We start from the raw sequence: 113757 nt of genomic DNA on the forward strand, positions 1-113757 counted from the left end.
CGGTCGTGGTTCCCGTGGAGGCCCGCGGGCGCGCAAACTCGGGCCCGACGGCGAGGAAAAGTCCGTCGAGGTCGAAGGCACCATTACCTCGGTCTTGGCTGGCACCCAATTCCGTGTGCAGCTCCAGAGCGGCCACGAAGTGCTGGCTCACATTTCCGGCAAGATGCGCAAGCGCTTCATCCGCCTCGTCGTCGGCGACAAGGTGAAGATGGAGATGTCGCCCTACGACGTGTCGAAGGCGCGCATCACCTACCGCTTGGGTTGAGGAGCGCGTCCCCGACTTAGGGACGCGTCAGCTCTTGGGAGCGTGTAGCACATGCCCCGCAGAACGGTCCCTCGCTGCCGCCAGCTGTGAAGGTTTGTAGCAACGTGACCGCGCTCCTGTCTCAGGCGTTCGTGACCTGTCCCCTCGCTTGATCGTCCCGTCCTCTTACCGCCTCGTCCAATACCCCGAGGCTTCTACCGTCCAGTAGGGATTCCCCAAGGAATCGTGCTTCCCATTGTCTTCCTCAGGATTCCCTGCGTCCTTGAAGGAAAGCCTCCAAGCGTGGCTGTCCTCACCGAGCGAGGTGGCTTTTTCCCACCTGGCGAACTTGCCTCCTGAAAAGAGGATCCGGATGACGTTCGTCACCTGCACCTTGTCACTCACCCTGCTTGGGTCGTCATGATCCTTCTCCGCTTCTGTTCCATAGTCGGGATCCTTCCGGAACTCCGAGGAAAAGGGGATAATAAGAATGATTGCCTCCAAGGGTCCGGCCGAGGCGGGGCCTAGGGCATTCAGGTGGGCCCCATGGAGATCGACTTCCTTGAGATCCGGAAGCTCTGCTTTCGGCACCTTGAATTCCTTGCCCTTGTAGGTGCCTGCCAAGCTTTGCAACTGGCCCTTGTCATCCAGCTTGAGATTGAAGCTGTATCCTGCAAAGAGGGTCGAAAGCTTGGCTTCGGTGAGGGTAAACGGCACGCCACCCTCACCGCCGGCTTTGGCCGCTGGTATGGCTGCTAACAGCATCGCGGTGATCGCGCAGGGGATCTGACAAATCTTCATGGCTGCATTCCTAGCGGATAGCTTCAGCCCGCGTGCGATCTTTCTACAACGGATCAGAACCCGCCGCAATCTCCTGTGTGGCTCACTGGCCTCGCGAAGATCTACTTCCCGTCTCCCGCATTCGCCTTCTGATCCCGCGCCCGCGCCTTGCCGCGGATCGCTTCGTTCACCGCCTTCAAGCGCTCCGGCCATTCGAACTTCGGGGCCTTCGCGGGATCGTAGCCTTCCATGTGGCCCGTCAGGCGCGTTGCCGGCTTGGTGTACTTCAGCTCGGTATCGCCGAAGACCTCCTTGCAGATCGCTGCCAGGCCGGGATCATACTCTAACAGTTCCGCCCGGGTGTTCACGTGGTTGTGGTCGGCGTCGTTCTCGCGGTTGTTGTCGAACCACGACTGCACGCCCTCCGCGAAGTACTCGTGGTGGTTGGTCGCCGCATACTTGCCCTTCCACAGGCCGGCCTTCATCGCGGCATCGTAGCAAGCCTTCAGGCGCTTATCGAAAGTCGGATCCACGTTCAGCAGCCCGCGCAGGTGGATGTTGTGCGCGAACTCGTGGATCAGGATGCATTCCGTGGAATAGGGATCGCCCTCGAAGCCCAGCACGTTTTCCTCCGCACAGGTGCAGAAGGGATCCTCCTCGCTGCCGCCCAAGCCGCGGGCGCGCGTGTCCCAGTAATCCTTCGCTGAAAAACTCTCGAAGCCGGGCACCTTCTCGTCACCCATCCGCGTGAACTCCGGCAGGTCGGTGGTGAATTCGTCGTGCGCCATGATGCACAGCCGCGCGCCGCTCGTGACCATCGCCTTGAGAACGTCTGGCCGCTTGCCCAGCATCATTCCGCAAATGTAAGCAGCCTCCTTGAGCGCATAAGGATTCACCTTCGCCGATGCCACGATCGGCAAGCCGCGCACCTCGGTTCGCTGGGTGTAGAAGGCCGGAATTCCGCCCGCACTCCCGGGATCGAAGCGATACGCTTGGATTGGCACTTGTGAAGTGACCGTCTCCTCCTGTTTGGCCTCGCGCTCCGTGATCGCGAACTGATGCCCCAGTGTCGTCGTGATCACCCGGTCCTGTCCCGGCTCGATCGAGCCGTTCGGCACCCGCTCGGTGGGAGACTTCAGCCAAAACACATCCACCGTCTGCGCGGTGCCATTGAGGATCTGCAGGCGCGGGCGCGGTGCTTCTTCGGCAGTGGCTAGGCCCGCGAGCGCAAGCAGAGCGGCGAATACGGATCTACGGGCAGTCATCCCGCCTTGATACCCGAAACGCCGCCGCAAGTCTTGTCCCGAAAGCCAGCGATGTGCTGGGAAATCGGGACAAATCAAATCACCGCCCTCCGGCCTGTCTTAGGCCGGGCTCTCCTCCAGTTCTTCCTCGCCCTCGTCCACATGCGCGGGGGCGGTGTGCAGGCGCCGCTCGATCTCGATCTCCCCCAGCAAGAAGGCTTGGCGGATCACGAACTGGTTCATCTTCATCAGCTCCAGTACCGCCAGGAAGGTGACGATCACCTCAGCCTTGGTGGTCGCGGTCTCGAACAGAGAATCGAACTTCGCCGCCTGCCCCGGCACGAAGCGGTAGAGCAGCATCTCGATCTTGTCCGCCACCGTGTAGCGGTCGTCGACGATGTCGCCGAGGTCGTGCGACTCCTCGAAGCGCTTGAGCACGTTCTGGAAGGCGCGGATCAGGTCGAAGATCGAGACCTCCGCCAGCGAGACCGGCTCTTCCGGCAGCTCCGGCTTCTCCGGGGTGAAGGCGAAGGCGCCCTCCTGCTCGACTTCCTTCAGGCTCAGGAAGCCGGCGGCATCCTTGAACTTCTTGTACTCGATCAGCTGGCGGATCAGCTCCCAGCGCGGATCATCCTCCTCCGCATCCTCTTCCGGCGGTTGGTCGGCGCGCGGCAGCAGGGTCCGGCTCTTCAGATACATCAGGTTGGCCGCCATCAGCACGAATTCCGCCGCCAAATCGATGTTCAGCATGCGGAAGGTGTCGATGTACTCCAAGTATTGCGCGGTAATGCGGGTGATCGAGATATTGTGGATGTCCACCTCGTCCTTTTTGATCAGGTAGAGCAGGAGATCCAAAGGGCCCTCGAAGATATCCAGTCTGACCTTGTATTCGGCGGCGTCCACGAGGCGGACTGGTAGGGGATGGATTCGCGGCGGGGAAGGGGAAATTTGCACTCGCAACCTGTCATTCAGTGCGATTGTAATTCCGCCGCCTCCTCAGGGAGGCCTTCGTACTTATGGAGGCCGAGCAGACGCAGTCTTTCAATCAGAAGCTGAGCCAGTGGATCGCCAGCCAAGGGTTCTGGTTCCAGCTCCGGCATTCGCTTTCCGGCGGTGGCGGCTGGGCGATGACGATGAGCCACTTGTTCCGGCTCGGGCTCAAGGTCCTGATCGTCTTGGTGCTGGCGGCCGGGGGCTTCGGATTCTGGCTGTTCAGCCACATTGGATCGAAATCCTTTGTCGAGAATCTGGAGGCTGGCTTCAGGCAGGGTGCCAACGCATCCGAGGTGAGGATCATTGAATTCTCACGGATTCAGGGGGATGCGCAGGTCCGCCGCATCGGTGCGGAGGGTGGCAAGGACAGCTTTTTCCACACCTTGGATGCCGGCAACGTCAGGTTCAAAATGGGCATCCTCGACGGCTTCACCGGCAATTGGAATGCCGGCACCATCGTTGCCAAGTCGATGGACATCAATGTGAAGGCCGGTGGCGAAAGCCCGCGCGAAGCGAAGGAATCGGCCCAGGCCTTGTTCCGCGACAGGCAGGGATTCCGCTTCTCCTCGGTCGAGGTGGATGAGGCCACGGTGCGCTGGGGCTACTCCGACCGCACCCGCGGCAAGATCGTCAAAAGCCGCATGAAGGCCACGCCCTCCGGCGATGCCTGGCACCTTGAGTTCAGCGGCGGCACCTTTTCGCAGAACTGGCTGAAGGGCATGGAGATCGAAAGCCTGATCATGGACTGCACTCCATCCGGCCTGAAGATCACCAAGGGCGAGTTCAAGGCCGGTGGCGGCACCGTGAAGTTCATGGACGTGCAAGCCGCAGGCGGCGACAAGCCGGTGCTGAGCGGCAAGATCGAACTCACCAAGGTTCCTCTTGCGAACCTGTTGCCGGACTCGGCGCTGACCTACGTGGAGGGCGTGATCTCCGGCGAGTTCAAGCTTTCCGGCTCCACCAACTCGGTGGAGGGGGTTCAACTCGAAGGCGATATCGTGCTGAACGACAGCAACACCATTAGCCTGCGCGACCAGTTCCAGTTGCTCCGCAAGCTCGGTGAACTCGACCTCTATCACAGCTACCGCAAGGTGGATCTCAACCACGGCAGCATGCACATCAAGACCAGCGGCGGTGCCATGAGCCTCTCCCGGGTTGACGTCCGTGCCGAGGATGTGGTCAAGGCCAAGAAGGCCAAGGGTCCGGATGACAAGCCCGGGGAGGACAAGACCGAGCTGCTGATCACCCTGCAGGGCAAGGTGACGGCCGTGATTCCGGAGGAAACCGCGCAAACCACCGCATCGGTCACCCCGGGCAGCGCGGTCTTCGATGTCAATCCGAAGAACCAGGACCCCAAGGACAAGCTCACCTTGGAAGGCGCTGGCGGCGCCAGCAAGGATCAGGGAAAGGACGCTCCAATCTTCGGCCGCTTCGCCGATGCCAACACCCAGCGCGTTCTGGAGGACGAGAAGCTGAAGCTGAATTCCCAGGCAATCAAATATGAGGGCGGCTTCCGCATGTCCATTCCGGGCGATGCCTTCGATGCCTCGCAGTCCCTCAGCCAGCACTACGAAGTCGACTCACAGGTCAACCGCATCGCCTTCGACGTACCGGTGCAAGGCACCATCCACGACGTGACCGCGCGTCAGGCCAAGGAACTCCAAGAGCTCAGCGAAAAGCACTGAGAAGTGGCGCGGCCTCTCCCGAGCCGCGACCTTGTGATCCACGAGACGGGAAAGCGGCGTCTGAGTTCAGGGGTGACCCCTTTCGCTACGGGGAGGCGATGGCTTTACCGAACTCTTTGGCGAACGGAAATCCATCCAGTTGCGGCTCTGGAGAGGCCACGTTCTCTTTACTTCGCCGTCGCCAGCCCGAGGCTCGAGTAAATCTCCCGCGTCGCCTTGCTCTTGTTCAGTGTGTAGAAGTGGATCCCATCCACATCGTGGTCCAGCAGCTCCGCACACTGCTGCGCGGCGTAGTGGATGCCAACTTTCTCCACCGCCGCCGGATCTCCGTTGGCGCGGTCCAGTGCCCGCAGCAGCTTCGCCGGGAAGCGCGCCCCGGCCGCCAGCTCGGCCATCCGGCCCATGCTGGAGAGCGAGGTCACCGGCATGATCCCGGCGATGATCGGCACATCGATTCCGCGCAAGCGGCAGCGGTCGCGATAGTCGAAGAAGTCGTGGTTGTCGAAGAAGAGCTGCGTGCAGATGTAGTCCGCGCCGGCATCGATCTTCGCCTTCATGTGATCCAGCTCCAGCAGACGATTCGGCGTAGCAGGATGGCCCTCCGGGAAGCCCGCCACACCGATGCCAAAGCCACGCGGATCCGGATGGCCGCCGGACTCATTGAACTTGCGAATGAAGGCCACCAGATCCGCGGCGTGGCGGAAGTCGCAGTCAGACCAATCGTAGTCCGGCCAGTCGCGCGGCGGGTCACCCCGCAGTGCCAGGATGTTGCACACCCCTGCATCCGCATAGCGGCGGAGGAGGTCGGCGATTTCCTCCTCCTTGTGGCCCACACAGGTCAGGTGCGGGATCGGCGGGATTGAGGTGGTCTGCTTGATCCGCAGGACCAGATCGTGGGTCATCTCGCGGGTGCTTCCACCCGCCCCATAGGTCACGGAGACGAACGAAGGATCGAAGGGCTCCATCTCGACAATCGTCCGATACAGGTCCTCTGCCCCCGCTGCCGTCTTGGGCGGGAAGAACTCGTAAGAAAAGGACGGGCGGCGCCGGTTGAGAATGTCGCGGATGTGCATGCGCTTCGAAGCGCGGCGAAGATGGCCCGGCGGGAGCAGCGGGGGGAGCAAAAAACCCGGCAGTCTCGCAACTTCCGGCCGGTCCGGACGTTTTCCCTCTCGCAGGCCACCTGCATTTCCCTAAGATCTCCTCGCTTGCCCGCTTGCATGAAAGCCGCCCGTTACTCCTGGATCGCCCTTCTCACCCTCGCCGTTACTGCGGCTGGACAGGAGAAGCCGCCTGAGGACAAGGCTCCTCCCGCCCCGCCCAAGGAAGAGGATGGCCACCCACCCGGTGGCCCCCGTGGCCCGGGTCAGCGCGGCGGTGATGGCCGCGACGGTCGCGATGGCCGGGGCGAAGGCTTCCGCCGGATGATCGAGGCATGGAAAACCGCGGATACCGACAAGGACGGCTTCATCTCGCCCGACGAGTTCGCCGCCATGAAGCGCCCGGGTCTCCTCGATGACGAGAAGCGCAAGGAGCTCTTCCAGCGCTTCGACAAGGACGGTGACGGCAAGATCAGCACCGCGGAAATCGAGAACGTCTTGCGGAAGATGGGACCCGGCGGTCCCCCTCTTGAGGACGCGGACGCCAACAAGGACCAGAAGATCGACTTTGACGAGTTCAAGACCTGGGGCCGCGTCAAGGACGAGCCGGAGGAACGCCAGCGGGAAATCTTCAAGCGCATGGACACCGACGGTGATGGTGTCCTGACCGCCAAGGACCGCCCACAGCGTGGACCGGGTCGCGACGGCCGGGACGGCCGTGATGGCAAGGGTGGTCGCCGCGGCGGTCTGCTCGAAATGATCAAGGATCACGACAAGGACGGCAACGGCTCCCTCAACTTCGAGGAATTCCGCGAGATCCCTTGGGTCAAGGGCATGAACGAGGATCAGCAAGAGGACCGCTTCAACGAGTTCGACAAGAACAAGGACCTCAAGCTCGACGCCTCAGACGTTCCACCACCCGGTGAGCGCCCGGACCATCCGGATCGCCCGGATCGCCCCGACAAGCCCAAGGACGGCAAGAAACCGGAATAAGGACCGCGGCCTGCGGGACATTTCCTCTCCAGCGCGAGTGTGCCCTTTTGCGGCGTAGCCGCTATTGGAGTGCGCGCGAGCATCGCCGCTTTTCGTGCGGGGCATCCCCGCGGCGCGCCACTTGAGTTCCAGGCGCGTCTACCGCCACTCTCGATAATAGCGCCAGCCGGAACAGGAGAAGCTCTAACTCCTTCCCGTCGCCGGCTCCTCCAACTTCTCCAACAGCCCTCCAACTCGGCTGTCATCGGAAACCGGAGCAGCCGCTTCTTCCTTCACCTCCACCTTCTCCACCGGAGCAGGAATCGAAACCGGGACAGGGGCAGGCCCTACTTCTTCCGCTTCACCGCTCTTCACGTCCACCTCCGGCCCATACTCCGGCGCAGCCCGGAATCCCCGGATCAGGTAGAAGCTCACGAAGTAAGCCAGCACCGGCGCCCCCAGCAGCAGAAGGGCCACCACGGCATCCTGCAGCTCCTTGAAGTGCATCACCAGATCCCCGGCCAGGAGCCAGAGCACAAAGGCCATCAACTGCAGCGCCCCTTGCCGACTCATCGACCGGATCTTGCGCTCCTCCGGCAAGAACACCGCCAGTAGGAAGAAAATCGCGATTCCGCTGAGGTGCCACCAGACCCGATGGTCAAACTCGCTTAGATCCCTGAGCCAGTAGCTTCCGCTCAACCATCCGGCCAAGGCGAACACGATGGCAAGCACCCTGCCTGCACGATGATGGATCACGGGGAGCATGGGAGAAAGAAGGACCGGAATCGCCAATCAACAAGCGCGATGCGCGCCGGGTGACTCAGAAATTCACCTCGAACCACACCCCGCCGAACAAGCGCTCGGTTTCCGGGCTGCTCTCCATCGGGATCGAAGTCCCGATAAAGGGCGTGACCGCGACGCTTTTGTTGAAGGCGTAGCTGTAGCTCAGGCGGGCGTAGATGTCGTTCCAGCCGTCGCTGCCATAGTAGTCGCTGGTGAAGCTGGTGCCTAGCTTGGCGGCGACGAAGGAGGACTTGCCCAAGGGATGCGACCAGTTGGCCTCGATATTCCCGTACCAGCCACCGTCGCCGGTGTCGTAGGCCACGCCCGCGCCCAAGTCCCAGTCATCGTTGAAGTGCCAGGTGAAGCTCGGGTTGATGTCGAAGCCGTCCTCGAAGAAGGAATCCTGATAGTTCCGGTAAGTGGTCGCGATTCCCGCAGTCCACTGCTTGGTATCGTACTTCAGGTCGAAGAAGCCGGCCGCCTCGGAGAAATCCTCATCGCCAGTGCCAGTGCCGTAGTAGGCGCCCAAGCTCAGCACCCACTCATTGGAAAGCGCGATTTCCGCCTCCAACTGCACGTCGATGAAATCGTCCGCCAGCTTGAAGCCGCGGTTGATGTACTCCGAGCGATAGCCCGTCACCACCTCGATCCCGATCGGCAAGGAATCAGCGGCCACCGAATCCCGCGGGGCGGCAGCCGTGGTCTCAAGCGGAGTGCCGCTACCCGCGAACGCGAGGGCAGGGGAGCCGAGGGCAAGGAGGAGGAGCAAGCGTTTCGCGGTCACGGCGGCGAGCATGGGGTCGCGCCTCCCGCTCTGCAAGGCGGCAGGCTGGATTGCGGTTTGGAAGGAAGGTGGCCTTGGATAAGGAGCGGGGACCTTACTGTCCCCGGAGCGGTCCCCGAGAGCTGCTTCCATGACCGGTGCCAGCGACAGTAAGGTCGCTGCTCCTTATGGGTCCCTAAAACAAAAACGCCCCGGCCCATTCGGGTCGGAGCGTTTTGGAAATCGCGGGCCTTGCGCCTAGACTTACGGCATCGCCGTGATGTCCGACTCGGCGAGGGTCGTGCGCATGACTTCCTTGCGCAGGCCGCCCTTGCGCTCGCTCCACCACAGCACCACCGGGGAGGCGATGAAGATCGAGGAGTAGGTGCCGATCAGCAGGCCGATCAGAATCATGATCGCGAAGTCCTTCAGTGCCGCGCTGCCGAAGATGGCGATCAGGGCGACGGTGACGATGGTGGTCAACGCGGTCAGGATCGTGCGCGAGAGGGTGGCATTGATGGCCTCGTTCATCAGCTCGCGTACCTCGCCCTCGCCAGTCTTCAGCGAATCGCGGATACGGTCGAAGATAACGATGGTATCGTTGATCGAGTAACCTGCGATGGTCAGCAAGGCGCCGACGTGGATCAGCGAAAGCTCGCTGCCAAGCAGGATCACTATACCTGCGGAGAGCACCACGTCGTGCAAGAGCGCCACGAAACCACCGAGCGCGAAGGAGAATTCGAAGCGGATGGTGATATAGACCAAGATGCCCAGAAGGCCGAGGCCCAGCGCGATCAGCGACTCGCGGATGAAGTCCGCGCCAAGCGAGGCGGCCACGGCATCAACGCTGGCGGCCACGACCGGCACCTGCTTGCCGTCCACTTCCTTGGTTTCGGCCAACACCGGGAAGGCCTTGCGCAGGTGTTCTTCGATCTTCGGCGCGTCACCTTCACCGCATCGGATCGTCAGCAGTTCGCCGGTGATCGACTTTTCCGACTGCACGGAGGGCAGCTTGGCGGTCTCGACTTGCTCGACCGACTTCTCGACCTCGTGGGCGTCCAAGTGCTTTTCGTCGAGCTGGAAGGTCAGGATCGTGCCGCCGGTGAAGTCCACACCCAAGCTGCGCTCGCCGCGGACGGCGACCGCGCCGATGCTGGCGGCGATCATCAGGCCGGAGATGATGTAGGAGAGCTTGCTCTTCGCCAGGAAGTCGACGTTGGTCGACTTGATCAGGTCGAGGAAGGAGAGCTTCTTGAAAAGGTTCAGGTCGTTGCACCAGCGGAACAGCACGCGGGTCACCAGGATCGCCGAGAACATCGAGGACACCAGGCCGATCACCAAGGTCACCGCGAAGCCTTTGATCGTGCCGCTGCCGACCCAGAAAAGGATCACGGCGGTAATCAGCGAGGTGATGTTGGAGTCGAAGATCGCACTGAAGGCCTTTTCGTAGGACAGGGAGATCGCGACCTTGAGCGACTTGCCTGCGGCCATTTCTTCACGCAAGCGCTCGTAGATCAGCACGTTCGCATCCACCGCCATGCCGATGGTGAGGATCATACCGGCGATGCCGGGCAGCGAGAAGGTGAACTGGAACAGCGCCATGCCGCCGAAGACCATCAGGCCGTTGATCACCAGTCCGACGAGGGCGACGATGCCTGCGGTGCGGTAGTAAATCAACACGAAGAGGGCGGTGATCAGAAGGCCTACACCACCAGCCATCAAGCTCTGCTTGATGACAGTCGCACCCAGCTTGGGCGAGATCTCGCGTTTGTTGATGATCCGGACCGGGTTCTCCAGCGGGTTCTTCATCGCGTTTGCCAAGGACCGCGCTTCCTCCACGCTCTGCTGCCCTTCGATCATGAAGTTCTTGCCGAGCGGCACCGAGTTGACAACCGGCGCGGTGAGAACTTCATTGTCCATCAACACCGCGATGCAATCGCGGTGCGGGGTCATGTCCTTGGTGAGGTTGATCATCTTGTCCTCACCGGCAGTGGTGAGGTTGATCGAGACGAAGATCTTGCCCGCGTCTTGCTGCGGCCAGGCTTCCTGCACATCCTTGCCGGTCAGGGCGGCACGGTTGGAGAGCAGCACATAGTCGGTGCGTTCGATATCGTCGTGCTTCCGCTTGTATTCGTAAGCGGTGTAGCCGGGGATGCGCGGGGCTTCGCCCTTCTTGATGCGCTCGGCCAAAATGGTGTTGTTGGGCCCCCCTTGGGTGAAGCCTTCCAGGTTCACCTTGCGGAGTTCCAGCTTGGCGACCTTCTCCAACTGGGTCCGCACGCCTTCGGCGTCTTCGGCGGCGATGCCGGGAATCTGGATCAGGAGCTTGTCCGAACCGGTTTCCACGACTTCCATTTCGCTGGTGCCGAGGGCATTCAGGCGCTTCTCGATGATGCTCCGGGCCTGCTTCAGGTCATCGGAGGTCAGCGGGATCGGCTTGTTGGTGTTCTCGTCGATCTTCGGCTGGACTTGCAGCGTGTAGGAGAAGCCGCCGACGAGGTCGATACCGCCCTTCAGGGTCTCCTTCGGCGGGATGATCGCCAGAGTGCAGAGCACGCAGGTGCCGATGGTCAGGATCGTGCCGACGTTCCGTTTCCGGACTTCGATATCGGTGGCGAAGTACCAGAAGAACAGGACCATCAGGGCGAGTCCTGAAATGAACAGGAGCATCGGGTCCTTGAGCAGGGAAGCCGCGAGAAGGGTGGGCGGATACATGGCGGGAAAGCGTTACAGGATGACGCGCAGGGCAGCGCGTGGATAACTTAACTAACTTACTTGGATTCGGAGGCCGTGGACGCGGACTCCTTTTTGATCACCGTTGCGATAGCCGGCTTGTCGAACTCCATCATGACCCCTTCAGCGACCTTGAGGGTCACAGTTTTCTCTCCAACATTGTGGACGAGGGCATGAATGCCTGCGGTGGTGATGACCCGGTCACCCTTTTGCAGGGCTGCGACGCGCTGTTCCACCTCCTTGCGCTGCCGCTGCGAGGGGCGGATTAGCAGGAAATAAAACATCACCATCAGCGGGACGAACGTCATCAGCATGCCGCCCAGCGGATTCTGGCCTTGGCCCGTTGCGGGGTCGGTGGCGGCGGTGAGCAGCAGGTGGGAAAAAGACATCATGCGGATTTCGACTGGGTATAGCGGCGGATGAAGGACTCCTTGAATTCGAGGAACTTGCCTTCGCTGATAGCCTCCCGCGCGTTGGCGGTGAGGCGGAGGAAGAAATGAAGATTATGGAAGGAAAGCAACCGCAAAGCGAGGATTTCCCCGGCCCGGAAGAGGTGCCGGATATAGGCCCGGGAGAACCTCGCGACATGCGGATGGGAGCTCTCGCAAAGGGGCCGCGAATCCCGCTCGTAGGCCAAATTCTTGATATGGATCGGCCCGTCCAAGGTGAAGGCCTGGCCATGGCGTGCGACGCGGGTCGGCATCACGCAATCGAACATATCCACGCCGCGGCCGATCATCTCCAGAATCTGCGGCGGAGTTCCCAGTCCCATGGCGTAGCGCGGTTTGTCCTCCGGCAGGAAGGGCACGCTGTGTTCCACGGCCTTCATCATCTCTTCCTCCGGCTCACCGACTGAGACTCCGCCAATTGCGTAGCCATCGAAGCCAAGTTCCACGAGCTCGCGGGCCGAGCGCTCGCGCAGGTCCGCCCAGACTGAGCCTTGGACGATGCCAAAGTGACATTGGCGGCCATTGCCGCTGGCGGGCTGGTTCTTCTCGGCCCAGTCCTTGCAGCGCTTGGCCCAGCGGGTGGTCAGGCCGAGTGACTTCTCGGCATACTCCCGTTCGCAAGGGTAGGGCGGGCACTCATCGAAGAGCATCGCGATGTCCGAACCGAGCCCGGCTTGGATTTCCATGCTCAGCTCCGGGGTCAGAAGCATCTTGGAGCCGTCCAAGTGGTTCTGGAAGCGGACGCCTTCCTCGGTGATCTTGCGGAGTTTCGCCAGCGACCAGACTTGGAAGCCGCCGGAGTCGGTCAGGATTGGGCGGTCCCAGGTGGCAAACTTGTGCAGGCCGCCCATTTCCCGCATGACCTCCGGTCCCGGGCGCAGCCAGAGGTGGTAGGTATTGCCGAGAATGATTTGGGAGCCAAGGAGTTCCAGCTCGTCGGGGTGCAGGGTTTTGACCGAGCCTTGGGTGCCTACCGGCATGAAGATCGGTGTTTCCACCGTGCCGTGGGCAAGCTCCATCCGGCCGCGGCGGGCGGCGCAGGAGGGATCGCGGTCGAGGACTTGGAACATCGGGGCGCGGGGTTTACGGGGAAAATCCCCTGCGGGCAATGGAATATGCGGTCCCCATGGGGGGAGGGGTGGGGGCCGGAAGGAGGCTTTTTTCGGGCTTTTCGCCCGGACCCGCGCCGTCCAGCCTCCCGCCCGTGAACGGTGCGCACCGCTTGTCCAAGGTCCTGCCACCGGTTCTGCTCTGTGCGCTCCTGTGGGGCAGTGCCTTCCCCGGGATCAAGTCGGTCTACCTGATTTGGGAAAAGGAGGGACTTCACCCGACCGCTTCTGACTGCTGGTGGTTCGCTGGAGTCCGCTTCACCTTGGCGGGGCTGATGCTGCTGCTGGTCGCGCGACGGCCGTGGGCGGAGTTCGGGGCGACCTCGAAGAAGGCGCTGCTGGGATTCGGCATCACCCAGACCTTCGGGCAGTATCTGCTCTTCTACTTGGCGATTTCGGCGGCGAGCGGGAGCTTGGCGGGCCTGCTGTCTTCCTTGGGCAGCTTTTGGTGGATGCTGCTGGGCCCGCTGGTCGCGGGAGTGGCATGGCCACGGCCGGCGCAGTGGCTCGCGATCGCGGTGGGCGGCGTGGGCGTGGCGATTGCTGCGGGGGCGGAGAGTGCCGGGATGGGCAAGAATCCCTGGCTGGGGACATTGCTGCTGCTGGGCTCGACCGGCTTGGGGACCTTGGGTCTGGTGCAGTTCGCGGCGCTCAAGAAGACCATCGGGGCGCGGGCGGCTACGGGGTTTTCGTTGTTCGGCGGCGGGTTGGGATTGCTGGTCGCCGGCGCGGGATCATTCCCGAAGGCGGCGCTGCTGATGCCGTCGGCGGCGATGGTCACGACCTTTTGGCTGGCCTTCGTGTCGGCCGCGGCCTTCAGCTTGTGGAATCACCTTTCCACGCTTCACCCCATGCCGCTGCTGGCGGGCTACCGCTTCCTGATCCCGCTGATGGCGACCATTGAGTCGATGCTGTTTCTGGGTGAGCGGCCGGGCTGGCGCTTCGCGGCGGGCGGGGTGCTGATCCTCGGCTCGCTGGTGGCATCACAGCGCTTGAGCCGGGAAGCCGCGACCGCTTAGGTTCGTATGCATGACAGCAGAACTCCTCCCGCGTTCCGTGCCGGTCGGCGGCCGCTATATCCGCCAGATCCCGCCGACCCCGCTGGTGCCGGTGACCTTGGATGCGGCGCTGGGGCCGGTATGGTGCAAGCTGGAGTTCATGAATCCCAGTGGCTCGACCAAGGACCGTATCGCGCGGCACATCCTGGAGAAGGCGTGGCGGCGCGGGGAAATCCGCGGCGGTGACACGGTGGTGGAAGCCTCGAGCGGCTCCACCAGCATCGCGCTGGCGCTGGCCTGTGCGCAGATGGGGCTCAAGTTCGTGGCCTTCATTCCCTCCAGTGCGACCAATGAGCGCGGGCTGATGATCCGCGCCTACGGCGGCGAGGTCCGACGGGTCGAGGGCGGGATGGCGCTGGTGCTGGAGGCGGCGGAGGAGGCGGCGCTGGCGAACGGCTGGTTCGCCGCACGGCAATTCGCGAATCCGGACAATGCCGAGGCGCATCGAATGTTCACCGGTCCGGAGATCCTGGCGCAGATGGAGTGCGGCTGTGTGGACGCCGTGGTCAGCGGGGTCGGCACCGGCGGGACCTTGCGCGGCCTCTGGGAAGCCTTTGACGACGCCGGCTGCGGCGCGAAGGCCTATGCGGCGATCCCCTGCGAGGGCCGGGCCTTCAATGACAACGCGGAGTGCGCGAGTCTGATTTTCAGCAAGGAAGTGCCGGGTGTGGCGGACTGTCTCTCGCTGCTCTACAAGGAGTGGCGCGAAAGCGCCCGCGGTCGGGAGATCGAGGAAGTGACGGTGGGGGAGGAGCTGTGCCTGGAGCTCACGCAGAAGCTGTGGGCACTGGGCTACCCGGTGGGGCCGAGCTCTGGGCTGAACTATGCCGCGGCGCTGGAAGCGAAGCGGCGGTTGGGCAAAGAGGCGCGGGTGGTGACGGTTTTCCCTGATAGAATGGAAAGGTATTTCTCGCACCGGGTATTCGCGGAGCTGCGCGGGGAGGGGTAGGAGTCGAGGTCCGGATGGACCAATAGGTGCACTGGCAATCTTGTCTCTCGACCGCACGAGGAGTTCTGCTAGAGTGCGAGAAGTCGTCATGGAAAACGAGCCAGATAAGCCGCAGTCCTCCGTCACACCTCCCCCAGACATTCCGCCGCCGCCACCGCCCCCAGCGATGCCGCCGCCGCCGGATATTCCACCGACTCCAGTGTCGGTGCCGCCGGTTTCACCGGTTTCGGCGCCGCCCCCGGTGGATCCTTATGCGGCTCCGAAGGGAGATCCCTCCCTGCGGATGGATGGAAGCGGGGAAGCCCCTGCCTCTGGCGTTCAGGAAGGCAGCTTTCAAAATCGCTTGATCGCGGCCTTCATTGACGGGATCGCAGCCGCGATCGTCCTCAATATTCTTTCCGCCGCGCACTTGGGTGCTGTGGGTTGGCTGCTTTACCTCGCCTTCTGGTTAGGTCGCGACGCGCTGCCTTTCCTTGATGGGCAAAGTCCCGGGAAGAAACTGATGAAGCTGCGTGCCGTGGATCTCTCGGGCAAGAGTCTCAGCGGCAATTGGCAGGCGAGCATCACCCGCAACATCATCATGGCGATTCCCTTCGGGGGCCTGGTCGAGACCTTCATCCTCTACACCAAGAAGAACGAAGGCAAACCGCTGCGCCGTCTGGGTGACGATTGGGCGAAGACCAAGGTGGTGGTGGTGCCGGATCCGGTTGCCGCTCCCTGAAGCTTCTAACAACACTGATCTTTCCAAGCTGCGGCGAGCGATCGCCGCGGCTTTTTTCTTGGCGGAAAGCTCAGGGATCGAGCTTCGCGAAGACGCCCGTGGCGGCGGCAACCTTGATCTTCTGATTGCGGGCATAGGCTGCACCCGCGGCGCTGCGGAGGGCACCTCGATCCTTGCCGGCGAGCCAGGGTTCAAGGGCATCGTGGAGGATGAAGGAGCCGGGATACATGTACTGCGTGGTTAGTAGCAGCGGTCGGGCAGCGGCGTTCTGAAGGCGGGTATTGAAGTAGGACTCGCTCTTGCAGCAGAGCACGATGGCGCTGGTTTTGCCGGCCGGGGCCTTGGCGGCGGGCTCCTCGATGGCGGTATCCATCAGGACATTATGGCCGACGAAGGCTACGAGGTCCTGCTTGCCGGAGACCAGGGATTGCTCGAAAGCGATGTAGCACTCCTTGAGGTTTGATCCGCGCCAGGCCTCGGCCACCAGCACGGCGTCCTTGGTGGCATGATGGAAGGTCATGCGCTCGAGGATGCGCTCGTCGCCGGTGGATTTCTCGTGTTTCTCGAGCTTCCAGTTTTTGCTGGCCTTGAAGTAGGACCGCAGGCCATCGGTGCAGCCCCAGTAGAGGTTGTCGTCCGGCTTGTTGCCGTCGCCGATCTTGGCGCCGACCTTGACGATGCCCTGGGTGGCATTGTCACAAAGGCCGACGAAGACGGCGATGCGCTTGGTCTCCGCGAGGGCGGGGGAGATGAAGAGGAGGAGCAGAAGGAAAAAGCGCATTGGGAGATAGCGACATAAGTAACGTGACTTGTCGATTCGGCGGGTGGAAGAAATGCCTGTGATTTCCATGGGAAATCTCCCAGCGTTCCGCATGATCCGGGGCCGTTTGTTCATCGTCTTTTCACCGGGGCGCTGACAGGACTTCACAGAACCGCTTTCCCTTCCCTCCATGTCCTTCGCTGATTCGATCAAGCCCTTCCTCTTTCTTGCCGTCGGCCTGGCCGTGGGAGGGGTGGGGGTGATGATGTTCCGGGACAGCCTGCCCGGTGGGCAGGGCTCGCCGGAGCAACGGGTGAGTGAATTGGAGGCGCAGCTCAAGAAGGCGGAGAACCGGGCGGTGGCGGCCGAGGCGTCGGTAAAGCGCAGCGGCAGCCGTTCGCTGACCCAAGGGGCGCGCGACTTGATCGATGACGCCAAGGCCGGCCGACCGATCAGTCCCGACGATATTTTACACGCGCTGCAGCCCTCGATCAGCATTGTCTCCCCGATCATGGACCGGATGCGGGTGCGACAGGAGAAGCGCATGATTGACGGCCAGATCGGCGAGATCGTGCGCCGCTACAATTTGGACGCGGAGGGAGAGGAGAAGCTCCGGAAGTTCTTCGATAAGAAGATCGAGGCCGATGCCGAGCGCTTCAGCAGCTTGGTTTCCTCTCCGGGGGCGACCATGCCGGATATCATGCGGGAAACCCAGTCGAAGCGTTGGGACGATGGTCTCGATCAATTTGTGAAGGATTCGCAGATTCTGAAGGGCGACGACCTGATCAAGTTCGAGGACGAACGGATCGCGGAGAAGTCGCAGCGGGTGCAGAGTGAGGCGGACATGCGGGTGAGCCGCATCGACAACATCGTGAAGCTCGATGCCAAGCAGCGCGACCAGATGTTCGGGGTGATGGCGCGCAACTCGCGGGACTACGATCCGGCGATGCAGATCGATGGCGCAACGGGTGACATCGGCGCCTTGCCAGGTGGAAGCCGGGAGCAGGCGATGCAATCGATCCTGCGGGAAGACCAGCGCCAAGCCTGGGAGGCGGAGAAACAACGCCGCCGCGACGACGCCCAGAAAGAGATGAGCGAGATCGGTCTCACCATGCCATCGAGCTGGGATCCTTTTGAAGACTACTGATCTGATGAACCTTGAAGCTCCAGCAATCGAAGTTCGCGACCTGCGTGTCGACTACGGTAATTTCATCGCCGTGGATGACCTGAGCCTGACCGTGCCGAGAGGCGAGGTCTTCGGTCTGGTAGGGCCGAACGGCGCGGGCAAGACCAGCACCTTCAAGGTGCTGACCACCCTGATGCAACCGACCTACGGGGAGGTTGTCCTGAACGGCGTGGATATCTTCGAGGATCTGGAGACCGCGCGGCGGATCATCGGCTACATGCCGGACCTCGCGCCGGTGCCATCGGACCTGAAGGTGGGGGAATTCCTGGAATTCCACGCGGCGGCATACGGGCTGGGCAATCGGACGGAGCGCCGCGAGCGAGTGGCGGAATGTCTGGAGGAAGTGGCGATGACGCCGCAGCGCGACAAGTGGTGCAAGGAGCTCTCGCGCGGCCAGACCCAGCGGGTGGTGCTGGCGAAGACCCTCTTGCATCGGCCGACGGTGCTGATCCTGGATGAGCCGGCGAGCGGCCTGGACCCACTGGCGCGGCGCGATTTGCGGAACGTGTTGCGGCGCTTGGCGAAGACCGGCTCCACGGTGTTCGTGAGCTCTCACATCCTCAGTGAGCTGGCGGAGATGTGCACCTCGCTGTGCGTGATGAACCGCGGGCGGCTGTTAGCTTCGGGCGATGTGGATCAGGTGCGGCAGCAGCTCGGCAGCACGGAGCGGACTCTAACAGCGACGGCGCTGGATCGCCACGAGGAGGCCGCCGCCTGGCTGGAAGGGCGGGCCGGAGTGCATAGCCTGCGGGTAGAGCAGCCGCGGATCATCTTCGGCTTCAACGGCACGGATGAAGCCCAGGCGGACCTGATGACAGGGCTGATCGCCATGGGTATCCGGATGCGGGCCTTCGAGGAGAAGCGCAGTTCCTTCGAGGACATTCTGGTGGAAGTCGCCGAATCCAACCGACAGTTGTCATGAACATGGAATCCCAACAGCGGCACGCCGCTTGGAGCCTTTGGTCGAATCCGATTTTCCTGCGCTATTGCAGGTCGCGGCTGAGGCCGCGTGGGCTGGGCGTCTGGCTGCTGATCGTGGTGTTGATCGCCAGCTTCATTACCTTGATGGCGAATTCCGGGGCAGCCCGGATGGTGGCCGATGGCTACCCTGAGCGGGTGGAGATGATCATGCGCGGATCCTTCATGGGATTGGGCTTCGTGCAGCTCTTCATCCTCTTCGTGTTGGGGACCGCGCAAGTGGCTGGTGGCATGACTGCGGAGCGGGATGAGGGCGTGATTGACTACCAGCGCCTGGTGCCGATGTCGCCGCTGGCGAAGGTGGTTGGCTATCTCTTCGGGTTGCCGGTGCGCGAGTATGTGCTCTTCCTGGCGACGGTGCCCTTCTCGCTGTGGCTGGTGTCGCGCGGGAATATCGCGACGGATACCTGGGTGCCCGTGTATGTGGCGGCCGGCTCGTCCACCTTGCTCTACCATCTCACGGGACTGGTGACGGGCACGGTGGCGAAGAATCGGCGCTGGGCCTTCCTCGCCTCAATCGGTCTGGTGTTCCTGCTCTACACGGCGATTCCACAGCTTGCGAAGTTCGGCTTGGTCTTCTTCCGCTACCTTTCGGTGGAGCCGGTGATCGTGGAGAAGATGCCGGGTTTGCTGCCACGGGATCTAGGGGCGATTGCGGAGGTGGGACAGCGCTTGGCGCCGACAGTGAAGTTCTTCGGTCTCGATTTCTCGGAGCTGGTTTTCACGCTTTTCTCGCAGGGCGGCTTGGCCCTGACCTTCATTGTGATGCTGTGCCGGAAGTGGCGGAACAGCGATTCGCACTTGCTGGGCAAGCTGTGGGCCACTGGATTCTTCATCTGGATCCAGGTGCTTTTCCTGGGCAATGCCTTGCCATTGATCGAGCCGGGAAAAATTTTCCCGACACGGGCATTTTCCCGGATGATCCGCTTAGGGCCCGAGTGGCAGCCGCACGGGGAGGAGGCAGTGGCGCTCTCCGGAATCTATGGAGTGGTCACGCTGATGCTGCTCTTCCTCTTCGCGACGATGGTGACGCCTTCGCTCGACAACCAGATCCGCGGCTGGCGGCGGGCTCGCAAGCAGGGAGATACCGGCTTGCCGGTGCGTTCCGATCCGGCGACGGGATTCTGGTGGGTGCTGGTGATGGCCATGGCCGGAGCGGGCGGCTGGTATTACTTCACGCACGAGCTGATCGAATCCAAGTGGTATGAGCAGCCGATCCCGCTTTCGATCTTCGGTTACTTCGCAGCGGTGATGCTGGTGGCGGGGCTGGGTTATCAGGTCCTGCTAGAAGCCCGCGGAGGCAAGGCGTTGGGGCTTACGGTGATCTTTGTGGGAGTGGTACCTGTAATGGCTGGTGCGATCATTGGCGCGCTTCCGGGACACCTGGCTCCAGCGGCGGCGTGGCTGGTCGGAATTTCACCGGCGAGTTTTCCGATCTATGCGACGGCAAGTTTGCTGCCGGTGGCGGAGCTGCCGGTGGAAATTGCGCGGGCGGTGCCGAGAGCCTTCAACTTCTGGCTGCTCGTCTCGGGTATCATTTCCCTTTGGCTGATCGTGCGGCTGCGTGCTGCCCGGAAGGCGATGGCAGCGGAGGTGATGGCGGGACCGTCCACCCCCGGGGAAGAGACCGCGAAGCCGATGGCGATGGTCTTGCCCGCGGTGGTCGTGCGCGACGAGGAGAGCGAGGATGCGGTGGCGCCGCCGGCCGAATCTTGAACAGATGACGGATCAGGGAGGCGGGCTGTCGTCGCCCGCCTTCAACTTCTCGATGGAGAGGCGCTGGCGCTCGGCCTTGAGGCTTCGCAGTGCGCTGAAGAACACGACCAAGCAAAGCCCCGCGACGATCAACTCGAAGCTCCGAGATGCAGTTTCTTCGGTCGTCGTCCACGCGGCTGGGATGGTCCGGACGAAGCCGAGGAAGGTGAGGATGGCGGCACCGCCGATGCCGTGCCACTTCGAGCGGATTGAGAAGAGCCCGCAAATGATCAGGCCGCCGCCGAGGGTGAGGCCACCCTGGAGCAAGGGGAAGTCCTCGGGTTTCTTGAAGGAGAGGAAGCCGAGCAGGGCGATGACCGCTCCGGCGATGAAGATCAGGATGCGCATGGATTGGCTGGACGGGCGATGCTAGGCCGGGGAAGCGGCGAGGTCGAAGGCCTAAATTTCGCGGGCTGCCTCAGGGCCGAGGGCCTGCACCCAGCGGCGGAGTTCTGGGAAGAATTCGTGGAAGCCCGCTTCGAATTCGGGGCGGTGGGCCTGGAGGTCGGCGATGGCGTCGCGGATGGGGGCGAAGCTGGGGCGGCGGAGAGCAACGCGGTGGAAGACGTCGTTCATGCCCGCATCGGTGCCGTAGTGCTCGAGCCAGCGGTCGGCGATGCGGTCTTCCAGTGAGTCGCCGAGTCCGGAGGGGAGGATGGCGCGGTGCTCGAGGAGGGCGGCGTTGCAGTCGGCGGTGAAGACTTCCAGCGGCTGCGGGCAGTGCTCGGCCCAGTGGCGGGTGAGGAAGTGGTCGTGGACAAGATCGACGACGACGCCGGCGAAGCGTCGCCGGGAGGGATCGACGAAGGTCTTCAGGTGGGCGGTGAGGGGATGGTCGTCGGTGAAGCGGTCGATTTCGCGATGGCGGACAATTCCCTGGACGATGGCCCTGGGCAGTCTCTCCGCCAGTGCTGCCGGGGTGCCGGTGACAAAGTCTCCTAGCAGATTGCCAACCCGCGAGGCGGGCGCATCTTCAGCAAGGAGCAGGTGGGCCAGGTAGTTCAATGCCGCCAGCATCGCCGAACCGGGAACTCGCGCAAATTGCAAGTTGCGGCTGGGAAGATTGGCGGGAGTTGCCTACGCTCGCGCGGTGTCCGCGTCCGTGTTCTGGTGCAATGGCGATTTTTTCGAAGGCCGGCTTCTGCCCGTAGCGACGAATGATCGCGGCTTGTGTCATGGCCTCGGGGTCTTTGAAACCGTGCTGGCGATCGATGGCGAACTTCCGTCCTTCGATTTGCATTGCCTGCGGATGAGCGCGGGAGCGAAGCGCTTGGGGCTGGGGCACGAGTCGGTACTCGTCCTTGGAGGCGTGCTGTCGCGGGCAATTGATGAGCTGCTGGAGCTCCGTGGCTTGACCCAAGGCCGGGCCCGGCTCCGGATCAGCCTGAGCGCGGGTAGCGGGGATTTGCGCACGCTCTCGCCGGGCAGCGATACCTTACTATGGATCACTGCCGAGCGGGCCTCGGAACCGCCCGAGTCGGTGAGTCTGGTGACGGCGTCTTTCCCGCGGAATGAACGTTCACCGCTGGCCGGGATCAAGTGCTTGGCCTATGCGGAGAATCTGGTGGCGCTCGATGAAGCACGACGTGTGGGGGCAGATGAGCTGCTCTTCTACAATACTCGCGGTGAGCTTTGTGAAGCGACCACTTCGAATGTCTTCCTCGTGCGGGCTGGCAAGATCTTCACGCCGTCGTTGAGTTCAGGGTGCCTGCCGGGGACGATGCGGGAACGGGTCTTGGATTTCTGCCGCCTGTTGGAGTGGGATTTAGTGGAGGAGGAGTTGCTGCGCGGCGATGTGGAGGCCTGCGACGCGGCATTTGTGACCTCGGCCATCCGCGGAGTGGTCCCGGTGTCGAAGATCGACGGGCGGACCTTGCCGGAGTGTCCGGGGGAGATCGGAGGGATCTTGAAGGCGGCGAGGTTCTAAGGTGAGGAGCCTCCGCGCTCCTAGCGGGCAGGCATTGCTCGCGCGTGTCGGGCTCTGACCCGGAAATGGACGTGCCTTGCCCCGGTGTGGCGAACCCATTAAGCCACACTTCGGGACAAGGCACATCGCGACCTCCTGGAGAATTATTCGTCCGCCGCTTAGTTGGCGCGCTCTAACAGGAAATCCTGCCAGGCGTTGGTGTTGTTCGGATACTGTTCGAGGCGCACGTTGTTGGCGCCGCTGCCGCCGGGGATGTCCCAGCTCATCCCATCGTGGACGAAGTAGAATTTGAACTGGCCGTTGGTCTTCGGCAGGATCCGCAGCTTTTGGTCGCCGGCGTTCGCGGGGTTGTAGTCGTAGAGTTGGCAATCCTCGCCATTCACGCTGGTGCCATTGACGACGCAGAGCACGCGAGCGAGGGCGTTGAGGCTGGATGCCCGCAGGTGGCCATCGGTCACGCTTTCGAAGCGCCACTTGAACCAGGGATTGTTCTCCCAGGAGTATTGGATGATCGGGCTGCCATTGGTGCTGCCCATGTTCTCCACGCAGATGTATTTGCCGGTGGCGGCGCGGGCAAAGTAGCCACCCCACGGTTGCAGTCGCCACTGCTGATTGATCGCGCCGCTGTCGGAGGCTTGCTCCACGCGGTCATTGTTCGCAGTGCCGGCACCGGTGATCTGCAGGATGAGGCCGCTCTTCACATTGCGGATCTTGTAGTAGCCGTTGCCAGCATCGATCAGGTCGAACTGCTGGCCGGGATTGTTGCCGGTGTAGTCGAAGGAGTGGAGCTTGGCTCCCACGGCGGTGGAGTCCATCTCGATGCAGGCGCACTTGCCACTGACCCAGGATGAGATGCGGAAGTGGTCGGAATTCTCGGTGGGGGCCAGCACCCAGCGCTGGTTCGGGCCATTGTAGTCGTAGGTCCACTGGTTGACCTGCGCGCCATTACCGGTGTTGCCGCTGATGAGGTCGAGGCACTTGCCGCTGTTGCGGTTCACGAGCATGAAGTAGGCCGGGCGATAGGCGGGACGGCCGGAGGGCGCATTGGTATTGTAGATGGCAGAGCATTTCGCGGCATCGGCGAAGTCCATGAGGAGCGAGCCGAAGCGGCCGCTGACATTGCTACTGAAGAAGCTGCTGATTCGCGGGTTGATGTTATTGGAGACGGTGGGGATATTCGGGATCCCGAAGATGCTGGTGGTGCCGCTGCTGAAGTTCACGTAGAGCGTGCCCGGGCCGCCGTAGCGGGCTTCATTGAGCAGCTGCTGGATCTGGTTCCACTTGGTGTCGTTGTTAGAGACGTTGTAGTTGTCCTGGACCCGCAGGGTGCCGCCGGTGCTGAAGGTGGTATTGTCCGGCCAGTTTGAGGCATCGATGCCCTTGGGCGTGGTGGAGGCACCGAAGCGGCGGAAGAGCACGATCTTGCCGCGGGCCTGGGTGAGGGTGGGGATGGCGGAGCCGAGCACCCACTTCGAAGGATTGCCCGCGACGTAGGAGTCGAAGGTGGACTCGAAGGAGCGGGTGTTTCCGGAGGCCGTATATTCCTCTTTCACGCTCATGATGACGGTCTCGCCCGGATTGGAATTCAGGAAGCCGATCGTGGCATTGAGGACGTCCTGGAAATTCATGTTCTGATAGACTTGGCCATGATGGATCGCGAAGCCGTCATTGATGTGGCGGCAGCGGATATCGAGGAAGCGCACACCGGCATTGAGTTGATCGGTGATGCTCAGGTTCTGGCACTTTGCGGTGCCGGAGACGGGCTCCACCAGCGCGCCGGAGTCATGGGTGCCGGGGATTGAGAACTGGGACAGCTGCAGGTTTCCATCGAGTGGAGTCAGCCAGTTGTTTCCCGCTGCATCGGCGCACAAAGGGAGCGCCACCATTAGAAGGCCGAGAAGACGGCCCATGGTTTGCTTCATGGATTTTGGGTTATTTTGGGTTTGGGTCGCCTACCTACGTTTGGCCGGTGGGATAGGTTTAGTGCGTCCCTTGCAATTCTCCCTCGGCCCGTGTGCGTAAGGCTCCTTCCTGGAACAAGTCCACCCATTCGGCTGCGGCCTTGCGGTCTTGGAGCACCCACTGGTGAAGGGCGGAAATCACCGCTTCATTCTGCTGATTGCCCGGCGAGATTTTTTCGACGGCGAGATTGGCCGCTTCCTCGGGTGAACGCTTCGCGATTTCCGTCACTCCGATGGCCCAGGTCATGTCGCGTAGTATGGGGATTTGCCGGGAGATCCATTCCTCCGCGGCTTGAGGATCTTTTGCCACCCAGAGTCCCGCGAGGCTGGCTTGGAACTCCCAATTCGGCTTGCCAGGTGGATGTTCGGCGAATGAGACGGCAAGGGCTGGATCTGTTAGGGCGGCCTTGTGACAGATGGCCTCGAAGCAATAGCGGCCGCCCTCGCCATAAGGTAGGGTCTTGCTCCACTCGTAGGCGGCTTGGGGATCGGTTTCTGCCCATGCGTTCGCGACCTTCAGCAAGGCCTTCTCACGGGAGGCCCATGCTTCCAGGCTGGCCGCGAGATCCGCGGCGGCGGCGATGTCTTGGCGGATGAGGTCGGGGAGCAGGGTTTCGAGCGCAAGATCGTTGCGGTGGACGTCGGGTGACCGGAGTGCCGCGATGAGTTCCTCGCGGCGGGTGGAGGTGGAGACCGCTGCGCGGGGTGCCGATTTTGCCCCGGGGGCAGGAGTGGGCAGTGAGCTGGAATTGCCGGTATGCTGGGTTTCGCCCACGGCATCCGCCGCGGATGGGTGGGCAGACTGGAGTGCCTGCCGGACCGCGAGAAGGAGACCCAACGAGCCGAGTAAGAGCAGCAGTGTCCGCCATCTCCCCATGCTGGGTTCTTGCTGCAATCCTCCGCGGGGTCAAGTGGAGCTTCGGTCCGGCATTCACCGTTTTTTCATATCGCGACTCTTGCCGGGGCTTGGGCTGTCTGAGAAAAGATATGCTTTATGACGCACTCCTCCACTTGCCCTAAAATCAGCCATGTCCTCGGGGCTGGTCTTTTGATCCTCTCGCCGATGGCGCTGGCGGCGACGGCTGTCGTCGATCTTCCGGTATCTTATTTTAATCCGGCCTCTGGCAGAGGCTTCAATGAGGCGCATGGCAATGGGATGATCGGTTGGACATTCACCGTCACCAGCGCCGTCACGATCAGCCAGATCGGCTGGTATGACGATGGGAGCGACGGACTTTCCAGGGATTTTCAGGTGGGGCTTTGGCAGTCGGCGTCTGGATTTAACAATCCTGCGGATGCTGTTGCCTTGCTGGGTGCCAGCGGGGTGGTGATCCCTGCCGGCAGCGGGGCCTCTCTCAATGGAGTGTATCGCGTCATTGATTTGCCGATCGAGCTGACGCTGCAGCCGGGCTCCTACCAGCTCGGCGGCTTGGATTCGGCAGCCACGCCCGATCCGATCAAGTTTTTCTGGAGCGAGAACATCCGACCGGACGCGGCGGGAAACAGCCAGTCTTTCAGCTATCCCGGGCTGACCTACGGAGCCTTCTTCTACACTGCCCAGACCGGGGGGAATCCCGCATTCCGCGCGGTGAGCAGCGGCGAATACTACCTCGCCAGCGGGGTGGAGTTGGGACCGATGCTGTTTGCGGTGCCGGAGCCTTCGGTGCTGGGAATGGCAGGGCTTGCGGGGCTGCTCCTGCTGCCGCGGCGGCGTGCGAGGGGCTAGGATTTCATTTCCGGGGCAGGAGGACATGGGCTTCGCTGGACGCGGCTGAAAGTTTCCGCGCAGCATGTGCTTACTACCGCCGATGAAACCTCTTGCCTTTGCCGCACTCTCCTTCCTCGCCGCCGGAACCCTTTTCGCCGCGGGGCCGATGGATCCGATCAAACCTGCTGACTACAAGGCACCCGTGAAGCTCGCTTGTATCGGCGACAGCATCACCGAGGGCGCAGGCGCGGAGCCGGGCAAGTCCTATCCCTCGCAGCTCCAGGGGCTTCTGGGTGATCAGTGGAAGGTGACGAATTACGGCCTGGGTGGCCGGACCTTGCTGAAGAAGGGCGATCATCCCTACTGGATCGAGGGCAAGTATCAGGAGGCGCTGAAGTCCGAGCCGGATGCGGTGATCATCATGCTCGGCACCAATGACACCAAGCCGCAGAACTGGAAGTTCGAGTCCGAATTCGTGGCGGACTACACCGAGCTGGTGAAGTCCTTCCAGACGCTCCCGAGCAAGCCGCGCATCTACGTTTGCCGGCCCTGCCCGGTACCGGAGCCGGGGAACTTCGGCATTAACGAGAAGAACAACCAGGAGTGGATCAAGCGCATCAACAAGCTCGCGAAGGACATGGATCTCGGATTGATCGACATGCACGAGGCGCTGGAAAAGCATCCCGAGCTGCTGCCTGACAAGGTGCACCCGAATACCGAAGGGGCAGGAGAGATGGCTGGTGCCGCCTTCAAGGCGCTGACCGGCAAGAAGGCGCCGAAGCCGGAAGCGGCGGCTAAGTGAGCTTCCAACAAAACGCGATGTGATGAAGGCGCTTGTCCGGCTTTCGATCGGTGCTTTGGCGTGCTGGGGAGCCTGCGTGGCGACCGCTGCGGACCTACCGGAGGTGCTGCTTGCCAACGACGGCACGAAGATCACCACGGCGGAGCAGTGGCGGACGAAGCGCCGGCCTGAGCTGTTAGAGCAGTTTGCCAAGGAGATGTATGGCGTCTCCCCGGGCAAGCCGGAGAAGATGAGCTTCGAGGTTTTCGACCGCGACAAGGGCGCGCTGGGTGGCAAGGCGACTCGGATCCAGGTGGCGATTTATCCGGGCGGTAAACCCGGACCGCGGATGGATTTGCTGCTTTACGTGCCGAATGAAGCACCCGGTCCGGTGCCAGTTTTCCTGGGGCTGAATTTCGCGGGCAATCATGCGATCCATGCCGACCCCGGCATCCGCCTGACCGAGAGCTGGGTGGACCAGCGGCAGCCGAATGCCGATCCGGAGAAGAAGCCGGGCAACCGGGCCACGGAGGAGATGCGTGGTAAGAACGCCAAGCAGTGGCCGATCGAGGAGATGATGTCGCGGGGCTATGCGCTGGCGACGATGTATCGCGAGGATGTGGCACCGGACCACGAGCCCTACTTCTCGACTGGCGTGCCGACGCTTTATCCTGAGCTCCAGCAGCGCGAGGACAACTTCACGACGATGGGGGCATGGGCCTGGTCGCTCAGCCGTGCGATGGATGTCTTGGAGAAGGAGCCTTCGATCGACTCGAAGCGGGTGGCGCTGTTCGGCTTCTCGCGCTTGGGCAAGGCGGCCTTGTGGGCGGGCGCGAATGACGAGCGCTTCGCCATGGTGATCAGCAATGAGTCCGGTGCTGGCGGGGCGAAGCTTTTCCATCGCGGGCAAGGGGAGGATATCAAGCGGCTGAACACGCTCTTCCCGCATTGGTTCGCCAGGAGCTTCAGCAAGTACATCGGCAAGGATACCGAGTTGCCCTTCGATCAGCACATGGTGCTCTCGCTGGTCGCGCCGCGGCCGCTATATGTGGCCAGTGCGCTCGACGACAAGAACTCCGATCCGGAAGGTGAGTTCGCCGGGGCCAAGGCGGCGGAGCCGGTGTATCGATTGTTAGGCGCGGAAGGCTTGCCGGCCGAGACTTGGCCGCCGGTGGATACCGCGGTGCAGGGCGGGATCGGCTACCATGTCAGGAGCGGCAAGCACGACGTGCAGCCCTTCGACTGGCAGCAGTATCTGGCCTTCGCGGACAAGCATCTGAAGAAGTAGCTGCTTCCTTCGCGACGAATGTATCCTTAAGAAAAGTTAAGGATCGGGAAGTTACCTTCCCGATCCTTACTTCATCAACCGGCCGCAGCTGGGATGCGGCACCACTATCACAACACAGGGGCAAAGTCAGACCCGCTCGGTCGGCGCTTCATAGGCGAAGCGATGGCGCGGGAAGGGGAAAAGGATCGGCTCCTCCGGTTGGCGGGGCTTGGTGGTCGTCTCGCCGGTGCGGGGCAGGAGCTCCAGGCGCACGCGCTGCGGTGTCGACTCACGCCGGAAGCGGCGCTGCATGGTCGTCCGCTTGCGGCTCTTTCGCAGTTCCGGGAAGAGCTTGTCCAAGGCCTCGGGCGAGAGGTCGACTTGGAAAGGCGCAACCAGGGTTTCGAGAAGTGCCGCAGCACGCATGAGGAACTTTCGCATGTTCATGGTGGTTTCGAACGAGTGCATTCAAACCCATCTCAATCTCCATGTCGTGTTAAGGAGTGTTAAGCGGAGACGGATCAGATTGCCGCTCGCCGGGCGCTCCGTATGATCGCGCGACATGATTGGCGGACGGCGACAGAAATGGATGGAGAACAGCTTCGTGCTATTGCTGGCCATCCTGTGCGCTATCCTTACCGTGCTGCAATTCCGTTGGACCGGGGAGCTGGCCCAAGCAGAGATGGAGCGACTGGGCGGCCGGCAGGAGGAAAGCGCACGCGACTTGGTGACCGACTTCGAGACGAGGGTGCGACGGACTTGCGATGCCTTGGTGCCGCTCGCCAAGGAGATGAATCAAGCGGGGCTCAACAAGCGCTTGCGCGACTACAGTGCGACCAACCCGCGGCCGATCTTGCGCAAGATCGCTCTGGCGGTTCCCAAGGATGGTGAGCTGCAACTGCAACTGGTGAGCATGGGCGATGGCTCGCTCTCACCGATGGAATGGCCCGACGAGTGGGCGGCGCTGCATGACAATCTTTCGCGCAAGCTCAAGGGCGGCTCTCCACCTTACACGGATGAAAAGGGCCTCTTGCTCGAGTTCCCGATTCGCAGCGGCGACTCACCGGCTCCGCCGGCCGGTGGTCCCGGCGCAGGAGGTCCAAACCATGGCGAGTCCGTCGGCGGCCCCGGCGGACCGAGAGGCGGCGGACCTGGGGGGCCTGGTGGTCCGGGCGGACCACCTCCAGAACCCCCGGCCGGCAGAGGACCCGGCGGGCCCGGAGGTCCGCCTCCCGGAGTTCCGGATAGCGGAGGTCCACAAGCTTTTGGAGAGGTGGGATGGATGATTCTGGAACTGGATCCGACCTACATTGCGGACATTTGGCTCCATGACCTGGAGGCGCGCTATTTCAATCGCGGCCGCTCGCCGATCTATCAGATCAAGGTGCTATCGCTTGCCGACCGGCTGCTGTTCCAGACCGGGGTGGCGGATGCCCCGGGGGATCCGATCATCCGCTTTCCCTTCAACGCCATGGGCCGCGGTGGCGGGCGTCTCGGTCCCGCGGTGGAGAGCCGCTGGATGTTGGAGATCCGTCGCCAAGAGGGGGGCTTGGAGCGCTTGGTGGCCGAGTCGCGGCGGCGTAACCTTTTCCTCGCCGTCGTCGTCAACGCGATGATCCTTGCCGCCGGTTTGGCCTTGGTGCGCTACACCCGCAAATCGCGCAGGCTGGTGGAGGAGCAGATGAATTTCGTGGCCAGCGTCTCCCATGAGCTGCGGACCCCGCTGACGGTGATCCGGGGTGCCGCTCACAACATCAAACGTGGCATCGTCAAGACCCCGGAAGCGCTGGAGCGCTACTCCGGCATGATCCTCCAGCACACCGATCAACTCTCAGACATGGTGGCGCAGGTGCTCGATTTCGCCGTGGCCAAGAAGGGCAAGCTGCTCGGCGAGGACAAGCAGCGGATCGAACTGGCTGCCTTGCTAGAGGAGGCGATCGCGAATACCCGCGGCGACACTGCCTCTTGTCAGGTCGAGGTGAGCCTGCCGGAGAGCTTGCCCGCGGTTGCGGGGGATCCGGGGCACCTGCGGCGGGCTTTCCAAAACCTGATCGCGAACGCAGCCAAGCACGGCGGTAGCGGCGGCTGGATCGGCGTTTCGGCGCGACGCGTTGGTGGTCAGGTGGAAGTTACTGTGGCGGACCGTGGCCAAGGCATCTCCAAGGAAGAACAAGCTACTGTTTTCAATCCTTTCTTCCGCGGCAACGCGGCCCACTCCGCCCAGGTCCGCGGCAGCGGCTTGGGCCTAAGTCTGGTGAAGGAAATCATTGAAGCTCATGATGGAACTATTTCGATTTGCAGCGCGCCGGGGGAAGGTGCGAGCTTCGTTGCCAGCCTGCCCGTTGCGGCAGGCCAGTGACGAAATTATGAGCGCCAGACTCCTCCTGGTCGAAGACGAGCCCGCCATTGCCGAAGTTCTAGCCGACATGCTCCGCGCCGAGGGTCACGAAGTGACCTTGGTAGGCGACGGGCCTGCAGGCTTACGGATGGCAACCAGCGGGGGCTTCGACATGCTAATCCTCGACGTGATGCTGCCGGGAGGCATTTCCGGCTTCGACATCTGCCACGCAGCCCGCGAGCACGGCTTCGATGGAGGGATCATCATGCTAACCGCACGAGGACTGGTGGATGATCGGATCCGCGGGCTCCGCCAAGGGGCTGACGACTATCTGGTCAAACCTTTCGATCCCGATGAGCTGCTGGCGCGGATGGACGCCCTGATGCGGCGGCTGCGCAAGGTCGAGCTCACGCCACTGATGAGCATGCGCTTCGGCAAGGTGACCGCGGATTTCGCGAAGGGCGAGTTCCTGCGGGATGGCCAGCCGATCGCCCTTACCTCGAAGGAAGCGGAACTGCTGCGCATGCTGGTGAACCAGCGCGGCAAAACGGTTTCCCGCGACACCATCCTCGCGCAGGTCTGGAAGGACCAGCCCTACATCACACCTCGCACTGTGGACGTGCACATGGCGTGGCTGCGGCAGAAGGTCGAGGACCAGCCCCAGACGCCGAAGCACCTGCTGACGGTGCGCGGGGAGGGGTATCGGTTTGAAGCGTGAGGGATATTCCCCGGGGTAGGCCAGCTTCGTCGGCCGACCCCGGGCTTTAAGAGGGAACGGGCTTTGCCGTTCTCAGAGGTGCCTGCTGCTCACAGCCGCGCCAGCACCGCGTCACCCATCTCCTTGGTGCCGACCTTGGTCTCACCAGCAGCGCCGGTAGCGATGTCGCCGGTGCGGAAGCCGTCGTCGATGGCCTTGGCCACGGCGGCTTCGATGGCGGCAGCGGCTTCGTTCTCGCCGAGCGAGAAGCGCAGCAGCATGGCGGCGGAGAGAATTTGGGCGATCGGGTTGGCGATGCCCTTGCCGGCGATGTCCGGGGCGGAACCGCCGGATGGCTCGTACATGCCGAAGTAGAGGCCGCCGTCCTTCTGCTTGCCCAGCGAGGCGCTCGGCAGCATGCCCAGCGAGCCGGAGATCATCGCCATCTCGTCAGAGAGGATGTCACCGAAGAGGTTCTCGGTGACCAGCACGTCGAAGGAGTCCGGGCGGCGCACGAGTTGCATCGCGGCATTGTCGACATAGAGGTGGCTCATCTCCACTTCCGGGAAATCCTTTGCCACTTCCACCGCGGTCTCGCGCCACAGCACCGAGGTCGCGAGGACGTTCGCCTTGTCCACGGAGACGAGACGCTTGCCACGGCCCATGGCGGCGGTGAAGGCGACGCGCAAGATGCGGTCGATCTCGCTCTTGCGGTAGATCATCGTGTCGAAGGCGACGGGTTCGCCGTCACGCTCTTCGCGACCCTTCGGCTGGCCGAAATAGACACCGCCGGTCAGCTCGCGCACGCAGAGCACGTCGAAGCCGTTCGGGATGAGTTCGTTCTTCACCGGGGAAGCGTGCGTCAGCGAGGGCAGACAGACACCCGGGCGGAGATTAGCGAAGAGGCCGAAGTGCTTGCGGATCGGCAGCAGCGCGCCGCGTTCCGGCTGGATATCCGGCGGCAGGCTCTCCCACTTGGGGCCGCCCACGGAGCCAAAGAGGATGCCGTCGCTCTGCTCGCAGGAGGCGATCGTTTCCGGGGGCAGGGGATGGCCGGTGGCGTCGATCGCGGCACCGCCCACCAGACGCTCGTCGCGCGTGGTGGTGAATCCGAATTTCGCCTCCACGGCGTCCAGCACGCGGAGGGCTTCGATCATGACTTCCGGGCCGATTCCGTCGCCGGCGAGAACTGCAATGCGGTAGCTGCGAGACATGGGACGGCGAGGCTAGGAGCCCCGCCTGTCGCCGCCAAGGGCGGATTGCGGCAAAGCGGCGATCGGCGGAGGCCTCAGGGCACCACGCTGAAAGCCAGATTTACGGCCGGGCCGCTGGTAAGATAGTTGGCCTGCCCTTCAGCCCAACCGCTGCTGGAATTGTGGAAGCACAGATTCAGCCCCAGCGAGGTCCATCCTCCTGGCCCGGCGGCCGGGCTGAGCTGGGTGGAGATGGTGGTCAAGGGGAAGAGGTATGCGGAACTGGCCTGGCTGGTGACGGCACCGGTATCGGCGGAGGCGTCTGAGACGCTGAAGCCCGTGAGGGTGCCGCTGCCGCCATTGCTGTGGGTCCAAGTGCCACCGCCACTGCCATTCGGCACCAGGGTGAGAACATTGCCGCTGCGATCACTGACCTGGATCTGCTTCCCGGTGGCGAAGTTCGCCGGAGGGTTGTACAGGGCTGAGTAGTCGACCCGCGTTGCACTCATGAAGAAGCTCGGGAAATTGACACCGGTAACCGGGAAGGCGAATCCGACCGCGGCATCGCGGCTGCGGACGTGGCGGAAGTAGGTCCAGGTCGAGAGATTCTGAGAGTAGGAGATCAGGTATTCCGCTTGGAAGCCGCGGTCGAAAGTCAGCGTGAAGCTTGATGCGGCGGCATCGCGCGTGCCGAACAGCGGGGTGGTATCGATCACCGGCAATCTCAAGGCGGGATCATTCAGGTTGAAGCCCGCGAGACTCGGCCCCGAGATCGCCACCGAGTTCATGGTGATCGGGGTGTTGGGCTTGTCGTTGGTCGTGGGGAAAAGCGCCGGATTGGTGAAGTTGTCGATGATCTCCCGACCCGAGATCACTTCGCCGAAGATCGAGTGCTTGTCATCGAGGGACGGTGCTGCCGCCAGCGTGATGAAGAATTGCGAGCCACCAGTGCCGGGAGCACTGCTCTTCGCCATCGAAAGCATGTAGCGTCCGGAGTGGCGCAGTGAAGCGTGATACTCGTCCGGAATCACGTAGCCGGGTCCATCCGTGCCGATTCCATTCGGCGAGCCGCCCTGAATCACGAAGGTGTGGATCAAGCGGTGGAAGGTCAGCCCGTCGTAGAAGGGCCGGTTGGTTTGGATCTGGCCGGTGACGACATTGATCCAGGGTCGCTGGCCGGTGGCCAGGCCGATGAAGTTCGCACAGGTCCGCGGTGCCTTGTCGTAATCAAGCCGCGCCCGGAAAGTGCCCAGCGAGGTGGCCCCCTGCGAGACGTTGAAATCGGCGTAGATCTGTCCGTGGGCCAAGGTGGCCGCGGTGATGAGGAACAGGAGCCATTTCATCGCGCGGATGCCGCCACGAACGGCATTTCCGGGCAAGCCTTAAGACTGGGACGGAATCGTTGGCCGCCGGACCACGCGGAGTTCAGGGGACGTCAAGCCTCCCTCCCTGAGGGCTCCCACTCCTCGTAGCCGTCCTTCTCCTCCTCGTCTTCCTTGATCTTGCGCTCCCAGATGTAGCGGCGGAAGAGCACCTTCACGGCCGCCGTCAGTGGCACGGCCAGCAGAGCGCCGACGAAACCGCCGAGGATCAAGGACCAGAACAGCATCGAGAAAATGACGGTCATCGGGTGAAGTCCCACGGAGTCGCCCACGATCTTCGGCGCGGTCACCAGCGAGTTGATCTGCTGGACGATCACGAAGATCGCGATCGTGGCTCCCACGTAGGTCCACGGATTTGAGCCGAGCCAACCTTGGTTCGCGGGCACGCTGAAGTGGAACCATGCCAGCACGCAGGCCGGAATCAGCGTGAGGATATTCCCGATGTAGGGGATGATTCCCAGCACCGCCATCAGGATGCCGATCAGCAGGCCGAGCGGCAGGCCGAAGATGGTGAGCGCGATGCCGACCAGGATGCCGTCGATGAATGCCACTAGCACCTGGCCGCGGAAGAAGGAGATCAGGTAGCGGTTGATCTCGGTGAGGGTCTCGACCAGCTCGGTCTTGAAGCGTGAGGCCTTGAGCGGCACGTAGTCGTGCCAGTGCTCCTTGATCGCGGCGCTCTCGTTCAGGATGTAGTAGAGGTAGATCGGCACCATCAGGAAGCCGAGGGCGAGGCCGAGGAAGCCAAGCACCTTGCCGGCACCACCTTTGATCCAGCCGAAGACCTCATCGAAGTAACCCTTGGCATCGGAGAAGAGCTTGGTCTGCTCGATGTCGATTGTCGGGAGCGATCCCTTGCCTTCTTGCGCGTCGTCCAGGCTGTCGCTGAAAGCGGTTCGTTCCTCACTGGTGGCAGTCGGCTTGGCGAGCAGGGGATCGATGAAAGGCTTGGCCCAGTCATTCTTGTTCCGGTAGTCGATCAGGCCATGGACCATCACCTTGTCGAATGAATCCTTGTCCTTCGACGCGTTGGGGTCCTTGACTTCCGTAGTGGGGGTGATTTGAGCCTGCGCGTTCGCGGCCATCTCCTCGCGCTGCTTCTGGAACTCCCGGATCTGTCCACCAACCAGCGGGATCATGATCCCGATCAGGCCAGCGACCACCAAGGTGAAGCTGGCGAAGACCGAGACCACCGACCATTTCCGCGAGAAGCCGCGCTTCTGGAACAGCCTCACCACGGGGTCCAGCAGATAGGCGGTGATGGCCGCCACGGCCAAGGGCACCAGCACCGGCTGGAGGAAGCCGAAGATCTTTCCGATCAGCCAGATCAGGCCGACGATCAGCGCCCCGAGGATCAGGATTGAGACGCCGGTGGCGGCATTCCACAGGGTGCGGAGCTGGAATCGGGTGGGGTAGCGCGCCATCGCGGACAGTCCCTAGCAGAGAAAACGGTGGGACGGCATGGGAAAATCACCGCCGCATTCGAACCAAGAAAAAGCCCTCCTCCCGGTGGAGCGCATGGCTGCTCCGGAGAGAAGGGCGGAGAGTGGTGGTCCGCTCTTGGCTTATTCGAGCCGGGAGACGACATCGGCCACGGCGGAGGCCACGCGCACCGGGTCGTCCGGGAGCTTGGCCTTGTACTTCACCCCGCCGGCGGAGTCGTAGGCGGTGATGGTGTCGTCACCGAAATCGACGACCACCTTGGCGCCGCTCATGGCATTCGCCGCTTCACGGGTCGTCGCGCTGCGGAAAGCGGAGACATCGAAGCTGCCGGACTTCTCGATCGCGGACTGCAGCTCGAGATTGCGGCCCACGAAGCAGATGCCCACGCTCTCGTCGGATTGAACCGGCACATTGCCGCGGAAAGGTTCGCGACTCTTCGAGAGGATCGGCATGCCGACTCCGAGGAGGACCACGGCGGTGGCAGCGATCCCGAATCCCGGGGTCGCCACGAAATTGCGGAGCTTGGAGAAGAAAGACTCGGGCCGGGTGACGATCACGGTGGGCGGCGCGAAGCGGGAGAGCAGATCGTTCACCAAGCCCTCGGGCATCGGCGGAGCCTGCTCAGAGTTATGCGCAGGCAGGCTGCGCATCAGAAGATCACGGGTTGAATGGAGGTGGGGAGAGAGTTCCATGGCTTCAGGGCTCCAATCGCAATCGGGAATATCCCGTTTTCAAAATACTAAGTTTTCCCTGATCTTTGCCAGAGCTGCCTCCACCATTTCACTGACCGCACGGCGGCGGGTGGAGAGTGAGGCCCCGGCTTTGATCCCGAGCTTGGCGCAGATCTTGTCGTTCTGGATGAGGTCCTGAACGGTCGCACTCTGCGCCACGTAAAGCGTGTAGAGAAGATTCCACTCGATGCTGCTCAAGGACTCGTGGCATTCCTTGTAGATCTTCTCGAAGGTCATCGCGGCGGCCGCAGAGTCCTCGAATTGGAGGGGCCTCTCGGGGTCGCCGGTGAGTTGGTCAAAGCTTTCGCCGGAGTTCGGCTGGTTCTTCAGCGCGCCGCGGCGACGGAACCAGTCAATGGCGCGGAATTGGACGATGCGGGTGTGGAGGGGGATGATCTCCTCGAAAACCGTGGGCTCCTGGATCGGAGCGCGTTGGCTTTCCTCCCGCTCGCGGACCAGTTCGGCCAATGTCTCGATGAAGACGTCCTCGGCGTCGTGGCCCTTGATCCCGCGCTTGCTCAGGGTTGCCAAGGCAAGTGGGCGGAGCATGTCCGGGAGGCGATTCCACTCCTGATCCTGATAGCCGCGCTCGGGGTGGTGGCGCTGGAGTCGGTCCAGATCGAGATTCTGCGGGTAGCGGCGGTCGGCGGGATCGTGGTGAAGCTGGGGGTCTGCGATTTTGCGGCGCTCACCGGCCACCAAGTCACGGGTGGCCTCGGTGGTCTCCTCGATCACACGGGCGGTGAATTCCGCTTCGGCGGGGAGTTTTTCAAAATCGAGAGCGATGTTGCGCATCACCCGCTCGGCGATCGCGGTCGCCTGATCTTCGGGTAAGAGCACACCTTCTACCGGCCTGCGGGCGCGATGCCAGCAGGCTTCCCAGCACTTTTGCAAATGCTTCTCGGGCGACGTGGAAGACATTGGGGACAGCGGAATTTAGAAAAAACCAAAAAAGAATGCTTTGCAAGCCTCTAAGTGATCCTTATTTTCAAAAACAACGAGCGGTCGCCAAGTCCCACCGAACGCATCGACATGAAAACCAGCCTGCTACCCCTCGCCGGGATTCTCCCGGCGGCACTTGTCGCGCCCCTGTTCGCCCAGCTGCCCGGCAATCTCACCAATACCACCCCTGGATCCGCCACCTGGACCCAGGTAGCGACACCCACTGGCACCCGCACGATCTTCACGATCACGTCGGATAGTGTCTTCGAGTGGGATTCCGGCTTTAGTCTCACTGCGGGGAACGAACTCGTCTTCGACTTCCTCAGTGGGAACAGCGTCGTCAACGTGCTCGGCGGCACTGGAGTCAACCTGATCAGCGGCAACGTCACTTCGAATGGCAACGTGTCCTTCGTCTCGCCGCACGCTGACTTGGTGGTGAATGGCAACATCACCGGCAAATCGGTGACCCTGAGCACCCTCAATGCCGATACCGCGGCCTTGCTAGGCCATAATGGGACGGTGACCTTCTCCGGGCCTGCGGGTAGCATGACCGGCCTGATGGTATGCGGCAGCATTCAGGCGACCAACGGCGATGTGCTTTTGGCCGGCCAGCGGGTGACCGTGACCAGGGATGCCCAATTGCGTGCCAAGGGCAGTGTATTGATGGGCTCCGGCAGTCGGGTCGACCTCGACCGTGACTCAGCGACCCGCAAGCTCAAGGCGACCAGCGGCGACGGTTTTGTTTATCACCTTGGCAATTCCAAGGCTGCCCGGATCGAGATCGCTGCGGGAGCGGACTTCTTGCACAAGGGCCGTTTGGAGGCCGGCAGGATTTTCCTCGAAGTCGGGAAGGACGGCAAGGTCCTCAAGGAAGGCGGCGGGATCGTAGTCGGCAAGGTGGAGGTCAACGGCGTGGTCCAAAAGGGCGTCGATGGCGGCCCCCACGACGCGGACGAAGCCGCTGCACTCAACCCTTCTACCTTGAAGATGCCTGCGATCACCCGCCCGAACGGCAGCCGCGTCAGTGAATCGCGCACGGTGGTGAGCAACGTGCCGGTATCCGCGAGTGCGGATAGCGTGCGCGACCGCAAGCCGGGCAGCGATGCCATGGCCAGCAACAATAGTGGCAAGGGCGCGAAGCCGATGCTGCAGCGTGCTTCCTTCTTCGGGATGCGCGGCGGCAGTGAGACGGTGAAGGCGGAAAAGAAGCGCTGAGTTCTGCCGCTGAGAAACAATCTGACGGCGCCGGGGAGCCTGATGGCCTCCAGCGCCGCTTTGTTTTGGGGCCGATCACGCGTCCTTGATCGCCCGGAGCCTTTTTCCACAGGGCTCCGGAGATGATTCGACCTGGCAGCGGGGAGGTCAGGGAGGCGAGAGACGGTTCCGCGGATTCACTCGGCAGTCCTTTTCGACCCCTTTGCCCAGAGCCGCGCGAGGAGGAATAAGAGCAGAGGTAGGGCCAGCAAGGTTGGTTTCCAAGGAAAGCCGACCTGCTTCACGATGATCTCACCGCCGGTTTCCAGAGGGGTGTTCTGGCTCATCACGAAGGGACCGTACCTGAGGACCGCGGCTTCGAACTCGTCATCGTTGTTCACGCCGGTGAGGAACTCACGCTGGCATTGCCACAGCGCCTGGCCGGGACGGTCGGATGCCAGCGCCAGCCGGTAGAAGCGCTCCATGAACTGCGGCGTGGAGCGGTCCGATACCGGCCAAAGAGCGACCGCGATCTCCCGTGCGCCAGCCAAGGCGAAGCCGCGGCGCAGGCCTAACAGGCCTTCGCCCGAGACTGCGGTCCCTGCACCCGATTCGCAGGATGAGAGCGTCACCAGCCGCGTCCCATGGAGGGACAGTTTTGCGACCTCCGATGGGAATAGTACATCATCGGTACCGGAGATCAGCGGGCTGTTTGCGGTGCGCAGCGCGGCACCGTGGAGGAGCAGGCCACCGGAGTAGAGCAGATCCTCGTTCTCGTCGAAGTCCAGAACCGCATCCGCCGCCAGATGGCTGGAGAGGAAGAAGGCGTGCGAGCCGAGGTGGAGCACGGCCGGTGGCTGGGCGAGATGGGCGAGCGCCGATTCCGTGGCGGCGGCATCGCGGAGGAGCACCGAGCCGGGTGGAGCGAGCTTGCCGATCAGGCGGGTCTCCTCCGCTGTGCCTGGCATCGAGCCGAGCCCCCCGAGCAGATCGAGCAGTTGAGACTCGCCGGGAGGCTCGGTGGACTTCGGGAAGTCCGACACGCCGAACACGGTCCAGGGACTTGCATCCAGTCGCTGCGGTGCGGCGGTACCCGCTAGATCTCGCGCACTGGTGACCGTGACCACCTGCAGGTAGCGCGCGCAGAGCGGCTGCATCGATCCGTCCAAGAGCGCGGCAAGCGGTAGGAAATGCAAAGCCCCATCCGGTGAGAAGGCAATGTGCTCGGTGCCTGCGGGCAGCTCGCGCGCGATCGGTTCCCAGTAGCCGTCGTAGAGCGGGCGCAGCACGCTGCGCATGGTAAGCGCGGGGGCAGGGGAGTGTGTGCCGGCCAGTTCGCCCGTGCGCCAACTCAGGCGCTTGCGGAAGAGTCCCAGCCAGCGGTCGAGGTCCGCGGAGTTACCAAGTGGCACCCATTTCGGCGGGCCTTGTGGCAGTAAGACGATCGCGCCGTAGCGCATTTGTGGTTCTGTAGAAGTATCGAGATAGCGGCAAGCATCCACGAAGGCGCTGCCCGGTTTCAATGTCTTCTGGATCTCTTCCCAGGATGGAACTACGGTGCTCTTAGTAGTTCCTTCCTCGATCATCGCGTCGAGCAGCCGGGCCTTGCTGGCGGCCAGCACCCCGGCGATGCGGGCTGGATCTCCCGTCGCGCAGGGCAGGGAGACCAGGTCGAGCCGCTGCAAGAAGTTGAGCCGTTCCTGTTCGCTGCCGTGGCGGACCATTTCATCGAGCAGCTCAAGGCCGATGCCGGTGGCGCGATCGATTTCCGCCACCACATCAGCAGCGATTTCGTGGCGGCCCATGTCAGTGAGCAGCTCGTGGCCAATCTCCGTGGCCCGCCGGGTTTCCGCCGTGGCATCGGCATAGCCTGCCAGCAGGGAATTGCGGGCTAGATTGCGCGCGGTCTCCGCCACCCGCAGGTGGACCCGAGGCAGGTGCTTGGCTTGGAGGTCCGCGGCGCGTTGCAGGTGCTGCCCTGCGCGCTTGTAGTCGCCCGCGGCTTGCTCGGCACAGCCGAGATTGTTCAGCGGACGGATTAGCGAGGCATCCTCCGTACCGCGTGCCGCTTCCAGTAGCCGCAGCGATTCGGCAAAGGTGGTGGCCGCTTCCAGGGCCCGGCCTTGGGAGAGGTCGAGGACGCCGAGGTTGTTCAGATACGGTTCCGCCCGGAATGCCAACGCGGGATCCTGATAGAGGGCGCAGGCCTGTTCCGCGCAGGTCTCCATGTTGTGCCGCGCTTCGTCCAGTCTTCCGAGCCGCAGCTCCGCCAGTGCCAGCTGGCTGGTCAGGGTCAAGCGCAGTTCATCGTCGTCGAACTTCAAGTCCAGGGCTTCACGGCATGCCGCCGCCGCCCGCGCGTGGCTGCCGAGCGTGTGGAGGTAGCGGCCGAGATAACCGAGGCGCCGGGCCCGGCTCAGGGGATCGCCCGGCGGGGTGGCAGCCAGGGTTTTCTCAAACAAATCCCCGGCCTCTGGATAGTGGCCTTGGATCAGCAGATTGAGCGCGAGATGATCGCGGCCTTGGCCGAGCGAAGGCTCGCGTTCCTCCGGCGGCAGTGCTTCCCGCAGGGCGACCACTTGGCGTAGTTCGGTCCCCGCCGTTTCGACTTCACCGAGATCTTCGCGGGTCAGAGCCAAGGCTTCGAGGGCATCTGCCCGCGCTGCCGGTTCAGCCGTGGCCAGCCGTTGCACGGCTTCCTCCAGATGGGGCTTCGCTTCCGCCGGTTTGCCGGCGGTGCGCTCGATGATGCCGAGGCCTTGGAGGGTGAGGCCATAGCTGAGGCTATCCGCGGCGCTGCCACTCTTTTCCCAAGCGGCCTTCCATTCGGCAGCCACTTCCTCCAGCTCCCCTTCAGAGGGCGGGGCAGTCACCGTCGCCTCCTCAGCCGCAGCGATAGCTACCGTGAGGAGGAGGCAGGCAGGCAGATAGAGAGCATGGCGACAACCCGGCGGCATGATGGCGTGGCGGCCGCGTGAAAAATGCCGCGCCGCTGCCGGGATCATCCCTTAATCCGCGCTGATAATCAAGTTCTCCCGAGCGGAGGCCGATATCGGACGCCTAACACGCGAATCCCTCCCCGCCGCTTCAGTTCGAAGTGGCTGGCATGCTCACATCTACCCGCAGGTAGCCGGAGGGCGCGGTGGCGGGCAGCGAGAAGCTCACGGGAAGCTTGCCATCCACGGCGGTGCCGGCGACCGGGGTGCCTTCCACATTCTCCCAGATAACGAGGTCTTCCGAGTATTGGACCGACCAAGTTCCGCCGTTGTTGAGCAGGAAGGGATTGGCGGCATTGAAGAGGCTGGCCGCCATGTCGAAGCTGATGCTGATCTGGCCATCGGCTTGGCTCACCGCCGGGCGCGCCGGGCGGACCGCCGGGTCGGAGCTATTCGTTGCGAAAAACGACTCCATGACATCGGTGACACCGTCACCATCACTGTCGACTTCGGGTTGGGCCACGACCTGCACGAGCGGCGCGGGAGCGGCACCGGCGTAGGCTTGGGCGCGGAGATTTTCCTCCACTTGGGCCGGGGTGAGGGAGGGGTTCTTGGAAAGCTCGACGAGGGCGGCGGCCGCGGTCAGGGCGCAGGCCGGGCTGGTGCCGTCCATCAGCTCATACACGCCGGTCTTCGGCGCGTCGTAGTTCAGGGTGCGGACGTCTTCGCCGGGAGCGAAGAGGTCGACCGCGGGGCCGTAATTGGAGGAAGCAAACTTCTGGTTGCTGATGCTGCTGGCGCCCACGCAGATCACGCCGGGCTTGGTGCCGTAGGCGGAGGGAACGTAGGCGGAAGCATCCTGATTCGAGTTGCCGGCGGAGACCACCACGGTCAGGCCCGCGGAGAGCACTTGGTTGATCGAGTCCTCCATGCCCGCGCTTTGTGCCGCCTGCAGCGAACCGCTGGCCAGGCAGATGACGCCGGGCAGGCGCGTGGCGGCCGTGAGGTGATGGATGCGGGCTTGCTGCAGCGCGACACTGATCGATCCCGAGTCCGTTTTCTGGGTGGTTTCATTGCCCATGTAGACGTCGTAGATCACGACCTCGATGGGTGTTCCGAGGGCCACACCGGTCTCAGGGCCGGCGATGATCGAAAGCAATTTCGTGCCATGCTCGAAGGCCGCCGAGGCACCGCTGTTGATGCGGTTGTTCTCCTTGATCGTCAGCTTCGGGTTGCGCTTGAACCACGTGCCCCAAGCCTTGGTCTGCTTGACCGCCGTATCGATCAGATACAGCCGCACTGGCTGCGCGGTGGCAGGATAAGAGAAGGAACGGCTGCTCACGTTGCTGCCGTCATTGAGGCGCGCCTGGGCCCAGCCGGCATCCGCAATGTCACCGTGGGGTCCCATGGGGATCACGGGTGGGGCAGAGTATGCCAGGAGCGGCGCACACAAGAGGACCCGGATACTTCCGGAAAGACGATGGAACATGGAAAGATTCACGATCACCGGATTGCTGCAGGACTCTCTATCTAACTTTTTACCACTTTGTCCAGCATTTGTAATGTTAGCCATATCTCCCTTGGAAGTCTGAAAAACCTAATGGTTTCAATGACTTGGAAGCTTGGAATTTTAAAAATAAAGCAAAGTTGATCTCTCTTCTTTTTAAGATTTAGCTATCTATTTGGCTTTGCCTTGATTGCGAACTTTAGCTAAGCAAATGCACTGCCTTGCGGCAGCTTGTCATGCGCCTGCTGCTCGCCCTTGTCTTGCTCGCCACAGCCCGTGGCCAATCCTTGCCGGGGATTGGGCCGCGCGTGCCGGAGGCAGCTCCGGTGGAATCGCTGCCGCCGGTAAAAGCGCAAGGAGACGGGCAGCAGGGTGGGGAAGTGATCGCAGCGCGACTCGACCGCATCATTTTGATCAAGCCCGGTGGCTCCGCAGAAACCGGGGTCGCCGAGGGTTTGTCCGCGTCCTCCGATCTGGTGCTGCCTTCACCGCAAAAGCTGGCGGGGCGCTTGGCCGTGTGGCTGGGCAAGCCGCTCACGAGCGGAGGCTTGGCCGCCTTGGCGGATGAGATCCTGATCCACTACGACGAGTGCGGCTACCCGGTTGTCCTCGTTGAGGCTCCGGAGCAGGACCTGAGCAAAGGCGAGCTGCGCCTCTCGGTTGAAATCGGTCGCTATGGCGAGATCGGCGTCTCGCGGCCCAAATACGGAAAGCCCGAAGTGCTGCAAAAAGGGCAACGGCTCGTTCGCGGTGAGCCGGTGCGGCGCGCGGAGATCGATGAGGAGCTCAATTGGTATGGACGCACGACCTTCCGTCATCCGCGGCTTTTCGTGTCCCCGGGGACCGAGCCGGCGACCGCAGACCTGCTGATCGCCTTCGAGGAGACCAAGCCGTGGCGGGTCACGACCGGCTATGAGAACAGCGGTCCGGATCTCTTGGGCAAGGACCGGCTGCTCCTTGGCGTGGTCGGCTGGACGCCCGGCGAGCAATTGATCGCATGGCAGACGGTGGCCGGGCTGCCGCCTTCCTCGCTGCTGGCGAATGCCCTGCATTGGGAGATTCCTTTTCACTCCACGCATCAGCTCCTGCAACTGGATGCGGCCTATGCCGAAGTCCGCTCCACCTACCTCTCCGGCGGGATTCCGGTGGAAAGCGAGGGTTCGTCCTGGTCGCTGGCGGCCCTGCAAAAAATGCCGCTGCCGCCAGTCTTCGGCTGGCAGCAGTCGCTGGGTGGAGGCTTTGAGTTGAAGGGCACGGACCAGTTCTTGCTCTTCGGCGGTGGCTCGCTTTCGCCCGGGGAAGTGGTGTTCTTCCAAGGCAAGCTCCAGCACGAACTCTCCCACGCGTGGGAGAACGGCGGGGCTTCCTTCACGAGTTCGTTTTACGTCGCGCCCGGGAATCTCGGGGGCAACAACGATGACGCGGCTTTCCAAGCCTACGATCCCGCCGCTGATTCCAGCTATGTCTTCGGCCGCTTGTCCGGCGAAGGCTGGTGGTCGCCAGGAAAGGATTGGCAGCTGCGGCTCCGCGGTGCTGCGCAGGTGGCCGATTCCCGTTTGCTTCCCGCCGAGCAATTCGCCGCCGGCGGTTACCAGACAGTGCGCGGCACCGGTGAGCGCGAGTTTGCCGGCGATTCCGGCTGGCAGGGTTCCTTTGAAGTGCTCTCGCCGCTGATCTCACCGCTGAAGGGTTGCGATTTCCGCCTGCTGACCTTCTTCGACTACGCTGCGCTGGATAGTCGCAGCGGAGGTCCAAGCTCCTCGCTCTACAGCACCGGGCTGGGCCTGCGGATGCGCTTGATGGATCATCTGGATCTGCGGCTCGACCACGGCTGGCGACTGGACGATGCCGAAAATCGCACTCATGTGGGGATGACTCTCGGTTTTTGATGAAACCGGAAATCACTCATTTCCAAAGGATTTGATCAGGTTGATCATTTTATTTTAAAAGTTTCTCACATTTTTTGGAAATCCGGTCCTCCCGATTGCGATTGGTTCAGTAATGACGCATCCCCTCCCCGTCTTCAACATCACCGCGAGCACTCCGGGGGGAGTGCCGCGGGTGATTGGAGGCCGGGAAAAGGTGAGTCAGGAAAAGGCAGCATGCCGCGAGCTCAGTCGCCGGTATGCCAGTGCCTTCCAGCACGCAGAACCCCGGACGGGGGGAACGGTTGGCAGGGACGGAGCTACTCAATTGCGGATGGGTCGGGGGACCCGCCGCGCCGAGCTCCGCTTCCTGTGCCGTCTGTCCGGATACTGCACCCCAGGGAACGGCGCAGCTCGGGTCGGGGGACCTGATGCGGCGTCGAACCCGGAATTTTCCAGCCATCGGTATCATGGGCTCAAGGTCCTGGATCGGGGGATCCTGGCACGCCAATAGTCGGAACCGATCCGAGGTGGTCCGCCACCTTGGTTCACTGAAAAAGCCGGCACCGTCGATCCGGGGGGATTGAGACGGTGCCGGTTTTCTTTTGTGCCGGACGGGCGATCTAACGCCACAGCCAGCGCAGGGTATCGGGGAAGATCGCGCCACCGTGCTTGCCGCTGTGTTGGCCTTGGCCCCAGACGAAGCGGTGGTCGTAGCCCTTGAACTTGAGCGCGGCCTGAATCTGCATGTTCCCCAGCGGCCAAGAGCCATGAGGGTTATCCAGATCGTGGATGCCATCCTGGAGGAAGGCGCGGATTGGCTTCTTCTCCGCTTTGCGGATCAGGCCGGGATAGACGTCGCCGCCGCGGATATTGGTGAAGGAGCCGATGTGCGAGACCACCTTGCGGAAGGCGTCGGGACGCTGCCAGGCAACGGTCCAGGCGCAGATGCCACCTGAACTCATCCCGCAGATCGCGCGCTGCTCGGGATCGGTCGTGAGGTTCTTGGTCTTGGCGACCTCGGGCAGGATCTCTTCTAACAGGAAGCGCGCGTAGGCATCCGAGAGCGTGTCATATTCCACGCTGCGGTTGCTGCTCTTCCATGCCTCCGTCGGCAGCTCGGTGCCGAGATGGCCGGGATTGATGAAGATGCCGATGATGGGCGGGATCTCCTTCGCGGCGATCAGGTTGTCGAAGACCACGGTGGCGCGGCACTCGCCATTCGGATTCAGGTAGGAGTGGCCGTCCTGGAAAACCATCACCGCACAGGGCTTGGAAGCATCGTATTGGGCGGGAGTATAAACGGAGTATTCGCGGATCGTGCCGGGGAAGACCTTCGAGTCCTTCCAGACTTGGGTAGTCACGGTCCCTTTCGGCACTCCATCCTTCGGCATGGAGTCCGGGCCCAGCGCGGGCTCCGGCATCTCCGGCAGCGTGAGGGTAGGGGAGGGATCCTCACCCTCGGCAAGCGCGAGGGTGCTGAAGGCGGCAAACAGGAGCGCGTGACGGAGCATGGTAACGGAGGGAACGCGCCACCGGGCGGGGACTTTGATGCGTGACACGATCGCCCGTACGGGCGCGCCTAGATCTGGTAAGCCACTTCCGTCTGGTAAGCCACTTCCGGCGTGCGGCTTGGCGGTAGGGGCTTTTGCACCTTGGTCGCATGCTTCAGCACGCTCGCCGCGGTCTCGGCGGCGCGCATGCGCAGCTCCGGCACGGCGGTGCATTCCCAGTAGCGGGCGCGCAGCATCGGACCGACATAGTAAATCCCACTGACCACGCCGCCATCTTCTTCCACCAGGCGGAAATCCGAAGATGTGTCGACGCCTAGCCCCATTTCATCTTCGCGGATCCAGCCCTTACCGAGCAGGTTGTCGAGCAGCGGGCTGTTCGATCCGGCGAGGCGGGCGGTGAAGCCGGTGGCATTGATCACACGGTCGAACTCGCCGCGGCCGCTGCCTTGTTGATGGGTCCACTCGGCGGCGTAGCGGCCGCTTGGCAAACGCTCCAGGCGGGCGATGCCGCCGCGATATTGTTCGAGGATGCCTGCCTCGCGGAGGCTATCCGCGGCCGCCATGACCGCCGGGGCGATGCGGTGGCGCACGGTCTCCCAGTAGGGCTTGAGGTGACGCTTGAAGCGCCGCCGTTCACGGCCGGGAAGGGCGGCCCAGATGCTGGTGGTCACGGGACGCAGGGCATTGATGACATCGCGCCAGTCCATTCCTGCAGCGGAGGCTTCGGCGATGGCCTGGCGAACGCGGCGGCAGAGACGGGAGATTTTCATCGGCTCCTGCGCGAGTTGTTCGCGGAAGCCTTGGGCATCGAAGGCCGGAGCTCCGGCACCTCCATGGGGAACATGGCAGGCGGGCAGCAGGCCGCGGCGCGAGATAGCCACGATCTTGCCGCGATGGCCGCGCGCGGCGAGCTCCGCCAGCACGTCCATGCAGGTGAGGCCCGTGCCGACGATCAATACCTCATGGGCCGGGTCCACTTCCTGGAGTGCATCTGCATTCCAAGGATCGGCCATGGCCGGCCACTCCTGGCCGGCAGGGAAGTGTTCGCGGCCCGGTGGTGTGCCGATCGCGAGGACCACGGCCTCGGCTTGGAGCGCACCGCCATTCGAGCTGAGTACCTGGAAGTCGCCGTCGCGACCATCGATGCACTCGACCTGCTCGGTGCGCACTTCCAGCTTCGCGCGGGAGTAGAGCGCGGCATCCTTGAGCACATCGCCCAGATATTCACCATACCAGGTGCGCGGCGCGAAGTCGCTGGCGGCGATGCTGCGGCCCTTGCGGCTGCACCATTCGTGGAAATGGCCCGGGGCATCCGGGAAGGCGGACATACTGCCTGCCGGGACATTGAGCAGGTGCGTCAGGCACCGCGTGCCATAGGCCACGCCGCGGCCGACTTCGGGTGCGGCCTCGAAGAGCACCACGCGGGCATCCGGGCTGCACTCGCGCAGCAGATGTACGGCGGTCATCGTACCAGAAAATCCGCCACCCACCACGGCGAAGGTCCGCAGCCCTGCCTCGTTGTGGGCGGCGGCATCCACATCGTAGCAGCGCTGGATACTGCTGCCTGCCTTGATCAGGTCCGCACCATAGATGTGGATCGACACCGTGGGCGTCATGTCGTCGTTGGAAACTTGGTGGATGTCCCCGGGAGGGTGGAGGAACTCGACCTCTCCGCGGTAGCAGACGCCGCTCTTCTCCGCCACCAGCCGGCCGCGGGCGTCGCGCATCCACAGGGTTTCCACCTCTCTGCCGCGCCACACGCCGAAGCAGCACCAACAGCGGTGATCGTGCACCGGCGTGCGGTGGCCCGGCAGCCAGATCAGCGCGGCAATCGAGAAACGCCCGGCGGGGTCGACATGCAGCAACTCCTGGCGGTAGGTCGCCATCGGGGCTGCGGGAAGCTCGCCGAGAATCAGATCGTCATCGGTGAGGGCGCGTTGCAGCGCAGTCCTGATGTCGCCCTCGGCCCACTCGGCGGAGCCGCTGCTCTTGTCGAGCGCCTCGGCCACTTCCGCGGCCAGCTTGGCGATTCCTGCTCCGACACAATCCGGTGACGCGAATGCGAGTGGCATGTCCTCCTTCATGCCTCTGCTTGAATCCTAAGCGCAAGAGTCAAATTAAACCTCAATAAGTGGACTAATTTGCTGTGGATTAGACTTCCCAAGCTTAAAGGCGGTGGCAGATCTCGAAGCGATTGCCGCAGGGGTCTTCGAAGAAGACGGCGTAGTAGTCCTCGGCGTAGCGCATCGGACCTTCGATGTTGATGGCCCCGGCTTGTTTGGCGATTTCCGCCAAGTACTCGACTGCTTCGACGCTTCCCGCTTGGAAGGCGATCCGGTTTTCGTTGGGACGATGTCCGGGAGACTCGGTTACCCCGAAGAACTGCGCGGCATTCTTGTCCTCGAACTGCAGCCATCCCTCAATGTCTTGCTCGCGCTCAAAGCCGAGGGCAGGGAGGAGCATGCGATAGAAGTCTTCGGCCGCCGCGAGATTAGTGACGCGGAGGTCGATGTGGTCGAAGAGGAGTGGCATCCTGATAGAAGGTGGAGTTTAGTGCCTTGCACTCATCTTGGCTCGAAAATGTCGATCCCGGCGAGCGTGTCCTGAATGAGGTTAATTTGGCGAAGGTTCCTTTCTGTCGGCGTAATCGGAACCACGTTTAAGATCCGGACCTCTTGGTCGCCGATCATACTTGTGTCCCATCCTTCATCAACAAAGCGCGGATGAAGCAACGCAGAGGAAGCAGCTTGATACAATGGAATCGACCCGGGATCGCGAAGGGTATGCCACCAATCGAGTGGTTCCCCGGTCTGAAAAGGATACATCGCCAGATTTGCCAGGAAACGTCCGAGCTCCTGTTTGCCATTGGCATCAAGGTGCCTCCTCACGGCGAAATGGAGTTCGGCTCTGTAAATAGCATTCGGCAAGGGAATCGATGACATGCCGATGGTAGCGAAAGTCGTCATGTCGCAGTCGTCGTCAGCATCCCAGATGAGAACATCAATGCGTTCGGGATAGCCGGCACACGGGACGCGATCGTCAAAAACGATCGAATCGGTGGGCTCGCCGAAGTGGTCAATGTGTTCTCGATAAACTTCGCGAAGAAAAGGCGGGGCACCCATTTTTGAATTCGGATGGAAAGGAAAGTTATCGAGATGTCTCCTTAGTTCCGCTCGTTCCAATACACTACCAGATTCTTCGTCGCCCGGCCGGCGGCGATGATGTCCGGCTTCCCGTCGCCGTTGAGGTCCGCCACCTTGAAGTCCTCGCAGGCCATGGTGTTGTCATCCACCGTGGAGTGGAGCTTCCAGGTGGCGCCGTCCTCCGCAGTGGGCACATACATCCGGATGCCGACCTTCTTGTCCTTGTCCTGCTTGCGCCAGCCGGCGATGAGCTGGTCGTAGCCGAGCCCGAGAAAATCCGCGGTGGCGAGGGCGTGGCCTTCGGCCAGACTACCGTCTAACAGGACCCGCTTGGCCGACCACAGGCCGCTTTCCGCTTCCGGGTTGATCGCGACCTCGTTGCCATGGAAGGGCTCGATGGTGGCGATCATCCGCTTGCCATTTGGCAGCTTGCCGAGGCGGACTTCACCGGCGCCCTTCTCGGTCATGCGGGTGGCTTGCCAGGCATCGCCGGACTTGCGCAGCAAATGCACGCCCTCCTTGCAGGCGACCAGCATCGAGTCACCCGCCGTGCCGGGCCAAGGTATCGGATCGAAGTTGTGGGCGAGGTGAAACTGGTCGTTGATCAGGAAGGTTGGCCACTCCTTGCCTGCATCCTTTTGAGGCTGGTAGCCGAGGAAGCGGATGCCATCTCCCTCGCTGTTCACGTTGTTGCAGCCGTGAAGCGGTAGCACGGCGAGGAAGTAATCACCCGCAGCCTGCTTGATCCAGTGCATGCGATGCACGGTCGGTTCGCGGTGCTGTTGTTGGGCGCTCCACTCCTTCGTCCGGTCCTCGGGGGCGGTGAGGGTGAAGACCGCGCCGCTGTTCTTAGTGTCACCGGGATTCCACTCGGCACCGATCGCCACCTCGGCCTTCTTGTCGTGATCGATATCACAGGCGGCGACGCAGACATGGTCCTGCTTGGTCAGCGATCCGGTCATGCGCTGCTTGGTCCATTCCGGATTCTTGTACCAGACGGTCTCCTTCGCATCCACCAGCACGATGTCCTGCTTGCCGTCGCCATCAATGTCCGCGATCGAAAGCCCGTAGCCGATCCCGAGTTTATCATCGAGCGTCTGCGCGCGGAACTTCGCGGGCGGAGCCTCGGGGAGTGCGTGAAGGGGCGTGGCGAGGAGCAGGAAGAAAAGCGATCGCATAAGTGGGGGATTTCTAATTCCGGATTTCCGAATGACGAATGAAGTGCGGCGGGGAAGGGGGCGCAAGCGAGATCGCCGCGGCCAAGGATACTCCGCTCGCAAGCATGGATTTCTTTCATTCCCATACGACATTCGGCATTCGGAAATTCAACATTCGTCATTCCCGCAAACACGCATCCCATGTTCTCGTATGGCCACCATGCGCGTTCCCTCCTTCCTCCTCCTGACTCTCCCGGCCATCCTCGCGGCCCAGGAAGATCCTGATCGGCCGGTGGCCCAGACCCCGGCCCTCGATGCCAAGGGCACGGCGGAAAAGATGGTGCTGCCCAAGGGCTTCCGCGTGGAGGTGATCGCCAGCGAGCCGGACGTGGTCCAACCGATCGCCTACACCATCGACGACCGCGGGCGGCTGTGGGTACTGGAGAATACCAACTACCCCAACTGCCCGGGCGAGCCGAAGGACAAGCTGCTGGTCTTCGAAGATGCGGATGGCGATGGCAAGTTCGAGAAACGCAGCGTCTTCCTCGACAAGCTCAACTTCAGCAGCGGCCTCGCCGTGGGCTTCGGCGGGGTGTGGATCGGTTCGCCGCCGAATCTCTTGTTCGTCCCGGATGCCAATGGCGATGCGGTGCCCGATGGCGAGCCGCAAATCGTCCTCGATGGCTGGGGCGCGGAGGACACGCATGAGACCCTGAACGATTTTACCTGGGGGCCGGACGGCTGGCTCTATGGAACCCAGGGAATTTTCACCAATTCCCTCGTCGGCAAGCCCGGCACGTCCGAGGCGGAACGAGTCCCTCTCAATGGCGCGGTCTGGCGCTATCATCCCACGCGCAAGGTCTTCGAGCGCTGGTGCGAGGGCGTGAGCAACCAGTGGGGAATCGATTGGAATGACCACGGCGAAGCCTTCTTCGCCGCCTGCGTGGTGCCGCACATGTGGCACGGCATCGAGGGCGCGCACTACACCCGCCAGGCCGGTTCGCACTTCAATCCATACGTCTATGGCGACATCCGCACGATCGCCTGGGGCCGCTATGAGAAGGCCGGCTACTGCGGCGCGATGTTCTACCTCGGAGGAGCCTTCCCGGCGGAGTGGCGTGACAACTTCTTCTTCCACGACGTGCACATGAACAAGCTGCGCTGCGAGGTCTTCAGCCGCGATGGCTCCGGCTTCCGCAGCTCGCGCAAGACCGACTTCATCGCCAGTGGCGATGCGTGGTTCCGTGGACTTTCACCGCAGTATGGCCCGGATGGCGGGGTCTTCATCAGCGATTGGTATGACAAGGTGCCCTGCCACCAACAGCGCGCCTTTACCGACCGCTCAAACGGACGTCTCTACAAACTCGTGAACGACCAAGTGAAGCCACATGTGGTGAATCTGGGAGCCGCTACCGATGCCGAACTGGTGGCCATGCATCAGGACCCGAACGACTGGTATGTGCGCCACGCGCGCCGCATTCTCCAAGAGCGCGGGCCCAAGCCGGAGACCACCGCGGCCCTGGAGAAGATCCTCGTTGAGAACCCCGACGATACCCGCCAACTCCGTGCCCTCTGGACCCTGCATAGCCAAGGTGCCCTGAGCGAGGCGGCCGCCCTCAAGGCCCTGTCCGCCAGCTCCGAGTGGGTCCGCGGCTGGGCGGTGACTTGCGTGAGCGAGCAGGGCAAGCCCGCGGATATTCTGCTGGCTGCCATGGTTGGGATGGCGGAGATGGACCCTTCTCCATCGGTCCGCCTACGCCTTGCCGCGGCAGCACAAAAGCTGCCGCCCGCAGGCCGCTGGCCTCTTCTCGCGGCCCTAAGCGCGCATGCCGAGGACGAGAAGGACCACAATCTGCCCTTGATGAACTGGTATGCGGCCGAGGGCTCGGTCGTCGCGGATCCGATGGGCGGAGTGGCTCTGCTGAAGACCGCGAAGCAGAGCCTGCTCTTCGAATACATCCCGCGGCGGATCGTGGCGCTCTCAGGCGAGGATGAAGCGAAGGCGGCTCCCGCGATGGCCGCGATCGCGGAGATGCTGGGCACCGCCGAGCCCGCGCTTCGCACCCGCATGCTGCGCGGCATGCTCGATGCCGCGAAGGGCCGCAAGCGCCTCCCCGAGCCGCCGACTTGGGCCGCAGCCTATGCCAAGTTGCGGGCCGAAGCGGATGAAGGTGTGCGCCAGCAGGCCCGCGAGCTGTCCTTGCTCTTCGGTAGCTCAGCCGCGTTGGCTGAACTCCGCGCCATTCTCGCGAATGGCAAGGCGGTCACCGAGGCTCGCCGCGAAGCCTTGGAGGCGCTGCTCGCCCAGCGGGATCCGGAGAGCCTGGGGTCCCTGCTCAAGCTGGCCGGTGAAAACGGTCCCTTGCGTGGCGATGCCCTGCGCGCCCTGGCGAGCTACGATGATCCTCGTATTCCCGTGCTGCTGACCACGGCATACCCGAAGCTCGGCCCCAAGGAGAAGTCCACGGCCCTCACCACCTTCGTGTCGCGGCCCGTGGGAATAGAGGCCTTGCTCGCCGCAATCGATGCAAAGAAGATCCCCGCCAAGGATCTCACCGCACCCTTGGCAAGGATCATCCAGGCCGCCAAGCGCGAGGACTTTGATCGCTGGCTATCTGTGAACTTCGGCTCACTGCAACCCTCGAATGCCGAGCGCCAGAAGGAGATCGAGCGCTACCGGCAGTTTCTCGGCGAAGACGCTATCCTCCATGCCAATGCGAAGAACGGTCGCGCGGTCTTTGAGCGGACCTGTTCCGCCTGCCACACGATCTTCAGTGCCGGAGGCAAGATCGGACCAGAACTGCCGGGGAATTTCGCCGATGTCGAATACCTGCTTCAGAACGTCCTGGATCCCGATGCCGTGATCGGCCGCGATTACCAGCAGACTTTCATCACCACCAAGGACGGCAAGCTCGTGGCCGGCGTTGTCGCCGGGGAGGATGCGAGCACCGTGACCGTGAAAACCTTGGCCGAGACCGTCGCGGTGTCTAAGGACAGCATCGCCAAGCGCGAGCTTAGCCAGCAATCGATGATGCCTGCCGGTTTGCTCGGGACCTTGGAAGAGCCGGAGGTGCGCGACCTCTTCCTCTACCTGCGGCAGTCGAAGAATCCCTGACGGGTTTGCGGAATTTTCGCGGGGAGTGTAACCTGCGGCTTGGTGACTGGCGTACACCGGGCTGCAAGAAGATCTGCGTAAACCCATGAACACTCTCTCCCGCCGCCTCCTGATCCTTTCCGCCGCCGTCTATCCGCTGGCATCATTCGCCGCGGAGCCGGCCAAGACCATGGACCCTTTCGAGGAGGGGATGCGCGATGCCTACACCGCCTACAAGAAGGGCGACAACGAGGCGGTGACCGCCAAGCTCCGCGAGCTTCTCAAGATCATAGAAGACAAGGGCGCGGCGAAGGTCAGCGATGTCCTGCCTGAGACCCTTGAGGACTGGAAGGGCGAGTCGCTGAAGCGCGACGACCTGTCGACGGTCGGCGGCGGCCTGTCTCTGTCGCGGACCTACACCCATAAGGCCAAGCAGGAGATCACCGTGAAGGTGGTGAAGGATTCTCCCTTGGTGAAGCAGTTGCTCCCTTTCTTGGCGAACGAGGAATTACTGCGTCTGAGCAATCGCAAGACCCACGCCGTCTCCGGCGAGACCGCGGTGATGGAAGGCGACAAGAAGCTGCAGCTCGTGGTGGACAAGAGGATCTATGTCGAGCTGGTGGCGAACGATGCCAGCAGCGGCGAGAAGGAGCTTCTCGGCCTGGCGCGCAAACTCGACCTGAACGCGCTGGCGAAGATGAAGTAGCGGAGTTTTGCAAGTTGCGGCTGTGGGGGCTTCCACAACGAAGCCCAGCGGCCCTCGTGATGCAGCTTGGTTTCAGGATCAGAAGCGCCAAAGGCGCGGCAGGGAGAAAGCCCGGTGTAAGCGTTAGCGCAACCCCGGGTTGGCCGCGGACAAATCACGCCCCCTGAACTGGGGGCAAGGAGGTCGCGGGTGGGATCACACTTTGGAGTTACCTCACTCGTCGCCCGCTCCGACCTCACTCGTCGCCCGCTCCGCCAAACGGCAAGCAATCGATCAAGAACCGGCCAGCCCGCCGTGCGTCGCGCCCCAAGGCTACCGTCTCCTGCTTCAGTGGATTCTCCTCTTCCAGCAACTTCGCAGGCGAGGCTTCCTTCTTGATCTCAACCGGAGCCTGAGTCGTCACCTTCTGCACCTTGCCACTTGGCTTCGGCAGCGAGACCAAGACACCGAGCACCACTGCGGCAAAGGCTGGGGGCAGCACCAACCAAGGCCAAACCCGCGCTGGCTTGCGATGTTGCCGGCGATCCAGCTCACGCAGGATGCGTGTCTCTAGGCCGGGCGATGGCATCGGCTCCGGCTGCTTGCTGCGTAGCAGCGCTGCGATCTGGGGATGTGGGTCCTCGGATTTCATGGCAATCGGAATAGATTAGGGCGGAGTCCCTTGGACTTGGGGCAGAGGTGGTGGCTGTTCGATGCGTTCGGAGCCGCGGAAGCGCTCCGCCAAGGTTTGGCGCGCGCGGTGCAGCATCACCTTCACCGCACCCTCGCGTTTGCCAAGGATGGTGGCGACTTGTTTTAGCGGCAGCTCCTCGCAGTAGTGGAGCCATAGCGCGCTATAGGTTTCCGGACTTAGGTCCTTGCGGGCCAGATCCCACAGTCGCAGCGCGGCGTGGGTGGGTTCCGCGGCGGAGGTGTCGGGAAGTTCGGGAGGGAGTGGCTTCAGCCGACGCAAGGCCGCAATCGATTGCCGCCGTGCCAAGGTGAAGAGCCAGGGGAGGAGCGGCTGGTTCAGGTCGTAGCGGTGGAACTTGTCCCAAGCCCGCATGAAGGTCTCTTGGGTGAGGTCCTCCGCATCCTGCCGGTGCTTCGTCAGCGCCAGCAGGAAGGCGAAGACCCTGGCGTGATAGCGCCGCACCAGGATGCCGAATGCCGCCGAGGAGCCGCCCCGCGCCAGGCGGGCGAGCGTGCAATCATCGGGGCATTCGGTGGTATCCAAGGCGGGAAGAATTACGAATGACTAAGCACTAATTCTCAAAGCAGTCAGCGAGGAAGAACGGGAGGGGAGAGATGAGCGTGAGGGACGCAGTCGGGGGCTTGTGTGGATCTGCGTTCATCCCGTTCATCTGGAGTGGGAGGAAATCACTTCTTCTCGTCTGCCACCTTCTTCAGTAGCCCGAGCCACTCGCCGACCGGCAGGCTCAGTGCGATGGCGGTGCCGGGCTTACCCGGGTTGGCGGAGATCTTGCAGTCCAGATCGAGGCCCTGGAGCTTCGGGTCGGCGACTTCGGCGAAGGCGACCACGCCATCGAGCATCCGGCGCATGCGATCGGCGCTCTTGGCATCCGGGGCTTCCGCTCCGGCGCGCACGCTGAAGCGGCCGCTTTGCTCGGAGACCGCGAAGCGCAGGGTGCTGGCCATCTTCAGCAGACGGGCCGCATCCGGCGGCATATCGATGCCGGTGAGGTGCGCGCTGGCGGAGACCAGCGGCTTGGCACCATCGGCGGCGAAGAAGGGATCCGCGGCCGTTTCGCCGCCGCCATTCTTCAGAGTGCCCAGCGCGAGTCGGAGCAAGTCCTCCTGGCGGCTGAAGACCAGCAGGTCATCCTTGGCGAAGGCGGCGTACTGCTTCACCCCCTTGTCCTTCCAGGAGTGCACGGTGGTGCCGTCCTGATCACCGGCGGAGTATTCGTCCGCGCCCTTCACCACGTCTTCCATGTGCCCGCGGTCGAAGTCGCCTTGGATCAGTGCCACCGCGTGCTCCGGCTTGCCGTCGCCGTAGAGGGTTACGTCGTGGAGATCGGTCATCGGATGCACGGAAAACATCCGCTTGAAGGCGCGGAATTGGTCGCCGTGCTTGGCCTCGATCTCGGCGAAGACGGCCTTGCCGGTGTCGCTTTCGCGCATCGCGTCCAGATCGGCGTGCAGCAGCCATTGGGCGCTGGCGGGGATCTCGGCAGGGACCAGTTCTCCGGCGCGGAGGGGCGTGGCGAGGCCGAGGGCGAGGAGGCAGAGGACGGTGTTTCTCATGGGGATATCGGGGATGTCTGACGGGGGTACGCTGGGCCGAAGGGAGAAGGTTACAGCGATTTTTGAAATCGTGGTGTCTCAATGGATTCTTGCCGTCGCCCGCCTGAGCCGCTGTGAGTGCGAGGATGCTGTTCCTCCGCACCCTGCTTTTCGCCCTCCTGGCGATGGCGTCCGCCATGGCGGAGGAAGTCCTGACGACGGCTGCGGCAGTCCGCGCCCTTACCCCGGATCAAGCCGCAGCCAGCCTGCCGGTGAAGATCAGTGGTGTGATCATCTTCGCGAATGAGCAGGCCATTACGCTCTTCTTGCATGATTGCAAGGACGGCATCTTCGTGGAGGAACCACTGGCTGGTGCGGACAACTGGCCCCGCACCGGCGACCGCGTGGAGATCAGCGGTGTCACCGGCAAGGGCCTCTTCGCTCCCGTGCTCCGCGGCATCGATGGCAAGCCACCTGAGATCCGCGTGCTCGGTCACGACGCCCTGCCGCCGGCTCGGCCGATCGACGCCACCGAACTCGCCCGCCCGGAGCTCGATTGCGACTGGATCACCGTCGAGGCCCGGGTCCGGGAGGTCTTCGTGACTGACGGCGACATCGTCTTCGAGTGTCAGGCCGGGACCTGCGACTTCCACGTCCTGTTAGAAGGGCCGCTCCCCCCGGAGTCGGTTCCTTGGGGCCTCGCCGAGAGCCGGGTGAAGATCCGCGGCGTGGCGGCCACCATCTTCAACGGTGCCCGCCAGATGACCCGCCGTTTCATCCGCGTCAATCAGCTCGAGGACGTCCAGCCGCTTGATCCGGCTCCGCCGCGTGGGGAACCGCCCTTGGTGCGGGCGGACGAACTCTTCCGCCTTAGCGGTGCCGACGGCGGGGATTTGGTTCGGGTCCAAGGCACTGTGACTCTGGAGATTCCAGGGCGCGGGCTCTTCCTCCGCACGGATGGTGGCGGGCTCTGGGTGCAGACCGCACAGCCGGTCAAGGCCAAGCCAGGCTCGCGGGTGGAGGTGCTGGGCTGGCCGCGGGTCGGTGCCATGAGGCCGATCTTGCACGCCCGCGCTGCGAAGCTATTGGGAGAAGGGGAGTCGCCCGCCCCCTTGGCCATGCAGGCCCTGCAAGTCCTGCACGCGAAGCACGAGTCGGAACTGGTTTCGATCGAAGCCGAGCTGCTCGACGTTTTCCGCGGCGAAGATGGAACCACTGTTGAACTGCGGGATCCTGACATGATTTTCCGGGGTCTGCTGGACGAGCATGATGGCAGCCTGCCTGACTTCGTTCCTGGCTCGCGCATCCGCGTCACGGGCATCGCGCAGATCACCTCCGCCGGCGCCTTCGCGCCTTTGCAGGAGGAGGACAAGCTGCTCCTCCGCTTGCGCTCGCCCAGCGATATCGAGGTGCTCTCGCTTCCGCCTTGGTGGACCACGCGCCGGGTAGTGATGGCGGCGGCGGCGATCATTGCCGCCATGCTCGGCATCGCAGCCTTGGTCCGCAACAAGCGGAAGCGCGAACAGGACACCCAGCGCCGCGAGTTCGAGGCCGTGCTCGCGGAGCGCGGCCGCTTCGCCCGCGAGATCCATGACTCGCTCGCGCAGGGACTCACCTCGATCTCGCTCCAGCTCGAGTGCGTCCGGGATGACATTCCCGCCGATGCCGCGCAGGCGCGCACCCACCTCGAAACCGCCCGTGGTCTCGTCCGCGACAGCCTGCGTGAGGCCCGCCGCACCGTCTGGAACTTGCGCCCGCTCGCCTTGGGTGAGGCCGATCTCGCCACCGCCCTCCAGCGCTTCGCCCACGATCTCACCCGCGATGGCAAGATGATCTGCAGCCAGGAGATTGAAGGCACGCCCCGGCCTCTGCCAGCGGATCACGAGAACGCCCTGCTGCGGATCGGCCAGGAGGCGCTTACCAATGCCACCCGCCACGCCACCGCGAACAAAGTCGTCGTCCGCCTGCGCTTCGGCACCGATTGGGTTACCCTGACGGTGATCGATGATGGCCGCGGCTTCGATGTCGCCGAACGCGTTGGGACCGGCTATGGCCTTACCGGCATGCACGAGCGCGTGGCCGCGCTCGGTGGCAGCCTTTCCATCGACAGCCGGCCCGGCCACGGGACCGAAGTATCCGCCACCTTGCCCACCTGATCTGATCTAACATGAGCCACGCCATCCGCATCCTCCTGGCCGATGATCATCCGCCCCTGCGCGCCGGCCTCGCCGCGATTCTCAACAGCCAGCCCGACCTTGAGGTCGTCGCGGAAGCCGGTAGCGGCCGTGAGGTCATGACCTCGACCGAAGCGGCTGACGTGTATGTCCTGGACCTCCGCATGCCGGATGGCGATGGCATCCAAACCATCAAGGACCTCATCGCCCGCGATCCCGCCGCGAAGATCATGGTCCTCACCACCTACGACAACGAGGAGGACATCTTCCGCGCCCTCGAAGCCGGTGCCCGCGGCTACCTGCTCAAGGACACCACCCGCGAGGAGATCATCACCGCCGTCCGCCAGATCCACGGCGGCGAGCGTTACCTCCCGCAAGCCGTCGCCGCGCGCCTCGCCGACCGCCTGATCCGCCCCAGCCTGACGCCCCGCGAACTCGACGTCCTCCGTCTCGTCTCCCGCGGCCGCACCAACAAGGAAATGGCCTCCGCCATGTTCATCTCCGAGGAGACCGTGAAGACCCATATGAAATCGCTCTTCCAGAAACTCGGCGTTCACGACCGCGCCGAAGCGGTCTCGGTCTCCTTGCAGCGCGGCTTGATCCGCTTGTGAATCCTCTCCGTCCCAACGGGACGGCTCATACCAGCTAGGCACGAAGTGCCGGGAAAGGCGGGGCAACGGATCGCGTCCTGTAGGGACGCCTCATGCGGCTGGCGGCCATCTGTTCCCGGCGGTTGAGTGGACGGTCATCTCAATGCGCTCCCTTCTTCGGTGTCAGTCCGCTCGATCCGGCACTTGCCATGCGTGAGCGCATCGTCGTCGCGGTAGAGCGCATCGTAGCGCCATTCGGGACTAGCTCCCATGACCATTGCACTAAAGTTTAATACCCAGGGGTGCAACGGAGCGCTAGATAAGTTCGCTTGAAGAGGCGAAGGGAGTCACCCACGAAGCCGTTGTTTCGATTGTGAACGCGTTGACACCCCCAAAAATTCACCGCCCATGATTCTGACCACCGTCTTCGACACCAAGCCCTACGACCGCGATCAACTCCAGCGTGCCTCCGCCGGACTCGATATCGAGTGGCGCTTCATGGATTGCCGCCTGTCCGCGGAGACTGCTGCGGCGGCGCATGGCTCCAATGCCGTCTGCACCTTCGTGAACGACCGCCCGGACCGGCCCTGCCTCGAAGCACTCGCCAAGCTAGGCGTGAAGCACGTTGCCCTCCGCTGCGCTGGCTTCAATAGCATTGACCTGCCCGCTGCGAAGGAACTCGGCTTCTCCGTCACGCGCGTCCCGGCCTACTCGCCTTATGCCGTCGCCGAGCACGCCGTCGCTCTGCTCCTCGCGCTCAATCGCAAAATCCCGCGCGCAAACAACCGCGTCCATGACCTGAACTTTGCGCTCAACGGTCTCGTCGGCTTCGACCTACACGGCAAGACCGCCGGCATTCTCGGCACGGGGAAAATCGGCCGGATCGCCGCGCAGATCCTGCGTGGATTCGGGATGCGCGTGCTCGCCTTCGATCCTTTCCCATCACCCGAGTGGGCGCAGCAGTACCAGGTCGAATACACCGATCCCCGCACCATCGCAAGCGAGAGCGAAGTGATCTCGCTGCACACGCCCCTCACGCCGGAGACCCATCACATCATTCGTCGCGAAACGCTTGAACTGGTCAAGCCGGGCACGATCCTGATCAACGTCAGCCGCGGTGCCCTCATTGACACCAAGGCCCTGATCGAGGCGCTCAAATCCGGCCGCTTGGGCGGCGTGGCCCTTGATGTCTATGAGGAAGAGGAAGGCGTCTTCTTCGAGGACCTCTCCGGCCAGATCCTGCACGACGACGACCTTGCGCGGCTGCTCACCTTTCCCAACGTGCTCATCACCGCCCACCAGGCATTCCTGACTCAGGAGGCCCTCGCGGAAATTGCCCGCGTCACCACCGCCAATCTCACCGCCTACGCCAAAGGTCAGCCCTTCCTGCCAGAGACGGTGTTGAGCTAGAACCTTTGGCGCAGCGAGAGACTCGGTCGTCTGGGTGCCCATCGGGACCCTGCCTTAATTCCCCAATGAATTCCATGTTTCCCAGCCACAAGACCAAGATTGTCGCCACCATCGGCCCCGCCTCGGAATCGCCGGAGATGCTCCAACGGCTGATTAGCGCGGGCCTGAATGTCGCGCGGCTCAATTTTTCGCACGGGGAGTTTTCGCACCACGGGGAGCTCATCCGGCGCATCCGCGACGCCGAGCGCGCGACGGGCCGCCGCGTGGCGATCATGGCCGATCTGCCGGGGCCGAAGATGCGGCTCGGAAAGATCTCGCCGGAGCCGATCCAGCTCGTGGCGGGCGACCCCTTCACGCTCACGAATGAGGACATCGTCGGTGATACGCGGCGCGTCTCGATGAGCTTCGAGCCGCTCCCGCGCGTGGTGAAGCCGGGGAACCGGCTCTTTCTTAACGACGGTCTCGTGCAGCTCATCGTCACAAGCATCAACGGCAACGACGTGGAATGCACGGTTGCGGTCGGCGGTGAACTGCGTTCGCGGAAGGGGCTGAATCTACCGGGCATTGACCTGGGCATCAGCGCGTTCACCGAGCACGACCGCGCCTGCCTGGAGTTCGCCCTCGGGGCAGGGGTGGATGCGGTAAGCCAGTCCTTTGTCGAGAGTGCGGCCGACATCGAGGCGGTCCGCGCCGCGGCTGCCCAATTCGGGCGTGTGCCGTTTATCATCGCGAAGATCGAGCGCTCCGACGCGCTTGAGCACTACGATGAGATCCTCGCGATTTCCGATGGCATCATGGTCGCTCGTGGCGATCTCGGCGTGGAAGTGCCAATCGAGGAAATCGCGCACACGCAAAAACAACTCATCGCGAAAGCAAACCTCGCTGGCAAACCGGTCATCACCGCGACGCAGATGCTCGAATCGATGATCACGAGCCGTCTGCCCACGCGCGCCGAGACGACGGACGTGGCGAATGCGATTCTTGATGGCACCGATTGCGTGATGCTCTCCGGCGAGTCCGCGATGGGCAAGTTTCCCGAGGAGGCGGTGACGATGCTCGCGAAGATCGCCGCCTTTACCGAATCGCGCCGCCCGCGCGGGAGCCTCGCCGCCGAGCGGAAACTGGTGGAAGAACCGTCCGCAACGATCGGGGCTGACCGCATGGCTTCGGTGGTTGAGCACGCGCTCGAGACCGTGCCTTGTGAGGCCGTGCTTGCGCCCACTCGATCCGGCCACATGCCGCGGGCCCTCTCCCGTTGCAAGCCGTCCGCATGGATCGTAGCGCCGTGCAGCGATCCGGCCGTCTGCCAGGGGCTCGCGTTTTCCTATGGCGTGCATGCGGCTGATCTCGGCGAAGAACCGGATGACTGGCGCGACTACGCCGCCCGCTGCCTGCCCGAGCACGGCCTGATCGCCGACCGGGTGATGCTCGTCGCCGGACCCTCCCCGCGGAATCCCAACGCCAGTCACCGGCTCGAGCTCATGCGCCTTGGTACACCCTGAAGGCACAAGGGGCGAAACCGCCCATGTCGCGGCTCTCGATGGCGGCGGAAGATCTGGCGATTGAGGCTCCGCCATTCAACTTCAGAAGAAGGCCGGGACGATGTCCACGAAGAGGATCTTCACGATGGTCATGGCCGGGAAGATCATCGCGTAACCGATGTCCGGCTCCTCAGTGGGAGAGAGCTTGTTCGAGTAGGCGAGGATCGCCGGATTGCCACAGGCCCCCGCGACGATGCCCGCCACCTCGCCGAAAGGCATGCGGAAAACAAGGAGACCCAGGATCAGAATCGGCACAGCGAGCGCGAGGAGCACGACCGCACCCAGGCCTAGCATCACGAATCCGGTGTCGGTGACGGTCGCGGCGAACTTCGGCCCCGAGGCCATCCCGACCTGCGCGAGAAAGAGCGTGAGGCCGAGATTGCGGATCACCAAGTTAGCGGAAAGCGGGAGGGTCCAATTCATGCCGCCAGTGCGGCGCACTTTGCCGAGAATTAGCGCCATGATCAACACGCCGGCCAGCCCCACCGAGAGCTTGCCGATGCCGGGCAGTGGAAGCTGGATCGCGCCAATGAGAAAGCCGAGCGCCATGCCGATACCGATCGAGATGTAGCTGAACTCCGCGGTGCCTTTGATCGAGTCACCGAAGAATTTGCGCATCGCCGCGAAGTCATCGCGATGGGCAAGCACTCCGATGCGGTCACCGAATTCCAGCACAAGGTCGGGACGAGGCAAAATGTCGGTGTCGCCGCGCCGGACTTGGACGAGGATGGACGGGTTGTCCCCGGGCAAGTCCAGGTCGGCCAAGGTTCTGCCCACCACGGTCGGCCGGGAGGCGAACACGCGCAGATAGTCGAGGTCCCTGCGGTCTGCGAGGAGATCGCCGCGAGCGTCCTCGCCCAGAAGCGCACCCGCCTGCGCTAGAGCTTCGGTGGATGCCCCGGTCGCGAGCAGGACATCGTTAGCAGCAAGAATGATAGTCGGCGCAGTTGGTTCATTGCGGCCCTCCCGCCGCAGGGCGACGATCTGTACTCCGGCGGGCAATGAGCGAGTCACCTCACCGAGCGACTTGCCTGAGAGCTCAGGGTTGCGCACGGCGAATTCGCGAAGCTCCATGCCGGTACTCGTCGGCACATGGATTTTTGGCTTTAGGACCGCGAAGGCGATGTAGAGGAGCAGGATCGGCCCGGCCACGCCGAAGGGATAAGTGACCGAGTAGCCAACCGCGGGATCGTCGTTGCCAAGAGTCGCAATCGCGGCTTGGAGGGCGGAGGTGCTGGTGCCTGAGCCCGTGAACAAGCCCAATGCATAACCGAGCTTGAGATCCATCAGCTTCACGAAAAGCAGACTCACCGCACCTGCCGACATGACCCCGGTCAGCGCCAGCAGGTTTGCCCGCAGGCCGGCACGGCTGGTCAGGCCGATGAAGAACTGCTTTCCGTATTGAACTCCCACGCCGTAGAGGAAGAGCGCGAGTCCCAGCGTCCCGACCATCGGGGCCGGTGCTGACTTGGGCACGAGCCAACCCATACCGAGAGCGACGAAGAGCACAGCTCCCACACCGAGGGAGAAGCCCTTGATGTTGATCTCGCCCACGAGATAGCCGATGGCAATCGTCAGGAAGACTGCCATCAGCGGTTGTTGTTCGAGAAGGCTTTTGATCAGTTCCATGACTCTTCCTGGATCTTGATGGGGGTTACCTCCCAAGAATGGATGTGCTATTCTTCTGGAAGCTGATGGTGTAGAGGCAACTCTGCTTAAAGGAAGGTTATTTTACAGCGGCCGACGGGCGAGTAGTTGGTAGCCGGGCACTTCACCCCGGAGCGCTGCGCAGCCGTCGGGTTCGGCGTTGGCAACGACCGTTTGTGCGGACGGGGCTACCGTAGGTGTCGATCCATCGTTGAAGCCGGGCAACTCAGTACGCTCCCTTCTTCGGTGTCATTCCGTCCGCATCCGGGCACTTGCCATGCGTGAGCGCATTGTCGTCGCGGCAGAGCGCATCGTAGTGCCAGACGTGAATCGCATCACCGGGTCGCGTCTTGGTCTGCAGGTGCCCGACGAAATCATCATACTCCTCGAAGATCAAACGGTCGGGCGAGCACCCGCCGTGGAAGAACCAATGCTCGACGATAATCGGTGACTCCTCCAGCACCTGGCGAATCACTGAGAGTCGCTCCGGTGACGTGATGTTCGGAGCCTCGGTGCCCCACTCGTCCTTTTCGCTGCGTGTGTTCATGGTGAGGTGCGAACGTATCCTAGCGATGCCGAGCCTCAGTCGTCGTTCACGGTCGTGAACCCATCGATCTTCGTGCCTTCCGGCAAATGCTGAATCTTCCGGCCAACCTGCCCGAACATGCTGCAATGCACGAGCAAGTCGGTTGGTTCGAAATTGTCCAACTCCATCTTGCCGTTTAACATCGGCGGCAACTTGTAGCTATAACACTGCCCGGTGCTCAGTCGCTTGCCGCTGACGATCAGGTCGCCGATCAATTGCGGCACGAACCACTCATCCACCTGGTCGGGCTGCTGCATGAGACCTTGGAACTCTTCCGCCGACTCGGCCGCCAGTCTGACGCGTGCAGCTCCCACATCGAGTCAATGGATGCGCCCATCGCCATCTCTGAGAAATAAATCTCCGAGAGAGCTGACTAGGACCAGTTCTGCGTCGTCAGCTACCAGCCACCGCCAATCGCTCAGGAGGGCATCGCCATCGTCCGGACTAAAGCCCACGGTCAGCTCGTTCCAGGTAATGCGCATGGTGGTTAGATCTGAGGATGGCGGTATTCGGGGGCAGCCACGACCTGCGGAGCGCTTCTACAGCGATTGCTCACGTGTCATGGCCGAAATTCTGGTCAACAAACATGTAGGCAAAATCGAGCGGCGTCAGCGTCACGCTGTTAGCGGCTGCGATCCCCTGATTCTTCTGCCAGATTTCACGAATGTCGGCCGCCATAGTTGGAGGAAACTGCATCTCCGCCTCAAGGACCTCGTACCATTGCTCCTCCTTGCGATTCCAGGCCCGCTGCAAGTTGGGGGTCATTTCAACCAAGGACGCCTCTTGCTCGGTCGGAAGCGCACCGATGATCCACAGCACGTAGGCATCAAGAAGCCGCAAGAGCGGCTTTCCCGCGTATCGACGTTGTAAATCAATCGGTGGATTCATGGGACGCCAAGCTCGGTTGGCAAAAATGACGACCTGTCAGCCGCCCTCGGGTCGAAGACTCGCACGTGCTCAGCGAACTCAGCGTGGGGAAGGATGTATGAGATCAGCAGCGCGTGGGCTAGAGTGGCAACGCTGGATGCAACAAAGGTCCGGCTGCGAAACTGGTCCTCATGGTCCAGCATCACGATCTCACCATCGCGCGCGGAATCCAGGCACAGCGGATTTCCCGCGCCGTCCGAGCCGATCACGCAGAAGGATGCCAAGCGTGACTGGTCCTCCGGGCTGAACTGATGGGCGCCGTAGAGCTGAACAAGCGATGATGGGCCGCGAGCAACTGCCTCGAACGAAAGAAATGGGGCGCAACTTCCCGGGAGTCCGGCTTCGACCAGGAACCGTGCCGCCTCCGCGGGAAACGCAGGAACATCTAGGATCTCACGCGGTGCAGGGACGAGGATTATCTCGTCTGCAACTTCGGGAACTCCTGCCGCTTCCGCCATTTCCCGCTTCCGTTCAACGACAGCTTCCCATCGGGATTTGAATTCGTGCGCTGTCATGATGGCTCGATGCGCGAGGCTAGCCAAAACCGATGTGCCCGCAACCGGGTAAATTCATGGGTAATACCATCACCCCTCCTTGCTAGCCTCCTTCATCGCCTTCTCCGTCATCGGCGCGGTCTTCGCCATCCCATTCACCGTCTCCAGCGCCAAGGTCAGCACCAGCTTGTGATCGATCGCTCCCGCCACCTGCTGGAGAATCGCCGCAAGGGCCAATGTGGCGACGGTGACACAGCGCGCCTTGTCTTCCAGCACCGGACCCAAAACCTGATCCACAATACCCCGCGTCTCATATCCCACTCGCAGCGGCAGGATAAAAGGCTCGTGGTCCTTTCCGACCGAGAGCGGCGCGCGGCCCCATTCGATTCCCTCTTGGCTGATGCCGTTCAGGAAGGTGGTCATCGCCTCCTTCACATCGGGGAACTCCGAGTCGGCATAAACGCCATTCAGGCAAACCCGCAGGGTCCCGACGACCGATTGCACCGGGATCTTCGCGAGCTCCAGCTCATCGCCGCAGATCCATCCGTTGATGGGATCGGACAGCACCCGCGATCCCGGCGTCAATTCATGGTCCCGCAGCGGCGGAGTACCCACCGCATCGATGCAGCGCTCCGCCACGATCACCGCCGCGGCGCCTACGGCATCCTCCACGCGGATCCGGTTGTCCTCCGAACGCACGCCGGAAAAGACGAGATTCACCAGCTTGTCCCGCAGCGCCGCATTCTCCTCGGCAGTCGATGGGGCAGGGGGACTTTTCTTGAAGCGGTCGAAGAGACTCATGGGGGGATGTGCTTGGATCTACTCCGAGTCTTGCCACTTGGAGCCGCCGATCAATGTCCGAAACGACATCCGGGGTAGACTTTCGGATAGCTAGTCCTGCGGGTGCCCGACCTCGTTTCCCGAGCAGCGGCACTGGAGATTGATGATTTCACCTCTCCCCTGATTGGGGGATTCAAAAACCCCGTCTCCCCGCCGTCGACTTCAGCGGCGCCGGGGAGTTCCATGATAAGTGAAACCCCCTCCTCAGGCAGCCTGCCCAAGCCACGTGAGGAGTTGTCCAACAACAAGTGAACCCAATGAAGACCTCCTTTCTCCGCCCCGGTCTGGGCGTGACTTTTCTCGCGGTGCTTGCCGTGACGAACGCTCGCGCCGGCCAGATCGCCAGCCTCGATGCCAGTGATCCCTCAGTCGTTCCGGATGCGACCGTGACGATGAACTACGTCGCGCCCATCACCGAAGGCACCGGCTGCGCCGAACTCACCGTGCCGGGTGCCTGGACCAATGCCCTGAAGATCGATGCCGCCAATGTCCTGCAGCAGTTGAAGCAATTCCAAGGCGCCGGAAAGGTGCTCATGGATGTCTCCATGGCCGCACCTCCTGCCGGCTGGTTCCAGATCCACATGAGCTTCCAAGGCGATGGCCTCGGTTGGACCCAGTTCAACGATGTCTTCGGCACCGGCGGCGCCTTCAATGGCACCGTCGAACTCGACTTCTCGCAGCTCAATCTCGCCAGCGTCCCGGACAATCCGACTTGGGGGCAGATGTTCGTGATCACCAATACCGGGCAACCGACCACGGTGAAGATCGATAACATCCGCGTCATTTCGCCCGTGCCGCCGAAGCCCTCCGCAGTTTACACCTTCGACACTGGCACCGAGAGCTATGGCAAGCCCGCCGCCTCGCACTCAGCGCTCTTCGGTGGCTCCCTCGCCGTCTCGCCGACGGTCGCAACTTGGGACTGGCACACCGATCGTCAGAACATGGGCGCGGACATGACCGCCAAGCTGCAAGCCGCGGCTCTCAGCGGCGGCACCATGAGCGTGGATGTCTTCGGCAGCGCGGGCTCGCTGACGGGCTTCAACTTCTCGCTCTTCCTCCAGCCATGGAACACCTGGACCTGGACTCAGGTCGATGCCGCCGTTCCCTTTGGTGCGATCGAGAGCTTGCCGGGCGGCATGGAAGTCGCCCGGGTCAAGATCCCGCTCGCCTCACTCGGCGCGGGCTTTACCAGCCAGCCTGGCTACAACTCGGGTTTCGGCTTCGAGCGCCCCGTCGGCACCACGATCTACTTCGACAACATCATGGTCACGCCATCGGCCACGACCAAGATCGACTTCAAGACCAACGCCTCGGTCTTCACTGAGGAAGGGACTAGCACGGTCTTTCAAGTCGGATCGATCGGAGGCGGCGCGCTCTACATGGAAAATCTCGCCGGCGCGGTCTGGGGCAGCAAGGCGAACTTCAACGCGGCCGCCAGTACCGAGGCCGCGGCTCTCTATGCCAAGCTGGTAAAAGCTTCGACTGCCGGCGGTAAACTTCGCTTCAAGGTCTACGAGCCTTTCCTTCTCACCAAGGGCGCGAACTTCTCCGGTGTGCAAGTGGCTGTCGCTCTGAATGGCACTACCTGGCAGCAGCAGTATCCCCTGTGGATTGACGACTCCGACTTCACTGAAGGCTCGCTCGACACCACACCGCCGGGCTTCGTCAGAACTGTGGAGATCCCGCTTTATCCAGCGGGATCGCCGGAGACCGATGGCTTCGTGCTCGCGGCCAATGCGGCCAGCTACGAGTTCGTTCTCGGCACCAATCTGGAGCACGCCGCCTCAGTGGGCCTCTACATCGATGACTTCGAAGTCATCACCGCTCCGGATCCCTCGATCATCCATCTCCCCACGATTCCCAGTGCCGCGGGCGGCATTATCGGCCGCGTGCTGACCAATGTCGAAGGCGAGTGCACCTATGGTGCCCAGCATCTGCCGCCGGGCGTCACCATCAATCCCGACACCGGTCTGGTCGTCGGCACGCCGACAGCCGATGGGACCTATGAAGTTATCTTCTCCGTCACCGCCGACGCGGTCACCGTCAGTGAAAGCGCGACCTGGGTTGTGACTGGCAGCGGCACCAAGATCCGCGTGACCTCCTTCAGCCGCACTGTGTCCGGGGCCACCATCACTTGGTCGGGCGGACCCGCAGCGGTCAATGTCGAGCGCTCCACGACCATGCAGCCGGGAAGCTGGACCCCCATCAGTGTCGGCGACACCGATGGCACTCATCTGGATACCACAGCGCCAGTAGGGAAGGCCTTTTACCGGGTGGTCGCTCCTAACTAAAACCTACTTGGGGAGGCGCGTTGCCGGGGTAGCGCGCCTCCTTCATCCCTCATTCGCCGTAGCAGGGCAGGGGCGGAAAACTATCCTGCCAGTATCTGTAAGCCACGCCGAATGAGGAACAGTCATCATTGGTGGCGTTTTTGATAGAAAGCCGCTCATGGCCTCCCCGAGAGATATCATTTTTGTAGAATGAAGATAGAAGGAACGTTTTTCCAAAAATTTAGGATTAATTGAGCTTGCCCTATTAGATAATTTTGGGTTTTCTGATGCGCATGACTGGGGGGTCAAAATTTACAACCAGTGAAACTGTGATCGTTCTGGAGCGTCCCACCGTGGATGCGAAGAGCGGTAAATGGGCTGTTTCCCTCTTTGTTTTGGTCTCCGCACTCCTGTTCGGCGGGGTCGCTGGCGACTGGTTCGCCGCGGATCTGGTGGACGGTAGCTGGATTTCCCGGGCTCTCCAGATGTCGGGTGGCACTCTCGCCATGGCCGTCTTCACGGCCGGTTTGGGTTCCCTGATTTTCGGCCGCAACCCCGTCCGTTGGGGGATCGGTATGCCCTTTTTGGTTTACTTGGGAGGGGGTGCCCTGGCGGTCGTCACTGGCCGGGAAGGGGCGATGACCGTGCTCTACGGAGCCCCGCTTTTTCTCGGTCTGGCCTTCGCCGCCGGGATGATGAGCACCTTCCTGATTGACGGAGTTTTTCCCCGCGGATCGCGGGATTGATTGGGACTTTCACCTCGGGTGGAGTTTCAGGAGTCGCCGATAGTTCGAGAAATTTGAAAATCGTGGCCCTCGGTCACGATTGGAACGGCGATGACCATGAAATTCCCCCATGCGCTCACTCTTTCGGGACGGAGTTCTTCCTTCCGCCGTGGCTCCGCGAATTCGGGCAATGATGCCTCGGAGGGTGATCGTGGTGGTTCTTCGGAGACTCCGGGGCTTTGGACGGGCAGTCGCGAGGGCATCGTCGCCAGCATTGTCGCCTTTGCCGGCGCGGTGGTCTTCGGTGGTGGCGCTGGCGTATGGTTTGCGCCGGGCGCCTCCGGCTGGATGGGGCAGGCCTTGGCTATCGCGGCAGGCTCCATGGTGATGGCTGCTATCGTCTGTCTCACGGGCTCGCTGCTGGTCTCCCGCCGCCCGGTCTTCTGGGGCATTGGCATGCCCCTACTGGTCTATTCTACTGGCACCGTCTTCGCGCTGCTCTCCGGCTATGCGGGTGCGGGCATGCTTTTCTTCGGGGCACCGGTTTTCATGGGCCTCGCCTTCACCGCGGGGGTTATGATCGCCTTCCTTCTGGATCGGGAGAACTGAGGCCAGCCTCCCTCCGGCAATCCTGGCGGGTTTTCACTTTCGGATACGCCGCCTGAGGCGATGCTCGTCGGCACGATGAGCACTTCTTGGCCTGACCGCCGGATACTCGATCTTCTCGCGATCGAATTACCCATCCTCCAAGCGCCCATGGCTGGCTCCGCCTTGGGCGATCTCGCGGTCGCGGTCTCCGCTGCCGGAGGCCTGGGTGCCTTGGCCTGCGCGTCGCTTTCGCCGGACCGGATCCGGGAGGAAGTCTCCTCGATCCGCCAGCGCGCTCCGGGCCCGCTCAATCTCAATTTCTTCAGCCATCCTACGCCTCAGAGTGACTCCCAGCGGGAGGCCTCATGGCGCTCGCGCCTCGCTGCCTCTGGTGCCGCGCTCGGTGTGGAGCCCGCCGGTTCTTCCGGACCCGGAGGCCGTGCCCCCTTTGATGCCACCGCCTGCGCGCTGGTGGAGGAGTTGCTACCGGAAGTGGTGAGCTTCCATTTCGGCCTGCCTTCGTCCGATCTGTTAGAGCGGGTGCAGGCCACAGGCGCGAGAATCCTCTCCACCGCCACCACCGTGGCGGAGGCTCGCTGGCTGGAGGATCACGGCTGCGATGCCATCATTGCGCAAGGCATCGAGGCAGGTGGTCATCGCGGAATGTTCCTTACCACGGATCTCAACACCCAAAGCGGAACCATGGCGCTTCTGCCCGCAGTGGTGGATGTCGTGAGCGTCCCGGTGATCGCCGCAGGTGGCATCGCCGATGCCCGCGGGATCGCCGCGGCGTTGGGCCTCGGTGCCGCCGCCGTCCAGCTGGGCACTGCCTACCTGCGTTGTCCTGAAGCGGCCTCCTCACCACTGCATCGTGCCGCGCTGCGCGAGGCGGCGAACCGGACCACCGCCCTCACCAATGTCTTCACCGGCCGTCCGGCGCGCGGGCTCGTCAATCGCCTGATGCTCGAGCTCGGCCCGATCGCCTGTGACATCCCGGAGTTCCCGCTGCCGGCGGTGATGCTTGCTCCTCTGCGCGCCAAGGCGGAGAGCATGGGCTTGGAGGACTTCTCGCCGCTGTGGGCGGGGCAGGCTGCCGCCATGGCGACGGAAATACCCGCCGCCGAATTGACCCGCCTCATGGCAGCGGCGGCCTTGGAAATCTCGCAAGCCTCCGTGATGGCGTGATGGCGGAGCGGGGTAAAATCGGACATTCTGCTCTTGTAAGCAAGGTCACATCCCCCCGCGGCCGAGCTTGCGAAATCCCAAACTCGTCTCCCCCCAAGGAAGCATCCCCCGAGAGAACAGGGAAACCCGCCCGCAGCATCCCCCCGCGCTGCCGGCGGGTTCTTGTTTTCGGAGTGCTGCCTATTCCTCGGCCGGGGTCGCAGCCGGCTTGTCTTTCACCGCGGCAGGATTGCGCACCAGTAGGTCCTTTTGGAAGGAATCGATCGCGCCGCTGATCTTCCATGAGCGCAACTTCGCGCTCTTGGGAAGCCCCAGCAATTCCAGGATCGGCGGGTCGATCCAAGCAAGCTTCGCCTCAGGGACGTCGATCGGCTTGGCCGGCACTTCGATCGCTTCGCGCGAGATCCCGATTAGGTCTTCCTTGTTGAAGAGAACGTTGGTGAGGATCGAGAGCGAAACCGTAGTGCCACCTTTCTGCACCCGCGTGTTCCGCATCGGATAGTAAAGCTGCTCCGTGGCGAAGCGGATCTTCAGCGGGGTCTTCTTCGCTTCCTGTTGGCTCAAGTCCACGACGTCGAAGAGATACCATTTGAAGCCATCCTTGGCGTAATCATTGATCACCGCCAGCATCGGCTCTGGAACCGTGAGTCCGCCTTTGCCGGTGCTGAACTCCTTCGCGACCCAGTCGGAGAATGCCTTCGCGTCGTGCAGCTCCACGATCCGCAGGTCGTGGGCACCGATCAATTTCCGTTCGACCTCTTCCGCCGCCCCGACCGGGTCCACACTGCCGCCGAAAGGATCATCCCCACCCGCGGCCGCCATCGCTTCCGGCGGCTTCGGCAGCAGGAAGCCGCAACGTTTGAAAACGCCCGGAGCGCATGCCTCCACGCTCGGACGGCTTGGCAGTGGCATCATTTCCAGCACCTTGGTGTCCTTGGAGGACGATAGGGTGGTCTGGAGATAGAGCAGCTCATCCTTGCCGTTCCAAGCGATGATCGCGTCCTGTTTCGGTTCAGAGATGGTGGCGCTCTGGTCGAAGGGAATGCTGCCCATGTCCGCCTTGCCAGAGAGCGGCCAAGCGAGAAGCGCGAGGAGTAGGGGAATCCGACTCATACCATAGAATCAACATTCCCCGGCGGCCGGTGCAAATCCTATCGCAACGGATCCGTTGCGGTTTTGCTTGGGTGGATGCGGAGGATCGGGATGATGTTATTGGAGTAACGCTTCAAATAACTTGCCCGCCATGATCCCCGTCGCCTTCTACGATACCAAGCCTTACGACCGCGAATACTTCAGCCCGCGCGCGGTGGATTCGGGAGTCGAGTTGCGCTTCCATGAGTTCCGCTTGGACGCCTCGAATGCGGCCTCTGCGACCGGCTGCCGCGTGGTCTGCGTCTTCGTGAATGACCGCTTGGATCGCGCCTGCTTGGAGATCCTCAAAGGGCTCGGCGTCGAGCTCATCGCGCTGCGCTGCGCGGGCTTCAACAACGTGGACCTCGCCGGCGCCCGCGAGCTAGGCATGAAGGCCGTGCGCGTGCCAGCCTACTCGCCCTATGCCGTCGCCGAGCATGCGGTGGCTCTCCTGCTGGCCCTCAATCGCAAGATCCATCGCGCTTTCAACCGCGTCCGCGAACTGAACTTCTCGCTCGGGGGCTTGGTCGGCTTCGATTTGTACGGCAGGACCGTCGGCATCATCGGCACTGGCAAGATCGGCCGCATCGCCGCGCAGATCTTCCGCGGCTTCGGCTGCGAGGTGATCGCCTACGATCCCTTCCCGATGGACGATTGGGCGGCGCAGACGGGTGTCCGCTACGTGGCAATGGAGGAGCTGTTAGGCGGCAGCGACGTGATCAGCCTCCACTTGCCGCTAACCCCGGAGACCTATCACCTCGTCGATGCCGCATCGATCGTACGGATGAAGAAGGGCGTCTATCTGGTGAACACCAGCCGCGGCAAGCTGGTGGACACGGCTGCGGTGATTCATGCCCTCAAGACCGGTCACCTCGGCGGCGTGGCGCTCGACGTCTATGAAGAGGAAGAAGGAGTCTTCTTCGAAGACCACTCCGGCTCCGCGCTGTAGGATGATGTCCTCTCCCGCCTCCTGACCTTTCCTAATGTGCTGGTTACCTCGCACCAAGCCTTCCTCACCAAGGAAGCCCTCACCGCAATCGCCGACGTGACCCTCGATAGCATCTGCCGTTTCGCCGAAGCCGCCGAGCCCGTGGCGGAGCGAGTGGTCGTGTGACGATCGATCTTATCTCCATCCAGCTGACAGGGATGACGCGGAAGCCCAGGGCCTCACTCAAACCTCAAAAATCCACCATCGCCGAGGCTCCCACCTCTCCCCGGAAGCTGTTCCCCTCATCGCTCGCTACCGCGCGCTCATGGTTCTCCGCTTGGAACATCTCATCCTGCTGGCGCGATGGACTGGAGCTCGGCGACCGCAATCCCGCGGCCGAAGCCTGAGCTGAATTCAAAGGATCAGCCCCACCCACCGGGCTGCAATTGCACAAGGCCACGGCGAGCGCGGCGACAGCGGTCCAACGGAAGCAGGGGATCATGATCCGCCATCCCAGCAAAACCGCGCCGTGCTGGCCACTTTGAAATGCCTGCGGCTTCCATGCCGCGGATTTACCCGCCAAGCTCCCGCCGGATGAAGCTGGAACGCCTGCTGGCAAAGCACGACTCGCTGGGGCGGACCCGGGCACGGCTGCACATCCTCGCGGGGCGCGTCCGCGTCGATGGAGTGGTCGTGCTGCGACATGATCTTGAGGTCGACCGCTTCGCCCAAGTGGAATTCAACGGCGAACTCCTTCGCGATACCGAGCGCCTGCTCCACTTCATGGTGAACAAGCCGCCGGGCATCGTCAGTGCAACTCGCGATCCCGAGCACCGCACCGTCGTCGACCTCATGAATGATCCCGACCGCCACTGCTTGCACATCGCGGGACGCTTGGATCGGAATACTTCCGGCCTGGTCCTGCTCACCAACGATGGCCGCTGGTCCAAGCGCCTTATGGCTCCGGACGCCAAGGTGCCGAAAGTCTACCGCGTCGAAACCCGCGACCCCATCTTACCGGAAGCGGTGGACGAGTTCGCGCGTGGCTTCTATTTCCACACCGAGGACTTGGTCACACGGCCGGCTCGCCTCGAAATCCTCGGCGAGAAAGAAGCCCGCCTCACGCTCCACGAGGGTCGCTATCACCAGATCAAGCGCATGTTCCATCGCACCGGCAATCTGGTCGTCCGCTTGCATCGCGAAAGCATCGGCGGAATCGCCCTGCCTGCGGACCTTCCGGAAGGAGCATGGCGGCCTCTCACGGAGATGGAGATCGCCGGCGTATTCGATTCTCCGGCGATCCTCTGACTGGATCTTAGATTACGCCCTTCTCTTCCAAAAAGGGTCGCAGCTCCTCCACGCCGAAGTCCGCCAGCACCTCGCCGTGCCAATCCATGGTCGGCGCCTTGGTCTGGCCGGATAGCTCCACCATCTCCTTCATTGCCGCCGGATTCCCGGAGACCACGCTGACCTTCACCGCGACCTTCTTCTTCTTGAGGAAAGTGACGACGTCTTCGCACCACGGGCAACCGGGCTTGATGTAGAGAATGGGTAGCTCAGGCATGGACGGCGGGAAACTTGAACGCGGAAAGCCGGGTGTCGAACGGAAAGGCCATGGCCTCGCTAAATTACGGAGTTCTCGTCGAATTCCCCGTGGATTCATCAAGCCTGCTCCGGGTTATGTCTGGTTTGCTCCGATGAATTGCGCACGAATCTTGGCTCGCCGAACATCGGCCCTGATTGTCGGCTTGGCCTCCGCGCTTTTTGCGCTGGCACTTGTAGTAGTCTTCTTGCGCTTTTTCCCGGCGAGCCGTTTGGAAGTATTTTCACCGGGACCAGAGCAGTTCCGGGCCTTCACCCTGAACGAGGGCTTCGTGGACGTGTCGATCAATCTCGATGCCTCCGATTGGCCGTACACCTTCTTTGCTCCGGCTTGCATCGGTGATCTCTATTGGCCGGAGATATATTCGGCCTCAGCCTGTTGGAGCAGGGATGGATCGGTGGTCGCGGTTTTCAAGACTTGGAATACAGGGCCGGAAACCTATTTCACCGAGGCCTACGACTTCCGCGAGCACCGCCACCTCCGTCCTGAAGGCTATTCGGATGGCGTGGAGATCCATCGGCGGATCACTAGTTTGGTCGAAGCACGTGGAGGCCTTGGGGCCGGGATACCTAAGGAAGAGGGAAAGGGTGGAGAGCACCCTTACACGTCGTTTCCCATGGGGATATGGATACTCCCGGGAGCCGTCACCGTCCTGGGTTTGTGGGGCGCTGCCCGTTTGTGGCGGAGAGCGCCAGCGGTCCGTCCGCTTGGGATTCGAGGCGCCTTCAGATGAATCGCACCGCGTGCTTCTTGGAGAGCTTCAGCACGTCGCCTTCCTTCACCGCCACCGCCGCGTTGGGATCGGTCAACTTCTCACCATTGAGCTGAACCGAGCCGGTGGTGATGAACTGCTTGCGCAGCTCGCCGTTCGATTTCTCCAGGCCGAAGGCTGCCTTGAAGCCATGAGCGGTCAGCGACAGCACATTCAGATCCGCGGGAAGCTCACCGATCGGTAGCTCCGGCAACTCCGCTGCAGCGAGATCCTTCTTCGAGAAGCGGGTATCCCAATCAGCACGCGCAGCGGCACCCGCCTCCACGCCGTGGTAGCGGGCGGTGATCTTCTCTGCGAGCGACTTTTTGGAATCCATCGGATGGATGTCGGCAGCCAGCGCCTCGCCTAACAGAAGCTGGTAGTAGCGCACCATCAGCGTGTCGGACACGCTCATGATCTTGCCGAACATCTCGTTCGGAGCCTCGGTCACGCCGACGTAGTTGCCGTACGACTTCGACATCTTCTTCACACCGTCGAGTCCCTCGAGCAGCGGCATCGACAATACCACTTGCTGCGCCTGGCCTTCCTCCTTCTGGAGGTCGCGGCCCACGAGCATGTTGAAAAGTTGGTCGGTTCCTCCGATCTCGACATCGGCGCGGATCTCCACCGAATCCCAGCCTTGCATCACGGGATACTGCAGCTCGTGGAGGCGCACTTCCTGGCCCGCCTCGATGCGGTTGCGGAAGTCCTCGCGCTGCAGCATCTGCTGGAGCGTCACGCGGGAGTTCAGGCGCAGGATATCCTCGTAGGACATCTTCCGGAACCAATCGCCGTTGTAGACGATCTCGGTCTTCTCCTTGTTGAGGATCTTGAATGCCTGGTCGGTGTAGGTCGCCGCGTTCACCAGCACCTCGTCGCGGGTCAGCGGCGGGCGGGTCACCGAACGGCCGGAAGGGTCGCCGATCGTCGCGGTGAAATCGCCGATCAGCAGCACCGCCTGGTGGCCGAGCAACTGGAACTGGCGCAGCTTCTCCAGCGCCACCGTGTGGCCCAGATGGATGTCCGGGGCAGTCGGATCCACGCCGAACTTGATCCGCAGCGGTCGGCCGAGGCGGAGCTTTTCGAGAAGTTCCTTTTCGGAGAGGACCTTGGCGGTGCCAGCGGTCAGGATCTGGAGCTGTTCTTCCGGAGTCACGGGGCGCGAACCCTAGGGGCGCGGCAGCCCGGTGGCAAGCCGGTTGGAGTTGAAAGGCGAACGCTGAACCACGAAGTTCGGACGCCGAAGTTCAAAGGTGAGGGTAGGTGGAGTGGCGGTGCCGACCCGTGAGGGTTCAGATCTCCAAGATTGAGTTGGACGGATTGATCTTGAACACTTTACCCGGATTTCGCATTTGGAGTCATGAAGTCGTCCGGCCGTCTCGTGCCAAGGCATCGAGGGGCGTTGCTGGAGGCTGGCAAATGGTTGGCGCTGGGAGGAGGACTTGCCTCCTTGTTGATCGGCTTGCTGTGGCGATCGGATCGCGCCGACGAGGATAGGGCGGACAGCGGTTCGTCCGTGGCTCACGACGCGAGAGCGGGGCTGAGGCCGGAAGGAGCGCCGGATACGGCAAAGGAGCGAAAGCGGATGCTTGAGTCGCTGAAGGCTAGATGGCTGAAGGAAGATAATTCAAAGGCGCTGTCACGGGAGTCCGTGGATTTGCTTCTCTGTAGCGAGGAACTCGTGGACCTGATCGATTTCCTGCGCGAGCGGGATATTCACAACGAGATCGAGAAATCGGCTGCGAGCATCTTCCAATCCGAGCGAGCGGCTGAAGGCCGGGACCTCCTGATCGCGATGAAAGAGCCGTATCCGGAAAACAGTTGGCGGTTCAGCTATCGGCAGCACTGGAGCAAAACGGCGGGGTTCTTTTGCCCGCCTGAGCACTTTGAGGAGTTTCACAAGGCGCTTGGCGGAGGGATGAGTTCTCAGGAAGCACTACTAGGCTTCAACTTGGCGCGGATGAAGACGGATCCAGCGGCGGCGGTGGCCTCAACGATGGAGGCGTTGAGGAAGAGCTTGGACTCGCAATCGCGCGATCAATGCCTGGTGGAGCAAATGGGAGAACTCCAGAAGAACGCGGATTTCGGAGCAATTGAAGGGCTGCTGCCATGGGACCAGCCTCCATTCCCGGGTTCCCCTTGGTACAAAGGCCGAGAGGCCTTGCTGGCGAAGTGGGCGGAGGTGGATGCGGCAGGAGCTGCGAACTATATCATCCAACACCCGGAGAGGTTGGGACCAGAAATGATCAAGCCGGTGACGAAGACCGTGGTCTCAGTGGACTTCGAATCCGGAATGGAATGGGTGCAGGGTCTGCCGAAGGGAGAGTATTTCGATGATGCCACGAGTGAGGCGACGCTATTCCTCCTGATGATGGAGGACAAAGGCAGGGCAAAGCAACTGGCGGGAAAGGTCGGCAGCGAGGAATTGAGGCAGCATCTCATGGAGGCCCTGTCCGAAGCGGAGACACCCGTGGGAGAGCTGGAAGAGCCTTGAGGCAAACGGCGGTGGTCATTGCAGCGTCGTCCGCGGCCCCGGAGCAAAGGGGCTCATCCCCGCGATATACTGGCTCATCTCCCGCGGCAGGGGATTCCAATACTGCCCGGCATACTTCTCCTTCACGTGGCAGAGCAGATCCTCGTAGAGCGAGGCGTCGAACTCGCTGATCTCTGGCTTCCGGCCATCGAAGGCGAGGTAGTCCGGGTGGACATTCACCAGCACCATGCCGCCGCGTTCGGCCAGCCAGTCGGTCTTCGCCTTCCAGATGTGGTTCGTCTGCTCCCGCAGGATCAGGTAGAGGGTGGCATCCTGGGGCAGGGTATAAGGCAGCTCGACGTAGCCCTCATCCGGCGTGCGGCCCCGGACGACAAAGGGGAAGATGGTGCCCGCCCCGTCCGGCTGCGGCTCAAAGGGATCGGTGTCGAAAGTCGAGGCGTCGTAATCGATCTCCAGGCTCTTCAGCCACTCGAGATTGTGGAACATGAAACCGGCCCGGAAGCCGACTGCATCCCAATCGCGCAGGTGCGAGTTGATCGCCACGGCGCATTCATCGAAGGACTTCCGGTTCCGATACAGCGAGCCATCGTGGCGCAGGTCATGCACGCCGATCTCGAAGCCGGACTCGGTCATAAAGTCCCGGAATTCACGGGTGACGGTATATTCGCCCTCCGGGATCAGGTTGAAGGAGGAACGGAAGCCATGCTTCATCTCCAGCTCGGCAAGCTGCTGGCAGCGCTCAAGGCCGACCTGGCCCTCGACATCGTGGGTCAGCACCAGCGCGAACTTCTTCCCATCCGGCCAGCCCGGCCAGCCGGGAGGCTTTTCACCGGCCGACTCCATGATCGGCCAGTCCTTGGCCGTCTGCAGCTTGTAGTTCGCCCGCAGCCTCCGCATCGTGTAGCGCGCCGACTGCGGCAGGAAGGGTTTGAAGAAGTAATACATCGCGTTGAGCATGCTCATGCCGCGGCCGCCTTCCTCGGGGGCGTAGGAAGCGATGGCGGTCGGAGACTCGTCGGCGATGTCCATGGTCGTGGGGGGAGTCGGTAGCTGGCTAACCTGAAGGGCGGGGCAGGGTTGCGCCATGCTTTAATTCCGTATGACAATCGGCTTCCGGGTCAGGCGCTCGAGCACAGCCGTCAGGGGCACGAAAAATCCGTAGATGAAGAAGAACACCAGCAGCAGGCCCTGCACCCCAAGCAGGATGTGACAGAGCCGGATGATCTGGGCGCCGCCACTCTTGGCCTCCTCGGCATTGTGTTTCACCAGTTCGCCCAAGGCTCCTGCGTAGGCGTGGAACTTCGGCACGCACTGGGACTCGAACAGCAGGGTTGCTTCCGTGGTTTTGTTCTCGCTCAGGAGGCCCACGACCGTTTTCCGGGTCGCGCGGTAGTCGGTTTTGCAAGCATTCAGGCGTTCAAAGACGCTGCGCTCCTGCTCGTTCATCGCCGTCTGTTGATAGCTGGCATACTGGGCGTCCACCTTGGCGCTGCTCGCTTCCAGCCAGGCTCCCAGCTCGGCCCCCGGCATGCCATTACCGTCCACCGCCCGGGCGGTTTCCAGGAACCCTTCCGAGGCCTGCATCGTGGCCAAGCTGCTGCTGGCAAGCCCCTGCAGGGGATCGGTGACGATGCGGGAGGCTTCCTTCCGGATCATCCACACGGTCAGGACCGGACTGGTGACGATGGCGAGCAGGATGACGACGGTAGCAGCGAGGGAGAGGCTTCTCAGAGGCCCGGGTTTCATGGGGGTGGGTGAATCGCTCATGGGGGAGTGGGGGGACGATCTAACCAAGAACTAGCAAGCGGGCACCGGGGTCGCGAGAAAATCGTCGCGGCGGGCCCAACCGGGCGATTTTGGGCCCGGTTCCAGGCCGGGCTGGCTCTGGAAGCCTACGCGAAAAATCCGCCCTTGGCACTTGGCAGGCGAGGGGGGCTGGGTCCACAGTAGCCGAACATGACCCCTCTCTTGAGGCAACTCGAAGGGCTGAGCGTCCGAGTGGACGACGTGATCTATATGCCCAGCTTGGATGCTCCGGACGAGCGTCCACACCCCTTCGTGTACTTCATTTCGATCAAAAATGAATCGGATGAGCAGGTCACCATCCGCGGCCGCAAGTGGATCGTGCGGGAAGACGACGGCGAGACCATCGTCGTCGAGGGGGATGGGGTCGTCGGCCAGAGCCCGGTCCTCGGGCCGGGCGAGCACTTCTCCTACAACAGCTACCACGTGACCCGCGGCGACGGCGTTGCTGAGGGCTCCTTCTTCGGTGAAACCGCTGACGGCGAATGGGTTTTCGCCCGGATCCCCGAATTCCGCCTGCAGATTCCGGGCTGGGCTTGAGGTTCGGCTAGCGGCACTCTTTCACGCCATCGGGCGTGGCCAGGAAGTGCATCGGCATGTCGTGGGGATCAACCAGGAGGTGGGGGTGGACCTGCTCGCGGAAGCAGACGCCGACGCGGATCGATTCGCTATCGGATTGGGCCAGACTGCGGTCATAGAAGCCCTTGCCGCGGCCAAGGCGCTTGCCGCAGGGAGTGAAACCCAAGCCCGGGCAGAGGAAGATCTGGACTCCGTCGGTCGGGCAGAGGGGGGCAATCGCGGACGGTTCCGTGATCCCGAAGGGACCGGTTTCAAGCTCGGTCTGTGTGTGGTCGACGAAGTGAAAGTGCAGGCTGTCGCCTTCGATTCGTGGCAGGACCCAGCGGCGGTCCTTGAGCTCGGAGAGCAGAGGCAGCAGTTGCGGCTCTCCCGGGATCGCGGAAAATGCGGAGATCACCCTCTCGGCACGGTGGCTGAGCCAGTCGTGGAGCACCTGGCGGATCTCGATCGACTGGGCGAGTTGCGATAACGCGTCCGGCAGAGAAGCGCGGAGCACGCGGCGCAGGGCGGGTTTTGAATCGGTGTCGGGACTTGCCACTTGCAAAGGAAAAACGGAACGGGAATCTAGCAGTCGTGATCCCTGCTTGGCAAGCTGTCCTCGTGGCCCTGGCACTTTCCGCGACTGCGGAAAGTGCGGATGAGGGGGCCGCCAAGTTCCAGTGGAACCCGCCGAACATCGGTGCGGGAGTCTTCACTTCGGAACTCGGCATGCTCGACCGCGAGCGCGACGAGTATGCCAACAGCCTCGCCGGCTACGCCCTGAACCGGGTGGCGATGGCCAAGGCGAGCGTGGCTTCCCTGAATGAGGCGCGGCGCCTGGTGGCGCTGGCGTTGCAGCTTTCCTCGCGCAACAAGAAGGCGATCGTCCTGCGCTATCAGCTTTCCAAAGGCTCGATCCCCGAGGCCGTGCCTGGCGACTATCAGCCGGATGTGCTGGCGCGTCTGCTCTTCGAGCGCAGTCTGGAACTGAAGAAGCAGGGCGGGGTGGAGAACACCCTGCTGGCGCGGATTTTCACCGAACTCTCCGCGGAAATGGACCCCAAGAACGAGGATGCCGTCTACGCCAGCGAGATCCAGCGCCTCGATCACGGCAGCGTGAATTGGAACAGCCTGACGGATGCGAAGGGGGAGGAAGGGAAGAAGGAGGAGGCTTCGAAGCCGGAAAAAGGCGACGTGCCGCCTTGAGAGGCTGCTTTAAAGAAGCAGTGACCGCGCCCGTTTCGATGGTGAAGCGGGGGCCGGCCACAGCTTTCGTAGCCGTGGCCAAGATGCTCCGGGCGGCGGCTCGGCTTCAGGATCGCCGTGTTCTCATCCGCTTTCCAGGGCTCACGCCCTTCCAACCGGAGCAGCCCCAAGCACCTCTCCGCCTTCAATTGCAGTGACCGGGTTGCCGTCGCTTCGGCGGGGTAGCCTCACCACGAATACGGTTTCATTATCATCTGACCGAACATTGATGGTGCCTCCGTGGGCCGTGGCGACCTCTCGCGCGATGTATAGTCCTAGCCCGATGCTTCCCGGCGGCCTCGCGAGTTCTTCGCTGGCGTTGCGGCGGAGAGGATCGAAGATCAGGGCAAGGGAATCCCGCGGGATCGGCGTTCCTTGATTGCGCACTCCCAAGAGAATATCATCACCGTCTCCGCTCAGGAACAGACTGATCGGCGTAGTCTCCGAGCCATGCTGGACAGCATTCCCCAGAAGATTGGAGATCAGTTGCCTCAATCGCGCCGAGTCCCATTCTCCTGTCGGCTCCACATCGCATTCGAAGGAGATGGTCCTTGCTGGATGGACCGCCCGCATTTCCTCAACCACCTCGCGGCAGAGTTTTTCCAAATCCATGGTTTCGCGCGAAACGATCATTCTCGCCCCCAGCCGCGTGCCCGTGAAGTCCAGCAAGTCAGCAATCATCTTTTCCATCGCACGGACCGAGACAGCGATCTGCGCTGCCATCTTTAGGGCGAGCCCCGAGAGATCGCCATGTTCCTCCAGCAGACCTGCGACCATTGATACGGCATGCAGGGGCGTTCTCAAATCATGTCCAAGGATCCCGAGGAAAATTTCGCGGGAGTGGTCGATCCGCTCGGTATAATTCTCGATCGACTCTGCCAGAAGCTGGTCTACCGCTTCGTTGAACCTCGTCATGTCCTCCACCCGGTGAGCGGGTTCTTGGTCGGGCTCCAGGCTCCAGAGATGCAGCACGCTGGCGCGAAGCGACCGATATTCCGCGACCAGTGATTGAAGGTCGAATCCCGACTCCACCCGGCTCACCGCGTGCCTTGCCGAGGAGCGGTCCACCAAGGTGCTTTCCCAAGTATTCGTGTCCTGGCCGATGGCTTTCTTGCGCTGCTCGCGAGGAGACTGCGGACGCTGCATGTCCTTTACCATCGCGAGGAGCATCTCCTCCGCGTGATCGCGCAGAAGCCGGGTGCTGGGCTCGTCGCCGGGCCATATCATCCGGGCGAATTCTTCCCACTCCTGAAGGATAGGCTCCACGTTCTCCGCGATGAACTCATAAAGCCGCATGCCACGCGATATGCCGGTGAAGGAGCTTGTTCGAGCAGATTCGCCATTGTGCAAGGATGGGAAACCGCAGTGGCCTCTCGGTGGTGCGGCCTGGAAGGCATTGCGGCTCGCTATTCCACCCGCTTCCAAACCAGATCTTCCCCCTCGGAGGTCACATGAAGGACAGGCAAGAACATCCAAGGCTTCGAGCGGCGGTCGCCACTTGGGGGCTTGAGAGGCTGCGTGGCCTTTCGTCCTGTCCACCTGGGTGCTGCTTCCGAGGTTACCCAGTCGCCCAACTGGCAGTCCAAGGGATGATCGCGTTGTTCGCCGAAAGGGAGGGGTGTTTCTTGCTGGGGCATTCTGGGCTTACAACGGTGCCGGGCCCGTCGCTCTGGGTTTGAGCATGACCACGAAGTCACTTTTGTCGGTAGCATCGAGCTTGATCGATTTCACGACGGCTTGGTCAATCTCGCCAAGTTCCTCCGCGTCCAACTGGATGGTGCGAGGGTGTCAGTCTCGAGGTCAGCTCCTCAGCATCGCACGATGCGCGGCAATCCCTAGGAAAATCCGCAAAAAGAAGGCGATCCAAGCTCGTCCGGCTCACCCGCTTGGGTCGAACTCTCTGCGGGAAGCTGCATGCCCTTCCAAGTAGAGGTGAAAATTGCCAAATCCTTCATGCCGATTGCGTATTTTGCGGGGGCGGCCGAGGAGGAAGCGTTCCGGGGCGGAGTGGCGGCGGTCGTCGGCGGGAGGTTTGAATCGTTCTCACCGCGCGCTTGCCAGCCGGGGCGGGGTGACTAGGCTACGCGCTCTTTTGTCATGAAAATCTGGTTGGACGGCGAATTGGTGGATGAATCCGCGGCGAAGATCTCCGTGTTCGATCACGGCTTGCTCTATGGCGATGGCGTCTTCGAGGGCATCCGCTTCTACAACCGCCGGGTCTTCCGCCTGGAGGAACACATCCGCCGCCTCTTCGACTCCGCACGGGCGATCGTGCTGGAAATGCCGTGGACTCAGGAAGAGGTGATCAAGTTCGTGGTGGAAACCGTCGCGGCCAATGGCCTCGATGACGGCTACATCCGTCTGGTGGTGACCCGTGGCTCCGGTGGCCTCGGTCTCAACCCCTACCTCTGCAAGCGCGCCAGCATGTTCATCATCGCCGGCACCATCAGCCTCTATCCGCAGGAGCACTACGAGAACGGCTTGGCTGTGATCACCTGTGCGACCCGCCGCCCGGCACCCGCCGCCCTGATGCCGCAGGTGAAGTCGCTGAACTACCTGAACAACATCATGGCGAAGGTGGAGGCGATCCAAGCCGGCGCGCTGGAAGCCGTGATGCTCAACGAACAGGGCTACGTGGCGGAATGCACTGGCGACAACATCTTCATCATCCGCGACGGCGTGCTGCACACCCCGCAGGTGAATGACGGTGCGCTGGATGGCATCACCCGCGACGTGATCCTGGAGCTGGCCGACCAACTCAAGGTACCGGTGCTCGAGCGGCAGTTGACCCGCTACGATATCTACGTCTCGGACGAGTGCTTCCTGACGGGCACCGCCGCAGAGGTCATCCCGGTGGTGGAACTCGACCGCCGCAAGATCGGCGGCGGCAAGCCCGGCCCGATCACCAAGCGCTTCATCGAGGCCTTCAAGGCACTGGCTGGCAGCACCGGCACGCCGATTGATTGAGAAGAAATTTCTGGTCGAAGCGCCGCTCTGCAAGGGGCGGCGCTTTCGCGTTTATAGGGGAAAGGAGCGGGGATCTTACTGTCTCCGGAGCGGTCTCCAAGGGCTGCTTCTCCGGCCAGTGCCAGCGACAGCAAGGTGGCGGCTCCTTATGGCTTGGCCGCCCTGTGGCATCCGTGCTTTCCCCCGTCTTTCAGAAATCCGCTCCGGAGCCAGAGATTTCGTTTCGCATTCCGTTTTGGCGCTCTTAGCTTGGGGCTGTCAATGGACTGCGACATCTGCGGCAAGAAGGCGAAGGTGCACCTCACCCAACTGGTGGGCGGGCAAATCAAGAAAATCGCCCTTTGCGACGACTGCGCAAAGGAGAAGGGGGTGACTGACCCCACAGGCTTTGCGCTGGCGGAGATGCTACTCGGCAAGACGCCGGGCAAGCCCGTGGTCACTGCCCAGCAGGCGGTGGCGGCGCAAGTCGGCGGTGGTGGTAGCGGCGTTGGGCGGCGTTGCCCGGGCTGTGGCTTCACGCTGGACGACCTGCGGCGGATCCGCCGTTTCGGCTGCGCGACCTGTTATGTGACTTTCAAGGAAGAGGTGAACGCGATGCTGCGCGGAATGCACAAGGGTACCAAGCATTGCGGCAAGGTGCCGGCCGGGCTGATGGAGCTGCATGAGCGCACGCAGCGGCTGGAAGAACTGCGTGGCCGCCTCGACCAAGCGATCACCTCGGAAAATTACGAAGAGGCCGCCGGCCTGCGCGACGAGATCCGCCAGATCGAAATCCGCGCCACGGGCACCCCGAAAACCAGCGAGTCGCCATGATGCGTTTCACCACTCTGATCAAAAACCCCGCCGACTGGATGACCGGTGAGGGCGCGGACAATACGATTGTCCTGACTTCCCGCATCCGGCTGGCGCGCAACTTGAGGGGCGAATCTTTCCCGGGTTGGGCGAAGAAGGAGCAGCGGCGTCGCACTCTGGAGATCTTGCGTCCGGCCGTAGAGGCACTGCCCTGCATGAAGGATGCCTTCTCCCAAGAGCTGGACGACCTGAACTCCGTGCAGAAGCAGGTGCTCGTGGAACGCCACCTGATTAGCCGCGAGCACGCGGCGCGCGGGGAGGGGAGTGCCGCGGTGATCGAGCGGCGGCAGTCGATTGCGCTCATGCTGAACGAAGAGGATCACCTGCGGATGCAGGCGATCCGCCCGGGTATGTCACTGCGCGCTGCCTACGATTCCCTGGCCGCGGTGGATGAAGAGCTGGAGCAATCGCTGGAGATCGCCTTCGACCACGAGTTGGGCTACCTGACGACCTGCCCGACCAACCTCGGCACCGGTCTTCGCGCCTCTGCGATGCTGCATTTGCCAGCTTTGGTGCTCAGCGACCAAATCGGCCAAGTGCTGCAAGCGGTGAACAAGATCGGCTTGGCCGTGCGTGGCCTCTATGGGGAAGGCACGGAGTCACTCGGCAATCTTTTCCAGATCTCCAACCAGTCCACCTTGGGCGAGAGTGAAGAGACAATTTTACGCAGGCTGGAGCGCGTAATCGCCCAGGTTGCGACACATGAGCGCAATGCCCGGGACAAGCTGTTGGAGGATGACCCGGAAATGGTGAGCGATAAAATCGGTCGTGCCTATGGAGTGCTCCGCCATGCGTGGATCATTGATTCCAAGGAAGCTCTGAACCATTTGTCGCTGCTTCGATTGGGGGGTGACTTAGGGTTTTTACCTAATGAAACCGTAAAATCATGTGATGCGCTATTAATGGATATCCAACCGGCACACCTTCAGCTACACAGCGGACGGAAACTTTCACCGGAGGAGCGCGACTCAATCCGGGCGGAAATCGTCCGGACCCGGTTGCAAACCCTCCAAGCCCCTGATATTCGTTCGACAAGGAAAAAGGACGAAGACGACCAAAATCCTGAGATGCTATGAATAATTTCACACCCAGAGCCCAACAGGTGCTGGCCCTCGCCCGGAAGGAGGCCGACCGCTTCAACCACAGCTACGTCGGAACCGAGCATCTATTGCTCGGCCTGATCAAGCTGGGGCAGGGAGTGGCGGTCAACGTTCTGGAGCGCATGGGTCTGGACCTTGAGAGTGTCCGGATGGAAGTCGAAAAAGAGGTCGGAACCGGAACCGGCCAGAAGATCTCCGGCAGCATCCCCTACAACCCCCCGGGTGAAGAAAGTGCTCGCGCTGGCGAACAAAGAGGCGAAGGCCCTCAACCACAGCTATGTCGGCACCGAGCACATCCTGCTCGGCCTGCTGCGTGAAGGCGAAGGAGTCGCAGCACGCGTCCTGCGCCGCATGGATGTGGACATCCAGCGCACCCGCAACGAGATCCTGGCCGAGATTGATCCGAACTTCACCCCCGATGACGACGATGACGACGACACCGAGGAAGAAGACGAAAACTTCGAGGACGAAAGCAACGAGACCGAAGAGACAGAAGCCGAGGGTAAGACCAAGACCCCCGCGCTGCGCGCCTTCGGCCGTGATCTGACGAAGCTCGCCCGCGACAATGACCTCGACCCCGTGATCGGCCGCGAAGGCGAGATCGAGCGGGTGATCCAGATCTTGTGCCGCCGCACCAAGAACAACCCGGTGCTGATCGGGGAAGCAGGTGTCGGTAAGACTGCGATCGTGGAGGGCCTCGCCCAAGAGATTGCTTCGGGCAACGTGCCGGAGATCCTGCGCGACAAGAAGGTCATTACCCTCGACCTCGCGCTGATGGTCGCCGGAACGAAGTACCGCGGTCAGTTCGAAGAGCGGATCAAGGCCGTGATGGACGAGATCCGGAAGGTGAAGAACGTGATCCTTTTCATCGACGAGCTGCACACCATCGTGGGTGCCGGCTCGGCGGAAGGAGCGATGGACGCTTCCAACATCATCAAGCCCGCGCTTTCACGCGCCGAGCTGCAGGTGGTGGGTGCGACCACGCTGAACGAGTATCGCAAGTACATCGAGAAGGATGCCGCCCTTGAGCGCCGCTTCCAACAGGTGAAGGTCGACGAGCCTTCCGTGGAAGATGCGATCAAGATCATGCGCGGTCTCCAGGAGAAGTACGAGGCGCACCACAAGGCCAAGTTCACGCCGGAAGCTGTCGAGGCTTCGGTGAAGCTGACCTCGCGCTATCTCACCGGACGCTATCTGCCGGACAAGGCGATCGACGTTCTCGATGAAGCCGGCGCCCGCGCGCGCATCGGCCAGATGACCCGCCCGCCGGAGATCAAGCAACTTGAAGCGGACATCGAACAGGTGAACCGCGAGAAGATCGGCGCGATCGGCGAGCAGGACTTCGAGAAGGCAGCCTCTCTCCGTGACAAGGAGAAGCACATCAAGAAGACGCTCGACGAGACTCTGAAGAACTGGCGTTCCAAGTCCGAGGAGACGGTTGTGGAAGTCGGCGATGACGACATCATGGCCGTGGTCTCGAAGTGGACCGGTGTCCCGCTCCGCCGCATGGAGGAGAAGGAAGCCGAGAAGCTGCTGAAGATGGAAGGCGAGCTGGAAGGCCGCGTGATCGGTCAGGACGAGGCGGTGAAAGCCATCTCGAAGGCCCTGCGCCGCTCACGTGCGGACCTCAAGGACCCGCGCCGCCCGATCGGTTCCTTCCTCTTCCTCGGCCCCACCGGTGTCGGCAAGACCTACCTCGCCCGCAATCTGGCGGAGTTCATGTTCGGGGATCCGGACGCGCTCATCCAGATCGACATGTCCGAGTACATGGAGAAGTTCACCTCCAGCCGCTTGATCGGATCGCCTCCGGGATACGTCGGCTATGAGGAAGGCGGCCAGCTTTCCGAAGCGGTCCGCCGCCGGCCTTACTCCGTGGTGCTCTTCGACGAAATCGAGAAGGCTCACCCGGATGTGATGAACCTTCTGCTCCAGATCTTGGAAGAAGGCATGGTCACCGACTCGCTCGGCCGCAAGATCGACTTCCGCAACACGATCATCATCCTAACTTCGAACGTCGGGGCTTCGATGATCAAGCGGCAGACGACACTCGGCTTCGGCGCGATGTCGGCAGACGACGCCGACTTCGAGGGCATGAAGGAGAAGATCATGGAGGAGTCGAAGCGCTACTTCAAACCGGAGTTCCTCAACCGCCTCGATGACCTGGTTGTCTTCCACATGCTGGAGAAGAAGGACCTCGACAAAATCGTGGACCTCGAGATCGACAAGCTGCTCAAGCGCCTGCGCGAGAAGGACATCACGCTCCAACTCGAAAGCAGCGCCCGCGACCTGCTGGTCAAGAAGGGTTACGATCCGTCCTACGGTGCGCGTCCGATGCGCCGTGCGGTGGAGCGCTACCTGGAAGACCCGCTGGCCGAAGCCCTGCTCCGCGGCGACGTGAAGCCCGGCGATACGGCCAAGGTCTCCTGCCCGGAAGGGAAGGAAGAGCTGGTCTTCGAGCCGATCGGCGAGAAGGCGCAGCCGGATAGTGCTGGGGTTTGATTCCCGCTCACAGATAGTTCAAACGAAAGGCGGCTTCCGGAAGGGAGCCGCCTTTTTCTTTAGAAGTAGTCCGCTCCAGTCCTCTGAGCGGATGAATGGTCCCCGGCGGCGCGGCTCACCTCCCAGGCTGGAAACTTTCAACACGGCCACTCTTCGGCAGACCTTCGGGCCCCTCTCGTGTGAAAGTAGTCCGTTCCGGTCCTCTGAGAGAAGGAACGGTGCCTGCTCCCCCGTCTTGTGCTGCCCGGAGAGAAGCTTCCCAACTTGCTTCTTCGCGCTATAACTTTCGGCGTTGTTGAACCGTTCGTCCGCTCAGAGGACTGAAGCGGACTACTTCTTCTCCGGACTACTTTTCCTCTCCATGGAATTCCGTTTCTATGACCCGTCCAATCCGGCCACGGTTACGAAGGGGCATCTACCTCACTGGGAGCAAGAGAACTCAACCTACTTCATCACTTGGCGAACTGCTGATTCGATTCCCAGAGAGAAAGCGGATTACTGGACCCAGCAGCGCGAGGACTGGCTTCGGGCCCATGCGATCAATCCCGGTGATCCCGAGTGGAGAAAGAAGGTTGAGGTCTTGCCGGAAGACATCCGTCGCGAACTCCGCCGTTTCTCCCGGGCTGTAGATGATGAAATGGATTCCTGCCACGGTGAGTGTCTGTTGCGTGATCCTGACCTCGCTCGGATTGTTGCCAGGGCGCTGCACCACTTCGACGGGGATCGCTACCTTCTCGGGGATTTCGTTGTGATGCCTAATCATGTTCATGTGCTGGTGGGAGGCATGGATCGTGGAAGGATGCAGCTTCAGGTAGGGTCGTGGAAGAAATGGACGGCGCTTGAGATCAACCAGCGGACGCGAAGAAAGGGACGGTTCTGGCAGACGGAGAGTTTCGATCACTTGGTGCGCAGCGAGTCGGCATTTGAGAGGTTTCGCCGTTATATCGGGGAGAATCCTGCCAAGGCTAAGCTACGGGAGGGCGAGTATGTTCTATGGCAGAGTAAGTAGTCCGCTCCGGTCCTCTGAGCGGACGAGCGGTCCCCGTCGACTTTCTTGCGGGAAAGGATAAGGGCTGTCCACGGGGTTTATCGTTGGAGAATCTGAACAGCGTTGGAAACCGCTATCGGCCTGGAGGGCTGGAGCGAACTACTTCTGTGCGGAAGAAGCCTCTTTGTTTCAGCATCCACCCGAGGGCCATTGGTGGAAGTCCGCCGTCAGAGCTACTTCGTCCGCTCAGAGGACTGGAGCGGACTACTTTTGGCGGACTACTTCAGTCCTGCCCGTTCAAGCTGCTCAGCTCTGGCAGGGCATTCGCCTCTGCTTCCGCTTGCAGCTTGGCCTCAGCTTCGCACGGCACCTCGATGGTGAACTTGGTCTCTTGTCCTGGAATCGAGCTGACGCTGATCGTGCCGCCGTGGGCTTCGATGGCGCGCTTGACGATGGAGAGGCCGAGGCCGGTGCCTTTGATCTCTTCCTGTGAGTGGTGTTTCTCCACGCGGTAGAAGCGCCGGAAGATGTGCGGGAGGTCGGCGCTGGGGATGCCCACGCCGTCATCGCTAACCCAGATCTTGGTGGAGAAGTTGTCACGGCTGCAGCCGATGGTGACGGTGAGGCCCTTGCGAGGGTTCTGCTTGAGGGCGTTCTCGACGAGGTTGAAGAGTACCTGGGTCCAGTAGAAGCGGTCGCCGGCAAGCGAGATGTCGATCTCCGGCATGTCGATCTTGATGATCGCTTGCTGGTTGCTGATGACCGATTCGAGACGCTCCAATACGTCGCTCACGCAGGAGCGCAGGCGGAAGGGTTTTACCTTGAGCGCGGCGGCTTCGCCGGACTCCAGGCGGGAGATCACCAGCATGTCTTCCACGATGCGCGAGATGCGCTCGGTGTGCTTGCGCATCACCTTGAGGAAGCGACGGGTGAGCTCCTTGTCGTCTAACAGATCGTCATCGATCAGGTTCTCCAGGTAGCCGTTGATGATGGCCAGCGGGGTGCGGAGTTCGTGCGAGGCATTCGCGACGAAGTCTTTCCGGACCTGCTCGGTTTGATACTCGTTGGTCACGTCACGAATCACGACTCGGGTGGTGGGGTCGTCCGCCGGACTGTCGGAAAGCCGGGCGGCGTCGATGACCCAGGCGTTCATGCCGCGGCGTTCCTGGTCGCCGAGCGGTGAGGATTGTTGGCCGAGCACAGCGCGCGTCACGGTCGGCTCGCCGGTGTCCAGGCAGCGCATCAGCGCGGCGGCGAGGCGTTGGTCGAGGAAGGCCTCGTGAACTGTACGGCCGGTGAGGTCCCGACCGCGGAAGAGGGTGCGGGCCGCCTTGTTCGCGAAGAGAACGCGGGCATCCGCATCCACCAGCATGAAGGCATCGCCCAGCGCATCGAGCAGCAGGTCGCGCTCCTTGCGGGCATGCCGCAGGTCGAGATCCAGCTTCATTTTCCACGATGAGACTTCCTCGCGAAATCCCCTGCGCGCACGGCGCAGGCGCAAGGCGGTAACGCCGAGAGCCACGAAGGCGCAGAGCGCCGCGAGGATCGAGGCAATGGCAAGCGGATGGGTCATCCTTAGATGGACGACACGCAGTATCCGATGCCACGCACAGTTTCAACCATCGCTGCATGTTCGCCCAATTTCTGACGGAGACGCTTCATGTGGGTGTCGAGGGTGCGGCTGTGCACCTCGTCGCTATAGCCCCACACGGTGCGGAGCAGGTCATTGCGGTCTTGCGCCTTGCCGGCGCGTTCCGTCAGGAAAAGGAGCAGCTTGAACTCGGTGGAGGTGAGCTCCACTGGCTGGCCTTGGAGGTAGAATTTGAGAGAGTTCTTGTCGAAGCGGAAGGGTCCGTAGGTCACCTCCACTGAGCCCGGCGGGCCGTCGCTGCGCTTGAGCACTGCCTGCACGCGGAGCATCAGTTCCTTCGGTGAGAAGGGCTTGGTGAGGTAGTCATCAGCACCGGCCTCGAGACCTTGGATGCGGTCCTCAGTCTGGGCGCGAGCGGTGAGCATGATGACCGGAATATCGCGGCTGCGAGAGTCGCGGCGGATCTCCTTGAAGACGCCATAGCCGTCCTTGCCGGGTAACATCAGGTCGAGGATCACCAAGTCCGGGCGCTCGTGGACTGCCAATTCCGCGCCCGTGATCCCGTCGTGCGCCTTGAGCACCGAGTAACCCGCGCGCTCCAGATTGAAGCCCACTAGGTCTGCGATGTCGCGCTCGTCCTCGACGATCAGGATTTTCTGCATGCGGGTTGAGCTTTAGGGCCGGGCCTCCCCGGCGGGAACGGGTGGCTTGTGACGAAAATGACAGGTTTGTAAGTCATTTGCTGACATGGACTCGCACTGCTGGAGCTGGTGCGAGACGTAAGATTCCAAGGGTGATAAGCGAGGAATCTGTCCGACCCCCGTGGGTCCATGGTGGAATTCTAATCCTTCCGGACCGATTTTTCGAGCAAAGAGAGCCACTCGCGGAACTCCGGCGGGGCATCCTTGTCAGAAACCCCATAAATCTTACTGGAGGAGCCGGCAGCCGACTGCTCGGTGACGGTGATGATGTGGTGGGTCTCCGTGTCGGCTTCGCCAGAATTCTCCCCCAAGAGATGGGAGGAGATCGCGGGGACGTCGGTGGTCGCCTGAATCAGCTTCGCAAAGGTGGCGGGGGACATCTCCGCCGTGGTTTCCGACGGTCCGGTGGGCGAGTCGCGGGTGACGGTGATATTGCAGGCACCTGCAAAATTGGTCGCGAGGATGCCCAGCTTCCCGCCCCGGGAGCGGTAGGTGATGAACTCGGACTTCGCTTCCTGCTGTGATGCTGGTGGGGCGGCGGCGGGACCAGCCGATTTCGCGGGCGATTTCGGCGGCCCCGCTTGGTCGACTTGCTTGCGCGAGCAGGCGCTGCCAGCCACCAGCGCAAGCATGAACCAAGCGAGCTTTGGCTTCATGGGAAGCGCTTCACTTGTGGCTTTCGTGCCACTGCTTGTAGACGATCGGTGAGATCTCCGACGGCTTGATCTCGGAGCGGCCACCCCAGAAGACGTTGGTGTAGGAGACCGGGATGCCGATGGATTCCAGATAGCGATCAATGGCTGCCTTGTGCTCCAAGACGCGGGCCTTCTCGGTACCGTGGACGACGCCCATGATGTTGACGTTGCCGAACTGCGGGCCGCCTTCGCGCCAGTAGCAGTGGGTCATGCAGTAGTGGCGGCCGACTTCGGCACCGGCTTCCATCTCGCGGCCCTTCGGCACCGCCCAGTGGAACAGGCCATTGAAGCGGGTGACACGTTCACCGGTCGAGGAAGGTTTCACGTGCTCGAGGAAGGTGGAAAAGCGGCCGATGACCTTCTTGGCATTGAGCGTTTCCGCGATCTCGCAGAAGCGATCGACGGAGATGCCGAGCTTGGCGGCGCGGGCATCCCATGGATTGGCGACGATCTCTTCGGTGGTAAGCTCTTCCTTGAGGGCGAGCAGGGTGTCCCATTCTTCCTGGGTCAACTCGACCGGAACGGTGGTCATCATCTCCGCGAGGTCGTCGGCCTTGTCACCGGGCTCAAGGGCACGGCGGCGGACGTGGCCGACGCCGAGGGCGAAGACGCCATTCGCGGGCATGAGCAGATACTCCTCGGCACCAGTCAGGCGCAGCAGGGCGGTGGCGTGCTCATCAAGCGACTCGCCGACGGGCACCTTCAGCGTGGTCCAGAGGCGATAGCCGGAGCCGGAGACTTCCGTGTCCGTCGAGCGGATCACGACGTGGCCGGAGAAGGGGTCCTCCTTGGACATGAAGTCGAACGCGGCGTTGAGCTTCTCTTCCGGGACGCGCCAAGCGACGAGGGCACCGTGGGCCAGCTTGGTGGAAAGCAGGGTCTGGCGAACGCGGCGGATGATCCCGGCCTCAAGCATTGCCTTGATCCGCTCCAGCACCGTCTCCAGCGGCACGCCGCTCTGCTCCGCGATCACGTGGAAGGGCTGGCGCTGGAAGCCGGAGATGAGGTCTTCTGAAATCGCCAGGATCTTCGCGTTGATCGGGTCGCTGTGTTCGACGGGGACGGTCTGCATGGGGAGAAGCCTAGGCGGCCCAAGACGGCCCCGCCATGCGGAAATTCCGGGAAATTCCGCGTGGATTATCGCGGGGGGAGGGCTTGGGAATCAGCGGCTTGGCTGGCTTCGAGGGCTTTCTGGGTCGCCTCTGCCTTCATCCTGATTTGGTGGAGGGCGAAGAGGGTGAATGCCGACAGCGCCACGCCCAAGGCGCAGCCGCCCAAGCCCTGCCGGAATTGCGGGCGATTTGTCTTCCGCCCGCTCCAAGCCACCCAGGCGGCGAAGGGGATTGAGCCGAGCAAGAAGAGTCCCGCGGCGAAGAGGCACAAGTTTGCCAGCCATTCGGGAAGGCTGCCGAAGAGCATTGGGGCGGTCCCGATGACAAGGAAGGAAAAGACCGGCAGGAAAAGGGCCCTTCGTCCCAGACGGTTGGGGTAGAGGGCTGGTGTCACGATTGCCTCCGAGTCCATCAGTCGGGAGCTTATGCGATCCTCGGTGGTGGGTCACGTTCCAACTCCGATCTCCCTACGACGGCCAGTCGGGGGTGGGGCACATGATTCAAGAGGCTCCCATATCCTCCCCGAGCTGTTTCACGAATTCCTCACGGGCGAGCTGGTCCGCGGCCGCTTGGATTTTTTCCGCCCGTGCCGCGCTGCGGCTCAGCCAGCGGGTGAGCACTGCCAATGGATGGAAGGACGATCCTGCTCCTGAATAGTAGTCCTGCCCGAATGAGAGCGCGCAGAGTTTGGGGATTTCGGAGGGTTCATGCTCCGCACGGAGGGCTTGAAGCAGGAGCGAGTCGGTCAGGAACGCGAAGACATCGAACTGCGTGTGGCTGCCTTTCGCGATCTCCAACAGGCGGGTGTGCGGGAAGAAGACGAGGCGCGGGTAGCCGTCAGTGGGCCCGCCGATGGCAAACTGGCCGGCGATCGGTTCCAGCCAGCGGATCTCGGTCAGGTGGACCATCGCCTGGGCCCAGATGAGGGCGGCGAGGCGGTAGTCATCGTCCGGGAACCCCAGCTCATAGACGCAGTAGTAGAGTGCTTGGAGATCGGCTTCCGAGCCATCGAAGTGGACATTCCAGCCCTTGGAGTTCAGGCCCCGCTCGCTCCAGAAAGAACGATAGATGGCGACCGCCTCTTCCAGCCCGGCGGGCGGATGCGATGCGTGGCGGACGGTGGGGAGAGCCTTCACGAGAGCAGGTCGGAATCACCGGGGTGCTGATACTTCTCCCTGAGCTTCTCGAAATGCTCCTTCAAGCATTCCCGTCTGGCTCGTCTTGCTCCTCGCCTCAGGTGGCGGCTATGGACAGCCAAGCAATCGAAATGGGAAGATCCGGATATGGCGGCTTCCGCGAATGATAGTTCGCTGAGACGTGGAAGGTCCTCCAGCCCGTAGCCTGCGCACAGGGCTTGTAGAAGCAGTGCGGCGGTCAGTTCGGAAAAGGTCTCATCCTGGGAATAGTGGCCCGCGACGAGTTCCAGCAGGCGCGCGTGCGGGAAGAAGGCGAGTTCGCCCGGACCGTCTCCCGGCCCGCCAATGGCTATTTGCCCAGCAATCGGTTCAAGCCAGGACATCTCCGTCAGATTGACGATGGCTTGGGCCCAGATCAGGGACGCGTGGCGGTAGTCGCTTTCCGGAAAGCCGATCTCATAAACACAGTATCCGAGAGCGTCCAAGTCGCCCTTTGAGCCATCGAAGTTCGCGGGGAAATCATGCTCCTGCATCCGCAGCCGGGCCCAGAAATCGCGGTAGGTCCGGACCGCTTCCGCCAATTCGGGGGGCGGGCTTTCGGCGTAGCGGACGGAAGGATGTTTGCTCATGGGGACCGGCGGGTGAATGCTTCAGGGCGCTGGGCTTGCCGCCGCTGAAGGCACCAAGCGGTAGACGTCCACTTCTTCGGGACCCGGTCCCTTGTAGCTCGCGGTGTGGATGGCGTAAGTTCCCGGAGCGATCGTGAGCTTTGCGACGTCATAGCTGGGGCTCGCCGGGTCATCGCTTGCGAAGAAAAGCAGTGCGTCCGCTTGTTCGAAGCGCGGGGTCTTGCCGCTATCGGTAAAGCTGGTGGCCGGCGTGGCCGCGAGTGCTCGGTCCAAGAGGTCGTCCAAGCTCGTGGAAGCCATTTGCTGTAGCACGAAGATGTCCGGAGGTCCGGGGTCGCCCTTGAGGCGGCAGGCGCTGATCGGAGGACCTGTCATGATGAGGGCGCTGCCCTTGCCGACGGGAAGGATATCCCATTTGCCCGTGATCGAGCTGGCCCGGCGATAGTCGGTGGATCGAATCATCCTGTGCCCTTGCCAATCACCCGTGGTAGACACTGCGAGGAGAGTGTGCGGGCCGCCATCACAGGCGACATATTGATATTTGCTCATCCCCACCACCGTGGGTGGCGGTGCCTCTCCCTGATTCTCCGCTCCCGCGGGCTTTCTGCTGTCGCAGGAAGAGAGCAGCGCGAGGAGAGCAAGGAGCGGAGTTCGCTGGAATATCATGCCGATGAGGCATGTTAGATTATCTTCCTTACCCACTCAAGCGCACCTTCGCGTTCCGTCAGCCGTCCCTCGAGCTGCTCCGTCTGCACCGCTTCCAGGATCTCCGTGAAGCGCGGGCCGGGAGGGACGCCGAGAGAGATGAGGTCGTGGCCGGTGACCAGTGGCTTGGGAATGAGAGGCTCGGCGGCGAACTCCTCGCGCTTGGCGAGGAGGTAGTGGAGGTTGCCGGTGAAGCCGTTGGATGAGCCGCAGTCCACGCGGTGGAGTTCCAACTCTTGGGTAAAAGTCGGAGCGGACATGAAGCGCTTGAGCTTCGAGATCCGCATGTTCTGCACGTTCATGAACTGCATGTGGCGCGAGACCATGAAGGCCACGTTCTCGATCACATGATTCGGATACCTGAGACGGCGCAGGATCTCTTCCGCCATGGCGGCACCCAAGGCATCGTGGCCGTTGAAGCGGATGCGGTCTTCCGCTGCGTCGTAGGTGCGTGTGGGGGGCTTGGCGATGTCGTGGAGGAGGACGGCCAGGCAGAGCTCGAGCGAGGCCTCGGGGCCTAACATCTCCAGCATGATGAGCGTGTGGATGTAGACATCGCCCTCCGGGTGCCATTGGGGCGGTTGCTCACAGCCAATCAGCGGCAGGACCTCGGGGAGGAAGTATTGGATCAGGCCGGAATCGATCAGCAGCTCGAGCCCGCGACGCCGGTCCGGCAGCACGATGATGCGCGAGAACTCATCACGGATGCGTTCCGCGGAGATGCGCTGCAAGCCCATTGCATGCTCGCACATTGCGGCCCAGGTCCCGGCCTCGATCTCGAAGTCCAGGGTGGTGGCGAAGCGCACCGCGCGCATCAATCGCAGCGAGTCCTCTGCGAAGCGGTCGGCAGGATTTCCGATCGCCCGCAGCACCTTGGCCTGGAGGTCTGCCTGTCCGCCGGTGAAGTCGATCACCTCGCCGCTGTCCGGATCCTCGAAGAGGCCGTTGATGGTGAAATCACGGCGCTGGGCGTCTTCCTCCGGTGTCGAGAAGGTCACGCCTTCCGGCCGGCGGCCGTCCTTATAGGAGCCGTCGGTGCGGAAGGTTGCGATTTCGACGTGCACACCGCGGTCCTTGGCGATGACCACGCCGAAATGGGCTCCGACCTCATTCGAGCCGGGAAAGAGCCGGATCACTTGGGCGGGGGTGGCGGAAGTGGCGATGTCGTAGTCTTTTGGCTCCTTGCCAAGCAGGCGATCGCGGACGCAGCCGCCGGCGAAATAGGCCGTGTGGCCCGCAGCCTTGAGACGGCGGGCGAGGGAACTGGCGATTTTGCGCGGGTGGGACACTCCGCCCGTCGTTAGGCGAAGGGAGGCCGCGGTGCAAGCAAGGGCAGGGGACAGAGGCGGGAAAATGGCATATCTTCACCGGGATTTCATATCCAGTCGCTTGACCCTGTTCTGCGCAGAGGAGCATCCTGCGGCCTTTGAAACCTCCCTTGATATCCTTGGTGCTGCTGGCCGTGGCACTCTTGGCAGGTTGCCGCGGTGACTCGGCGGAGGCCTCCTTGCGGGCACGGCAGGCGCGCAAAATCGCTGACTTGGAAAGCCGCCTCAAACGTTTCCAAGCGCAGGCTGGTGATCCGGCCACGGCGACGGCCGCACAGGCCGAGGAGTCCCGGCAACTGGCGGAGGTGGCCGAGGCGTATGTCAGGACCAAGCAGGAAGAGCTGCTCACACTCGAAGGTGACCTGGAGAAGGCCACCCGGGAGGATGAAGTCTACCGTCGCAAGTATGTGGTGGAACCCTCGCGCCTGAAGGAGAAGCCATGAAGTTTTTCGACGATCTCTTTATCAGCTATCGCGGTGCGGGCGTGATCGGCACCTGCATGGCCGTCTTCGTCCTGGCTTCCGTGATTGGTCTCTCGCTGTTTGCCTTCGACCCAAGCCTGAGCGGGATCGGGGGGCATGAATCCAATGCTGCGGTGATCGCCCGTCAGGAAAAGGAGATCGGCCACCTGACTCACGATTTGGAGGACGCGGAAAAGAATTACTACGAGTCCGGACGACTCGCCGATGAGATCAACCGGAATAGCGCCCGTCAAAACGCCGCGGACGCGAAGTTGAAGGAGATCACCGCCAAGCTCGATCAGACCCAAGCGGCTTTGACTTGCCTCCAGACGCGCGGCGTGGCTTACGCGAAGGCCTACCGGCAGCAGGTCCGCGAGAAGGCGGTGGGGGAGGTGCTGCCCACCATGGATTTGCCCGGCGGCCGCCACTTGGAGGCTGCGGTTGTGAAGAAAGTCGATCCCGCGGGGATCCAGGTAAGCTTCAGGGACGGTAGCATCCGGATCATGGCCATGGATCTGCCAGAGAAGGTGCGCGAGCGCTTCCAATTCGACTCGGAAGAGATGGAGGCCTTCCTGGAATCGGAGAAGAAGCAAAACAGGCAATTCGCGCAGGAAATGGATCGCGGCCTGGAGGTGGCGAAGACAAAGAATCACCAAGACAAGATCTCCCGGGTGGAGAAGCAGATTGCCTTCCTGAAGGACCGGGTGGCCGCCTGCGCACAGCAATATGCGGTGCTTCGTCCGAACCAGAATCGCAACTACAACACTCTGGTGGCGCTGATTCAACAGGTGGATGCCGACCAGAGGGCAATCCAGAAGGCCGAAGCGGAGCTGGCTGGACTGAAGCGGGACGAGGCCGCCAAGAAGTGAGGGGGGCGGGCTGTCCAGTCCGGAAGCGAAATTTCGGATTTCCGAAATGGTTTTGATGGGGTTGAATGGCAGCACCTTGATCTACCCCTTCCTGAACCATCTCATTTGGTTCGTGCCGGCCTTCCTGATCGGCGCGTGCATCGGCTCCTTCCTGAACGTGGTGATCTACCGCGTGCCGCTGGGCCTCTCGGTGAATGAGCCAAACCGCTCCTTCTGCCCGAAGTGTAAGTATCATATCCCGATGCGGCTGAATATCCCGCTGGTGAGCTGGCTGTGGCTGCGGGGGAAGTGCAAGAACTGCAAGGCGCCGATCGCCTTCCGCTATTTCGGGGTGGAGCTGCTCACGGCGCTGCTCTTCGCGGCAGTGTGGTGGTTCGTGCAGGGCAATCTGAGCCCTTGGGAGCTGGCCAATCCCAGCCTGAAGCTGGCCACTGTTCTGCCGCTGTGGATCATGGCGGCGCTCTTCGTTTCGATCACTTTCATCGATGCGGAGCATATGGTGATCCCGCTGTCTTTCACTTGGGCCACTTCCGTGGCGGGACTGGTGGCCGCCGCGCTGTGGCCGCGCTTGCCGGATCTGGCGAACTGGGCGACCGCGGGGATGTTCGCGCCGGACTGGAAGGAAGGGCTGAAGCAGTCGGTGGTGGGATGGGTGATCGGTTTCTGCGGACTCTGGCTGGTGGTGCGTTTGGGCAAGCTGGCCTTTGGCAAAAAGAAGATGGAGTTCCCGAATCCGGTCGACTGGCGCCTGATCGAGCCGGAGAGCGACGAGGATCCGATCTGGTTCGAGATGAACGGCGAGAAGCTCGGCTGGTGGGACATCTTCTACCGCAAGACCGACCGCCTGATCGTGGAGTGCAGCGAGCTGCGCCTCGACGGGGAACCGGTGCAGGCGGGCGTGCTGACCATCCGCGAGCACGGGATCGAGTTGCCCGACGGCCGCTCGATTCCGATCGAGGAGGTCAAGGCGTTGGAAGGCAAGTCCGCCCGGGCGGTGATCCCACGCGAGGCGATGGGCGGGGGAGACGTCCACCTGATGGGCGCGATCGGTGCCTTCTTCGGCTGGGCCGGGGTGTTCTTCAGCCTCTTCGCTGCCTCGCTGTTTGCGATCGTGGCCGCGGTGCTGGGGCGCATAGGCTTCGGCGTGCGCTTGCCCTTCGGGCCCTTCCTGATCCTGGGTGCCTATGCGTGGATGTTCGGCGGCTGGAAGATCGCTCAGTGGTACTTCGAGAGCTTGGCGGGGCGCTTCTAAAAGCGGGCGACTGTTTCGGCCAAGGCCGTGATCAAGCGTTCCCGCAAGGGAGCGGCTTTTGCCGCGAGTCGCATCTGCTCTTTCTCATACTCGCGGCGGCCCTCGGTGGTCTCGATGGGGATGGGGACGACACCGAAGGCCGAGAGCTCGTAGGGGCTGGCGCGCATGTCGAGTGAGCGCAACTCGACCGCCAGCTCAAAGCAATCCAGCAGCAAGTCCGATCCCGGCCAAGGCATCGCCTTGAAGGCCCACTTGTAGAGGTCCATGTTCGCGTGGACGCAGCCAGGTTGTTCGAATTCGGGGCGAGTTTCCAAGCTGGGTTGAAGCCGGTTCAGCGGCTGGGCATCACGATGGAAGAAGCGGAAGGCATCGAAGTGGGAGCAGCGGATGGGGCGCGACTCGATCAGCGCGTCGATCTCGGCTTGCGGCAGGCGGAGGGCGACGGTGCCGTCGTGGCGGATTTCGGCACCGCGATAGACCATCGCCCACTCGTGCAGGCCGTGGCAGGTGAAGAGTGGCGGACGGTCCCGCGTGGCGACCAACAGCGCGTGAGTCCAGTATAGGCGGGCGCGCTCCTTGTCATCGAGCATGGCAGGGTCCGCGAAAATCCGGCCCTGCTCATGGCGGTAGGGAGCCTTCGTCCAGCACCCGGGGAGGGGAGAAGCATCCTCAAGCGCAACCCCGACGCCCGGGTGCCACTCCTCGATCTTCGCGTAGGAGAAGCGGTAGTAGGTAAAGAGGAAGTCGTCCACCGGGTGCGGCTTGTTGGCCGCGCGGCGATCGCGCGCGGGGACGGTCCAGCGTTCCGCGCGGGCACGATGCGCCGCAGCTCTTTCCTGCCAGAGGCTGGCGGGTAGAAGAGGAGTGGTAGCGGCCGGCGCGGACATCATCGCGGCGCCAGCGAAGCATGCGGAGCCCCGAGTGGCGAGCCTTTGGCTGGGGAGTGGAACCAAGGGGCGAGTTTGGAATCCGCCTTGGATTGACGGGATATGTAAATCCGAGATAACTTGACCGGACTCCCATGAAACGACGCAACGCGATCATCCGACCTGCCGGGATACTTTGCTGGTCCACGGCCTGCCTGATCGCAGGCCTGGGGCTCAGCGGCTGCGAACGCAGCTATACGGCAACGGCGCAGGATGAGCAGATGGCCAAGACCCAGAAGGAAATCGAGCAGATGGACGCGCTGAAGAAGACGCTGACGGCTGGCGATGTTCCCAATAACTTCAAGCTTGAAGGGGTGGGTTATTACCATGCGGGTGCGCACGATTTCTTCCCGGAGCCCTATGGCACGGCCCGCGACGGCAAATGGTTCATGAATGGCGTCTGGCAGACGACTCCGCCGCCGGTGGAGGAGATCCCGCCGAGCCGGCCTTCGCCCGAGGCCTTGAAGAAGGTCCTGGCTGCCCTTGAAAAGGAGCAGAAGGAGGACGAGCAGGGAGGCTCAGGCGGCGGCACCATCGTGCACAATCATCACAGCGGCTTCGGTATGGGTAACGCCCTGCTGATGTATTGGATGCTCTCGGGCAATCGCAACAGCTTCACCCCGACGGCTGGATTCAACCGTGCGGCCACCCAGGCTCCGGCTTGGCAGGGTGAGATCGAGAGCGAGCGTAGCAAGGTTAGCGCCCACGCGGCGGCCAACCCGGGCTATCGGCGCATGGTCGAGCAGAGCAAGGCGAGCGGCTCGCCGGTGACGGCCGGCAAGTCAGTGCGCGGTGGCTTTGGCTCCAGCCGGAGCAGCAGCGGCAGCAGCAAAAGCTTCGGCAGCTAAGAGCGAGCGATCATGAAGACACCGGTGCGATTGGAAGTGCGCGCGCCGCGCACGAATTGGCGTGGGCGCGTGGAGGAAGCGGGCCTGCTCTGGCATACTGACAGCGGGGATCCGTACTGGAGCGAGGACCGCAACCTTGTCTTCACCCTGGAGGCAGCGGAGGTCCTGGAAGATGCGGCCAATGAACTGCACGCGATGTGTCTCGTCGCTTGCGATGAGATCGTTCGCCGCGGCTGGTGGGAGCGCTTGGCAATCCCGGACTCCGCCGTGGGTATGATCCAGACTTCCTGGCTGGTTCGCGATCCATCTCTCTACGGCCGTTTCGATCTCGCATGGAACGGCAGCGGCACGCCGAAGCTGCTGGAGTACAATGCCGATACACCGACCTCCCTGTTAGAGGCGGCAGTGATCCAGTGGCAGTGGCTTGAGGATGTGGCGGCGTCGGATGACCAGCTCAATTCGCTGCACGAAGCCTTGGTCGAGCGCTGGAAGATTTTTCCCGAGCCGATGATCCACTTCGCTTGCAAGTTGGACCACTTGGAGGACCGCCAGACGATCGCCTACCTTGCCGAGACCGCGGAGCAGGCAGGCAAGGATGTCGAGTTGATGGATATCGAGGAGATCGGCTTCTCCGAGGAGGGGCGCTTCACGGATTTGTCGGAGCGGCCTATCGAGCGGCTCTTCAAGCTCTACCCATGGGAATGGATGGTGAATGAGCCTTTCTTTGCAGAGATGGGCCAAGAGCGGGCGCGATTCACCGAGCCGGCGTGGAAGATGATGCTCTCTAACAAGGGCCTACTGCCGATCCTCTGGGAGCTGAATCCCGGACATCGTCTGCTACTGCCGGCCGCATACTCACGGGAAGGCTTGGGGAATGTCGACCGTTGGGTGGCCAAGCCATTCTTCGGTCGTGAAGGTGCTGGGGTCACTCTGCACTCGCGCGGGCCCTTCCATTCGCCGCCGCCACTGCCGACAGAGGACGGACCGATCGTTTACCAGCAGCATGCGGATCTCTTCCAAGCCAGTGGCCAGCACATCGTATGGGGCCTCTGGATGGTGGGCGACGAATGCCGGGGACTCTCCGCGCGTGGTGATCAAGGCCCTGTGACCGGTAATATGAGCCGCTTCCTGCCGCATCGGATCGAGGGCTGAGCTCCTGCGGAAAATATTCTCCAAAAATCCCTTGCGCAGACCGGATCTCCGGGTAGTGTCGCGGCCCGCGCCGAAAGGCGCACAACACAAATCGCGGGATGGAGCAGCCAGGTAGCTCGTCAGGCTCATAACCTGAAGGTCGTAGGTTCAAATCCTACTCCCGCCACCTCTTTCAAAGCCCTGCAAATCAAGGATTTGCGGGGCTTTTTGTTACTCTGTATGCTCGGCTGGAGTTTCGGTCCTGATGCAGGGAAATGCGGGTTTTTACCCGATCTATTGCACGGTTTGTTGCACGGAAAATCGTGCCGACTGTGCCGTCTATTTGGCCTTGGGGGCGGGTGCGACAGAAGCTTCGGTTGGAGACCCACTCGCTCTAACAATATCCAATTGTGGTTCCGCAATTTGTTCCGGAGGGGAGCTTCCTGAGGCGAAGGATATGGGAGCGGGTTTGATGCGCATGGAGCCGGACTTGGAGAGATAGGTGGTTCAAACTTCCCATGGGCCAGAAAATCGTTAGAAACCGCTCAGTTCTTGAATCCTGCGGCTGCCCACCGTGTCCACCTCTGCCCGATCATCGCTCCAAGCGCAGAGCAACTTCGCCCATCTGCGAGCACACGATGAGCAGCTCTTGCGGCTGGGCATGCTGGCGGAGCGCTACTTCGCGGAGGATCCGAATACCTGCCTGCTCAAGCTCCGCCAATTGACGGAACTCCTCGCGCAGGTGGTAGCCGCCAATACGGGCCTCTTCCTGCGGCCGGATGAGGCCCAGTATGATCTCCTCGGGCGGCTCCGCGACCAGCGGATCCTGCCCCACGAGGTCCACCAGCTCTTCGGCGAAGTCCGCCGCACGGGCAATGCTGCCAACCATGCCTTGGCCGGCGATCACCGGACGGCGCTCTCCACCCTCAAGATCGCGTGGCAGCTCGGGGTCTGGTTCCATCGCACTTTCGGGGTGCCGCAGTTTAAGCCGGGGCCCTTCATCCCGCCGCAGGCGCCGATGGACGAGAGCAAGGAGCTGCGGGCGGAGCTGGAGAAGCTTGCAGGGGATCTCGCCACTTACCGCGCCAACCACCATGAAGCGGCCCAGCAGTTGGAGTCGATCCAGCAGGAACTTCGTGCGGCGAAGGATGGGCAATCCTTCTGGGAGCAGATGGCTGCCGAAGTCGAGGCGGAGAAGGCAGCGCTGCAGGAGCGCTTGGCCGCGAAGCAGGCGGAGGTGGCTGCTGATCCGGTCGCGCCGCAGGCGGTTTCGGCCGTTGTACTGGCATCCGCGGAGGCGGCCAGCTTGGTCGAACTCGATGAAGCGGCCATCCGCCTTTTAATCGATGGCCAGCTGCGTCAAGCCGGCTGGGAGGTTGACTCCGAGGTGCTGCGGCATTCCAAGGGCGCGCGGCCGCAGAAGGGCAAGAGTATTGCCATCGCTGAGTGGCCGGGGGCCAGCGGGCCGGTGGACTATGCATTTTTCATAGGGTTGGAGCTGGTGGCGGTGGTGGAGGCGGTGGTGGAGGCGAAGCGGTTCAAGAAGGACCTGCCCTCGGTCCTCGGGCAGGCGAAGCGATACGCCCGTGACATTGATCCGAAGGGATATGCATTGCCCGCGTCGGGGCCGTGGGGTGAGTTCAAGGTGCCCTTCGTCTATGTGGCGAATGGGCGGCCCTACTTGCGCCAGATCCAGGAGAAGAGCGGCATCCATTTCCAGGATCTGCGGAAGCCCACCAATCATCCGCATGCCTTGGATGGCTGGCCGAGTCCGGAGGGCTTGCAGGCGGCGCTGGCGGCGGATGTCAGTTCTGCCGACGAGACCCTGGCGGAAACCCCGGTGGATCTGCCCGGTCTCCGCTACTATCAGGTCAATGCGATCCGCGGGGTGGAGGAGGCGATTGCCGCCGGGCAGCGGGAGCTGCTGCTGGCCATGGCCACCGGCACCGGCAAGACGCGCACAGCGATCTCACTGATCTACCGGCTGATCAAGTCGAAGCGCTTCCGGCGGATACTCTTCCTTGTCGATCGGACCGAGCTCGGGAAGCAGGCCTTCGAGAACGGTTTCGACCAGATCAAGCTGGAGCAACTCCAGACCTTCACCGAGATCTACGATGTCCGCGAGTTGGGCGAGGCGAAGGTGGATCCGGAGACGAAGGTTCACATCGCCACCGTGCAGAGCATGGTGCGCCGGGTCTTGCTTTCGGGGGATGAGCCGCCGCCGGCGGTGGACCAGTATGACTGCATCCTGATCGATGAATGCCACCGCGGCTACAACCTCGACCGGGAGATGGCGGAGCATGAGCTGGCCTTCCGCTCGGAGGAGGACTTCATCGCGAAGTACCGGCGGGTGGTGGACCACTTCTTCGCGGTGAAGATCGGTCTAACAGCCACGCCGGCGCTGCATACGGCGGAGATTTTCGGGCGGCCGATCTTCACCTACTCCTACCGCGAGGCGGTCACCGATGGCTTCCTCTGCGACCATGATCCGCCGATCCGGATCCTCACGAATCTCACCGCCTCCGGGATCAAGTGGAAGAAGGGCGAAGATCTGCGCTCCTACGATCCCGGCAGCGGCACGATCGATCTGGTGCAGGCTCCCGACGAAGTGCTCAAGGAGGTGGACTCCTTCAACCGCGAGGTGATCACGGAGTCCTTCAACCGCACGGTTTGCAAGGAGCTGGTCGCGCACCTCGATCCGGCGAATCCGGGGAAGACCCTGGTGTTCTGCGCCCGGGATTCGCATGCGGATCTCTTCGTCCGGGTCTTGAAGGAGGAGATGGATGCGCACTGGGGGCCGCAGCCGGATGCCATGATCGCGAAGATCACCGGCAGCTCGATGCAGGGGGATGACAAGCTGATCAAGAAGTTCAAGAACGAGGCGCATCCACAGGTCGGCGTCACGGTGGACTTGCTGAGCACCGGCATCGACATCCCGGAGATCACACGCCTGGTTTTCGTTCGGCGGGTCCGGAGCCGCATTCTCTACGAGCAGATGCTCGGCCGCGCGACGCGGCTGTGCGAGAACCTGTTCGGCGAGGGCTTGGACAAGGAGGCCTTCGAGATCTTCGATGCGGTGGACCTCTATGCGATCCTGGAGGACTTCACGAACATGAAGCCGGTGGTGGTGAATCCGAAGGCCAGCATCGCCGAGCAACTGGAGTGGATCAAGGCCAGCAGCGGGGATGCCCAAGGGCGCTTCAGCGCGGAGCTGGTGGTGAAGATCGGGCGCTTGCGGAAGAAGATCACGCGGAAGGCGGCCGACATGGCGACGCGCTTCGGCGGGCTGACGCCGGAGGCGCTATTCGAGACCCTGCACGGCTCGCCGGAAGAGGTCCTCGCCTTGTTCGGGCAGCATCCGCAGCTTGCCAGTTGGCTGCAGAGCCTGCGCCAGCTGGGCACGGGCGGACGGCTGCTGATTTCCGAGCATGAGGACGGCATCCGGGAGGTCGGGCGCGGCTATGGCAGCGGGCGGCAGAAGCCGGAGGATTACCTCCAGAGCTTCACTTCCTGGATTGAAGAGAACCGGAACAAGAACATGGTGCTCTCCGCGGTGCTCACGCGGCCCTCGGATCTGACCCGGGCGGACCTGCGTTCGCTGGTGCTGGCGATGTCGGATGCGGGCTTCGTGGAGAACCATCTGCGCGAGGCCTGGCGCGAGGCGAAGCACCAGGACTGCCCGGCGCGTCTGGTCGGCTACATCCGCTCGCAGGCGCTCGGTTGCCCGCTGGTGCCCTTCGAGCATCGGGTGGATGCCGCGGTTCGCCGGATCGTGTCCACGAAGGACTTCCTGTGGACCCAGCCGCAGCGCAAGTGGCTGGAGCGCATCGCGAAGCAGATCAAACAGGAGGGCGTGGTGGATCAGAACTCGCTGCAGGCCGGGGCCTTCGCCGCAGCCGGCGGCTTCGCCACCATCAACAAGTCCTTCTCCGGCCGCCTGCCCGAACTCCTGGAAAAGCTCCACGCCGAGATCTGGAATGATGCGGCCTGAGGCGGCGCGGGCGACAGCAGCCGCTTCCGGGGTTGTCATGCCTGCCTGCCATCCCTGAAGATCCTGCCCGCCCGCCCGATCGTCCTCATCCATGGCCAACACCTTCGATATCGTCCAGAAGCTCTGGAACCTGTGCAATATCCTGCGGGATGACGGTGTGCTCTACTCGGACTACGTCACGGAGCTGACCTACCTGTTGTTCCTGAAGATGGCGGAGGAGACCAAGAAGGAGGAGCGGATCCCGAAGGACTACCGATGGAAGTCGCTGACCGCGCTCGAGGGCATTGAGCTCTTGCAGCACTACCGGGAGATGCTGGTGAAGCTGGGCGCAGCGAAGAATCCTTCCGTCCAGGCGATCTTCGCGAATGCGCAGACTTCCCTGCGCCAGCCGCGCCACCTGCATACCCTGGTGACGAATATCGATGCGCTCGATTGGTATTCAGCGCGCAAGGAGGGGCTGGGCGATCTCTATGAGGGCCTGCTGCAGAAGAACGCGGAGGAATCGAAGTCCGGCGCCGGGCAGTATTTCACGCCGCGGCCGCTGATCGATTCGATGGTGGCGCTGATGAAGCCGCAGCCGGGCGAGCACGTGCACGATCCCGCCGCCGGAACCATTGGCTTCCTGGTGGCCGCGGACCGCTATGTGAAGGAGCACAGCGACGATCTTTTCGACCTCAGCGAGGACATGCAGGAGTTCCAGCGCAACCAAGCCTTTACCGCGATGGAGCTGGTGCCGAGCACCCACCGGCTGGCGCTGATGAATGCGCTGCTGCACGACATCCACAGCCCGATCCTGTTAGGCGACACGCTGTCCGCCGATGGCCAGAAGCTCGATGATGCGGATTTGGTGCTATCGAATCCACCCTTCGGCACGAAGAAGGGTGGGGGAGGCTCGACGCGGGATGACTTCACCTTTGCCACCGGCAACAAGCAGCTCGCCTTCCTCCAGCACATCTACCGCTCCCTGCGCAAGCCCTCCAAGGGCAAACCCGGCGGGCGCGCGGCGGTGGTGCTGCCGGACAATGTGCTCTTCGAAAGCGGGGTGGGGAAGGAGATCCGTCGTGACCTGATGGACAAGTGCAACCTTCACACCATACTCCGCCTGCCGACGGGAATCTTCTATGCGCAGGGCGTGAAGACGAATGTGCTGTTTTTCACACGTGGGGCGACGGAGACGGGAAACACGAAGGAAGTCTGGGTCTATGACCTGCGCGCGAACATGCCTAGCTTCGGCAAGCGCAGCCCGCTGACGCGCGAGCACTTCGCAGAGTTTGAGAAGGCTTTCGGGGGAGATTCACGTGGTGGGGAGTCTGCGCTGAAGAAGCGGAAGGATGGTTGTGCAACAGGGCGCTTGCGGAAGTTCTCCCGGGAAGGGATCGCGAAGCGGGATGACTCGCTGGATATCTCTTGGCTGAAGGATGAGAACGCGGAAGCGCATGATGAGCTGCCCGAGCCCGCGGTGCTCGCGGCGAGTGCGATGGAGGAACTGGAGGCGATCATGGAGGATCTGCGGGGGATCTTAGCGGAGCTGGGAGAAGATGTTGAGGAGGTAAAGGCGTGAACGGCGAAGCGATTGACCCGAGCTTGCCGAAAGGATGGCAAGCTGAAAAGCTGGGCGACGTCACAACTCTAAAGACAGGCCCTTTCGGGAGCAGTCTTGGAAAGAAAGACTATGTTCAGGGCGGCGTTCCGTTGGTGAATCCGATGCACATCAGAAACGGGAGAATTGTTCCGAATGGGTCTGCGCTCGTGGCACCAGTAACCATTGAACGGCTGTCTGAGTTCAAACTGGCCAAGGGGGATGTTGTGCTCGGTCGGCGAGGCGATATGGGCAGGTGTGCGGTCGTGGGAGAGACAGAGTCGGGATGGCTTTGTGGCACCGGTTCACTGATTGTCCGGCCTTCGTGTAGGCTAGACTCGGATTACCTGCAGAGATTCTTGTCTAGTCCCTCGGTCGTGGCCGAGCTCGTGGGTGCATCGGTGGGTTCAACAATGGTGAATCTGAACCAAGGCATTCTCAGAGGCCTGATGATTCCTCTTCCGCCTCTCGCCGAGCAGAAACGGATCGCGGACAAGCTGGAGCTGCTGCTGGGCCGGGTGGACGCCTGCCGCGCCCGCCTCGCCCGCCTGCCAGCTCTCCTCAAACGCTTCCGCCAATCCGTTCTCGCCGCCGCCACCTCCGGCAAACTCACAGAGGAATGGCATAAAAGACATCACATCAAAGACCGATGGGGGGAGGAAACGGTTGGCGCGATCGTTAGCAGGGTGGAAGCCGGTCTCAACGTTCGATGCAATGAGAGGCCTCCGGCTCAGCACGAGAAAGGTCTCGTGAAAATCAGTGCCGTTTCATGGGGAAGGTACAATGATGAAGAGAGCAAGACCCTTCTATCCGGAGCAGAAGTTGCGGAACGGACGAAAATCGAGGTGGGCGACTTCCTGATTTCCAGAGCAAATACGATCGAACTGGTGGGAGCCTGCGTCATCGTCCATGAGACGACACGTCCTGTTTACCTCTCAGATAAGGTTCTTCGCTTAGTGATGCCCAACGAACTAAAGCCCTGGCTACTGATCGTCCTGCAATCGCCGCTTGGGCGAAAACAAATTGAATCGTTCGCCAGCGGCAACCAGTTGTCCATGCGCAACCTCTCGCAAGCTAACCTTCGGCAAATCTGTGTTCCTTGCCCGTCGCCTGAAGAACGCGAAGAGATCGTCCGCCGCGTCGAGGCTCTCTTCGCCCTCGCAGATCGCATCGAATACCGATTGGCCGAGACGCGCAAGACGGTCGAGCGCCTCACCCCTGCCACCCTAGCCAAAGCCTTTCGCGGCGAACTCGTCCCCCAGGAACCGAGCGAGGAACCTGCCGGACTCTATTGATGGAAGCCGTTCACAAAAGAAAATGAGATGATGGGAGGCTACTGGAATTATTATCACGACGATTACGATTGGGATGATTCGCGAGAACCATGCCGATCGGATCCCCAAATGACGCTCGAAGAGCTGCAGAAAGCCGGAAGCTCAGAAGAGGAAGCACGAAAATACGTCGATTCGGGATATGTCTACAATGATACTTCAGGGACGATTATCGATAGGTATTATGGTGGACTGCTTTTGAGCACCGATCTGAGGACAAGATTCGAAATTGGTGAGTTCGGAAAGTGGCCGGCATGGTTGAACAACCGTGTTTGGGTGAAAGCGGCAGCTTCTTGGGCGGATGTATACCGTATTGCCGAGGAAGCCGCTTCAAAGACTCGCAAGCGACTTCTCTTTCGGGGGCAGGGCCGGCATTATTTGATCAATCGGGCTGCTCCCAATCCATGGTTCTTGGTGGATGGGATCGGTGAGATTTCGCTAGTCCCATCTTTGTGGAGGAAGATGTTGAGCAGATTTACAAACAAGTTCCCCTCATTTCAAGGTCTATCGCTCTTGGAATGGTCGTTGATCTTGTATAACGGTTTTGATCTGGAAGATATTAAGAGGCGGCATCAGGAGAAGGTCGATAAGGAGGGATGGGGGGAGATGTCTCTAGTGGCAGAGGCGACGGCCATGGAGGAATGCGATGACCCGGTCTTGGCGGAATTCGGTAAGTTTCGTTTGGATCTGCTTATGGGCATGGAGCACAACCTCGCAACACTATTGGCGACCCTCCTGCAGCACTATGGACTTCTGTCCCCAGTTCTTGACCTCACCTCATCTCTTGAGGTCGCGAGGTTCTTCGCCACTCATAAATTCGAGAAAACGGAGGCTGGGTGCAGCTACGAATTTAATGGTACCAATGGACGACAGGCCGTGATTTATGTGCTGCGGGAGGAGCATCGGGAGATGCAGGCCCACGAGTCGCAAGATCCTATCTTGAAAAAGCTAAAACCTCTGCGTCCTCAGCGACAGCACTGTGTTGTTTCGACCTCCAGCGCCTACGCGTTGAATCTACCTGCAGACTTCTTAGAGGGCGTGATTCTCCTCGATTTTGACGACGCTTCCAGCGGGTGTGAATATGGCACGCACTGCTTGCTTCCCGACGAATCGGAAGATCGGTTTCTCGATGCGCTGAAAAAAACAAGATCCACAAAGGATCGGATCACCTGTTTCGGAAAGCAGAGCGAATCCCCATTGTCTCCGTCCAGGTTCACATGATCTCCCAAGCAGTTCACAATGTCCGATCTCAAACTCTTCAAACTCCTTCCTGGCCAGGTCACGGAACTCCCGGTGTCCTCGATGGCGCTGGAGAAGTCGCTGCAAAGCCTGATCGAGAAGCATCTGGAGGTCTTCCTCGGGGTGAGCTTCCTGGCTTCCGAGTTCTCGACGGGGCCGAAGACGGGCGGGCGGATGGATACGCTGGGGATCGATGAGAACGGGGCGCCGGTGATCATCGAATACAAGAAGGCGACGAATGCGAATGTGATCAACCAGGGGCTCTTCTACCTGGATTGGTTGATGGACCACCGGGCGGATTTCAAGTTGCTGGTGCTGGAGAAGTTCGGGGCGGAGAAGGCCGCGGCGATCGATTGGGGCAGCCCGCGGCTGCTGTGCATCGCGGGGGATTTCTCGAAGTACGACCTGCATGCGGTCTCGCAGATCGGCCGGAACATCGAGCTGATCCGGTATGCGAAGTATGGCGAGGATTTGCTGGCGCTGGACCTGATCAACCGGACGACGGCGCCGGCTTCGTCGGAGGGGACGGGGATGGGTACTGGCACGGGGACCGGCAAGGGAAGTCCAGGCGGGACGACGGCGGTGAAGCCGGCGAGCGATTACAAGTCCGTGAGCGAGTATCTCCAGCAGGCGGACGCGGAATTGACGGATCGCTTCGAGAGCCTGAAGGCGATGATCCACGAGATGGGGGATGATGTGGAGCTCAAGACCCTGAAGTACTACTTCGCCTTCCGGCGCTTGAAGAACTTCGCCTGTGTGGAGGTGCACACGAAGACCCGCAATCTGCTGGTCTTCGTGAAGCATCCCGATCCGGCCTCGGTTGAGGAGAAGGGCTTTGCCCGGGATGTGACGAACATCGGGCACTTCGGCACCGGTAACCTGGAGCTGACCCTTCGGTCCAAGTCCGATGTGGAGAAGGCCCGATATCTGATCGAGCTATCCTACGAGGCGAACTGAACTTCTGCGAAAACCTATCCTCCACATCCGATGCCCGCGATCCGAACGAAGTGCGTGACCGAGACGATGGACCGCAAGCATGACGGCCTGCGGATTCTGGTGACCCGCTACATCCCGCGCGGCGTGCGCGGCACCCGCTACCAAGTGTGGATGCCGAACCTAGCCCCAAGCGAGGCACTGCTGAAGTCCCTCCAAGGCGGGAAGATCCCATGGTCGCAGTTTGCGAAGTCCTACCAGGCGGAACTCTTCGAGGGCGGGACTATCGATAAGCGGAACCCGCGTATCAAGAACCACGGCCAGAAGTTCACCCTGCGTCTGCTGAAGGAACTGGCGGCCAAGCAGCCGGTGACGCTGATGTGCAGCTGCGAGCCGGATGAGGAGAGATGCCACCGGCACCTTTTGAGGAAGGTCCTTGGCTCGTCAAAGATTTGATCGTGTGCTTCAACCTGTCGAGATCCGCGCGAGGGAAGAGCGCCTGGCGAGTGGCGACGTTGTCTCTTCTAAAAGCTCCCGTTCGACATGAATTGGCCCCCAGATGGAAAGAAAGAAGCTTCCTGGCTCCAGAGACCCGAGTATCGAGGTCGAGTTTCGATGGTGCCGATGCCAGGAGGCGGAGGGGTGTTTCTCGATCGCCGTGAAGCTACTTCGGGGATGCTTTTGTGGTATGGCCCTGGAAAGTTCGAGGCGTTCAGTCCGGTGCAAAACTACAAATTTAGTAGCCTGGCGAAGGGCAAATATCATGATCCGAGGGACAAGCCCATGGGTCCCGGGAAATGGCCGAAGAGCGATTTCTTGATGCTTCTTGCAGCGCGAGGGGGCCAAATCGAGGGTGAGTCTGACCACCCGGAGTTCGATGCTCGATCTTGGAGGCAACTTGCCGTCCTGACGAGGCTGGCTGAAGTCGAGCGAAGGCGCGGCGGCCCTGTTACCGACGCGCATCGAAAGGGGGCGTTAGAGATGGCCGAGAGCAAAGAAAAATTCGTCGAATATGTCGGCCACATGCTTGTAAGGCGATTGCGAGGTAAAGAGGCATCGAGTGAGTTTCAGCGGATAGCCGACTGGCTGGTAAAGATTGAGAAAATGGAGGAGGAGGGGGTACCGCCAGAGTACCAGCGATTTTTCCGAGCGGTCGAAACTGCTGCGAGAAACACCGCCGCTGCGGGCTTCACTCTCCCTGTGCCGGTTCAGAAGGACGTAAGATCGCTTTTTGAAGCCGGTCTTTCTGGGGATCAATTGGGAGCTGGCACCGGCTTCCGCTCGCTGTGTAAGCAACTGCGATTTGATTGGCTGCCGTCTGGGGGGCGAGGTCCCGAGCGGCCGGAATAGGTGCTAAATTGTAGCTGATTTGCCACACAGGCATTTTTCTGCCGCTCGCTGCATCGTGCGCGGCGAAATGAATAACAAAA

Annotated in this window: 101 protein-coding genes, 1 tRNA gene and 2 pseudogenes; 51 read left to right on the top strand and 53 right to left on the bottom strand. The window is 62.2% G+C overall.

Going from position 1 to position 113757, the window contains the following annotated elements; genetic code table 11:
- Positions 1-82 precede the first annotated feature (82 nt).
- Positions 83-265, top strand: a complete 183-nt coding sequence (infA, locus tag BV071_RS29080; RefSeq protein ID WP_035615568.1) for a translation initiation factor IF-1 — start codon at positions 83-85, stop codon at positions 263-265.
- 165 nt (positions 266-430) lie between these two features.
- Here the strand turns inward: infA and BV071_RS29085 are convergent, their stop codons facing one another.
- The 3 genes from BV071_RS29085 to BV071_RS29095 all read right to left on the bottom strand — a co-directional run bounded on the left by BV071_RS29085 (position 431) and on the right by BV071_RS29095 (position 3171).
- Positions 431-1045, bottom strand: coding sequence for a hypothetical protein (locus BV071_RS29085; protein ID WP_035615094.1), 615 nt, complete (start codon positions 1043-1045; stop codon positions 431-433).
- A 101-nt stretch (positions 1046-1146) separates the two neighbouring features.
- Complete coding sequence (locus BV071_RS33910) at positions 1147-2289, bottom strand: hypothetical protein (protein ID WP_052574029.1); 1143 nt, start codon at positions 2287-2289, stop codon at positions 1147-1149.
- 99 nt (positions 2290-2388) lie between these two features.
- Positions 2389-3171 (bottom strand): segregation/condensation protein A, encoded by a 783-nt coding sequence (locus BV071_RS29095; protein WP_081886307.1) that lies wholly within the window; start codon positions 3169-3171, stop codon positions 2389-2391.
- A 113-nt stretch (positions 3172-3284) separates the two neighbouring features.
- On the opposite strand from BV071_RS29095, the gene BV071_RS29100 reads away from it, so the two are divergent.
- Positions 3285-4946, top strand: coding sequence for a hypothetical protein (locus tag BV071_RS29100; RefSeq protein ID WP_035615096.1), 1662 nt, complete (start codon positions 3285-3287; stop codon positions 4944-4946).
- 167 nt (positions 4947-5113) lie between these two features.
- On the opposite strand, the gene metF is transcribed toward BV071_RS29100, so the two are convergent.
- Positions 5114-6019 (bottom strand): methylenetetrahydrofolate reductase [NAD(P)H], encoded by a 906-nt coding sequence (gene metF / locus BV071_RS29105; protein WP_035615098.1) that lies wholly within the window; start codon positions 6017-6019, stop codon positions 5114-5116.
- 147 nt (positions 6020-6166) lie between these two features.
- Here metF and BV071_RS29110 point away from each other — a divergent pair, with 147 nt between their 5' ends.
- The gene (locus BV071_RS29110; protein ID WP_035615100.1) at positions 6167-7039 is read left to right on the top strand and encodes an EF-hand domain-containing protein; all 873 of its coding nucleotides are present in this window, start codon (positions 6167-6169) and stop codon (positions 7037-7039) included.
- 183 nt (positions 7040-7222) lie between these two features.
- On the opposite strand, the gene BV071_RS29115 is transcribed toward BV071_RS29110, so the two are convergent.
- The 5 genes from BV071_RS29115 to tgt all read right to left on the bottom strand — a co-directional run bounded on the left by BV071_RS29115 (position 7223) and on the right by tgt (position 12816).
- Positions 7223-7783, bottom strand: a complete 561-nt coding sequence (locus BV071_RS29115; protein WP_035615104.1) for a hypothetical protein — start codon at positions 7781-7783, stop codon at positions 7223-7225.
- 55 nt (positions 7784-7838) lie between these two features.
- On the bottom strand, positions 7839-8585 hold the full coding sequence (locus BV071_RS29120; RefSeq protein WP_265595030.1) for a hypothetical protein: 747 nt from the start codon (positions 8583-8585) through the stop codon (positions 7839-7841).
- Between the two features lie 243 nt (positions 8586-8828).
- Complete coding sequence (locus BV071_RS29125; protein ID WP_035615110.1) at positions 8829-11279, bottom strand: protein translocase subunit SecDF; 2451 nt, start codon at positions 11277-11279, stop codon at positions 8829-8831.
- Positions 11280-11335: 56 nt separating this feature from the next.
- Positions 11336-11689, bottom strand: a complete 354-nt coding sequence (gene yajC / locus BV071_RS29130; protein WP_075091038.1) for a preprotein translocase subunit YajC — start codon at positions 11687-11689, stop codon at positions 11336-11338.
- Positions 11686-12816 (bottom strand): tRNA guanosine(34) transglycosylase Tgt, encoded by a 1131-nt coding sequence (gene tgt, locus BV071_RS29135; RefSeq protein WP_035615113.1) that lies wholly within the window; start codon positions 12814-12816, stop codon positions 11686-11688. The genes yajC and tgt overlap by 4 nt, the downstream gene beginning before the upstream one ends.
- 134 nt (positions 12817-12950) lie before the next feature.
- Between tgt and BV071_RS29140 the strand changes: the two genes are divergently transcribed.
- From BV071_RS29140 to BV071_RS29150, 3 genes are all read left to right on the top strand, one after another.
- Positions 12951-13874 carry a DMT family transporter gene (locus BV071_RS29140; protein WP_035615118.1) on the top strand — a complete coding sequence of 308 codons (924 nt, stop codon included), beginning with the start codon at positions 12951-12953 and terminating at the stop codon, positions 13872-13874.
- Between the two features lie 10 nt (positions 13875-13884).
- Entirely contained in the window at positions 13885-14862 is a 978-nt protein-coding gene (locus BV071_RS29145; RefSeq protein WP_035615121.1) for a cysteine synthase family protein, read from the top strand.
- Between the two features lie 88 nt (positions 14863-14950).
- A complete protein-coding gene (locus BV071_RS29150; protein WP_265595031.1) occupies positions 14951-15583 on the top strand; it encodes an RDD family protein in 633 nt (210 codons plus the stop codon).
- Positions 15584-15653: 70 nt separating this feature from the next.
- On the opposite strand, the gene BV071_RS29155 is transcribed toward BV071_RS29150, so the two are convergent.
- The gene (locus tag BV071_RS29155; protein WP_035615127.1) at positions 15654-16364 is read right to left on the bottom strand and encodes a hypothetical protein; all 711 of its coding nucleotides are present in this window, start codon (positions 16362-16364) and stop codon (positions 15654-15656) included.
- A 169-nt stretch (positions 16365-16533) separates the two neighbouring features.
- On the opposite strand from BV071_RS29155, the gene BV071_RS29160 reads away from it, so the two are divergent.
- Genes BV071_RS29160 through BV071_RS29170 form a run of 3 tightly spaced genes read left to right on the top strand, consistent with a single transcriptional unit; the run spans position 16534 to position 20223 of the window.
- On the top strand, positions 16534-17490 hold the full coding sequence (locus tag BV071_RS29160) for a hypothetical protein (protein WP_035615129.1): 957 nt from the start codon (positions 16534-16536) through the stop codon (positions 17488-17490).
- 4 nt (positions 17491-17494) lie between these two features.
- Positions 17495-18451 carry an ABC transporter ATP-binding protein gene (locus BV071_RS29165; RefSeq protein WP_035615133.1) on the top strand — a complete coding sequence of 319 codons (957 nt, stop codon included), beginning with the start codon at positions 17495-17497 and terminating at the stop codon, positions 18449-18451.
- Positions 18448-20223 carry a hypothetical protein gene (locus BV071_RS29170; RefSeq protein ID WP_035615136.1) on the top strand — a complete coding sequence of 592 codons (1776 nt, stop codon included), beginning with the start codon at positions 18448-18450 and terminating at the stop codon, positions 20221-20223. Before BV071_RS29165 ends, BV071_RS29170 begins: the two co-directional genes overlap by 4 nt.
- Positions 20224-20235: 12 nt before the next feature.
- Here BV071_RS29170 and BV071_RS29175 read toward each other — a convergent pair whose 3' ends face one another.
- Together BV071_RS29175 and BV071_RS29180 are read right to left on the bottom strand one after the other, a co-directional pair.
- Positions 20236-20610 (bottom strand): hypothetical protein, encoded by a 375-nt coding sequence (locus BV071_RS29175; protein ID WP_035615139.1) that lies wholly within the window; start codon positions 20608-20610, stop codon positions 20236-20238.
- Positions 20611-20661: 51 nt separating this feature from the next.
- Positions 20662-21309: an ACP phosphodiesterase gene (locus BV071_RS29180; protein ID WP_265595032.1), complete on the bottom strand. Its 648-nt coding sequence runs from the start codon at positions 21307-21309 to the stop codon at positions 20662-20664.
- A 43-nt stretch (positions 21310-21352) separates the two neighbouring features.
- Between BV071_RS29180 and BV071_RS29185 the strand changes: the two genes are divergently transcribed.
- Positions 21353-22189 (top strand): aminotransferase class IV, encoded by an 837-nt coding sequence (locus tag BV071_RS29185; RefSeq protein WP_052574032.1) that lies wholly within the window; start codon positions 21353-21355, stop codon positions 22187-22189.
- Between the two features lie 158 nt (positions 22190-22347).
- Here BV071_RS29185 and BV071_RS34540 read toward each other — a convergent pair whose 3' ends face one another.
- Together BV071_RS34540 and BV071_RS34995 are read right to left on the bottom strand one after the other, a co-directional pair.
- Positions 22348-24111 (bottom strand): phosphatidylinositol-specific phospholipase C domain-containing protein, encoded by a 1764-nt coding sequence (locus BV071_RS34540; RefSeq protein ID WP_075091039.1) that lies wholly within the window; start codon positions 24109-24111, stop codon positions 22348-22350.
- Between the two features lie 58 nt (positions 24112-24169).
- Positions 24170-24988, bottom strand: a complete 819-nt coding sequence (locus BV071_RS34995) for a hypothetical protein (RefSeq protein WP_265595033.1) — start codon at positions 24986-24988, stop codon at positions 24170-24172.
- A gap of 156 nt (positions 24989-25144) precedes the next feature.
- Here BV071_RS34995 and BV071_RS29200 point away from each other — a divergent pair, with 156 nt between their 5' ends.
- From BV071_RS29200 to BV071_RS29210, 3 genes are all read left to right on the top strand, one after another.
- Positions 25145-25876: a hypothetical protein gene (locus BV071_RS29200; protein ID WP_265595034.1), complete on the top strand. Its 732-nt coding sequence runs from the start codon at positions 25145-25147 to the stop codon at positions 25874-25876.
- 82 nt (positions 25877-25958) lie between these two features.
- Positions 25959-26660, top strand: a complete 702-nt coding sequence (locus BV071_RS29205; protein ID WP_052574033.1) for a GDSL-type esterase/lipase family protein — start codon at positions 25959-25961, stop codon at positions 26658-26660.
- A gap of 22 nt (positions 26661-26682) precedes the next feature.
- Positions 26683-27927: a hypothetical protein gene (locus tag BV071_RS29210; RefSeq protein WP_035615147.1), complete on the top strand. Its 1245-nt coding sequence runs from the start codon at positions 26683-26685 to the stop codon at positions 27925-27927.
- A 126-nt stretch (positions 27928-28053) separates the two neighbouring features.
- Here the strand turns inward: BV071_RS29210 and BV071_RS29215 are convergent, their stop codons facing one another.
- Entirely contained in the window at positions 28054-28347 is a 294-nt protein-coding gene (locus BV071_RS29215; RefSeq protein WP_265595035.1) for a hypothetical protein, read from the bottom strand.
- Positions 28348-28468: 121 nt separating this feature from the next.
- On the opposite strand from BV071_RS29215, the gene BV071_RS33915 reads away from it, so the two are divergent.
- Positions 28469-30265: a HAMP domain-containing sensor histidine kinase gene (locus BV071_RS33915; RefSeq protein ID WP_052574034.1), complete on the top strand. Its 1797-nt coding sequence runs from the start codon at positions 28469-28471 to the stop codon at positions 30263-30265.
- Between the two features lie 7 nt (positions 30266-30272).
- Positions 30273-30962, top strand: a complete 690-nt coding sequence (locus tag BV071_RS29225; RefSeq protein WP_035615153.1) for a response regulator transcription factor — start codon at positions 30273-30275, stop codon at positions 30960-30962.
- A gap of 89 nt (positions 30963-31051) precedes the next feature.
- On the opposite strand, the gene leuB is transcribed toward BV071_RS29225, so the two are convergent.
- From leuB to BV071_RS29250, 5 genes are all read right to left on the bottom strand, one after another.
- Positions 31052-32155 (bottom strand): 3-isopropylmalate dehydrogenase, encoded by a 1104-nt coding sequence (gene leuB, locus BV071_RS29230; RefSeq protein WP_035615156.1) that lies wholly within the window; start codon positions 32153-32155, stop codon positions 31052-31054.
- Positions 32156-32229: 74 nt separating this feature from the next.
- The gene (locus BV071_RS33920; protein WP_265595036.1) at positions 32230-33477 is read right to left on the bottom strand and encodes a peptidylprolyl isomerase; all 1248 of its coding nucleotides are present in this window, start codon (positions 33475-33477) and stop codon (positions 32230-32232) included.
- Positions 33478-33569: 92 nt separating this feature from the next.
- Positions 33570-34940, bottom strand: coding sequence for an AI-2E family transporter (locus BV071_RS29240; protein WP_052574036.1), 1371 nt, complete (start codon positions 34938-34940; stop codon positions 33570-33572).
- A 141-nt stretch (positions 34941-35081) separates the two neighbouring features.
- Positions 35082-35651, bottom strand: coding sequence for a hypothetical protein (locus tag BV071_RS29245; RefSeq protein WP_035615159.1), 570 nt, complete (start codon positions 35649-35651; stop codon positions 35082-35084).
- Between the two features lie 39 nt (positions 35652-35690).
- Positions 35691-36611 carry a hypothetical protein gene (locus BV071_RS29250; protein ID WP_035615161.1) on the bottom strand — a complete coding sequence of 307 codons (921 nt, stop codon included), beginning with the start codon at positions 36609-36611 and terminating at the stop codon, positions 35691-35693.
- A gap of 111 nt (positions 36612-36722) precedes the next feature.
- On the opposite strand from BV071_RS29250, the gene BV071_RS29255 reads away from it, so the two are divergent.
- Positions 36723-37847, top strand: coding sequence for a hypothetical protein (locus BV071_RS29255; RefSeq protein WP_265595037.1), 1125 nt, complete (start codon positions 36723-36725; stop codon positions 37845-37847).
- Between the two features lie 176 nt (positions 37848-38023).
- On the opposite strand, the gene BV071_RS29260 is transcribed toward BV071_RS29255, so the two are convergent.
- Together BV071_RS29260 and BV071_RS29265 are read right to left on the bottom strand one after the other, a co-directional pair.
- Positions 38024-40783, bottom strand: coding sequence for a CHAT domain-containing tetratricopeptide repeat protein (locus BV071_RS29260; RefSeq protein WP_035615165.1), 2760 nt, complete (start codon positions 40781-40783; stop codon positions 38024-38026).
- A 130-nt stretch (positions 40784-40913) separates the two neighbouring features.
- Positions 40914-42170, bottom strand: a complete 1257-nt coding sequence (locus BV071_RS29265) for a S8 family serine peptidase (protein WP_052574037.1) — start codon at positions 42168-42170, stop codon at positions 40914-40916.
- Between the two features lie 335 nt (positions 42171-42505).
- Between BV071_RS29265 and BV071_RS29270 the strand changes: the two genes are divergently transcribed.
- On the top strand, positions 42506-44158 hold the full coding sequence (locus tag BV071_RS29270) for a ShlB/FhaC/HecB family hemolysin secretion/activation protein (protein ID WP_035615169.1): 1653 nt from the start codon (positions 42506-42508) through the stop codon (positions 44156-44158).
- Positions 44159-44757: 599 nt separating this feature from the next.
- Here BV071_RS29270 and BV071_RS29275 read toward each other — a convergent pair.
- The 5 genes from BV071_RS29275 to BV071_RS29295 form a co-directional block, all read right to left on the bottom strand.
- Positions 44758-45558, bottom strand: coding sequence for an alpha/beta hydrolase-fold protein (locus BV071_RS29275; RefSeq protein WP_035615590.1), 801 nt, complete (start codon positions 45556-45558; stop codon positions 44758-44760).
- 158 nt (positions 45559-45716) lie between these two features.
- Entirely contained in the window at positions 45717-47720 is a 2004-nt protein-coding gene (locus tag BV071_RS29280) for an FAD/NAD(P)-binding protein (RefSeq protein ID WP_265595038.1), read from the bottom strand.
- Positions 47721-47814: 94 nt separating this feature from the next.
- A complete protein-coding gene (locus tag BV071_RS29285; protein WP_035615171.1) occupies positions 47815-48180 on the bottom strand; it encodes a VOC family protein in 366 nt (121 codons plus the stop codon).
- Positions 48181-48212: 32 nt separating this feature from the next.
- A complete protein-coding gene (locus BV071_RS29290) occupies positions 48213-48770 on the bottom strand; it encodes a suppressor of fused domain protein (RefSeq protein ID WP_035615173.1) in 558 nt (185 codons plus the stop codon).
- Between the two features lie 41 nt (positions 48771-48811).
- Entirely contained in the window at positions 48812-49969 is a 1158-nt protein-coding gene (locus BV071_RS29295) for an FG-GAP-like repeat-containing protein (RefSeq protein WP_035615175.1), read from the bottom strand.
- Positions 49970-50168: 199 nt separating this feature from the next.
- Here BV071_RS29295 and BV071_RS29300 point away from each other — a divergent pair, with 199 nt between their 5' ends.
- Together BV071_RS29300 and BV071_RS29305 are read left to right on the top strand one after the other, a co-directional pair.
- Complete coding sequence (locus tag BV071_RS29300; protein ID WP_265595039.1) at positions 50169-53063, top strand: PVC-type heme-binding CxxCH protein; 2895 nt, start codon at positions 50169-50171, stop codon at positions 53061-53063.
- A gap of 85 nt (positions 53064-53148) precedes the next feature.
- Entirely contained in the window at positions 53149-53748 is a 600-nt protein-coding gene (locus tag BV071_RS29305; RefSeq protein ID WP_035615177.1) for a hypothetical protein, read from the top strand.
- 235 nt (positions 53749-53983) lie between these two features.
- Here BV071_RS29305 and BV071_RS29310 read toward each other — a convergent pair whose 3' ends face one another.
- The 3 genes from BV071_RS29310 to BV071_RS29320 all read right to left on the bottom strand — a co-directional run bounded on the left by BV071_RS29310 (position 53984) and on the right by BV071_RS29320 (position 55995).
- Positions 53984-54379, bottom strand: a complete 396-nt coding sequence (locus BV071_RS29310) for a hypothetical protein (RefSeq protein WP_035615179.1) — start codon at positions 54377-54379, stop codon at positions 53984-53986.
- Positions 54380-54394: 15 nt separating this feature from the next.
- Positions 54395-54964: an RNA polymerase sigma factor gene (locus tag BV071_RS29315; RefSeq protein WP_052574040.1), complete on the bottom strand. Its 570-nt coding sequence runs from the start codon at positions 54962-54964 to the stop codon at positions 54395-54397.
- 143 nt (positions 54965-55107) lie between these two features.
- A complete protein-coding gene (locus BV071_RS29320) occupies positions 55108-55995 on the bottom strand; it encodes a hypothetical protein (protein ID WP_035615181.1) in 888 nt (295 codons plus the stop codon).
- Positions 55996-56120: 125 nt separating this feature from the next.
- Here BV071_RS29320 and BV071_RS33925 point away from each other — a divergent pair, with 125 nt between their 5' ends.
- From BV071_RS33925 to pyk, 4 genes are all read left to right on the top strand, one after another.
- Positions 56121-58130: a sensor histidine kinase gene (locus BV071_RS33925; protein ID WP_265595040.1), complete on the top strand. Its 2010-nt coding sequence runs from the start codon at positions 56121-56123 to the stop codon at positions 58128-58130.
- An 11-nt stretch (positions 58131-58141) separates the two neighbouring features.
- Positions 58142-58759: a response regulator transcription factor gene (locus BV071_RS29330; RefSeq protein WP_035615184.1), complete on the top strand. Its 618-nt coding sequence runs from the start codon at positions 58142-58144 to the stop codon at positions 58757-58759.
- Between the two features lie 387 nt (positions 58760-59146).
- On the top strand, positions 59147-60148 hold the full coding sequence (locus tag BV071_RS29335) for a 2-hydroxyacid dehydrogenase (RefSeq protein ID WP_035615186.1): 1002 nt from the start codon (positions 59147-59149) through the stop codon (positions 60146-60148).
- A 74-nt stretch (positions 60149-60222) separates the two neighbouring features.
- On the top strand, positions 60223-61650 hold the full coding sequence (gene pyk / locus BV071_RS29340; protein WP_265595041.1) for a pyruvate kinase: 1428 nt from the start codon (positions 60223-60225) through the stop codon (positions 61648-61650).
- Positions 61651-61731: 81 nt separating this feature from the next.
- On the opposite strand, the gene BV071_RS29345 is transcribed toward pyk, so the two are convergent.
- The 6 genes from BV071_RS29345 to BV071_RS29370 all read right to left on the bottom strand — a co-directional run bounded on the left by BV071_RS29345 (position 61732) and on the right by BV071_RS29370 (position 66144).
- Positions 61732-63318, bottom strand: a complete 1587-nt coding sequence (locus BV071_RS29345; RefSeq protein ID WP_035615189.1) for a TrkA C-terminal domain-containing protein — start codon at positions 63316-63318, stop codon at positions 61732-61734.
- A gap of 244 nt (positions 63319-63562) precedes the next feature.
- Positions 63563-63883, bottom strand: coding sequence for a hypothetical protein (locus BV071_RS29350; RefSeq protein ID WP_052574042.1), 321 nt, complete (start codon positions 63881-63883; stop codon positions 63563-63565).
- A 35-nt stretch (positions 63884-63918) separates the two neighbouring features.
- Positions 63919-64236, bottom strand: coding sequence for a T6SS immunity protein Tdi1 domain-containing protein (locus tag BV071_RS29355; protein WP_052574043.1), 318 nt, complete (start codon positions 64234-64236; stop codon positions 63919-63921).
- A gap of 238 nt (positions 64237-64474) precedes the next feature.
- On the bottom strand, positions 64475-64810 hold the full coding sequence (locus tag BV071_RS29360) for a hypothetical protein (protein WP_035615192.1): 336 nt from the start codon (positions 64808-64810) through the stop codon (positions 64475-64477).
- Positions 64807-65364 carry an SUKH-4 family immunity protein gene (locus tag BV071_RS29365; RefSeq protein WP_265595042.1) on the bottom strand — a complete coding sequence of 186 codons (558 nt, stop codon included), beginning with the start codon at positions 65362-65364 and terminating at the stop codon, positions 64807-64809. Before BV071_RS29365 ends, BV071_RS29360 begins: the two co-directional genes overlap by 4 nt.
- A 69-nt stretch (positions 65365-65433) precedes the next feature.
- A complete protein-coding gene (locus BV071_RS29370; RefSeq protein WP_035615196.1) occupies positions 65434-66144 on the bottom strand; it encodes a hypothetical protein in 711 nt (236 codons plus the stop codon).
- A gap of 296 nt (positions 66145-66440) precedes the next feature.
- Between BV071_RS29370 and BV071_RS29375 the strand changes: the two genes are divergently transcribed.
- The 4 genes from BV071_RS29375 to BV071_RS29390 all read left to right on the top strand — a co-directional run bounded on the left by BV071_RS29375 (position 66441) and on the right by BV071_RS29390 (position 70951).
- The gene (locus BV071_RS29375) at positions 66441-68474 is read left to right on the top strand and encodes a putative Ig domain-containing protein (RefSeq protein ID WP_035615200.1); all 2034 of its coding nucleotides are present in this window, start codon (positions 66441-66443) and stop codon (positions 68472-68474) included.
- Positions 68475-68782: 308 nt separating this feature from the next.
- On the top strand, positions 68783-69199 hold the full coding sequence (locus tag BV071_RS29380) for a hypothetical protein (RefSeq protein ID WP_265595043.1): 417 nt from the start codon (positions 68783-68785) through the stop codon (positions 69197-69199).
- A 96-nt stretch (positions 69200-69295) separates the two neighbouring features.
- Positions 69296-69787, top strand: coding sequence for a hypothetical protein (locus BV071_RS29385; RefSeq protein WP_265595044.1), 492 nt, complete (start codon positions 69296-69298; stop codon positions 69785-69787).
- Between the two features lie 75 nt (positions 69788-69862).
- Positions 69863-70951 carry a nitronate monooxygenase gene (locus BV071_RS29390; RefSeq protein WP_035615606.1) on the top strand — a complete coding sequence of 363 codons (1089 nt, stop codon included), beginning with the start codon at positions 69863-69865 and terminating at the stop codon, positions 70949-70951.
- A gap of 180 nt (positions 70952-71131) precedes the next feature.
- Here BV071_RS29390 and BV071_RS29395 read toward each other — a convergent pair whose 3' ends face one another.
- Positions 71132-72064, bottom strand: coding sequence for a DUF2330 domain-containing protein (locus BV071_RS29395; RefSeq protein WP_035615208.1), 933 nt, complete (start codon positions 72062-72064; stop codon positions 71132-71134).
- 130 nt (positions 72065-72194) lie between these two features.
- On the opposite strand from BV071_RS29395, the pseudogene BV071_RS29400 reads away from it, so the two are divergent.
- Both BV071_RS29400 and BV071_RS29410 read left to right on the top strand, forming a co-directional pair.
- Positions 72195-73196: pseudogene (locus BV071_RS29400) on the top strand (2-hydroxyacid dehydrogenase).
- Positions 73197-73604: 408 nt separating this feature from the next.
- Positions 73605-74318 carry a 16S rRNA pseudouridine(516) synthase gene (locus BV071_RS29410; protein ID WP_035615213.1) on the top strand — a complete coding sequence of 238 codons (714 nt, stop codon included), beginning with the start codon at positions 73605-73607 and terminating at the stop codon, positions 74316-74318.
- A gap of 7 nt (positions 74319-74325) precedes the next feature.
- On the opposite strand, the gene BV071_RS29415 is transcribed toward BV071_RS29410, so the two are convergent.
- Entirely contained in the window at positions 74326-74574 is a 249-nt protein-coding gene (locus tag BV071_RS29415; protein WP_035615217.1) for a glutaredoxin domain-containing protein, read from the bottom strand.
- Here BV071_RS29415 and BV071_RS29420 point away from each other — a divergent pair.
- Positions 74573-75346, top strand: coding sequence for a hypothetical protein (locus tag BV071_RS29420; RefSeq protein ID WP_265595047.1), 774 nt, complete (start codon positions 74573-74575; stop codon positions 75344-75346). The two genes, BV071_RS29415 and BV071_RS29420, sit on opposite strands and share 2 nt — an antisense overlap.
- Here the strand turns inward: BV071_RS29420 and tyrS are convergent.
- Complete coding sequence (gene tyrS / locus BV071_RS29425) at positions 75339-76520, bottom strand: tyrosine--tRNA ligase (protein WP_035615222.1); 1182 nt, start codon at positions 76518-76520, stop codon at positions 75339-75341. The two genes, BV071_RS29420 and tyrS, sit on opposite strands and share 8 nt — an antisense overlap.
- 495 nt (positions 76521-77015) lie before the next feature.
- Between tyrS and BV071_RS29430 the strand changes: the two genes are divergently transcribed.
- Positions 77016-77858, top strand: coding sequence for a hypothetical protein (locus BV071_RS29430; RefSeq protein ID WP_265595048.1), 843 nt, complete (start codon positions 77016-77018; stop codon positions 77856-77858).
- Between the two features lie 15 nt (positions 77859-77873).
- Here the strand turns inward: BV071_RS29430 and BV071_RS29435 are convergent, their stop codons facing one another.
- Positions 77874-78887, bottom strand: a complete 1014-nt coding sequence (locus BV071_RS29435; protein WP_052574045.1) for a hypothetical protein — start codon at positions 78885-78887, stop codon at positions 77874-77876.
- A 60-nt stretch (positions 78888-78947) separates the two neighbouring features.
- Entirely contained in the window at positions 78948-79604 is a 657-nt protein-coding gene (locus tag BV071_RS29440) for an MCP four helix bundle domain-containing protein (RefSeq protein ID WP_265595049.1), read from the bottom strand.
- 210 nt (positions 79605-79814) lie between these two features.
- Here BV071_RS29440 and BV071_RS29445 point away from each other — a divergent pair, with 210 nt between their 5' ends.
- Entirely contained in the window at positions 79815-80201 is a 387-nt protein-coding gene (locus BV071_RS29445; RefSeq protein ID WP_035615230.1) for an ApaG domain, read from the top strand.
- A 7-nt stretch (positions 80202-80208) separates the two neighbouring features.
- Here the strand turns inward: BV071_RS29445 and BV071_RS29450 are convergent, their stop codons facing one another.
- Positions 80209-80778, bottom strand: coding sequence for a 5-formyltetrahydrofolate cyclo-ligase (locus tag BV071_RS29450; protein ID WP_265595050.1), 570 nt, complete (start codon positions 80776-80778; stop codon positions 80209-80211).
- 35 nt (positions 80779-80813) lie between these two features.
- Between BV071_RS29450 and BV071_RS29455 the strand changes: the two genes are divergently transcribed.
- Complete coding sequence (locus tag BV071_RS29455) at positions 80814-81425, top strand: hypothetical protein (RefSeq protein ID WP_035615234.1); 612 nt, start codon at positions 80814-80816, stop codon at positions 81423-81425.
- Between the two features lie 141 nt (positions 81426-81566).
- Here BV071_RS29455 and BV071_RS29460 read toward each other — a convergent pair whose 3' ends face one another.
- Positions 81567-82814: a HAMP domain-containing sensor histidine kinase gene (locus BV071_RS29460; protein WP_265595051.1), complete on the bottom strand. Its 1248-nt coding sequence runs from the start codon at positions 82812-82814 to the stop codon at positions 81567-81569.
- 747 nt (positions 82815-83561) lie between these two features.
- On the opposite strand from BV071_RS29460, the gene ilvE reads away from it, so the two are divergent.
- The 5 genes and pseudogenes from ilvE to BV071_RS29485 all read left to right on the top strand — a co-directional run bounded on the left by ilvE (position 83562) and on the right by BV071_RS29485 (position 89891).
- Complete coding sequence (ilvE, locus tag BV071_RS29465; protein WP_035615239.1) at positions 83562-84431, top strand: branched-chain-amino-acid transaminase; 870 nt, start codon at positions 83562-83564, stop codon at positions 84429-84431.
- Positions 84432-84692: 261 nt separating this feature from the next.
- Positions 84693-85244 carry a UvrB/UvrC motif-containing protein gene (locus tag BV071_RS29470; RefSeq protein ID WP_035615241.1) on the top strand — a complete coding sequence of 184 codons (552 nt, stop codon included), beginning with the start codon at positions 84693-84695 and terminating at the stop codon, positions 85242-85244.
- 38 nt (positions 85245-85282) lie between these two features.
- Positions 85283-86359, top strand: coding sequence for a protein arginine kinase (locus BV071_RS29475; RefSeq protein WP_265595098.1), 1077 nt, complete (start codon positions 85283-85285; stop codon positions 86357-86359).
- Positions 86356-88882: pseudogene (locus BV071_RS29480) on the top strand (ATP-dependent Clp protease ATP-binding subunit). Before BV071_RS29475 ends, BV071_RS29480 begins: the two are co-directional and overlap by 4 nt.
- 361 nt (positions 88883-89243) lie before the next feature.
- Complete coding sequence (locus BV071_RS29485) at positions 89244-89891, top strand: transposase (protein WP_035615612.1); 648 nt, start codon at positions 89244-89246, stop codon at positions 89889-89891.
- A gap of 262 nt (positions 89892-90153) precedes the next feature.
- Here BV071_RS29485 and BV071_RS33930 read toward each other — a convergent pair whose 3' ends face one another.
- From BV071_RS33930 to BV071_RS29530, 9 genes are all read right to left on the bottom strand, one after another.
- On the bottom strand, positions 90154-91443 hold the full coding sequence (locus BV071_RS33930) for an ATP-binding protein (protein WP_052574047.1): 1290 nt from the start codon (positions 91441-91443) through the stop codon (positions 90154-90156).
- 2 nt (positions 91444-91445) lie between these two features.
- On the bottom strand, positions 91446-92123 hold the full coding sequence (locus tag BV071_RS29495; protein ID WP_035615248.1) for a response regulator transcription factor: 678 nt from the start codon (positions 92121-92123) through the stop codon (positions 91446-91448).
- Positions 92124-92302: 179 nt separating this feature from the next.
- Positions 92303-92818 (bottom strand): hypothetical protein, encoded by a 516-nt coding sequence (locus BV071_RS29500; protein ID WP_035615251.1) that lies wholly within the window; start codon positions 92816-92818, stop codon positions 92303-92305.
- A gap of 10 nt (positions 92819-92828) precedes the next feature.
- Positions 92829-93929: an Lrp/AsnC family transcriptional regulator gene (locus BV071_RS29505; protein WP_035615254.1), complete on the bottom strand. Its 1101-nt coding sequence runs from the start codon at positions 93927-93929 to the stop codon at positions 92829-92831.
- A gap of 65 nt (positions 93930-93994) precedes the next feature.
- Positions 93995-94381 (bottom strand): hypothetical protein, encoded by a 387-nt coding sequence (locus BV071_RS29510; RefSeq protein WP_035615257.1) that lies wholly within the window; start codon positions 94379-94381, stop codon positions 93995-93997.
- Between the two features lie 88 nt (positions 94382-94469).
- Complete coding sequence (locus BV071_RS29515; protein ID WP_035615260.1) at positions 94470-95105, bottom strand: hypothetical protein; 636 nt, start codon at positions 95103-95105, stop codon at positions 94470-94472.
- A complete protein-coding gene (locus tag BV071_RS29520) occupies positions 95102-95734 on the bottom strand; it encodes a hypothetical protein (RefSeq protein WP_035615263.1) in 633 nt (210 codons plus the stop codon). Before BV071_RS29520 ends, BV071_RS29515 begins: the two co-directional genes overlap by 4 nt.
- Positions 95735-95755: 21 nt before the next feature.
- A complete protein-coding gene (locus BV071_RS29525) occupies positions 95756-96400 on the bottom strand; it encodes an Imm21 family immunity protein (protein ID WP_265595054.1) in 645 nt (214 codons plus the stop codon).
- 14 nt (positions 96401-96414) lie between these two features.
- Positions 96415-97728, bottom strand: a complete 1314-nt coding sequence (locus BV071_RS29530) for a CCA tRNA nucleotidyltransferase (protein ID WP_035615271.1) — start codon at positions 97726-97728, stop codon at positions 96415-96417.
- 137 nt (positions 97729-97865) lie between these two features.
- Between BV071_RS29530 and BV071_RS29535 the strand changes: the two genes are divergently transcribed.
- The 3 genes from BV071_RS29535 (at position 97866) to BV071_RS33935 (ending at position 100349) form a co-directional block, all read left to right on the top strand.
- On the top strand, positions 97866-98210 hold the full coding sequence (locus BV071_RS29535; RefSeq protein WP_265595055.1) for a hypothetical protein: 345 nt from the start codon (positions 97866-97868) through the stop codon (positions 98208-98210).
- Entirely contained in the window at positions 98207-99097 is an 891-nt protein-coding gene (locus BV071_RS29540) for a hypothetical protein (protein WP_035615277.1), read from the top strand. Before BV071_RS29535 ends, BV071_RS29540 begins: the two co-directional genes overlap by 4 nt.
- A gap of 76 nt (positions 99098-99173) precedes the next feature.
- On the top strand, positions 99174-100349 hold the full coding sequence (locus tag BV071_RS33935; RefSeq protein WP_265595056.1) for an A24 family peptidase: 1176 nt from the start codon (positions 99174-99176) through the stop codon (positions 100347-100349).
- Here BV071_RS33935 and BV071_RS29550 read toward each other — a convergent pair.
- Positions 100346-101239: a hypothetical protein gene (locus BV071_RS29550; RefSeq protein ID WP_052574049.1), complete on the bottom strand. Its 894-nt coding sequence runs from the start codon at positions 101237-101239 to the stop codon at positions 100346-100348. The two genes, BV071_RS33935 and BV071_RS29550, sit on opposite strands and share 4 nt — an antisense overlap.
- A 131-nt stretch (positions 101240-101370) precedes the next feature.
- Between BV071_RS29550 and BV071_RS29555 the strand changes: the two genes are divergently transcribed.
- The 10 genes from BV071_RS29555 to BV071_RS29600 all read left to right on the top strand — a co-directional run bounded on the left by BV071_RS29555 (position 101371) and on the right by BV071_RS29600 (position 113677).
- Positions 101371-102123, top strand: coding sequence for a hypothetical protein (locus BV071_RS29555; protein ID WP_035615282.1), 753 nt, complete (start codon positions 101371-101373; stop codon positions 102121-102123).
- A gap of 12 nt (positions 102124-102135) precedes the next feature.
- A complete protein-coding gene (locus BV071_RS29560) occupies positions 102136-103275 on the top strand; it encodes a glutathionylspermidine synthase family protein (protein ID WP_035615285.1) in 1140 nt (379 codons plus the stop codon).
- A 92-nt stretch (positions 103276-103367) separates the two neighbouring features.
- Positions 103368-103441, top strand: a tRNA-Met gene (locus BV071_RS29565).
- Positions 103442-103828: 387 nt separating this feature from the next.
- Positions 103829-107245 carry a type I restriction-modification system endonuclease gene (gene hsdR, locus BV071_RS29570; RefSeq protein ID WP_035615287.1) on the top strand — a complete coding sequence of 1139 codons (3417 nt, stop codon included), beginning with the start codon at positions 103829-103831 and terminating at the stop codon, positions 107243-107245.
- A 91-nt stretch (positions 107246-107336) separates the two neighbouring features.
- Complete coding sequence (locus BV071_RS29575) at positions 107337-108806, top strand: N-6 DNA methylase (RefSeq protein ID WP_035615290.1); 1470 nt, start codon at positions 107337-107339, stop codon at positions 108804-108806.
- Positions 108803-110119 (top strand): restriction endonuclease subunit S, encoded by a 1317-nt coding sequence (locus tag BV071_RS29580; protein ID WP_075091041.1) that lies wholly within the window; start codon positions 108803-108805, stop codon positions 110117-110119. The genes BV071_RS29575 and BV071_RS29580 overlap by 4 nt, the downstream gene beginning before the upstream one ends.
- 108 nt (positions 110120-110227) lie before the next feature.
- On the top strand, positions 110228-111376 hold the full coding sequence (locus tag BV071_RS29585) for an FRG domain-containing protein (RefSeq protein ID WP_035615293.1): 1149 nt from the start codon (positions 110228-110230) through the stop codon (positions 111374-111376).
- 18 nt (positions 111377-111394) lie between these two features.
- On the top strand, positions 111395-112351 hold the full coding sequence (locus tag BV071_RS29590) for a DUF5655 domain-containing protein (protein WP_035615296.1): 957 nt from the start codon (positions 111395-111397) through the stop codon (positions 112349-112351).
- A gap of 30 nt (positions 112352-112381) precedes the next feature.
- On the top strand, positions 112382-112783 hold the full coding sequence (locus BV071_RS29595; protein WP_035615298.1) for a DUF488 family protein: 402 nt from the start codon (positions 112382-112384) through the stop codon (positions 112781-112783).
- 186 nt (positions 112784-112969) lie between these two features.
- Complete coding sequence (locus tag BV071_RS29600; RefSeq protein ID WP_265595057.1) at positions 112970-113677, top strand: hypothetical protein; 708 nt, start codon at positions 112970-112972, stop codon at positions 113675-113677.
- Positions 113678-113757: the final 80 nt, after the last annotated feature.

The sequence above is a fragment of the Haloferula sp. BvORR071 genome (genome assembly GCF_000739615.1).
Classification (GTDB): domain Bacteria; phylum Verrucomicrobiota; class Verrucomicrobiia; order Verrucomicrobiales; family Akkermansiaceae; genus Haloferula.

What these genes read in the sequence shown, in the direction of transcription:
- BV071_RS29440 (WP_265595049.1), bottom strand. Translation starts at nt 79,604, where the DNA reads ATGAAACCCGGGCCTCTGAGAAGCCTCTCCCTCGCTGCTACCGTCGTC.
- BV071_RS29510 (WP_035615257.1), bottom strand. Translation starts at nt 94,381, where the DNA reads ATGGACTCGGAGGCAATCGTGACACCAGCCCTCTACCCCAACCGTCTG.
- BV071_RS33915 (WP_052574034.1), top strand. Translation starts at nt 28,469, where the DNA reads ATGATTGGCGGACGGCGACAGAAATGGATGGAGAACAGCTTCGTGCTA.
- BV071_RS29525 (WP_265595054.1), bottom strand. Translation starts at nt 96,400, where the DNA reads ATGATATTCCAGCGAACTCCGCTCCTTGCTCTCCTCGCGCTGCTCTCT.
- BV071_RS29225 (WP_035615153.1), top strand. Translation starts at nt 30,273, where the DNA reads ATGAGCGCCAGACTCCTCCTGGTCGAAGACGAGCCCGCCATTGCCGAA.
- BV071_RS29435 (WP_052574045.1), bottom strand. Translation starts at nt 78,887, where the DNA reads ATGGACATCGCCGACGAGTCTCCGACCGCCATCGCTTCCTACGCCCCC.
- BV071_RS29240 (WP_052574036.1), bottom strand. Translation starts at nt 34,940, where the DNA reads ATGGCGCGCTACCCCACCCGATTCCAGCTCCGCACCCTGTGGAATGCC.
- BV071_RS29370 (WP_035615196.1), bottom strand. Translation starts at nt 66,144, where the DNA reads ATGAGTCTCTTCGACCGCTTCAAGAAAAGTCCCCCTGCCCCATCGACT.
- BV071_RS29500 (WP_035615251.1), bottom strand. Translation starts at nt 92,818, where the DNA reads ATGAAGCCAAAGCTCGCTTGGTTCATGCTTGCGCTGGTGGCTGGCAGC.
- BV071_RS29550 (WP_052574049.1), bottom strand. Translation starts at nt 101,239, where the DNA reads ATGATGTCCGCGCCGGCCGCTACCACTCCTCTTCTACCCGCCAGCCTC.
- BV071_RS29100 (WP_035615096.1), top strand. Translation starts at nt 3,285, where the DNA reads ATGGAGGCCGAGCAGACGCAGTCTTTCAATCAGAAGCTGAGCCAGTGG.
- BV071_RS33925 (WP_265595040.1), top strand. Translation starts at nt 56,121, where the DNA reads ATGCTGTTCCTCCGCACCCTGCTTTTCGCCCTCCTGGCGATGGCGTCC.
- BV071_RS29310 (WP_035615179.1), bottom strand. Translation starts at nt 54,379, where the DNA reads ATGAAATCCGAGGACCCACATCCCCAGATCGCAGCGCTGCTACGCAGC.
- BV071_RS29575 (WP_035615290.1), top strand. Translation starts at nt 107,337, where the DNA reads ATGGCCAACACCTTCGATATCGTCCAGAAGCTCTGGAACCTGTGCAAT.
- pyk (WP_265595041.1), top strand. Translation starts at nt 60,223, where the DNA reads ATGTTTCCCAGCCACAAGACCAAGATTGTCGCCACCATCGGCCCCGCC.
- BV071_RS29395 (WP_035615208.1), bottom strand. Translation starts at nt 72,064, where the DNA reads ATGAGTCGGATTCCCCTACTCCTCGCGCTTCTCGCTTGGCCGCTCTCT.
- leuB (WP_035615156.1), bottom strand. Translation starts at nt 32,155, where the DNA reads ATGTCTCGCAGCTACCGCATTGCAGTTCTCGCCGGCGACGGAATCGGC.
- BV071_RS29160 (WP_035615129.1), top strand. Translation starts at nt 16,534, where the DNA reads ATGTCCTTCGCTGATTCGATCAAGCCCTTCCTCTTTCTTGCCGTCGGC.
- BV071_RS29170 (WP_035615136.1), top strand. Translation starts at nt 18,448, where the DNA reads ATGAACATGGAATCCCAACAGCGGCACGCCGCTTGGAGCCTTTGGTCG.
- BV071_RS29410 (WP_035615213.1), top strand. Translation starts at nt 73,605, where the DNA reads ATGAAGCTGGAACGCCTGCTGGCAAAGCACGACTCGCTGGGGCGGACC.
- BV071_RS29200 (WP_265595034.1), top strand. Translation starts at nt 25,145, where the DNA reads ATGACGCACTCCTCCACTTGCCCTAAAATCAGCCATGTCCTCGGGGCT.
- BV071_RS29445 (WP_035615230.1), top strand. Translation starts at nt 79,815, where the DNA reads ATGACCCCTCTCTTGAGGCAACTCGAAGGGCTGAGCGTCCGAGTGGAC.
- ilvE (WP_035615239.1), top strand. Translation starts at nt 83,562, where the DNA reads ATGAAAATCTGGTTGGACGGCGAATTGGTGGATGAATCCGCGGCGAAG.
- BV071_RS29300 (WP_265595039.1), top strand. Translation starts at nt 50,169, where the DNA reads ATGCGCGTTCCCTCCTTCCTCCTCCTGACTCTCCCGGCCATCCTCGCG.
- BV071_RS29165 (WP_035615133.1), top strand. Translation starts at nt 17,495, where the DNA reads ATGAACCTTGAAGCTCCAGCAATCGAAGTTCGCGACCTGCGTGTCGAC.
- BV071_RS29290 (WP_035615173.1), bottom strand. Translation starts at nt 48,770, where the DNA reads ATGGGTGCCCCGCCTTTTCTTCGCGAAGTTTATCGAGAACACATTGAC.
- BV071_RS29305 (WP_035615177.1), top strand. Translation starts at nt 53,149, where the DNA reads ATGAACACTCTCTCCCGCCGCCTCCTGATCCTTTCCGCCGCCGTCTAT.
- BV071_RS29270 (WP_035615169.1), top strand. Translation starts at nt 42,506, where the DNA reads ATGCGCCTGCTGCTCGCCCTTGTCTTGCTCGCCACAGCCCGTGGCCAA.
- BV071_RS33910 (WP_052574029.1), bottom strand. Translation starts at nt 2,289, where the DNA reads ATGACTGCCCGTAGATCCGTATTCGCCGCTCTGCTTGCGCTCGCGGGC.
- BV071_RS29280 (WP_265595038.1), bottom strand. Translation starts at nt 47,720, where the DNA reads ATGCCACTCGCATTCGCGTCACCGGATTGTGTCGGAGCAGGAATCGCC.
- BV071_RS29110 (WP_035615100.1), top strand. Translation starts at nt 6,167, where the DNA reads ATGAAAGCCGCCCGTTACTCCTGGATCGCCCTTCTCACCCTCGCCGTT.
- BV071_RS29210 (WP_035615147.1), top strand. Translation starts at nt 26,683, where the DNA reads ATGAAGGCGCTTGTCCGGCTTTCGATCGGTGCTTTGGCGTGCTGGGGA.
- BV071_RS29085 (WP_035615094.1), bottom strand. Translation starts at nt 1,045, where the DNA reads ATGAAGATTTGTCAGATCCCCTGCGCGATCACCGCGATGCTGTTAGCA.
- BV071_RS29245 (WP_035615159.1), bottom strand. Translation starts at nt 35,651, where the DNA reads ATGGAACTCTCTCCCCACCTCCATTCAACCCGTGATCTTCTGATGCGC.
- BV071_RS29255 (WP_265595037.1), top strand. Translation starts at nt 36,723, where the DNA reads ATGAAAACCAGCCTGCTACCCCTCGCCGGGATTCTCCCGGCGGCACTT.
- BV071_RS29350 (WP_052574042.1), bottom strand. Translation starts at nt 63,883, where the DNA reads ATGAACACACGCAGCGAAAAGGACGAGTGGGGCACCGAGGCTCCGAAC.
- BV071_RS29205 (WP_052574033.1), top strand. Translation starts at nt 25,959, where the DNA reads ATGAAACCTCTTGCCTTTGCCGCACTCTCCTTCCTCGCCGCCGGAACC.
- BV071_RS29495 (WP_035615248.1), bottom strand. Translation starts at nt 92,123, where the DNA reads ATGCAGAAAATCCTGATCGTCGAGGACGAGCGCGACATCGCAGACCTA.
- BV071_RS29415 (WP_035615217.1), bottom strand. Translation starts at nt 74,574, where the DNA reads ATGCCTGAGCTACCCATTCTCTACATCAAGCCCGGTTGCCCGTGGTGC.
- BV071_RS29585 (WP_035615293.1), top strand. Translation starts at nt 110,228, where the DNA reads ATGACGCTCGAAGAGCTGCAGAAAGCCGGAAGCTCAGAAGAGGAAGCA.
- BV071_RS29250 (WP_035615161.1), bottom strand. Translation starts at nt 36,611, where the DNA reads ATGTCTTCCACGTCGCCCGAGAAGCATTTGCAAAAGTGCTGGGAAGCC.
- BV071_RS29385 (WP_265595044.1), top strand. Translation starts at nt 69,296, where the DNA reads ATGAAATTCCCCCATGCGCTCACTCTTTCGGGACGGAGTTCTTCCTTC.
- BV071_RS29125 (WP_035615110.1), bottom strand. Translation starts at nt 11,279, where the DNA reads ATGTATCCGCCCACCCTTCTCGCGGCTTCCCTGCTCAAGGACCCGATG.
- BV071_RS29345 (WP_035615189.1), bottom strand. Translation starts at nt 63,318, where the DNA reads ATGGAACTGATCAAAAGCCTTCTCGAACAACAACCGCTGATGGCAGTC.
- BV071_RS29145 (WP_035615121.1), top strand. Translation starts at nt 13,885, where the DNA reads ATGACAGCAGAACTCCTCCCGCGTTCCGTGCCGGTCGGCGGCCGCTAT.
- BV071_RS29505 (WP_035615254.1), bottom strand. Translation starts at nt 93,929, where the DNA reads ATGCAGACCGTCCCCGTCGAACACAGCGACCCGATCAACGCGAAGATC.
- tgt (WP_035615113.1), bottom strand. Translation starts at nt 12,816, where the DNA reads ATGTTCCAAGTCCTCGACCGCGATCCCTCCTGCGCCGCCCGCCGCGGC.
- metF (WP_035615098.1), bottom strand. Translation starts at nt 6,019, where the DNA reads ATGCACATCCGCGACATTCTCAACCGGCGCCGCCCGTCCTTTTCTTAC.
- BV071_RS29470 (WP_035615241.1), top strand. Translation starts at nt 84,693, where the DNA reads ATGGACTGCGACATCTGCGGCAAGAAGGCGAAGGTGCACCTCACCCAA.
- BV071_RS29360 (WP_035615192.1), bottom strand. Translation starts at nt 64,810, where the DNA reads ATGAATCCACCGATTGATTTACAACGTCGATACGCGGGAAAGCCGCTC.
- BV071_RS29275 (WP_035615590.1), bottom strand. Translation starts at nt 45,558, where the DNA reads ATGCCGGAGCCCGCGCTGGGCCCGGACTCCATGCCGAAGGATGGAGTG.
- BV071_RS29520 (WP_035615263.1), bottom strand. Translation starts at nt 95,734, where the DNA reads ATGAGCAAACATCCTTCCGTCCGCTACGCCGAAAGCCCGCCCCCCGAA.
- BV071_RS29595 (WP_035615298.1), top strand. Translation starts at nt 112,382, where the DNA reads ATGCCCGCGATCCGAACGAAGTGCGTGACCGAGACGATGGACCGCAAG.
- BV071_RS34540 (WP_075091039.1), bottom strand. Translation starts at nt 24,111, where the DNA reads ATGAAGCAAACCATGGGCCGTCTTCTCGGCCTTCTAATGGTGGCGCTC.
- BV071_RS29215 (WP_265595035.1), bottom strand. Translation starts at nt 28,347, where the DNA reads ATGCGAAAGTTCCTCATGCGTGCTGCGGCACTTCTCGAAACCCTGGTT.
- BV071_RS29260 (WP_035615165.1), bottom strand. Translation starts at nt 40,783, where the DNA reads ATGCCGCCGGGTTGTCGCCATGCTCTCTATCTGCCTGCCTGCCTCCTC.
- BV071_RS29295 (WP_035615175.1), bottom strand. Translation starts at nt 49,969, where the DNA reads ATGCGATCGCTTTTCTTCCTGCTCCTCGCCACGCCCCTTCACGCACTC.
- BV071_RS29375 (WP_035615200.1), top strand. Translation starts at nt 66,441, where the DNA reads ATGAAGACCTCCTTTCTCCGCCCCGGTCTGGGCGTGACTTTTCTCGCG.
- BV071_RS29555 (WP_035615282.1), top strand. Translation starts at nt 101,371, where the DNA reads ATGAAACGACGCAACGCGATCATCCGACCTGCCGGGATACTTTGCTGG.
- BV071_RS33920 (WP_265595036.1), bottom strand. Translation starts at nt 33,477, where the DNA reads ATGAAATGGCTCCTGTTCCTCATCACCGCGGCCACCTTGGCCCACGGA.
- BV071_RS29560 (WP_035615285.1), top strand. Translation starts at nt 102,136, where the DNA reads ATGAAGACACCGGTGCGATTGGAAGTGCGCGCGCCGCGCACGAATTGG.
- BV071_RS29285 (WP_035615171.1), bottom strand. Translation starts at nt 48,180, where the DNA reads ATGCCACTCCTCTTCGACCACATCGACCTCCGCGTCACTAATCTCGCG.
- BV071_RS29540 (WP_035615277.1), top strand. Translation starts at nt 98,207, where the DNA reads ATGAAGTTTTTCGACGATCTCTTTATCAGCTATCGCGGTGCGGGCGTG.
- BV071_RS29365 (WP_265595042.1), bottom strand. Translation starts at nt 65,364, where the DNA reads ATGACAGCGCACGAATTCAAATCCCGATGGGAAGCTGTCGTTGAACGG.
- BV071_RS29175 (WP_035615139.1), bottom strand. Translation starts at nt 20,610, where the DNA reads ATGCGCATCCTGATCTTCATCGCCGGAGCGGTCATCGCCCTGCTCGGC.
- BV071_RS29330 (WP_035615184.1), top strand. Translation starts at nt 58,142, where the DNA reads ATGAGCCACGCCATCCGCATCCTCCTGGCCGATGATCATCCGCCCCTG.
- BV071_RS29335 (WP_035615186.1), top strand. Translation starts at nt 59,147, where the DNA reads ATGATTCTGACCACCGTCTTCGACACCAAGCCCTACGACCGCGATCAA.
- BV071_RS29265 (WP_052574037.1), bottom strand. Translation starts at nt 42,170, where the DNA reads ATGGGACCCCACGGTGACATTGCGGATGCCGGCTGGGCCCAGGCGCGC.
- BV071_RS29320 (WP_035615181.1), bottom strand. Translation starts at nt 55,995, where the DNA reads ATGAGAAACACCGTCCTCTGCCTCCTCGCCCTCGGCCTCGCCACGCCC.
- BV071_RS33930 (WP_052574047.1), bottom strand. Translation starts at nt 91,443, where the DNA reads ATGACCCATCCGCTTGCCATTGCCTCGATCCTCGCGGCGCTCTGCGCC.
- BV071_RS29485 (WP_035615612.1), top strand. Translation starts at nt 89,244, where the DNA reads ATGGAATTCCGTTTCTATGACCCGTCCAATCCGGCCACGGTTACGAAG.
- BV071_RS29590 (WP_035615296.1), top strand. Translation starts at nt 111,395, where the DNA reads ATGTCCGATCTCAAACTCTTCAAACTCCTTCCTGGCCAGGTCACGGAA.
- BV071_RS29475 (WP_265595098.1), top strand. Translation starts at nt 85,283, where the DNA reads ATGACCGGTGAGGGCGCGGACAATACGATTGTCCTGACTTCCCGCATC.
- BV071_RS29150 (WP_265595031.1), top strand. Translation starts at nt 14,951, where the DNA reads ATGGAAAACGAGCCAGATAAGCCGCAGTCCTCCGTCACACCTCCCCCA.
- BV071_RS29115 (WP_035615104.1), bottom strand. Translation starts at nt 7,783, where the DNA reads ATGCTCCCCGTGATCCATCATCGTGCAGGCAGGGTGCTTGCCATCGTG.
- BV071_RS29420 (WP_265595047.1), top strand. Translation starts at nt 74,573, where the DNA reads ATGGACGGCGGGAAACTTGAACGCGGAAAGCCGGGTGTCGAACGGAAA.
- BV071_RS29390 (WP_035615606.1), top strand. Translation starts at nt 69,863, where the DNA reads ATGAGCACTTCTTGGCCTGACCGCCGGATACTCGATCTTCTCGCGATC.
- BV071_RS29155 (WP_035615127.1), bottom strand. Translation starts at nt 16,364, where the DNA reads ATGCGCTTTTTCCTTCTGCTCCTCCTCTTCATCTCCCCCGCCCTCGCG.
- yajC (WP_075091038.1), bottom strand. Translation starts at nt 11,689, where the DNA reads ATGATGTCTTTTTCCCACCTGCTGCTCACCGCCGCCACCGACCCCGCA.